Genomic DNA, 80747 nt, shown 5'->3' with positions numbered 1-80747 from the left:
TCAATTTAAGATTTGTTTGACTTGCTGAACTCGTCAGCGATGCTCAAAGAATTTACTGTTAGTTCGTAATGAATTAACTGTTGTCACCCTTCAAGACTTTTCACTAATTTTTTAGTGAAGCGTCCTGCGAGTGCCCACACAGATTGTCTGATTGATTGTTAAAGAGCAGGACCACTTAGCGTGGTCGCGGGTCGCATATATTATGCTTTCCCGAAAAGAAGTCAAGCGATATGCGCCTGATTTCTTACTGAAACCGCTTCGATTTGCTGTCGTTGCCGTGTCAGTGGAGGCGCATTATAGGGACTTCTTCGTCGCTGACAAGTACTAATTTCAAAAATAATTTCGACCGCTCAATATTTACTCATTGGCTGGTAAAAGTGTTAATCGCTCAAGCGAATTGAAACCATAACGACGTAGAACGGGCAATAATGTCGCGACCTTAGGTGTGATCGATAAACAATAAGCTAGATTACGCTCTGTCGATAATTTCGGGTTATCCAGATGCTCAATCAGCCACGCTGTTCTGCGTGCAATAGCAGCCCCCGAATCAACAAGCCGTGTGCCGTCAGGCAATACTCGCTGTAGCTCTTCCGATAACAAAGGGAAATGTGTACATCCCAGAACGACCGTGTCCGGCGGCTCGGGTAGTTTCAGCCAGGGCTTGAGGATTTTCCGCAACACGTCTTCAGGTACAACCTCCCCCTGAAGCTTGGCTTCCCCCCATTCCACCAGCTCTGCAGACCCCAGCAGCAAAATCTGGCAATCATTGGCAAAGCGGGAAATCAGTTCGTGCGTATAAGGGCGCTGGACCGTAGCACGCGTCGCCAGCAACCCAACGACGCCGTTCCGGGTCAATTTGGCCGCCGGTTTTACCGCAGGCACCACACCAACGACGGGGAAATTAAAGCGTGCACGCAGTGCCGGGAGTGAAATCGTACTGGCTGTATTACAGGCAATAATGACCAATGACAGCGGGTGTTGTTTTTCCACCGCATCAACGATAGACACCACGCGTTCAATGATGAATTGTTCAGGCTTTTCTCCGTAGGGAAAAGCCTCGTTATCAAAGGCGTAAATATAATGTAAGTCCGGCAATAGTTTGCGAACTTCATCATAAACGGACAAACCGCCCACCCCGGAATCAAATACAAGGACCGTGGGGCGGGCGGGTAAATCAGAAACTATAGCTTCCGGTGAGATAGTATTCTCGCCCTGCAGTTCGGTAGCCATATGCCGTCTCGTAATTCTTATCGAACAGGTTGGCTATTCTAGCACGAACTGTCAGATGTGAGGTGACAGGATATGATGCAGCAATATCGACTGTACTATAGCTTGGTAACTGACGCTGTGTAGATGCAAACTCATTGGTATTGTTGTCATAGCGTTTGCTGAAATATTGGTAACTTAAATCAACATCCAGATCATAAACCTTCCAGCCAAGTTGATACTTGGCTTGCTGCTTAGCTCGGCGTGCGAGGACTTCATTATCTTCATCCCGTCGCGCATCAAGATAACCAAGCGTAATCTGATGATTGAAAATGCCAGTATCAAATTGCCCGGTCCATTCAACGCCTTTTAACGTCGCAGCCTTGATATTGCTGTAAGTTCCCTGAAATGTAACCGGATCAGACGAGTAGGTGATCAGATTAGTAATTTCGTTGCGATATGCAGACAAGCGCCAGTTCAAAGGCCCTGTGATCCCTTCAAGTCCAGTTTCCCACTGTTTGGATTCTTCAGGTTTCAGGTTTTTGTTAGGAAGGATATCGTTGTATTTTTGTCCAAACATCTGCCCCAATGTTGGAGCCTGGAATCCAGTACCATAAGAAAGCGTCAATTTGTAATCTGGCAAAAACTCCCAACCCGCAGCAGTTTGCCAAGTACCATGACGACCAAATTGCTCGTTGTCGTCACTGCGTAAGGATCCTTCAATAGTGACAGAGCTTATTTGCTGCTGAGCAGTCAGATAGATGCCTGTATTATCTCTCTTGTAATCGTTGGATTCTCTGACCGCGGTATTAAAGTTAACACCTTCAGAAAATAATTTCTGTTGCTGCCAATCTAACCCAGCACTGAGCATTCCCTGACCAATACAGTAGGTATTTCCCCATTGCAAATTACGCTGTTCCATCTTATCTAAAGAGCTGGCATCCCCATATCGCCCTTCTGTACCCAGATAGTTTAGAAAATTGTATTTCTGATAACTGGCTATTAGTTGCGAAGCAAAGTCTCCCCGCATAAAACGCACACCAGTATCATAGGTATGATTGTAGATTTGCTGCTCATCAGCGCTATTGGGGCCTCCAACATCATAATCACTGTTCGAACCGTAACCATACCCACGGATAAAAGCAGACCATTGCTCATTAAAATGATGGTCTACACCGCCCCAGAAAGATTTATTACGCCAACCATCGCGATCGCTATCCGGACTATAGACCGACGCCGGACGAATATTGAATCCTTTAGTATCTTGATAAGCCCCAGCCAACGTTAATGTCGTCTTATCTGTGAGAGCCTGACGCCAACCGCCGTTATATTGCTGGTAATGGTTACTGCCTATCCCTGTTTCTAATGTTCCCCCATTTTTGTCTGATTGCGTAATGATATTAATCACCCCACCAATCGCATCAGCGCCATAAACAGCAGAACGCGGTCCTCGAATAAACTCAATACGTTGTACCAGTGACATCGGTATCTGATTAAAATCGGCAACACCAGTGATACCTGGTTTAGCTAATGGAACACCATCGATTAGAACCAACGTATGGCGAGCTTCTGAGCCACGGATATAAATGGAGGCACTCTGCCCCAGACCACCATTCTGCGCGATATCGACGCCAGGCAAACGTTTTATCACTTCCAAAACATTCTTCGACTGCCAGCGATCAATATCATCACGCGTCACCACAGTAGTGGGTGCCAGTACGGAAGAAATCGGCTGAGGGAAACGGTTGGCGGTTACCACCATTGCATCATTACTGTTTTGCTGTGTGTTATCGCTACCCTGCGCCCATCCCGAAAAAGCGGTGGCTACCATCGCCGCCAGCATTGTAGTTTTTTTAGTAAACATTATAAGCATCCAAACTGAATTGGCAGGATGCCGCACCCCCATGATCGATAGCACGCGATGACCATGAAACATTGCGACGTACTCCGGCAGGTCTTCGGACTTGAGGTTATGCCATAATGACTGGCTCGGCGGCGATGACTTCCCATCCGTCAGGACAGTGTCTGCATTACGCTATCGTCGCCCATCCCCCTTACCGCTGCGCGTCAGTTCCAGATTCGCACTGGATTCCCTTTTCACTTGCAAGGCAAGACCGGACGCCCATGCTACGATCGAGACAGGTGGATGTCTAGACTTCCATTTTGGATAAGGGAATCGGTGCAACAAGGCTGGACATCCCTTTAGGATGCCCTACAATCGCGCCCTGACCGCTATCTGTCACGTAGCAATATTCCAGCCGCTTTTTCAGATGAGAGCACCATGACACCAGAGATTCTGCCCATCGATCAGTATGACGCCCAGCTAGAAGAAAAGACCGGGCGCCTCGGAGCCATGATGGCTCCCTTCGATGCACCAGCACCGACCGTATTCCGATCGCCAGTGAATCACTACCGGATGCGGGCAGAATTTCGGATCTGGCATGATGGCGATGATTTGTACCACATTATGTTTGATCAGCAGACCAAACAGCGAATCCGGGTCGATCAGTTTCCGGCCGCCAGTGAGTTGATCAACCGCCTGATGCCGGTGCTGCTTAACGCACTACGTGCCGAACCCGTGCTACGGCGCAAGCTATTCCAGATTGATTATCTCTCCACGTTGAGCGGTGAGATCATCGTTTCATTGCTCTACCACAAAACGCTGGATGCCGAGTGGCAACAACAAGCCCGTCTTTTGTGTGATGGGCTGCGCGCACAGGGTTTTGCCTTGCAGCTGATTGGCCGCGCCACCAAAACTAAAATCTGTCTGGATCGGGATTACGTGGACGAATGCCTGCCAGTCGCGGGCCGTCAGATGATTTACCGTCAGGTGGAAAACAGCTTCACCCAGCCCAATGCGATGATGAATATCCAGATGCTGGAGTGGGCACTCTCAGTAACACAGGGATCGAAAGGTGATTTGCTGGAACTGTACTGCGGCAACGGTAACTTTTCGCTGGCGCTGGCGCGCAATTTCGAGCGGGTGCTGGCAACCGAAATTGCTAAGCCATCGGTCGCGGCGGCGCAGTATAATATTGCCGCTAATCAGATTGATAACGTGCAGATTATTCGTATGGCAGCAGAGGAATTCACCCAGGCCATGAACGGTGTGCGTCAGTTCAACCGCCTGCAAGGCATCGATCTGAGCGGCTATCGCTGTGAAACGATTTTTGTCGACCCGCCACGCAGTGGTCTGGATAGCGAGACAGTTAAACTGGTACAGGCGTATCCGCGCATTCTCTATATTTCCTGCAACCCGGAAACACTGTGCGCCAACCTGGAAACCCTCAGCCAGACGCACCGAGTCAGCCAGTTAGCGCTGTTTGACCAATTCCCTTATACCCATCACATGGAATGCGGCGTATTACTGGAAAAGCGCCAGTAACCCATAGATTAAGGCGTGTGGTTTTCATTGTCGGGCTTGCGGGCCCGCAATTTGACGACCAGCCACAACGCCAGCACCACACACAGGATTGACGGCACAAAATTGGAGCCGATTTGCGGGTACTCGGCGCGCACAATAGCGCTGTAAAGCAGCAAACCGAACAGGAAACAACCAGCAGCCAGTAATGGCGTACCTTTTGGCATAGCATGATGCATGTAACGCTGATGCAGGCAGTAAACCGACAAAACCAGCGCGATCAGCGGAAAGATGGAAAACGGCACGATAGAACTGAACACGGCAACAAAGGAACCATTCGCGGACAAACCGGCTACCAACGCCAGCACCAGCGTGCTTTTCTCTGAATTTATCTGCTCTGTCATGACTTTTCCTCTGATTATCCCTCAGGGTAGGCAAACCCCTTACCCTGCTCTTTGCGATACCAGTAATAAGCACCTTTAGCAATCATGCGTAACTGCAACACCAGCCGCTCTTCCAACTGGCGTCGTTGTTCTATGTCCACATCCAGCGCTTCAGCACCAGCACTGAAGACGATGATCACCATCGCTTCCGCCTGCGCTTCTGCGAAACTACGCGGGATATGATTTTCGACTTCAAGATAATCCGCCAGTTCAGCGATGAAATGCTGAATTTCACGCGCCACCGCGGCACGAAATGCGGCTGAAGTGCCGGAACGTTCGCGTAACAGTAGCCGAAAGGCGTTAGGGTTATTGCCGATGAACTCCATGAACGTCGATACCGATGTTCTGATCACGCTGCCGCCGCTTTTAACGATACGCTGGCGTGCTTGCCGCATCAGCTGACGTAGCATCAACCCGCTTTCATCCACCATCGTCAATCCCAGTTCGTCCACATCGCGGAAATGACGATAAAACGAGGTCGGGGCAATACCGGCTTCACGAGCCACCTCACGTAAACTCAGGCTGGCAAAACTGCGTTCAGCACTTAACTGGCTGAAAGCGGCCTCAACCAGGGAACGACGAGTTCGTTCTTTTTGTTGTGCTCTGACACCCATTATCCTGCCCAAAGTCATCGGCTCTCCTTAAATCAAGGGGAGCACTATAACAAACTTTACTTACTACATACTGTGCCAAAGTTTGCCATAGTAAAAATGTGATCATCGGTTCCCATACAGATGTCAGGGATGATTGGGTTATCTACAGGACGATGTTACAATCGAGTTAGTAATTTGTATAAAAACAGGTGGTTTCTACCATGTCCATACAACAGCAATACGATTACGATGCCATTGTGATTGGTTCGGGTCCGGGCGGTGAAGGGGCGGCCATGGGGCTTGCCAAACAAGGGGCGAAAATTGCCGTGATAGAACGGCATTACAATGTTGGCGGTGGCTGTACCCACTGGGGAACCATCCCATCCAAAGCCCTCCGACACGCCGTTAGCCGCATCATCGAATTCAATCAAAACCCACTCTACAGCGACAACGCCCGCGTCATCAGTTCCTCATTTTCCGATATCCTGCGCCATGCTGACAGTGTAATCGGCCAGCAAACCCGTATGCGTCAGGGTTTCTACGAACGTAACCACTGCGAGCTGTTTTCCGGCGAGGCACGTTTTATTGATGCGCATACCGTCGCGGTCTTCTACCCGGATGACACCCACGATACGCTGACTGCTGCAAATATCATTATCGCCACCGGTTCGCGGCCTTATCATCCGGCCGGGGTGGATTTTCATCATCCCCGCATCTACGACAGCGACTCCATTCTCGATCTGGACTATGAACCCAAACACGTGATCATCTACGGCGCTGGGGTGATCGGCTGCGAATATGCGTCGATATTCCGAGGGTTGAACGTGAAGGTCGATCTGATCAATACCCGCGATCGTCTGCTGGCGTTTCTCGATCAGGAGATGTCCGACGCGTTGTCCTATCACTTCTGGAACAGCGGCGTGGTAATTCGTCACAACGAGGAATTCGAACGCATCGAAGGCCTGGATGACGGCGTCATCATCCATCTGAAATCAGGCAAAAAGATGAAGGCGGATTGCCTGCTCTACGCCAACGGACGTACCGGCAACACCGAAACGCTGGGACTGGAAAATATTGGGCTGGAAACAGACAGCCGCGGCCAGCTGAAGGTTAACAGCATGTACCAGACCGCTCAGGCGCACATTTACGCCGTGGGCGATGTGATCGGTTATCCCAGCCTGGCGTCAGCCGCCTATGACCAGGGCCGTATCGCGGCGCAGGCCATCACCAAAGGCGACGCCACCGCGCATCTGATCGAGGATATTCCCACCGGTATTTACACCATCCCGGAGATCAGTTCTGTTGGTAAAACCGAGCAGGAACTCACCGCCATGAAAGTGCCGTATGAAGTGGGGCGCGCCCAGTTCAAGCACCTGGCACGAGCGCAAATTGTCGGGATGAACGTCGGTAGCCTGAAAATTCTGTTCCACCGCGAAACCAAGCAGATTCTGGGTATTCACTGCTTTGGCGAACGCGCGGCCGAAATCATTCACATCGGTCAGGCCATCATGGAACAGAAAGGCGAAGGCAATACCATTGAGTATTTCGTGAATACCACATTCAACTACCCAACCATGGCCGAAGCCTATCGGGTAGCGGCGCTGAACGGTTTAAACCGGTTGTTTTAACAACCGGTTTTTTGATAACGAGTCGTTTTGGCTTTGATTAATCAGACTGTTTTGACAGCTGTTCCATGTGGAGTTGCATGTGCTCGCGCACTGAGTCGGCCAGTTGTTCATAACGGCCGCGCAACGGCGAGCCCGGACGATACACCAGCGCGATGGTGCGTTTGGGCTCCGGTTTATAACAAGGCAGATAGCACACGCCATCACGCACTCGCTCCCGCGGCACCGCCAGCGACGGCAGCAGAGTAATACCACTGCCCGCCGCGACCATGTTGCGCAGCGTTTCCAGACTGGTGGCGCGGAAATGGGTATCCTCATCCGCGCCCGCCTGGAAACAAAATCCCATCGCCTGATCCCGCAGGCAGTGCCCGTCTTCCAGCATCAGCAGTTTTTCGCCCGACAAATCAGACATCGCCACTCGCTCGCGGTTCGCCCAAGGGTGATCCTGATAAATTGCCAGCTTCATCGGCTCGTCAAACAATGGCACTTCGATAAACGCTTCAGACTCTTTCACCATCGCCAGAATGGCGCAATCCAGCTTGCCGCTATCAAGCTGGGCCAGCAGTTGGTGAGTCTGGGCTTCATGCAGGTACATCTCCAGCTTTGGGAACGTGCGGTGCAACATCGGGATAATCTGGGGCAACAGATAAGGGCCGACGGTCGGGATCAGGCCGATATGTAGCGGGCCGGACATGGTTTCGCCCTGCTGGCTGGCCATCTCCTTCAGTACTTTCACTTCACGCAATACGGTTCTGGCCTGTTCGACCAGCAACAACCCTGCCTGGGTGAACAGGACTTTGCGGCTGGTTCGCTCCAGCAGCATCACCCCCAGTTCGTCTTCCAGTTTGCGGATCTGGCCGCTCAGCGTGGGCTGGCTGACGTGGCAGGAGTCCGCGGCGCGTCGGAAGTGACGATGCTCCGCCAATGCCACCAGATACTCTAAATCCCGAATGTTCATGCCCTGATTCCCCTAAACATGATAGTCCCTAGCGATAGATAGGATAGCAACGAACGATTAGTCCTATCAACATTTGATAATGAATAATGTCCCTAACGAATCGAGTCCTGATCACTGACGGATTCAGCCAAACAGAACGCTTCGACTAGCAGGGACTGAAAAATGTTTGTAAGCCAAGAAGGCAAAAAAATTCCGTCAGTAACTTTCCATACCCGTCAGGGGGATCAATGGGTTGACGTGACAACCGGGGAACTCTTCAACAACAAGACCGTGGTTGTCTTTTCCTTGCCTGGAGCCTTTACACCCACCTGCTCTTCCAGCCATTTGCCACGCTATAACGAGTTGGCTGCGGTATTCAAGCAATTTGGCGTGGATGCAATTTTATGCGTATCTGTGAACGATACTTTTGTGATGAATGCCTGGAAAGCCGACCAGAACGCAGAAAATATTACGTTTATTCCCGATGGCAACGGTGAATTTACCCGCGCCATGAACATGCTGGTCGAAAAAGCAGAATTGGGCTTCGGCCCCCGCTCCTGGCGCTACGCCATGCTGGTCCGTCACGGCGTGGTGGAGAAAATGTTTGTTGAACCCAACAAGCCGGGCGACCCGTTTGAAGTTTCCGACGCCGACACCATGCTGAAGTACCTTGCTCCTCACTATAAGGTTCAGGAATCTGTTTCACTGTTTACCAAACCCGGCTGCCCGTTTTGCGCCAAAGCCAAACAGTTGCTGCAGGATCGCGGTATTCAATATGAAGAAATCATGCTGGGTAAGGATGCCACCACGGTGAGCCTGCGGGCTGTGACCGGACGTAGCACCGTTCCCCAGGTATTCATGGGCGGCCGCCATATCGGCGGCAGCGAAGAACTCGAAACATTCCTGACCGCATAAATTTTTATAAAGCCAACGAAACTTTGGCGGGCTTAGGCCCGCCCTTTTTTTATCTCCAAATAGCGCTTTTATCTTCGAATATCGTTATTCGCGCCAAATACCCCATGCCTTAAGCACAAATGCCCGCCCGGATATCTCCGGGCGGGCATTCAGCGCAATAATCAGCGAGGAAATCAGGCGGCCGTCACCGGGCGCACGCCCAGCGTATGGCAAATGGCATAGCTCAGTTCCGAGCGGTTCAGGGTGTAGAAATGGAAGTCCTTCACGCCTTCACGGCTGAGGATCTTCACCATATCCATGGCGATAGACGCGCCGACCATCTTGCGGGTTTCCGGGTCATTATCCAGCCCCTCGAACATGGCGGTCATCCAGTTTGGCACGCGCACATTGGTCATGGTGGCGAAACGCTGCAACTGTTTGAAGTTCGACACCGGCAGAATACCAGGTACGATTTCTACATCGATACCGGTCGTGACACAGCGGTCACGAAAGCGCAGATAGCTTTCCACGTCAAAAAAGAACTGTGTGATGGCGCGGCTGGCACCGGCATCGATTTTCCGTTTCAGGTTGATCAAGTCCGCCTGTGCGCTTTTCGCTTCTGGATGCACTTCAGGATAGGCCGCGACCGAAATATCAAAATCGCCGACTTCTTTCAGTAAGGTGACCAGATCAGAGGCGTACATCTCCGGTTTACCGCCGTCCGGCGGCAAGTCACCACGCAGAGCAACGATATGACGGATGCCGCTCTGCCAGTAGTCCTGAGCAATGGCTTTCAGTTCATCGCGGGAAGCATCGATGCAGGTCAGGTGCGGCGCGGCTTCCAGGCCGGTACGTTCCTTGATGCCTTTGATGATGCTGTGCGTGCGGTCACGCTCGCCGGAATTGGCTCCGTAGGTCACCGACACGAATTTGGGTTTCAGGCTGCTGAGGCGGTCAATAGAGTTCCACAGCGTTTCTTCCATCTCGCTGGTCCGCGGTGGGAAAAACTCAAAGGAAACGTTAATCTGGCCCTGTAATTCAGCCAGGTTCTGGTTCAGCGCTTCCTGATGGTTCGCGTGGAAAAAGCTCATATCCTTACCTCAATTCGCCATTATCATCGTCATTTTAGATAACCGTCTATACGTTTAGACGTCTATATAGAAAATGACCGAATCCGCTTAAAGAGTCAACGCTTTTCAGCCTGAGAAATGCTGATGTTTGTTCATGCAATATGAAGAAAATTCATGGTGGCGTACAGCAGGCCGTCATGCTTCATCGCAGAAAAAACACACATGAAGTGTAAGGGATGTACCCTCAGTATTGGCAAAAAACGTGGCCCTTGCCACTGGATGAACCTAAGACGTAAAAAAGCCCGCGGCTGCGGGCTTTAAGACATGATGGCTAACGCTGTCTGATTTCAACTGACGCGATTTCGACTGACATGATTACAACAGTTGCGCCAACCGATTGAGATCCGACTGAATTGCCCCCGCGGTCACGTCACGACCAGCTCCCGGACCACGAATCACCAGCGGATTATCGCGATACCAGCGGCTTTCGATAGCAAACACGTTATCACATGGCAGCAGTGCCGCCAGCGGATGATCCGCCCGCACAGCTTCCACGCCGACACGCGCCTTGCCGTTGACATCGAAGCGAGCGACATAACGCAGTACCAGCCCCATCTCGTTAGCGGCTTCCAGCCGCTGCAACATTTGCTGATTCAGCGGCTCGCCGTCTTCAAAGAATTGATCCACTGACACGCTCTCACACCCGGCAGGCACCAGTGACTCCACCCGCACCTGATTGGGTTCGATTTCATAACCCGCTTCACGCGCCAGAATAACCAACTTGCGCATCACATCCTGACCGGAAAGATCGACACGCGGATCGGGCTCGGTCAGTCCCTGCTGCCAGGCTTGATCCACCAGTTCGGTAAAAGGCACCGTGCCGTCAAACTGCAGGAACAGCCATGACAGCGTACCGGAGAAGATACCGCTGATAGCCAGAATGCTATCGCCACTGTCACGCAGGTCCCGTACCGCATAGTTCACCGGCAACCCAGCACCAACGGTGGCGTTGTACAACCAGTGACGCCCGGTTTTGGCGAACGCGTCGCGGATCTGGCGGTAATTATCGCCGCCGGATGCCCCCGCCAGTTTGTTGGCGCTGATCACATGGAAACCGTAGCTGGCGAAATCCAGATAGAGATCGGCAACCGACTGACTGGCGGTGACATCCAGCACCACCAAATCATCATACGGATGGGCGCGCATCCACAAGAACAGCTCATCGTCGTCACGTTCCTGCGCTTCGTCACCAAAGAAAGCCAACACACGGCTGGCGTCCAGCCCGTCGTAACTCAACAAGCTGCGGGAACTGTCCACCACACCCGCCAGCGTGAACTCAAAGCCGGTACGCGCCGAAATCAGGCTCTGCTCGCGGGCGAACAGCTCCAGCCAGCGCGAACCGATGTTACCTTTGCCGAACAACACCAGCCCAATGCGCTTTTCCGCCCGGAACAGCGAATGATGCAGACCACGCACCAGATGCTCGGTCGGCCCGACACGCAACACGGCGACCAGGCTGATGTCGTCTTCCGCTTGCCAGACGAACTCGATAGGCTGGTCACGCAATTGTTGGTAGAAACGGTGGCTGTGCAACGGATTACGGCAAACGCCCGCCCCCACCAACGCCACCAGCGCCAGCCCTTCGCGCAGATGCAGCGATACCGGCAGCGCCGCCTGTTCCAGTACCTGCCAGGCGCTATGCACCACTTCCGAGGTGTAGCACAGTTGCAGCAGGTTGCGATCCTGATGCACGCCCAACGCCAGCGGCCGAATCTGAGATTTTTGCAGCAGCTGTTCGACATCTTTATGGGTGCGAGCAAAATCGTGCTCCGCCGGTACACCAATCTCAATCAGACAAACGTCATCATGACTGGTGACAATCTTGGCACCGGTGCCGGAAGCCAGCACACGCTCAATGCGCGTCGACCCTTGCTCAGGTTGATAGCTGCACCGTAATTGCAGGTCAATGTCACTGCCGGAAACCGGCTGTAAGGTACGAGCATGAAGTACCGGTGCGGCCAGACGGGCCAATTCGCTGGCTTCATCCAACCGTAGCAGTGGCAACAGGCAGGCGTCTTTCACCTTGCGCGGGTCGGCGCTATAAACACCGGCTACGTCGCTCCAGATGGTAACGCGCTCGACACCGGCCAGCGCGCCAATCTGTGTGGCAGAATAGTCACTACCATTACGGCCCAGCAGGACGGTTTCACCCGCGTCATTACTACTGATAAAACCGGTAATCACCAGACGCTGCCCGGCATGTTGGGTCAACAGTTGTTGCAGTAGTGGCCAGGAACGCCCTTCATCGACTTGCGGCTGTGCCGCACGCTCGGCGCGCAGGAAAGTACGTGCATCCAGCCAGGCGGCAGACAGGTTTCTCTGATTCAGTACCGCCGCCATCAGACGGGCGGACCAGATTTCGCCATGCCCGACGACCTCAGCGTAAGCCGCATCGGTAAGCTTGCCATCCAGTAACGCGGCCAGGCGTTCCAGATCACGAATGAATTCATTGATAAGTGGTGCTGCCGTTTCAGTCGGCAGCAAACCGGAAATCAGTTCGCTTTGATAACGGCGCAACGACTGTTGTACCTGATGGGCGGAAATCCGGTCCGACTGGCTGAGGTTCAACCAGCTGATCAACTGGTTAGTGGTGCTGCCCGCCGCCGATACCACCATTAAGTCGCCCGCCTGGCTGTAATCCGCCATGATGCCAGCGACACGCTGATAACATTTCACATCAGCCAGGCTGCTGCCGCCGAATTTGTGCAGTTGCCGCCCTTTCACGGCCGCTGCTATCCCTAACGCACTCATTGTTACCTCTTGGCTGCTGCCTGAAATGCTCTGTCCAGATCGGCAACCAGATCGTCACCGTCTTCAATACCGACAGAAATACGCAATAACGTCTCCGAGATACCGGCGGCGGCACGCGCTTCTGGTGCCATACCTGCATGGGTCATGGTAGCGGCGTGAGAAATCAGACTCTCTACGCCACCCAGCGATTCCGCCAGCGTGAACAGTTCCAGTGCAGACAGAAAACGACGCAGCGTTCCTTCATCACCATCCAGCTCAAAACTCAGCATCGCACCAAAACCGGACTGCTGCCGACGGGCAATATCATGACCGGCGTTCCCAGGTAAAGATGGATGATACAACGCTTTCACCAGCGGCTGATGCTGCAAATACTCCACAATTTGCAGCGCATTCTTCTGCGCAAGCGTTATACGCGGCGACAGTGTACGCAAACCGCGCAGCAACAAGTAACTATCAAAGGCCGCGCCGGTCACACCAATATTATTGGCCCACCAGGCCAAATCGGTTACTACCGCTGGGTCACGGGCGATAACCGCACCGGCTACCACATCAGAATGACCATTGAGGTATTTAGTGCAAGAGTGCACCACCAGATCCGCCCCCAACTGTAGCGGATTTTGCAACGCCGGACTCAGGAAGGTGTTATCCACCACGCTCACCGCGCCCGCTTCGCGCGCCGCCTGACAGATGGCAGCAATATCCACCACACGCAGCAGCGGATTGCTAGGGCTTTCCACCAGCACCAGCTTCGGTTTTTCCGCCAGCGCTGCCTGTAACTCAGCCGCATTGCCCTGATCGACAAATTTCACCCGATAGGCACCGCGCTTACTCATGCTGTCGAACAAACGGTAGCTGCCGCCGTAGCAATCGTGTGGAGCCACCAGCAGGTCACCGGGACGCAAAAACACCGTACAAACCAGCAGAATCGCCGACATGCCGCTACTGGTCATGACCGCACCCGCGCCACCTTCCAGTTCCGCCAGCGCACGCTGAACCACATCACGGGTCGGATTGCCGCGCCGGGAATAGTCATGTGCTCTGGGTTCATTAAAGCCGGTGAAATTGTAGGTACTGGAGAGATTAATCGGGGGAACAACGCAACCGAACTGCTCGTCATTGTTTAACCCACTGCGGACTGCGATAGTAGCCTGTTTACGCGTCATCGGTGCTTTTCCTGACTGGAGGACTGAGGTAGAGAGATTAGAGAGTAAACCCGGACGATATAGACGTCAATACATCTGGACTTCTAAACTTCTTTGCGTATAGATTGAGCATCCCTATAATAATCGTTAGAATTATGGTGTTTTGTGCCAGTGACTGTTTTTATCACGATCAATATTTAAGGTATCCCATGGCTGAGTGGAATGGCGAATACGTAAGCCCATACGCTGAACACGGCAAGAAGAGCGAGCAGGTTAAGAAGATCACCGTATCTATCCCTTTGAAAGTATTAAAGATACTGACAGACGAGCGTACCCGTCGTCAGGTCAACAACCTGCGTCACGCAACCAATAGCGAGTTACTGTGTGAGGCGTTTTTGCACGCTTTTACCGGCCAACCCTTACCGAATGACGACGACCTGCGTAAAGAACGCGGCGACGAAATTCCTGATGCCGCCAAGGCAATTATGCGTGAGATGGGGATTGACCCAGATACGTGGGAATATTGAATTACCCGTTTAGGGCAGATGGGGAAAACTCCAGAAACGACAAAGGCACCCGCAGGTGCCTTTGTTTTGGACGGAAAGCGGTTAACCAATTTTCCGCCCTGGTACAAACGCCAATTATTTTTTGGCGCCTGGGATGCTGAAGCGTTTGTTGAAACGCTCAACACGACCACCGGTGTCAACCACACGCTGTTTACCGGTAAAGAACGGGTGGCAAGCGCCACATACGTCCAGGTTCAGGTCGTGACCAACGGTGGAGCGGGTTTTGATGACGTTACCGCAAGAGCAAGTAGCGGTAATTTCAACGTAATTCGGGTGAATACCTTCTTTCATGGGAAACCTCTGTTTAAGGCCGCGTCGCTATCCGGCCCTATTCCGCCAGACACCACACGAAGTTGAATGAAATGTTCTTTACACCGCAAGGTATAAAGGCGGCGGATCATACAGAAATTAACCAACCGATGCAATTGGATCCGTACGGACTCGCCGCCGCGGATAAACAAGATGACGCGCGCGATTGCACAACGCATCCGCGCACAGTACCGTGACGGCAGACAAAACCTCACGCACGACGTAAGACCTACATGACGCATTTGAACGCAGAGACTATGCCCGTTGTTCAGGTTGCCTTGCCAGTGCCGCTGATGCGCACGTTTGATTACCGGCTGCCGCAAGGCGTAACACCGCCGGTGCCAGGCGTGCGCGTGCGCGTGCCCTTTGGCAACCGCAAGATGATCGGCATCGTCACTGCCCTGAAAGCCGACAGTGAACTACCGCTGGAACAGCTTAAACAGCTGCACGACATACTCGACGACGCCCCGCTGTTTCCAGACAGCCTGTGGCGCATCCTGCTGTGGGCAGCGGAGTATTACCACTATCCGCTTGGCGAAGTACTGTTCCATGCTCTGCCAATTTTGCTCCGGCAGGGAAAATCGGCCCATAGCGCACCACTCTGGCAATGGTTCGCAACCGAGCAAGGGCGTGCCACGCCGTTGAATGCACTGAAACGAGCCCCCAAGCAACAGCAGGCGCTGGCGGCGCTGCTACAAGGGCCGCTGTATCGCCATCAGGTCGTTGAAACCGACCTGACGGAAACCGCGCTACAGGCATTGCGCGAAAAGGGGCTGAGCGAGTTGCGCGCGCTGCCGCAGCAGGTGCAGGACTGGCGCAACGATTTCCGCCTGACAGGCGAGCGTCTGCGTCTTAATACCGAACAGGCTACCGCCGTCGGTGCCATACGCAGCGAAGATGATCATTTTGCCGCCTGGCTGCTGGCGGGCATTACCGGTTCTGGCAAAACCGAGGTCTACCTCAGTGCGCTGGAAAATATTCTGGCGCAAGGCAAGCAGGCGCTGGTGCTGGTGCCGGAAATCGGCCTGACGCCGCAAACCATCGCCCGCTTCCGCGATCGGTTCAATGCGCCAGTGGAAGCACTGCACTCGGGGCTAAACGACAGCGAGCGACTGTCGGTATGGCTACGCGCCAGACAAGGCGAATCAGCCATCGTCATCGGCACCCGTTCTGCGCTATTTACCCCTTTTGCCCGGCTAGGTCTGATCGTCATCGACGAAGAGCATGACAGCTCCTACAAGCAGCAGGAAGGCTGGCGTTATCATGCCCGCGACCTGGCGGTGTTCCGCGCCCGACAGGAAGATATTCCCATCGTTATGGGGTCAGCCACACCAGCGCTGGAAACGCTTTATAACGTACAGAACGGCAAATACCGCCAGCTACGTCTTAGCAAACGCGCTGGCAACGCCCGGCTGGCACAGCAGCACGTGCTAGACCTGAAAGGACTGCCGCTGACCACCGGTTTATCGCAGCCGTTAATCAACCGCATTCGCCATCACCTGGCCGCCGATAATCAGGTCATCCTGTTTCTCAACCGTCGAGGGTTCGCACCGGTGGTGCTGTGCCATGAATGCGGCTGGATAGCCGAATGCCAGCGCTGCGACAGCTACTACACCCTGCACCAGCATCAACGAATGATGCGTTGCCACCACTGCGACAGCCAGCGTCCGATACCGCAGCAATGCCCGCAATGCGGCTCTACCCATCTGGTGCCGGTCGGCCTGGGCACCGAGCAGTTGGAACAGGCGCTACCGACGCTGTTTCCCGACGCACCGATTACCCGTATCGATCGCGACACGACCAGCCGCAAAGGGGCGCTGGAGCAGCAACTGGCGCAGGTCCGCCAGGGCGGTGCCCGCATTCTGATCGGCACCCAGATGCTCGCCAAGGGCCACCACTTTCCCGACGTCACACTCGTGGCGCTACTGGATGTCGACAGCTCGCTGTTTTCCGCCGACTTCCGCGCCACCGAACGTTTCGCCCAGCTTTACACCCAAGTTTCTGGTCGCGCCGGTCGCGCGGGCAAGGCGGGCGAAGTGGTGCTGCAAACCCATCACCCGGATCACCCACTGTTGCAGACATTGCTACATCAGGGCTACGACGCTTTCGCCAACCAAACGCTGAAAGAACGCCAGAGCGTGTTCCTGCCCCCCTTTACCAGCCATGTGCTGTTTCGGGCCGATGACCACGACAATCAGCAAGCCAGTCTGTTCCTGCAACAGTTACGCAATCTGCTGGAGGCCAGCCCACTACGTGACGACTCACTGTGGTTGATGGGGCCAGTGCCAGCGCTACAACCCAAACGTGCCGGGCGTTTTCGCTGGCAATTGCTGCTCCAACATCCTTCACGCGCCACACTACAACGATTGATCCGCAATTCGATGCCGTTGATCGATACCTTACCGCAAACACGCAAGGTGAAATGGGTGATGGATGTCGACCCGACGGACAATTGAGTCGATTCTGAATCGCAAAAATATCTGATGCCAGCAGCGGCGGTATTTTTTGCGAGCAGCCCCGAGAAACAGGTAATTCAGGCAGCACCTGCGTAAATTATTCGATAAATATTGGATGCAATCTGTTAAGAGTGATGGCGTAAGCAGTATGCTGATCAGGCGGTTGGCACAATACCGAAGGCCAGACTTCAGGTGACAACCCGCTACCCAGTGCTATACCTGTGCATAGGGATCCCAATATTGTCCCCGCTCGCACGGTGCAAGTCCGGTCGAAAGCCCTGAGCCGAACGAGACTTCACGACAGTACCGCCTGGTCATGCCGCGTTTCATAACTGTGCATGGCAAAATCAGACATTCTGTAAAACGGTGGCCGACCTTTGACAGCGGCCTTTGACTACGGCGCCAGTAAACGCTGACGCAAGGAGGAAATGCGTTGGAGCAGAAAAAATTCATCCCGCCCGCAACGATGAAAGACGTTGCCGATCAGGCCGGTGTATCCACCGCAACGGTGTCCCGCGCCTTGACCAACCCTGAGAAGGTATCGGCCACCACCCGCCAAAAGGTGGAGCAGGCCGCGCTGGCGGTAGGATACTCTGCACAAAATCTTGCCCGTAATATGAAGCGACATGAGTCAAGAACGATTCTGGCGCTCGTCCCCGATATCTGTGACCCTTTTTTCACCGAAATGCTACGCGGTATTGAGGAAACAGCCGCAGAACGTGGCTATCTGGTGCTCATTGGCGATTGCGCTCACCAGCGCAAAACTGAAAAGACCTTCCTGGATTTGATCACCACCCGGCAAATCGACGGCATTTTATTGCTCGGCTCGCAGTTGCCGTTTGATGCGGGCAAGGACGAACGCCGTCATTTGCCGCCGATGGTAATGGCAAACGAATTCGCCCCTGAACTGGATATGCCCACCGTGCACATCGATAACCTGACCGCAGCATTCGAGGCTGTCAGTTATCTCAATCAACTGGGGCACCGGCGCATTGCCTGCATCGCTGGTCCGGAACAGATTCCGATCAGCGAATACCGGCTACAAGGCTATATCCAGGCGTTACGCCGCTGCGGGCTGGTGATCGACAACCAGTATATCGTGCGTGGCGATTTCAGCTATGACACCGGTGCCCGCGGCCTGGTGCGGTTAATGTCACACCCCACGCCACCCACCGCAATATTCTGCCATTGCGACGTCATGGCGTTGGGGGCACTGACGCAGGCGCGCAAAATGGGGCTGGACGTGCCGCGTGACCTGTCGGTGGTTGGATTTGATGATATCGCACAGGCCAGCCACTGTTTTCCAGCGCTGACCACCGTTTCCCAGCCACGCTACGATATCGGCCGCGAAGCCATGCTATTGCTACTGGCTCAATTGCAGCAGCACAAGGTCCAGCGAGGGTCGCGACTGGTATCCAGCCAACTGATTATCCGCGAGAGTACCGCCGCGCCGCCCCTGCGTGTTACAGGCTTTAAGAATTCAGGTGCTGGTCAAACATTTTAGGGTTCAGTAACATGGCGGCCTGTTACTTATTTTCTTCGCAACGAAACGATTGTGGCACAACGAGACTATGTCAGCCGGGGGCGTTCTGGAACGCGCCGGAAAAAAACATCCAGCCGGAAACGAGGCGGGTCTTCAGGCGCGTCCAAGACGATGATAGCGCTGGCCGTTGCCGTGCTGGTCACGTTTGCCGGTGGACTCTATTTTATCGCCCACAATAAGCCGGACGAATCGCCGGTCTTGCCACATCAAGGGACCAAAGGCAACGGGTTGCCACCTAAACCGGAAGAGCGCTGGCGTTATATCAAGGAACTGGAAAACCGGCAGATTGGCGTCGCTTCGCCGACTGAACCTTCAGCGGGCGGCGAAATCCAGTCGGCAGGCCAACTAACCGATGAACAGCGGCAGCTACTGGAGCAGATGCAGTCGGACATGAAACGCCAGCCAACCACGCTGACGGAAGTGCCTTACAACGATCAAAGCCAGATGCCGTCACGCTCCTCGGTAGCGCCCAGGCCGCAGACGATTGTGCCGATCGTGCCCAACACCAGCACCATGACGCCACGTACCACGACCACCGCTCCGGCAGCCAGCCAGCATCATACGACGCAGCCAGTGACGTCACCGGCGCAGACCACGCAGAAACCGGTGCAGACAGAGCCCCGCAAAGAGTCCGCCAAAACGGAAACGGCAGCGAAAGAAACCGCCAAAGCCGACAACAAACCGGAGAACACCAAACCAGAGAAAGAGCAGCGCTGGATGGTGCAATGCGGGTCGTTTAAGACAGCAGAACCTGCCGAATCGGTAAAAGCGGAATTGGCATTTGCTGGCGTTGAAAGTCGTATCGCCAGTAGCGGCGGTTGGCATCGGATTATGCTCGGTCCGTACAACAGCCGTGCCGTAGCCGACAAAATGGCACAAAAACTCAAAGGCATGGGGCAATCCAACTGCATCCCGTTAGCCAGCGGGGGTTGAAAACCCTCCGCCCCTCCCCCATGTTTATCGTCAATATGCCCCGCGTCCGCGCGGGGGCCTTTTTCTCAGTAACGGGGATAAACTCGTGACAACAATTGTAAGCGTACGCCGCAATGGTCAGGTCGTGATTGGCGGAGACGGGCAGGCCACCCTGGGCAACACCGTAATGAAAGGCAACGTGCGTAAAGTTCGGCGTCTGTACAACGACCGGGTTATCGCCGGATTCGCTGGCGGCACCGCTGATGCGTTTACCCTGTTTGAACTGTTCGAACGCAAGCTGGAGCTTCATCAGGGGCATCTGGTGAAGGCCGCGGTGGAACTGGCTAAAGACTGGCGTACAGACCGTATGCTGCGTCGGCTGGAAGCGCTGCTGGCGGTTGCCGATGAAAACGCATCGCTGATTATCACTGGCAACGGCGACGTCATTCAGCCGGAAAACGATCTGATCGCTATCGGCTCCGGCGGCCCTTATGCTCAGGCCGCTGCACGTGCCCTGCTGGAAAATACCGAATTAAACGCCCGGGAGATTGTCGAAAAATCACTGGGTATTGCGGGTGATATCTGCATCTACACCAACCAGTTCCACACGATCGAAGAACTAGCCTCCAAGGCGTAAGGATCCACTATGTCCGAAATGACCCCGCGCGAAATAGTCAGCGAGCTTGATAGCTACATCATCGGCCAGCACAAAGCGAAGCGCGCTGTGGCGATCGCCTTGCGTAACCGCTGGCGTCGTATGCAGCTGGAAGAGAGCCTGCGCCATGAAGTCACCCCGAAAAACATTTTAATGATCGGCCCGACCGGGGTGGGGAAAACCGAAATCGCCCGTCGTCTTGCCAAGCTGGCTAACGCCCCGTTCATCAAGGTGGAAGCGACCAAATTCACCGAAGTGGGCTACGTCGGTAAGGAAGTGGACTCGATTATCCGCGATCTGACCGATGTCGCCATTAAAATGGTGCGCCAGCAGTCGATGGAGAAAAACCGCTACCGTGCCGAAGAGCTGGCCGAAGAGCGCATTCTGGACGTCCTGATTCCACCCGCCAAGAACAACTGGGGACAAACGGAAGAAAACAGCGAGCCGTCTGCCGCCCGTCAGGCGTTTCGCAAGAAACTGCGCGAAGGGTCGCTTGACGATAAAGAGATTGAAATCGAGCTGGCAGCCGCTCCTGTCGGGGTCGAAATCATGGCTCCTCCGGGTATGGAGGAGATGACCAATCAGTTGCAGTCGATGTTCCAGAATCTGGCCGGTCAGAAACAGAAAAACCGCAAAATCAAGATTCGCGAAGCCTTTAAGCTGCTGGTGGAAGAAGAAGCCGCCAAGCTGGTCAACCCGGAAGAGCTTAAGCAACAGGCAATCGAAGCGGTGGAGCAGCACGGTATCGTGTTCATCGATGAGATCGACAAAATCTGTAAGCGTGGCGACACCTCCGGCCCGGACGTCTCGCGTGAAGGCGTCCAGCGCGACCTGCTGCCACTGGTGGAAGGCTGCACGGTATCCACCAAACACGGCATGGTAAAAACTGACCATATCCTGTTTATCGCTTCCGGCGCGTTCCAGGTCGCCAGCCCATCGGACCTGATCCCCGAGCTGCAAGGCCGTCTGCCAATCCGCGTGGAATTGCAGGCGCTGACCACCGAAGACTTCGAGCGTATTTTGACTGAACCCAGCGCGTCACTGACCCGTCAGTATCAGGCGTTGATGGAAACCGAAGGCGTCAACATTACGTTCCAACCGGACGGCATCCGCCGTATTGCGGAAGCGGCCTGGCAGGTCAACGAACGCACAGAGAACATCGGTGCCCGCCGCCTGCACACCGTGTTGGAACGGTTGATCGAAGAAGTCTCCTACGGAGCCAGCGAAATGAACGGCCAAACCGTGACGATCGATGCAGATTATGTACGCAGTCATCTTGATGAGTTGGTAGCAGATGAAGATCTGAGCCGATTTATCTTATAATCCGTGTTCACGGATCGCACTGATGACTGACCAGTGGGAGGCCAATGCCTCCCACTGCTGTTTTTATCACCGTCACCAGGCTTTATTTTCCAGAACTGAACGCGCCACAATCTGGCTGATACCATGGCCCATTAACACCATGACCCAATTGACACATAGCAGCAAAACCCAAGCCTGGCTGGACAGCCTGCGTCCCAAGACGCTGCCGCTGGCTTTTGCCTCCATTGTTACCGGCACCGTCATCGCCTGCTGGCACAGCAACTTCAAACCCGGTGTCGCACTGCTGACGCTGATTACCGCCGGCTTGTTGCAAATCCTCTCTAATCTGGCTAACGACTATGGCGATGCCGTAAAAGGTAGCGACAAGGAAGACCGCATCGGCCCGCTACGCGGTATCCAGACGGGTGCCATCAGCCTGCAAGAACTACGCAAGGCGCTGTTCATTACCGTGATGTTGACGGCAATTTCTGGCAGCGCATTGGTGATACTGGCCTGTGAGAAGCCGGTGGACATCGTGGTGTTCCTGGCGCTCGGGCTGCTGGCGATTCTGGCCGCCATCACCTATACCGTCGGCAATAAGCCGTATGGCTATATTGGGCTTGGCGATATCTCGGTACTGATCTTTTTCGGCTGGCTGAGCGTGGCCGGGTCGTATTATCTGCAAACCGGCCACTTTGACAGCAGCGTCATTCTGCCCGCCACCGCCTGTGGTCTGTTAGCTGTCGCGGTGCTCAACATCAACAATCTGCGTGATATCGACAGCGATCGGGAAAACGGCAAAAACACACTGGCGGTACGGCTCGGCGCTCACAAAGCCCGTCGTTACCACATGGCGCTGTTGATGACTGCACCGGTCTGTCTGGCACTGTTCGCCATGCTGTATCTGCATACGCTGGCAGGCTGGCTGTTTATTCTGGCGCTGCCTTTACTGGTGAAGCAAGGGCGCTACGTGATGCGGGAAACTGCCGCATTCAGTATGCGCCCGATGCTGGAAAAAACCGTCAAGGGCGCATTGCTCACCAATCTGCTATTCGCGGTGGGCGTGCTGCTGAGCTAGGCAAATGATGTAGCCACGGTTGGCAAAATCACGGCCGATTAACTGATGCGGGTCAAAGCCACGGTTGATGATTTTGCCAACAACAAACAGAAAGGGATATACTCAGTCTCACACTTCCAGCGGCAACAGACGTTACTCCTATGAAATACGATACTTCCGAGCTGTGTGATATCTATCATGAAGAGGTCAATGTAGTTGAGCCTCTTTTCTCTAACTTTGGCGGGCGTAGTTCATTCGGCGGCAAAATCATCACGGTGAAATGCTTTGAGGATAATGGCCTGCTGTTCGACGTGCTGGAAGAAAACGGCAGCGGACGCGTATTGTTGGTCGACGGCGGTGGCTCCGTTCGTCGGGCGCTGGTGAACGCTGAATTAGCGCGTCTGGCCACGCAGAACGAGTGGGAAGGTATTGTGGTGTACGGCGCGGTGCGTCAGGTCGACGACCTGTCTGAATTGGACATTGGCATTCAGGCGATGGCGGCAACCCCAGCAGGGGCAGCCAGTGAAGGCATCGGCGAAACCGATATCCGGGTGAATTTCGGCGGCGTGACCTTCTTTTCTGGTGACCATCTGTATGCCGATAACACTGGCATCATTCTGTCTGAAGACCCGCTCGATCTGGAATAACAGGCGAACATCCAAGGGCGTCGACAGACGCCCTGTGCGTATCCCGTTTGTCTGGCCTCAGTGATTACTGAACGTCTTCCATTTTACCCAGCAGTGCACGCAGGCGCTCTTGCCATACCTGTTGCTCCTGCTTTAACTGCTCGTTCTCGCTCATCAGCGCATCACGGTTACCCGCCATACTCTCTACTTCCTGCGACAACGTATTGTTCTTCTCTTTCAGCTCTTCGATTTCCATCTGCAACAGCGTGATCGTGTCAATCGCCTGCTGAACTTTCGCTTCCAGCTTCTCAAACACTTCAAATGACATAACTTCTAACCCCTTTTGATCGCACGGCATAAGCCGGTTAACGCAGATGTACCACGAACAGATATACCACAGAATGTCACGTCCTCTTCAGACTACCTATTATGGCACCTTGATCGTAACCCTCTGACACGTAAATCCTGACAAATTGTATGTAGCCGGATCAGGCGTGTCCAGCACACTCCCGGTAAAACAGCGACTCTGCCTGATTTTTCGCTCATGTGATATCAGCACAGACTAAAAATAACCCTGATCATTATTAAACATTACTAATGTTAATAAATTTAACACTCCCGTTAACACTCGTCAGGCGAGAAAATGGGGCTTTGTGACTAATTACGCGAATGCGCGCATTTTCTTGACGCATCACACACATTTTGATTTCGATATTTCTCGTTTTCGAACATTAACGATAAATTCACATCCGAAATACAAAAAGAGCCTGACCGCGAATCACCCAAGACGAACGGGACAGGCCTGAAACGCGCAGACCCATAGGGCCTGCGTCAACCACCATGCTGTAGCCTACAAGCAGGAACAAGCATTATGAGTCAATCTGAACTTTCTACCCTTAAAGGCCAGTGCGTTGCCGAGTTTCTCGGTACTGGCCTGTTGATCTTCTTTGGCGTTGGCTGTGTAGCGGCTCTGAAACTGGCGGGTGCCAGCCTGGGGCTATGGGAAATCAGCATTATCTGGGGATTGGGTGTCGCCATGGCGATCTACCTGACCGCCGCGATTTCCGGCGCACACCTCAATCCGGCGGTAACCATTGCCTTATGGCTGTTCGCCTGCTTCGACGGCCGCAAAGTGATGCCCTATATCCTCTCGCAAGTCGCTGGCGCATTTTGCTCAGCCGCACTGGTCTACGGCCTCTACCATAATCTGTTCGACAATATCGAGCAGACACACAATATGGTGCGCGGCAGTGTGGAAAGCCTCGACCTGGCAGGAATCTTCTCCACCTACCCTAACCCGCATATTTCGGTATTGCAGGCTTTCCTGGTGGAAATGGTCATCACCGCGATTCTGATGTGCCTGATTCTGGCGCTGACCGATGACGGCAACGGCATTCCACGCGGACCGCTGGCACCGTTGCTGATCGGTATTCTGATCGCGGTGATCGGCGCATCCATGGGACCATTGACCGGATTTGCCATGAACCCGGCGCGTGATGCCGGTCCGAAGCTGTTTGCCTATTTCGCAGGCTGGGGCAAGATCGCACTGACAGGCGGGCGAGACATCCCTTATATACTGATACCGATTTTCGGCCCGATCGTCGGCGCGTGTCTGGGCGCATTTGGCTATCGCACCCTAATTGGCCGTAACCTGCCTTGCGATGTCTGTGCCGCAGACACAGATACCGACACAACGGCTTCCGCTCAAACCCGTAAGGTCTAACCCTCTCCCGAACAGGATTACGTTTATGAACCAGGAAAAAAAATACATTGTCGCGCTCGACCAGGGAACCACCAGCTCACGAGCCGTCGTGCTGGATCATGATGCCAACATCATCAGCGTATCCCAGCGGGAATTCACCCAAATCTACCCCAAAGCAGGCTGGGTGGAACATGACCCGATGGAGATCTGGGCCTCTCAAAGCTCCACGCTGGTAGAAGCGCTGGCAAAAGCCGGTATCAGTAGCGATGAAGTGGCCGGTATCGGTATCACCAACCAGCGTGAAACCGCCGTGGTATGGGAAAAAGAAACCGGCAAACCCATTTATAACGCCATTGTGTGGCAATGCCGCCGTTCCGCCGATATCTGTGAGAAACTGAAAAAAGACGGGCTGGAAGAGTACATCCGCAGCAACACCGGCCTGGTGGTTGACCCGTACTTCTCCGGCACCAAGGTCAAGTGGATCCTCGATCATGTGGAAGGTTCCCGTGAACGCGCCCGCCGCGGCGAGCTGCTGTTCGGCACCATCGACACCTGGCTCATCTGGAAGATGACGCAAGGCCGCGTCCACGTCACCGATTACACCAATGCCTCACGCACCATGCTGTTCAACATCCATAAGCTGGACTGGGACGAGCGTATGCTGGACGTGCTGGACATCCCACGCGCCATGCTGCCGCAGGTGCGCCCATCCTCCGAAATCTACGGCCAGACCAACATCGGCGGCAAAGGCGGCACCCGTATTCCCATCGCCGGTATCGCCGGTGACCAGCAAGCGGCGCTGTACGGCCAATTGTGTGTACAGCCGGGCATGGCGAAAAACACCTACGGCACCGGTTGTTTCCTGTTGATGAACACCGGCACCGAGGCGGTGCGCTCCAAGCATGGCTTGTTAACCACCATTGCGTGTGGCCCACGCGGTGAAGTGAACTACGCGCTGGAAGGTGCGGTATTTATCGGTGGTGCGTCGATCCAGTGGCTGCGCGACGAGCTGAAATTGATTGGTGACGCGATGGATTCCGAATACTTCGCCACCAAGGTGAAAGACAGCAATGGCGTCTATGTGGTGCCCGCGTTCACCGGTCTGGGTGCTCCCTACTGGGACCCGTATGCCCGCGGTGCAATTTTCGGCCTGACCCGCGGCGTTAATGCCAATCACATCATCCGCGCCACGCTGGAATCCATCGCCTATCAGACCCGCGACGTGCTGGACGCGATGCAGGCCGACGCTGATACTCGCTTGCAATCGCTGCGGGTAGACGGCGGCGCAGTCGCTAACAACTTCCTGATGCAGTTCCAGTCCGATATTCTGGGCACCCGCGTCGAACGCCCGCTGGTGCGTGAATCCACCGCGCTGGGCGCGGCATTCCTGGCCGGTCTGGCAACCGGTTTCTGGAATGATCTGGACGAAGTGAAGAGCAAAACGGCTATCGAGCGGGAGTTCCGTCCCAGCATTGAAACCGTGGAGCGCAACTTCCGTTATCGCGGCTGGCAAAAAGCGGTAGAACGCGCCCGCGCGTGGGAAGATCATGACGAGTAAAATCCTCATAATCCTTGATCGGGCGCGGTTACCGCGCCCTTTTTTCCATTCGCGCCCCCACCCGCCCGTCCCCCAGCCTGTGCTACCATAACTCCCCGACAATTCCCTTTACTCCCCGTTCAAGACAGGTACTCATGAAACGTGAATTAGCCATCGAATTCTCTCGCGTTACCGAAGCCGCCGCGCTGGCCGGTTACAAATGGCTGGGCCGTGGCGATAAGAACGCCGCCGACAACGCCGCGGTACAGGCAATGCGTATCATGCTTAATCAGGTCGACATCAATGGTCGAATCGTGATCGGCGAAGGTGAAATCGATGAAGCGCCGATGCTCTATATCGGCGAGCAGGTAGGCACGGGACTCGGCGACGCGGTAGACATCGCCGTCGACCCGATCGAAGGCACCCGCATGACGGCAATGGGGCAGGCTAACGCACTAGCAGTACTGGCAGTGGGTGAGCAAGGGGCATTCCTGCACGCACCCGACATGTATATGGAAAAGCTGATTGTCGGCCCGCAGGCCAAAGGCGTTATCGACCTTGACCTGCCTCTGGAAGACAACCTGAAACGGGTTGCAGAACGATTGGGCAAACCCCTTAGCGAGCTCACCGTGATCACGCTGGCCAAGCCACGCCATGACCAGGTTATCACCGACATGCAACAGCTTGGTGTGAAAGTCTTTGCCATACCTGATGGCGACGTAGCCGCCTCTATTCTGACTTGTATGCCGGAAAGCGAAGTCGATGTGCTCTATGGCATCGGCGGTGCGCCGGAAGGTGTTATTTCTGCGGCGGTGATCCGCGCACTAGACGGCGACATGCAAGGGCGTCTGCTGGCTCGTCATCAGGTGAAGGAAGACAACGAAGAGAATCGTCGGCTGGGCGAACAGGAACTGGCGCGTTGTCGTGAAATGGGCATCGAAGCTGGCAAGGTGCTGATGCTCGGCGATATGGCACGCAACGACAACGTGATATTTTCCGCCACCGGCATTACCAAAGGTGATTTACTTGACGGTATTTCCCGCCGCGGCAACATCGCCACCACCGAAACCCTGCTGATCCGCGGCAAGTCGCGCACCATCCGCCGCATCAGTTCTACCCATTATCTGGACCGCAAAGATCAGGCACTGCACGCCTTTTTGCTGTAACCACAGCAAGGCACGAATTGTTTCACTGTTGTTAACAGATCGCGTATCGTAAGGTCTGGCTACGCGCAGTCCTGCGACACCAACGCGATCAAAACAGGAGCATAGAACCATGGCAGAGTGGGTGACCGGCAAGGTTATTCAGGTTGAACACTGGACGGAAAACTTATTCAGTCTGCGGCTGGAAGCGCCGGTGGCACCGTTTACCGCCGGGCAGTTCGCCAAGCTGGCGCTGGAACGGGACGGCGAGCGGGTGCAGCGCGCCTACTCCTACGTCAACGCCCCCAGCGATAATCTACTGGAGTTTTACCTGGTCAACGTGCCAGACGGCAAGCTCAGCCCGCATTTGCACCGCTGCCAACCAGGTGACGAGGTACTGGTGACGCAAGAAGCCGCCGGTTTTTTCGTGCTCGACGAGATTCCGGACTGCGATACGCTGTGGATGCTGGCGACAGGCACCGCCATCGGCCCGTATTTGTCGATTTTGCAGGAAGGGCGTGGTCTGGAACGGTTCAAACATATCGTACTGGTGCACGCCGCCCGTTTCGCGCGCGATCTCAGCTACCTACCACTGATGCAACAGCTGGAACAGCACTATAACGGCAAGCTGCGCATCCAGACCGTCGTCAGCCGCGAAGAGCAACCCGGTGCACTCACCGGCCGTGTGCCGACGCTGATTGAAAACGGCGCACTGGAAGCAGCGGTCGGCCTGCCGATGGACGCGGCGACCAGCCACGTGATGCTGTGCGGCAACCCGCAAATGGTGCGGGATACCCAGCAGTTGCTCAAAGACACACGGCAGATGAGCAAACACCTGCGCCGTCGCCCTGGTCATATGACCAGCGAACACTACTGGTAATGACAGTCGACATTCAGGAAGCGCGGAGTCGTAACGGCTCCGCAGCGGGTCCAAAACGGTTTGTACCAGTTGTACCGACAAACGCACCGCAATCCAGCAGCATCATCACGGCAATCAGTACCGGCAAGAACCGTCCTACACCCCACTGACCGAGCGGAGGCAACATCGACCAGTTGCCGTTACCCAACATCCAGGCAACCACCAGCAAGAGCGCCCACCAGCCATTTTTGTTACGGTCATGCAGCCGTTTGACCAGTATCGCTGCCAGCGGCCACATCAACACCACCAGCGCGAACGCCGCTTTCTGGGTTTCCAGCCAGCCCGTACCAGCCAACATGAACAACCCGACCATTAGCGCCAACACCATCACCATCCCTAACCAAAAATCCCGGCGGCCAACACGGCCACGAAACGAAAAACACCATTGTTGTATCGTCATCACTTTCCATCCCCGAAGCGGTTCTACAAACGCGAGTTTACCTTAAGTCAGACGGCATTTTTTATCGCGCGTTTTGACAATTGAACCCGAATCCCGTTTTAATCACACAGCATACCAACGGTACGTGACGATGCTGATGAATTGATGATGAAAAATGCCCTGTTGATTGTTTGTTGCCTGTCTGCTGGCCTACTCTGCACCCCGTTTGCCAGGAGTGACGGCTTGTTCCAGCAAAAACCCCCGACCGCCGCGCCTTATTTGCTGTCTGGTTCTCCTACGTTCGACATGACTATCGTCCAGTTTCGCACCCGCTATAACCTGAGCAACCCCTCGTTGCCGATGAGTGAATACCGGGTGGTCGATACCGGTGATGACTCGCCCAATCTGACGCGTGCCGCCAGCCGCATCAACGATCGGCTGTATTCTTCCACCGCGCTGGAAAAAGGCACCGGCAAGATCAAAACCATGCAGATTACCTGGCTGCCCAAACCGAAAGACACCGACCAGAGCGGGCGGCGCAAACAGGCTATCGGCTACATGGCAGCGCTGGTGCGCACCTTTATGCCGTCGCTGACCAACGAGCAAAGCCTGAAGAAGATCGAAACCTTGCTGGAAAAAGGCAAAGGGCAGCGCTTTTACCAGCAAACGGAAGGAGCATTGCGCTATGTCGTGGCGGATCATGGCGAAAAGGGGCTAACTTTTGCTGTTGAACCGATTAAGCTGGCGCTATCTGATTCGTGATCACATCGAGAATTAGGCACGAAAAACAGAGCCACCGTGCCATTTCGACTCTATACTATCGTCAGTTTTGTATCATCGTCAGATTGGCTGCCTGACGCAGCCATGTATTGATTAACTGGCAACTCGCCTGGAGGAAACAAGATGCGACATCCCTTAGTCATGGGCAACTGGAAGCTGAACGGCAGCACCAGCATGGTTCACGAACTGATCGCTGGCCTGCGGAAAGAACTGAGCGCCGTAACAGGTTGCGGCGTAGCCATCGCGCCACCGGCTCTTTATCTGGATCAGGCTAAACACTTGCTGGCAGGCAGCCGTATTGCTCTGGGTGCCCAGAACGTGGACGTCAACCTTGCTGGTGCCTTCACCGGTGAAACCTCCGCCGCCATGCTGAAAGACATCGGTGCCCAATACATCATCATCGGCCACTCCGAACGCCGTACCTATCATCACGAAAGCGACGAATTCATCGCGAAAAAATTCGCCGTACTGAAAGAAACCGGCCTGATTCCGGTACTGTGCATCGGTGAAACCGAAGCCGAAAACGAAGCGGGTCAGACCGAAGCCGTATGTGCGCGCCAACTGGACGCCGTGCTGAACACGCTGGGCGCAAAAGCGTTCGAAAACACCGTCATTGCCTATGAGCCAGTCTGGGCTATCGGCACCGGCAAATCCGCCACTCCGGCACAGGCACAGGCGGTGCACAAATTCATCCGCGACCACATCGCTAAACAGGATGCCGCAGTAGCTGAGCAGGTCATCATTCAGTACGGTGGCTCGGTCAACGCCGCCAACGCTGCTGAACTCTTCACCCAGCCGGACATCGACGGCGCGCTGGTTGGTGGCGCTTCGCTGAAAGCCGACGCCTTCGCGGTCATTGTCAAAGCTGCCGCTGAAGCCAAAAATCAGGCCTGATTAGCCCCGCTGCTATCGCACAACGGCTCCGCTTCGGGGCCGTTTTTTTATGCTTTTTTCCACCCATACCGACCACGTTCATCATTCTGTCATTTTTTCTGTCTAGGTTTTACCGCACATGTTTATTTGTTACTTAATTTAACTGCGAGTGAATGACCATGACCCGTAAGGCTTTGATCCGCAAAACCTTGATCAACAAAACCTTGATCAGTAAAACCCTGCTCTCTTCCCTGATGATGACGCTTATCGCTGGCAGCGCACTGGCCGCCGGCACCGATTACAACCGCCAGGCGCAGGGCGACATCACCCAGCCCGGCGGCGCTCGCCGCCTCAGTGCCGATCAAACCGAGATGTTAAAAGCTTCTCTCAACGCGAAAACCGCCAAAAACGTGATTCTGCTGATTGGTGACGGCATGGGCGACTCTGAGATCACCTCGGCACGCAACTACGCGCTGGGTGCAGGCGGTTTCTTCAAAGGCATCGACGCACTGCCGCTGACCGGCCAATACACCCACTACTCACTGGACAAGAAAACCCATAAGCCGGATTACGTTACCGATTCCGCTGCATCGGCTACTGCCTGGTCCAGCGGTGTTAAAACCTACAACGGTGCGTTGGGCGTGGACGTCGACGGTAAAGACCATAAGACGCTGATTGAAATCGCCAAAGCGGCGGGCAAAGCCACCGGCAACGTCTCCACCGCCGAACTGGAAGACGCCACACCGGCCGCCATGGTGTCGCACGTTACGTCCCGCAAGTGCTACGGCCCGGAAAAAACCAGCCAGCAATGCCCGACTAACGCGCTGGAAAACGGTGGTCGCGGCTCTATCGCCGAACAACTGTTGGTTACCCGCGCTGACGTCACGCTGGGCGGCGGCGCAGCCACCTTCAAAGAAGTCGCTAAAGCTGGGAAATATCAGGGTAAGAGCCTGAAAGAGCAGGCGCAAGCGCTGGGCTACCACCTTGTCACTGATCTGGACGGCATGAATGCCGTTACCGCCGCCAGCCAGAACAAGCCGGTACTGGGCCTGTTCGCCGACGGCAACATGCCGGTGCGCTGGCAGGGGCCGAAAGCCAGCTACCACGGTAACCTCGATAAACCGGTAGTAACCTGTGAACCCAACGCCCAGCGTGGTGCCAGCGTGCCGACACTGGCACAAATGACCGATAAGGCCATTCAGCTGTTGAGTAAGAACAAAAACGGTTTCTTCCTGCAGGTCGAAGGGGCTTCCATCGACAAGCAAGACCACGCCGCCAACCCGTGCGGCCAGTTCGGTGAAACGGTGGACCTGGACGAAGCAGTGCAGAAAGCACTGGAATTCGCCCGTCGTGACGGCAACACGCTGGTGATCGTCACCGCCGACCACGCCCACTCCAGCCAGATCGTCGAAAACGGCACCAAAGCGCCGGGCCTGACGCAGGCACTGAACACCAAAGATAACGCCGTGATGACCATCAGCTACGGTAACTCAGAAGAGGAATCGCAGGGGCACACCGGCACCCAGCTGCGCATCGCCGCCTATGGCCCGCACGCTGCCAACGTGGTAGGACTGACCGACCAGACCGACCTGTTCTACACCATGAAAAATGCGATGGGGCTGAAATAATCCCGGCATCCTACTGCGTAACCATCGATCCGAAATAATGAAAAAGGCAGGTGCGAAACCTGCCTTTTATCTGATAAATAACAACTAATTAAATAACTACACCGATTTCGCCGCCGGAATTTGCTGGGTAATGCAGTGGATATTGCCGCCACCCAGCAGAATCTCACGGGCTGGCACGCCGCTGACCAGATAGTCAGGGAACATCTGTTGCAACAGCAAATGCGCCTCGTCGTCGGTACGTTCATCCAGCAACGGGTAAATCACCTGCTTATTGCTGATCAGGAAATTGACGTACGACCCCGCCAGCCGCGACCCGGCGTTACGTTCGATGGCATTGCCGTCGGTCACGCCTGCCGCTTCTTCCGGCGTGGCGTACAGCGGACCTGGTGCGGGCAGTTTCCAGATTTTCAGCGACCGGCCCTGCGCGTCCTTTGCCTGCGACAGCACCTGATACGCTGCCTGAGAGCGAGCGTACTGCGGGTCGGCTTCATCGTCGGTCCAGTGCAGCGCTACTTCGCCGGGGCGCACAAAACAGCACATGTTGTCGATGTGGCCGTCGGTTTCGTCGTTATACACACCGTCTTCCAGCCAGATAAAGGCGGTGACGCCGAGATAATCTCGCAGCAGTTGTTCAATCTGCGCCTGGTTCAGGTGCGGATTACGGTTTGGGTTCAGCAGGCACTCGGCGGTGGTCAGCAGCGTGCCTTCACCGTCGGTATGAATAGAGCCGCCTTCCAGAATCAGTGGCGCGGCATAACGCGCATCGCCGTGATACGCCAGCACCTGCGCGGCAACCTTTTCGTCACGGTGCCAGTCTTGATACAACCCGCCCAGCGCACCGCCCCAGGCGTTGAACTGCCAGTCGACGCCACGGCGTTCGCCTGCGTCGTTCAGCACCACGGTCGGCCCGGTGTCGCGCATCCAGGCGTCGTCGCTTTCCATCTCCACCAGTGTAACGTCAGCCGACATCACGCTTTTGGCAAGTGCCATCTGGTCGCGTGGCACGCCCATGATAACCGGCGTGGTTTGCGCAATAGCGGCAGCAACGGCAGCAAAGGTGTGCTGAGCGGGAATGACATCCCCTTGTGAGCGCCAGTTGTCACGGCGATACGGCCACAGCATCCACACGGCGTCGTGCGGTGCCCATTCCGCTGGCATGGAGAAACCGTCCTGCAACGGCGTGGTCAGTTCAGACATCACTTATCTCCAGGTCTTGCCGTCAGACGTACCGATTACACCGTACATGTCCGGGCGACGGTCGCGGAACAAACCCCAGGACGCACGCTGTGCGGCGATAGCATCCAGGTCGAATTCGTGCACCAGCACCGTTTCATCCGTCTTGTTGGCTTGCGCTACCAGCGCGCCGGTTTGGTCGGCGATGAACGACGAACCGTAGAAGGTCATTTCCAGACCGTCGATGTATTTGCTGGCTTCGGTGCCGATGCGGTTGGAAGCGATCACCGGAACCAGGTTGGCAGCGGCATGGCCTTGCTGTACGCGAGTCCAGTGCGGCTGGCTGTCGATTTCCGGGTACGCCGGTTCGGAACCGATGGCGGTCGGGTAGAAAATCAACTCCGCACCGCTGAGCGCCAGGCAACGAGCCGTTTCCGGGAACCATTGGTCCCAGCAGATGCCCACGCCCACTTTGGCATAGCGGGTCTGCCACACTTTGAAACCGGTATCGCCTGGAATAAAGAACTGTTTTTCCTGATAGGCCGGGCCGTTCGGAATATGGGTTTTGCGATACACATCCAGCACGCTGCCGTCGGCATCGATCATCACCAGCGAGTTGTAGTAAGCGTTATTGGCGCGCTCGAAGAAACTCAGCGGCAGCACCACTGCCAGCTCGGCCGCCAGCGCGGAGAAGTGTTTAATCAGCGGGCTGGTTGCCAGCTCCTGCGCCAGCGCATAATGTTCCGGGCTCTGGTCGATGCAGAAATAAGGCGCGGCAAACAGTTCCTGAATCAGAATGATTTGTGCCCCTTGAGCATGTGCCTGGCGCACCAGCCTTTCAGCATTGGCGATATTTTTTGGCAAATCCCAGGTGCAAGCCATCTGAGTGGCAGCAACGGTAACTTTTGTCATGCGAAAACCTCAATAATTTCTGTATAGGTGCTCATTGCCCGCGCCGCCAGCGGCGTGGTAATAAGAAATCCCGCCTAAAGAGCGGGATTTGCTTTTTCGGCCCAGTTGTCACCGGGCATACATCAGAATAGCTTCTTGGCGGTGTTCAGCCAGTCGCCTTTGAACGGACGCTTCATGTTCTCAATGGCGTCAATAATATCATGGTGAACCAATTTTTCATTCTGGATCCCGACGCAACGGCCGCCGTAGCCCTGTTGCAGCAGTTCGATAGAGTACGCGCCCATGCGGGAGGCGAGGATACGGTCGTAGGCCACCGGTGAGCCGCCACGCTGAATGTGGCCCAGTACGGTGGCGCGGGTTTCACGTTCGGTTTCCTGCTCGATATAGTGCGCCAGCTCATCCACATCGCACACCAGTTCGGTAATCGCGACGATGGCGTGCTTCTTCCCTTTGGCGATACCGGCTTTGATCTCTTCTACCAGGTCTTCTTTTTTGAAGTCGACTTCCGGCAGCACGATAAATTCACATCCCCCGGCAATCGCCGCCGCCAGCGTCAGGTCGCCACAGTGACGTCCCATCACTTCCACGATGGAGATACGCTGATGCGAAGACGAGGTATCACGCAGGCGGTCAATCGCTTCGACCACGGTTTCCAGCGCGGTGAAGTAACCGATGGTGTAGTCGGTGCCTGCCACATCGTTATCGATGGTGCCCGGTAAACCGATGCAGGGGAAACCCATTTCCGTCAGGCGTTTAGCCCCCATGTAGGAACCGTCGCCGCCGATTACTACCAGCGCGTCCAGGCCGCGTCTTTTCATGTTTTCTACGCAAACCTGACGCACCGCTTCTTCACGGAACGCCGGAAAACGGGCAGACCCGAGGAACGTGCCGCCGCGGTTGATCACATCCGACACGCTATAGCGGTCCAACTGCACCATGCGGTCTTCGTACAAACCCAGATAACCATCATAGATGCCGTATACATCCAGGCCTTCCGCTAACCCTGCCCGCACCACGCCACGAATGGCCGCATTCATGCCCGGCGCATCGCCACCGCTCGTCAGTACTCCGATTTTTTTAATCATGACAACCTCTGGGTTTGTAGATGTAAATTCGCAGATTCTTCTATCTTAATCTTAAGGGTCATAGGACAGAGCCTGACCGTTTATCAACATAGTATAACAAATACACCTAGCTGAATTGATTCAGGTCAGGCCGAATGCCCCATAAAAATCTACCGCGTATCACATTTTTACAACACGTTATGATATCGGCGGTGTGCTCCCGCCCTTTTCACTCGCCCGGAAAGACGTAACGCCGCAATCGTATTGCAATGGACCTAAAGCACCCAACGACCACGCTGTTCCTGCGGCACTACCGAGACGGGATCCTGATGAATAATAACGTCAGAACCGGGGAAACGCTTGAGCAATGCCTGCTCCAGATCATCTGCAATCTGATGTGATTCCACCAGCGGCAAGTTATCCGCCATTTCGAGATGCAGTTGGATAAAACGCGTCGGGCCTGAACGGCGGGTCCGCAACTGGTGCGCGCCGCTGACGCCCGGCCATGAGGACACGATATTGATGATTTCCAGTCGCTCCTCGTCCGGCAAGGCCCGGTCCAGCAACACCTGAATTGCCTCATACGCCATTCGCAACGCACTGCCTAAAATATAGACGCCGATCCCCAGCGCGAACACGGCATCGGCCCAATTAACGCCTTTCCAGCTCAACACCAGCGACAGCAAAATCGCGCCATTCATCAGCACGTCCGACTGATAATGCAGCATATCCGCCCGCACCGCCTGACTATGGGTTTTGCGGATCACCCAGCGCTGGAATGCCACCAGCACCCCCGTCACCACCAACGCAATAATGGTAATCCACATCCCCAGCTCCGGCCCTTTCAGCGGCTGCGGGGTGATCAGATGCTGCGCGCCGGTCAACAATAGAAACAGCGCCGACCCGGAAATGAACATGCTTTGCGCCAGCGCGGCCAGCGACTCGGCTTTGCCATGCCCGAACGTATGTTCCGTATCGGCCGGTTGCAGTGAGTAACGCACTACCAGCAGATTGACCAGCGAGGCCGCGATATCCACCAGCGAGTCGACCAACGACGCCAGCAAACTGACTGACCCCGTGTACCACCAGGCGTACACTTTCATGCCAAACAGAGATAATGCCGTGGCGGTAGCCAGAAAAGCGGCTGTCGTTACCAGGCGTGCGTAATGAGAATTCATACACCATTCCATTCAAGTGAGGGAGCCAGTATACCGAATTCTGACGCTGGAAAACCGTGACACTTTATTTCCGGTTTCCCGATAAGTTCCGGTTTTCTGGCCCAGGCACGGTGTGCAATAAGGACCGGCTTATGGTTTGCGCAGAAATTTCTGCAACCGTTCCTGTTCCCAGCGTGACCAGCGATCGCGCAGCCAGAAAACCCGCATGGCCCGCAACGCCAGTACCGCGCCCCAAATCAGCAACGGCCACAAGAACCAGTGCGTTTGCGGGTTGACCAACAGATTGATGGCAAACAGCAGCGCATTCACCGGCACAAACAGCAGCAGGCTACGCCAGAAACGGCTCTCCTGCCCGACCTGCGTTCTGGCCTGCTCAATACGCTGCGCCAGCGATTCGCCGCTCACCGCCTGCTCGCTGTCTTCCTCCATCAGCACCGTCACGTTAACGCCAAACGCGGCGGCAATGGCGCTAAGCGTTTCCAGACTGGCGCGTTCCCCATTTTCGATCCGCTGGATGGTTCTGACGCTCAACGCAGACAGTTCAGCCAGTTGTTCCTGGGACCAGGCGCGGGCGAGGCGCTGTGATTTGATCGTGTTCATGATGTACTCCTGTTGAATTAAACCTCGCTAACAGCCTGCGCCAGCCTCCTGCAATACACCACGACAGTAACCGGACAGCAACCCGACAGTTGCCCGACATCCCCCAGCAACCGCGCTGTCATGCGGATTTTGCCTGCCGACATGGACATCATTTCCGATGACGAGGAGAATACTGGCGACCAGATATACGCCAGGAAAACGAATGAAACGCCGACCTGCCTCACGCCTGCTGATCCTCAATCCTGAACAGCGGGTGTTGTTATTCTTGTTTCACCATACGCGTGATGCCCTTGCCGGGAAGCGTTATTGGGCCACGCCGGGCGGGGCAGTAGAAAGCGGAGAAAGCTTTGAGCAAGCGGCGCTGCGGGAACTGTGGGAAGAAACCGGCATCCGCCGTCAAGACCCCGGCCCCTGCATCGCCACCCAACGTTTTAGCATGGCGATGCCCAACGGCGACACCGTGATAGCCGATGAGCGTTTTTTTGTCATTCGCGTCACCGACAGCGCCATCCACACTGACGCATGGACAGCGCATGAACAGAAAGTGATGCGGGACCACCACTGGTGGAGCCGCGATGAACTGCTCGCCACGCCGGATACCTTCTACCCGGAGCAGTTAGTGGAGATGCTGTGGCCGGGCAACGCGTTTCCGGTTACGCCGCGGGGGGAGTCGGCCAGTTGATACGTCTTAACGACGGGGATTCGGTTTTTCTGCCCTGAAGTTACGCCTTTTCTGTATAGACATCGTCATGCGGCCCTTACGATGTAGTTAAAAGCGATATTACGGGGGCGCATGCCCCCAAAAATGGCACTATTATTTGAGTTTAGAGGCCTATTCATCGACACCCCAGACCTCACTCCCGCCGAGTTGCCTATGTAAGACAGATCGGCTGATGATGCAGATACGCCGCGAAGCGTGCTCGCATAATCTGTGTCGCTGACAAAATCAGCACCCAATCCAGCGTTAAAATCTGCAATTGTTGCACTGTTTGATACCGAGCCTTCTATAACCACTTGATGTAACGCATCGGGACCGATCGCAGTACACACTAGTGTCGCTGGCTCACGCGACAATAGTTGCCTGTCTGAGACACCATCTACCCCACGCCCATCATCCCAGCCACGAATAAATTCGCCGCGCAGATCTGGCAGAACCCCCGACGGATAAACCTGCGCCAACCGTGGATACAGGCTTTTATCAAACGCCTGACCGTTACATTTGAGCCAGCCAGCCGGAGCGGTGGCTTGTGCCCAGGGCTGGGGGATACCCACGATGTCATTAATATCCAGTTTGAGTTTGAAGTTGCTGTCGGTTTTATCGGATAGCAGGCCAACCGCGTGAGCAACAGCATCAGCAACAAACGCCGTGGTTGCCAGTTGTGTCGTACTCGTTCCTGCTACGGCGGTCGGTGCCGCAGGTGTACCGGTAAATGTCGGGCTTTCAATCGGGGCATACTGCTTATGCGGGTTAACAGCAGCGACATGATCAGCCAGCAAGGTATCGGCATAGCGCCGTGTCGCCAGCGCCACCGTCGGGTCAAACTTCAGCGTTATCGCATCGGTATGGCTGACAATCAGGATCATGCGCACCGTCTGCACCCGGCCCGATCCTTCCTTCAGTTCCGGTTTATAGGTTTCCGGGCAGTTACCGAGCGCAATCAAGTCACCATCCACGTCGTACAGACCGATTTCACGCAGCCAGAATCCCCCTTCATTTTCCGGGATCACCTGCTCGGCAATCATTTGGCTGGGGTTGTTCGGGTCAACGGTTAGCGAATTGATAACCCCGCGCCGTCTTTCATTCACCAGTCTGGTCTGAACCGAATCTGGGGTAGGGAGCACACCGTTGCCATCCCCCACGCCCATTTGCACCAGCTCCAGTGGTTTTCCTGCGGCTATCGCCGCCGCCAGTTTTTTCTCACCCACCTGGGTGAGTAAGGTGAAATATTTAGTCCCCATTAGATCTCTCATCAGCATGAAGGTAAAGGAAAAGGTCCGGCAACAACGGGGCAAAATCAGAGCACGGCAAGTACTCATCGTCCTGTCTGCCGCCTGACAACCATTATGCTGATAGCCCATCAAATCGCCCGTTCATACGGGCGTGGTGGTAATGGCACAACAAGGTTACTGAATCACCGTTGTCAGGGGAGGAATCGCTAAGGCGTGGGGGAAGGTATCGCAACAACCGGTCCCGAGTAGACCAATGAAAACAACCCGTTCGGAATAACCTGCCGAGGTTATTCCGAACGGGTATCGAGTCTCATCAGAGTGATGGTGGGGTCGGCCAGTCGATGCCAGGCGCATAAGCCAGGTCGACCCGACTTAATTGCACCAGATAGGTTTTCCAGTCTTTGAGCGACTGGGTTTCCTGCTCGGTAGCCATCTCCAGTTCCTGCGCATAGGTCAGCTCGCGGATACGGTCATGCGCCGTCTGACGACGCACATCACACTCCCGTCGGGCTGCCTGCACCAGACTGGCCTGATGTGCCGCCGAATCCGTGACCCATTGTGACCCATCCCAGCGGTCAAACTCGCTGGCAGGTGGCAACAGGGTCCAATTGGTGGGTAACGGCCCCAGATCACCCACCACCTGTGATTGACGGGTTTTCGTGTCGTAAGCGGTCTGCCCGCGCCAATCCGGCACCCATTCCCAGTGCAGACCATCGGACGAACGGCGTAGCGCGTGCCCTTCCGATTCTGACTGTGGCGGTTCATCGGCATAGCTGTGGGCGGGAATACCGGTCCCCGGCATCAGGTATTCCTCGCTGTAACCATCATACTCACGGGTGAGCACATCCACGTGGTACACCCGCAACCAGCCTGCCTGAGTAGCCAGCCCGTCTGCCGCCAGCACTGCGCGCACGTCCTGCGTCGATATCGTCATTACGCCGCCCTCACGATGTAGTTAAAGGCGATGTTGCGTGGACGGTTTTCGTTAGCCGTTGGTACAACGCGCGAGGCGTCGAAGTAAATCCTCTCACCCTGTGAAGATGCGGATGCACTTCCAACTGGGGGGGCATTCACAATGTTCGAATTGTCTTCATACACGCCTTCGTTAGAGTTTTTACCATTGTTGTAAAATACCCCGTTAGATTTACCGTTATACGCTACAACAAGCGACTGCTCACCTATGAGGTTCCTGATTGCGTCGCCTTGCAATGAAAGCAGCTCTCGCGCATTGTCAGCCCCTCTCCCATCATCCCAGCCACGAATAAATTCGCCACGCAAATCCGGCAGCACACCTGACGGGTAGACCTGCGCCAGTCGGGGATAAACGCTTTTATCAAACGCCTGGCCGTTACATTTCAGCCAGCCCGCCGGGGCGGTCGCTTGCGGCCACGGCTGTGGAATGCCGACAAATTCACTGATCAACAAATACTGTGAATGAGGGTTGGTATCGGCAAGATGCCCGGACAACAGTGTGTCAGCATAGCGCCTGGTTGCCAGTGCTACCGTCGGGTCAAACGTCAGCGTTACCGCATCGGTACGGCTAACAATCAGAATCATGCGCACGGTCTGTACCCGGCCGGAGCCTTCTTTCAACTCTGGTTTATAGGTTTCCGGGCAGTTCGCTACCGCAATCAGGTTACCGGCCGCGTCATACAAACCGATTTCACGCAGCCAGAACCCACCTTCATTTTCCGGAATAACCTGTTCGGCAATGATCTGGTTGGGATTAGCCGGATCAACACTCAATGAATTAATCACCGCCCGGCGCTTTTCATTGACGAGTTTGGTCTGCATCGGGTCCGGTGTCTGTAACACCCCACCGTCATCCCCCACTCCCATTTGAGCGATTTCTAATGGTTTTCCTGTTGAGATGGCCTCGGCCAATTTAGTCTCACCGATACGGGTGAGCAGCGTAAAGTATTTAGTTCCCATCATTCCCCTCGTCTATATTGGTTAAAAATAGCGTCAGCAAAAAAATATTGTCGTCATACCAGCACCATGTGTTCGCTCAGCTTTCTCACAACCATTATCTAGACGTAACAATAATATTACCCGTGTATGCCGTTGTGGCCGTGATGACACAACAACGCCGATTAATAGTTGGTCAGAAATTGATGAATCGACAGCAACCGGGTAGATATATTGACGAGCAAAAAACATCATTATTTATGAATAAAACAATCCACCCGGAATAACAGAAAAGTGTTATTCCAGGTAGACTCAATATATTTTTATGCTTTATCGATATGATGACCGGTAAACGTCAATGGTAGTGCACCATATTTATAGATTTCACGCGGCTCTAACGATGTAGTTAAAGGCGATATTTCGGGGGCGGTTTTCACTGGCAGTAGGTACAACTTTAGATGCATCAAAGGCGGCAACCATTTCACGATATACAGTTTCCGTACTTCCATTGTCATTAACGCTACCTATAGGTGTACCGTTATAAACTGGATAATAGTTTCGACTTAATTCAGTTATAGCCCCAGCCCCGACTGTAATCCTTGAAGTCAGAATAAGACCTGTTTGACCTACGATATTTCGGATGGCATCAGTCTGTAATGACAGCAAGGTTCTTGAGTTATCAACCCCACGCCCATCATCCCAACCACGAATAAACTCACCACGCAAATCCGGCAGCACGCCAGATGGATAAACCTGCGCCAACCGTGGGTACAAATTTTTATCAAACGTCTGACCATTACATTTGAGCCAACCTGCTGGCGCTGTAGCTTGCGGCCACGGCAACGGAATACCAACAATGTCGTTAATATCCAGTTTTAGTTTGATGCTGCTGTCCGTTTTACTCGACTGCAAATCAATAGCGCCTGCAACAAACGCGGTGGTGGCAAGTTGCATCGTATTGGTTCCCGCCGCCGCGGTCGGTGCGGCAGGGTTACCGGTAAATACCGGGCTGGCAATCGGCGCATACTGCTTGTGCGGATTAGTATCAGCAATATGGCTGGTCATCAGCGTATTGGCATAATTTTTAACCTCAACCGCGTTATCATCAACATACTTGCGGGTAGCCAACACAACCGCCGGGTCTATTTTCAGGGTAACGGCGCTAGTGTTACTGACAACTAAAATCATACGCACGGTCTGTATGCGACCGGAGCCTTCCTGCAACTGTGGCTTGTACGTTTCCGGGCAGTTGGCTACCGCAATTAAATCACCATCCACATCATACAAACCGATTTCACGCAACCAGAACCCACCTTCATTTTCCGGAATAACCTGTTCGGCAATGATCTGGTTGGGATTAGCCGGATCAACACTCAGAGAATTCAGCGGGGCACGACGCTTTTCATTAATCAATGCAGTCTGGGCAGGATCAGGCATTGTCGGATTTCCACTTCCATCACCAACCCCCATCTGGGTGATATTCAGCGTTTTTCCCTGCGCAGTGGCATTCGCCAGTTTTGCTATTCCCACCTGAGTAAGTAATGCCATGTATTTCACTGCCATGACCTATGTTCCTCCATGTTGCCAAAAGTATTATGCAGCATTGCAAGCACTCCTGAAAAAATAGTCGCCAGTGTTTGCAACGCCTTCCGCTTTGTTGTTGCTTCAGACAACATTATGCAAAGGAGTCAGCTTTAAATCGTCTGACTGACGTTGTGTCAGCCATGGCACAACATACAGGTAAAAATAAACCCGCCATAAAGGCGGGTAGAAATAAAACAAAGGGAATAAAGTGAGTAAATCGTGCTTTTATTTATTTTTCAGGCAACACCGGCCATTCTACATTATGAGGAAAGCCAGCTTGTTCCGGAACCTGACGCAATATTTCACGATAAGAACGCCAGGTTTGCTGATCAACCGGTGCATCCGACGCCTGGGTCCAGTCGCTGGCAAGCAGTAAATTGTCTCGCTGCCGCCGCGCCGCCTCAGCCAACTGTGTTTCTGATACCGGTGCCGGGGTAACGGCAACAGGTTTCTTCGTCAATTCATCAAAAATAATGGTATTACCCAGAGCCTGTTCACTCAATAAGTGTTGATAGTCGTCATCACTTATTTCAATAGCATCACCGGGAATGTTAGCACCATGAATGCTCACTGAATAAAAGCCCATTTCCTGGGGAGAAAAAAGGTATGCCATAGTGTCTCCTTAAAAACCAATTGTTGAATAATAACCCTGACCTACCACAGCCGCACCGTGAAATAAAACACATCCAGGTAATTACCAGATAATATGATGTAAAAATATCAATTTAGAGCTAGCGATAAGCGGCGAGATAAATAGAGCATTGCTATATCTCAATTACTGCAATTAGACTTCACTTTCTCAATACTTTCGTACCAGCCGATATTCTCACTGAACTAGTGAAGGAAAAAATAACGTACAATTAGAATCCCACGGCAATATAACTTATTATACAACCAGAGACTGGCACGCCGGAGGAGTAATACCAGGTTGCCCCCGCCTTGGATGCTCCCTCAAACGACGTATTAACAAACGATTCAGCGGAAATTCCCGTCTTGATTGCCCCGGATATTGAAAAGAGTGCGTTGGGGAATGCAATCGGGAATGAAAACGACTGCGTTTTATAAACATTGGCAACACTGGGTGACATAGCTAACATTCCCCACTGGAAAATCACGCCAGATGGCAAAACCTGATAACCATTCGTTGCAGACAAGCACCGGAATGATTCGGCATACCGCATCTGTACAATGCCCCCAGTCATCGTCCAGCTGTTTACACCGTTCGATACCAGAACTACATTTTCAGCCTGACCCATTCGAAACGACGTGATAAGCGAATAAGTCGTATCAATGGGCTCCCCGCCTGACGAACTGATAACCCATCCCGATTGTCTTGACGAGAGATGTAACATCGTTCCTGCCGGGACCGCAGGAGCACTCGGTAAAAACACCGTGCCTGGCGTACCATCTAACACCACTAACCGCCCAGCATCATTTGCAACAATATTCCCCGCGGACAAGACTTGCCGCACACCAGAAAGATTACCGATCGCTGCATGTACAAACGCCGTGGTCGCAATGCTGGTATCCGCATCAAATAGAGGTGGTGTCGGCGCAGTAGGATTACCAACAAATACCGGGCTATCAATCGGTGCATACTGCTTGTGTGGATGAGTTGCAGCAATATGTTCCGCCAGCGAGTTGTCGGTATACGACTTAACTTCGATCACGTTTGTGTTGGTATATGTCAGCGAAGATAATACCTTGTCATCCACATACTTCCGGCTTGCCAGCACCACCGCAGGATCAATATTCAACGACACCGCATCAGCCTGACTAACCGCCAAAATCATACGTACCGTCTGCACGCGGCCAGAGCCTTCCTGCATCTGCGGTTTATAGGTTTCAGGGCAGTTGGCTACCGCCACCAGATTGCCATCGCCGTCATACAGGCCGATTTCACGTAACCAGAAGCCACCTTCATTTTCTGGAATTACCTGCTCGGCAATAATTTGATTGGGATTGGCCGGATCGATATTCAATGAATTCAGCGAGGCACGTCGCTTTTCGTTAATCAGTTTAGTCTGGGTTGCATCGGGTGTCGGCAGCGTACCACCACCGTCTCCCACCCCCATTTGGGTAATCTCCAGCTGTTTTCCCAACGCAATCGCATTCGCCAGTCTGGCTGCGCCAACTTCGGTAAGCAGAGCGATATATTTTGTGCTCATAACGTGTCTCATCAGTATTAGCGATAGAAGGAACCCATTCAGGGTATGGAACCAATACCGCCACGCCCGTTGATACACGCTTTCTCAAGCGATTTCGACCCGTTGTGGCAGTGAAGGACAGTATGCTGACAAGCCAGCAAAAACACGCGGCATGGGGGTTGGCACAGCCATGGCACAACAGCGCCGGGAAAAGGAGGTACAGAATACAGGCAAAAAAAAGCCCTCCATCAAGGAGGGCTAAAAGACAGGGATGGTGTCTATGGCAAGGAAAACAGGTTACTTCTCTACACACTACTCTCAGCACTACTCTCACTACTCGGAAAAACACGCATTACTCGGTACTCTCATCCTGCCCCTGACGGGACAGCTCCAAATTCTGGCTGCTTGCTCCAGGTGCGGACATTTGCTGCCGCACGCTCTGCATTATCTGTTCATGTTTCTGGTTCAGAAGCGATTTCTGCTCCGGCGTCAACATGTTGTACATCTGGTTGCTCACCCGGGCTATCTCCACCTGGCGCGCAATCTGCGCCTGAACCATTCTGGCGACTTGCGCCTGCACCGCCGGTGCGTCGAATTTTTCCGCCGTCACCAACTGATGCATTATTTCCACATCGTTCGCGTCATAAACCGGCTGTTCATGGCGGACTTGCCGCATCAGGTCACGCATTTGCTGGCGCTGATGTTCCGTCAACTTCACACCGTCAAACATGCCTTGCTGACTCTCTTCGCGTTTCATGGCAGAGTCATCGCGATAACAGTTCCCCACTCTGGGAGCATCGTTTTCAGTCGCCATCACAGTGCCGGTGACCAGCATCAGCAGTGAAGTAAAAGATAACGTGATGATGGTGCCCCGCATCAATGACTCCTCTGTATTCACGTACGGCTTGTGTTTACGTATGGTGTGACGTGTACTGTTTGGCGAATCGATGAACGTAGTCTAATTGCCTTGCTGCAAACATGCGTCAGACGATGTAAAACTACGTAAAGTCATGGAATAGCGGCGATCTATGACGTATTTTGCCCGTGGAGGTAGGTAAATCATGAATAAAATCCTGTTGGTTGATGACGATCGCGAGCTGACATCCCTGTTGCGGGAATTGCTCGAAATGGAAGGCTTTAATGTCGTTGTCGCCCATGACGGCGAACAGGCGTTAAGCGTGCTGGATGACTCGATTGACCTGTTGTTGCTGGATATCATGATGCCGAAGAAAAACGGCATCGATACACTTAAGGAAGTGCGTCAACGCTATCAGACGCCAGTGATCATGCTTACCGCCCGCGGCAGCGAGCTGGACCGCGTGCTCGGCCTGGAGTTGGGAGCAGACGACTATCTGCCTAAACCCTTCAACGATCGCGAGCTGGTTGCCCGCATCCGCGCTATTCTGCGCCGCTCCAGTTGGACTGACCAACAACAAGTGGGCGAAGCCAGTGCGCCGACCATCGAGGTCGATGCGCTACGGCTTAATCCGGGCCGTCAGGAAGCCAGCTTCGACGACGACGTGCTGGATCTGACCGGCACCGAATTCACACTGCTCTACCTGCTGGCGCAGCGCCTGGGCCAGGTGGTGTCGCGCGAACATCTCAGTCAGGAAGTGCTGGGCAAGCGTCTCACACCGTTTGATCGCGCCATCGACATGCATATCTCCAACCTGCGGCGCAAATTACCTGAGCGCAAGGATGGGCTGCCCTGGTTTAAAACCCTGCGCGGCAGAGGTTATCTGATGGTGTCCACCGCATGATTCGGATTGCTGCTGTATGATCAACAGTCTTACCGCTCGTATCTTCGCTATTTTCTGGCTGACGCTGGCTCTGGTGTTGATGCTGGTGCTGATGCTGCCCAAGCTGGACTCCCGGCAACTCACTCCCCTGCTGGAGAACGAGCAGAGGCAGGGGTTGATGCTGGAGCAGCACATTGAGGCCGAGCTGGCGAGTGACCCGGCTAATGATTTGCTATGGTGGCGACGCCTGTTTCGCGTGATCGAAAAATGGGCACCGCCTGGTCAACGCCTGCTGCTGGTCACCAGCGAAGGGCGTGTGATTGGTGCCCAGCGCAATGAAATGCAGATGGTGCGCAACTTTATCGGTCAGTCCGACAGCGCTGATTTCCCACAGAAAAAAAAATACGGCCGTCTGGAATTGCTGGGGCCGTTTTCCGTGCGCGACGGCGAGGACAGCTACCTGATGTACATGCTGCGCCCCGCCAGCAGCCCGCAGTCCGATTTTATCAACCTGCTGTTCGACCGCCCGCTGTTACTGCTGATCGTCACCATGCTGACCAGCTCACCGCTGTTGCTATGGCTGGCCTGGAGTCTGGCGAAACCGGCACGCAAGCTGAAAAACGCCGCCGACGAAGTGGCACGCGGTAACCTGAAGCAGCATCCGGAACTGGAATCGGGCGCACAGGAATTCCGGGCGACCGGTGCCAGCTTTAACCAGATGGTGAGTGCGCTGGAGCGGATGGTGACCGCGCAGCAACGTCTGTTGTCCGACATTTCCCATGAGCTGCGCACGCCATTGACGCGTCTGCAACTGGCGACCGCGTTATTACGCCGCCGTCAGGGTGAAGGCAACGAATTGAACCGCATTGAAACCGAAACCCAGCGGCTCGACGGCATGATCAACGACCTGCTGGTGCTGTCGCGCAACCAGCACAAGCATGAACTGTCGCGGGAAGAGCTACAGGCGGATGAACTGTGGAACGACGTGCTGGACGACGCCCGCTTTGAGGCCGAGCAAATGGGTAAAACGCTGGAGGTATTATCACCTCCGGGTCCCTGGCCACTATTCGGCAACCCGACCGCGCTGGATAGTGCGCTGGAAAACATTGTTCGTAACGCGCTGCGGTATTCGTATAGCCGCATCGTTGTGTCGTTTTCGGTCGATAATCAGGGTGTCACCATTGTCGTCGGCGACGACGGTCCCGGCGTCAGCCCGGAGGATCGGGAACAGATTTTCCGGCCGTTCTACCGCACGGATGAAGCCCGCGATCGCGAATCTGGTGGCACCGGTCTGGGGCTGGCGATCGTCGAAACCGCGATTTCTCAGCATCGTGGCTGGGCCAAAGCCGATGAAAGCCCGCTGGGCGGTTTGCAGCTCACGCTCTGGCTACCGCTCTATCAACGTTGATAACCTGCCTTTTCGGGCGCGGACACCCGCGCCCGACATCACATCCATGCCGTCAACCGATTGAGTTTTTTCCCTGCTCGGGTAGAGTGTGAACCTGTGCCGCCGGGCGAATAACCGCGAGAAATCGCCCGCACCATCCCGCAGGCAAAAGAAATTATCCCTTCAGTCATGCATGAAGCTGCACATGCCTGATGGAATAAGTTCTTGATGTTGCCTGACACCCTGCACAGGAAAAAGAACATGAAAGGATTAGCCTTACTGGCTGGACTTATCGCCACGCTGGTACAGATGCCGACATACGCTTCCGTCGATGGTGTATGCGGTTTTTCCGATGCCGATTGCGGTATGCCCGCGCTTCCCTATCTTCTGCCGGATAACGACACCCGCACCAATCTGGTACTCCTGCAAAGTAGCCGTAATCATATCCCGCTACCGATACCTCAGCCAGAACCGGACCAAACCCGCTCCCGCGTCGACCCGTTCACCGCTTACCGCGTGATGGGGCTAGCCGCCACCGAAGACAACAGCACCAGTGCGAACACCGACGCGTCGGCCGACCCCAGCGCGCCCTCGGACGACAAAGCCAACGAAGAGAACGCCTCGCTGCTGCAAAAAGCCACCCAGCTGCATTTTCCGGATACCGAACTGAATAAACTGCGCGACCTGACGCCGGTTGATCTGGATGGTCGTTGGATTTCCAACGACGCCACCACACTGGAGAACTTTTTCGATCTGCTGCTGGCGGACAAAGCACTGAACGACGCCCAGCGCACCCCGTTAGCATTAGTGCGAATGAAAATGCTGTCCAGCGATTACGGCGTCAACGACGCCACGACCGATCTGAGTAGCGTACCGGACGGCGGCCATGCGGGTGAGTTACGCCGCTACCTCACCAGTGCGGTGGAGTTTTATGAAGGCCAGTTGGATCAGGCGGATGCAGGCTTCCAGCAGTTGTTGTCAGCCAGCCAGCCGTGGGTGGCGGAAACGGCCCGTTATATGCTGATTCGGGTATCGATTAATCAGGCGATGAAAGACGCGCAGGACGAATACAACATGTTCGACCCTCGCAAGATGGACAAGAATGCCGGGAAGCAGGCGGTTCAGCGTATCGATGAGTACCTGAAACAGTATCCGAAAGGAGAATACGTCGATTCAGCCAAAGGCCTGTACCGCCGGGCCGAGTGGATCAGCGGCGACACCGTTGCGCTGGCCGGTCGTTTCAGCCAGGTGCTGGCGTCCGCCAAAAGCGTGGATCAGTTGCAGGCCATCGGTAACGAAATCGACAATAAACTGCTGGAAGACAACCAGTTTGTGACCTCGGCCGATACGCCAATCCTGATGCTGGTGCAAGACATCAAACGTCTGCGCAGCCCCGACGGTTGGATGACGCTGCCCGCGCTGACACAGGAAGAAATTACCCGCCAGCAGCCGCTGTTTGAAAAAGCAGGAATGCAGGATGCATTCCGCTATTTGCAGGCGGCGTTTCAGTACTACCTGCAACGGGACTACGCCGCCGTGTTGAAAACCCTGCCAGTGACCACCGCGAAAGATATCACCGACGTCACCGCCTTCAGCAGCCAGGTGCTGCGCGGGCTGGCGATGCAACAGCAAAAACAGTGGGACGAGGCGGAAGCACACTGGCGTCACCTGTTGATGCTGAAAACCACCTACACCCAGCAGCAATTTTTGCAGCTGACACTGGCACAAACGCTGGTAGATAGTGGCCATCCAGAGCGGGTCTTCGCACCGGAAAGCCCGGTCAAAAATCTGCGTTTTCGCTCCGCTATCCTGAAGGTCAGCGCCGATGCCGAGTTGTTACACCGCCAGACCGGCCCTCAGCAGACGCATGAAGAGCGCGCTATCGCCCTGCACACGCTATTGACCAAACAATTGACACACCGCGACTACGCCGGTTTTCTGAAAGACAGCGCGATGTTGAAAACCATCGCACCCCTGCAAAGCACCGAAAACATGAGCTGGAACGAGGAAGATCTGACCGCATTCGGCTGGGACGGCACCGATACCGAAGAGGGGTATGAATGCCCGACGCTACAGGAAACGGTTACCACCCTGAGCCAAAACGCTAATGACGCCCATGCGCTGAACTGTCTGGGTGAGTTCTTCCTACGCACGGGTAACGACGTCGGATTCGACTGGGGTGAAAGCAACATGCTTAATGGCCTGACAGATGCCGTCGCCCAGTATCCAGGCAAGGAATCCAACCGTCTGGACAACTACATACAGGTGATAGCCGACGCAAAAGCGCCGCCAGAAGACAAGAGTTACGCACTCTACCGCGCTATCTACTGCTATGCACCAAGCGGTTACAACGACTGCGGTTCGCAGGATATCAGCAAGGAAACCCGCAAGGCGTGGTTCCGGCAATTAAAAACGGACTTTAAAGGCAGTCAATGGGCACGGCAGCTCAAATACTACTGGTAGCCCGCCATCTTGTTGTGCTGACAGCCCTGCTGTGCCTGAGTTCCACAGCGTACAGCGCCACGGTTAACGCCGCCCATTATCACGCCTTTTGGCTGTGGGCGGCGGTGCAGCCGCAACCGGTGTTGTCTCAGGCAGACACGCTCTATCTGCATCAGGGGGAAATCGCCCGCCGGAACGGCAAAACCGTATTCCTGCGTCAGGGAATTCCGGCCAGCGCCCTACCGGTCAGGCATCTTTGGCTGTCGTTTCGGGTTTCCGAACTGCGCCTTGGCGCACCGGAAGTGCGGCGTCTGTTGCAACTGCGACAGCGTTGGGTCGCCTCAGGCAACCGGGTCGATGGTATTCAGATCGATTTCGACGCCCAAAGCTACCACCTGTCGCACTATGCCGCTTTTCTGCAAACCCTCCGCCAGCAGTTGCCGCCCGACTGTCGTCTGAGCGTCACCGGGCTGCTGGACTGGGCCAAAACCGGCGATATCCGGCAACTCAACCGGCTGAACGGCGTGGTGGATGAATTGGTGGTGCAAACCTATCAGGGACGGCGCACGGTGGAGAATTACGCCGCCTATCTGCCAACACTGATGAACCTGAAACTGCCGTTCCGGCTCGGGCTGGTGCAACACGGCAAGTGGGATGAACAGTGGCAGCGGCGGCTGGCAGCATCGCCGTTTTACCGCGGAGAAGTGGTGTTTTTGCTCAATCCGACCCCAGCACGTCGCACTCCCATTTTGCAACGGCGTTAACCTACATCTCCTCTGCCACGGTACAAATGTTGCCAGCCATTGCCCCGCTATACGTCAGCGTCGGCCGCCAAAGCCATTCTGCCGCCAGGCTTCGTAGCTGATGATCGCCACCGAGTTGGACAGATTCAAACTGCGGCAGTTCGGCTCCATCGGGATGCGGATACGGCATTCCGGTGTGAAGCCGTTGCGGATATCATCCGGCAAACCGGCAGTTTCAGAGCCGAACAGCAGCACATCGCCCGGCTGGTAGTCGGGTTCGTCGTAAGGGCGGCTGCCTTTGGTGGTGCAGGCGAAAATCCGCTGCCCCGCCACCGCCAGCAAAAAGTCCTGATAGTTGCGATGGCGGCTGACATTCGCCAGGTCGTGATAATCCAGCCCGGCGCGGCGCAGCTTTTTTTCCTCGAAATCGAAGCCCAACGGTTCGATCAGGTGCAACGAACAGCCATTGTTGGCCGCCAGACGGATAATATTGCCGGTGTTGGGCGCAATCTGTGGCTCATAGAGCGCGATATGAAACATGATGAAATCAGAGACAAAAAAAGGTGGGCACCAGTATAGCTTATTCCACGCTCACGCCCCAGCCGGGGCTGGGACCACGAATCGTCCGAAGTGGCATACCTGAATCGTGGCATACCTGAATCATGCCACGGAAGGCTGAGACGACGCTCCGATTAGCAGCTAGAATAAAGCGGTATCCGACAGCCGTTTCCCCGGAGGAATCATGAAAATAATATCTCCCCTGATGCTGCTCCTGTGCCTGCCGTTGCTGGCGCAGGCTGCCACGCAACAGATATCGCCCCAGCAGCAGCAATTTGAAAACGGTATCAGCAGCCAGAAGCGGCTGCTGCAAGAGATGCAGCAAAATCAGGCGTTGCAGCAACAGCAACTGAATAGCGACATCCAGCAGCGCAGCCGTGAACAACAGCGCCAGTTACAACAGCAACTGGAGCAGAATCGCCAGCGCATCCAGCAATCCGCTCCGGGTAATACCAACCGGTACTGACGCTCAATCGATACTGACGTCTCCAACCAGCCCGCCGCTCACCTCCATGATGGTCGGCGGGTTACAGATGCGGTTATACCCTCACACCCATTAGCGTCAGAATCAGCGGTGTAGTAATGCCAGCCAGCGCGGTCGACATCAACAGGCTGGCGGCGACCGGGCCGCCCAACACATTGAACTGGCGCGACATTAGGTAGATATTGACACCCACCGCCATCGACCCCAGCAGCACCACTACCCGCGTTTCCATCTCCGGCAGACCCAACGCCACCGCCAATACCCACACCACCAGCGGTTGCACCACCAGCTTGATGAGACAAATCGCGACGCTGATTTGCCAGCCGTCACGAATACGGTATTCCGCCAGCCCCATTCCCAGCGCTATCAGCGACAGCGGAACGGCAATTTGCCCCAACATGCCGATAGGCTTATCAATCACGTCCGGCAGCGGCAAGCCAGTGAGGCTGTAGAACGTCCCGGACAGAATGCCGATGATCAGCGGGTTTTTCAGCACGCCGATCGCGGTTTTGCTAAACCCCTGCATCGACAGCGAACCGTTGCGCGCCCATTCCACCGAGACGGTCACCAGCGTCCACAGAATCAGGCCGTTGAACACCAGCACCAACGCCACGGACGGAACCGCCTGCGGGCCAAGCATCAGGGTGGCGATCGGCAAACCGAGCATCACGTTGTTGGAGAAAATCCCGCTGAGCGAAAACACCGAGCCGGACACACCATCCAGCCGAAACACCCGGCTGGCGACAATCCGGCCCAGCACAAACACGATGAGACAGCTGCCAAAGAAGGCGATCAGCAGCCGGGCGTCGACCGCCGGTCGTTTGGAGAAATCGCACATCATGCGGAACAGCATGGCAGGCAGCGCCACGGAAAAGACGAATTTGGTCAGTGCATCAGTGACGGTTGACGGCCAGCGACCGAAACGAATCAGGCCATACCCCAGCGCAATCAGTACAAATAGCGGCAGCGAAAGAAAAATCTGGTGCCAGAGAGAAAGAATAAACGTGGGCATCGCCCTTCCTTAAAAAACGCGCGGCTCACCCAGGCGAAGGCTGATGGCTTATCACGACGGCGCAGCAGCAGCCTCACCGGAGGGACGGGCCGAGTGGCCCAAGGTCATACAGGAAACGCCTGGCGAAACACGCCGGTTTATTGACCGGCGTGACGTCTGTCGGAACAGACGATATTCAACCGGCATTAATTAAATTGTGGTCCAATCAAATCTATCCGGTCGGTACAGATGCAGTCAACGCCCCACTGTAGCAGGATACGCGCGCGATCCGGTTGATTGACGGTGTACACCAGAATGCGCAGCCCGGCATCTTTCAGCAGCCTGACACGCGCCTCATCCAATAACTGGTGATTAAGGTGAATCGACACGCAACCCAGCCGTTCGGTCAGCGTGCGCCAATCATCGTCCCACTCGTCCAGCAACAGTCCACGCGGCAGCTCCGGTGCCGCCTGTTGTGCCGCTTCCAATGCTGCAACCGAAAACGACGACAGCAGCGGCGCGACCGGATGGTTCTGCCACAGCTCGCGTGCAGCCAGCGCCACCACGCGACCGGTCTGCGCCTCGCAGCCGGTGGTCGGTTTGATCTCGATATTGGCCGCCAAACCGTACTGCGCGCAACGCTTCGCCACTTCCGACAACAGCGGCAGGCGTTCGCCGCTGAACTGGCGGCTGAACCAACTGCCGACGTCCAGCCCTACCAGCTTGTCCCACGGCAGCTCGCCCGCCACGCCCCAGCCGTTGCTGGTGCGTTCAAGCGTGTCGTCGTGCAACAGGAAAATCTGCCCGTCCTGCGACAGCTTGGCGTCAAACTCAATCATTTTATGGCCGTGATGCGCACCGACGTCGATCGCCGCCAGTGTGTTTTCTGGTGCCAAAGCGCCACCGCCACGGTGGGCGACGATAGCAGGATAAGGCCAGTTCGGGGTCATGCTTCCATCCGTAATCCGCTTTGCGAATCAAATATATGCCAGGATGCGGTCGGCAGATTGAGCCACAGGGTTTCCCCCACCGCCGGACAATGCTCGTGCGACAGGCGCACCACGATATTCTGCCCCGCCCATTTGCCGTGCGCCAGATTATCCGCGCCCAGCAATTCCAGCGTCTCGACCACCAGCGGCACGCCGCCCGCGTCGGCGGTGGACTGCAATATGTGCTCCGGACGCATACCCAGTGTCACGCTGCGCCCCTGCCACTCTGGCTTCGTCACCGGCAGCGGCAACGAGAAATCTGCCGACAGCTCGACCCGGCTGCCGTCAGCACTCACCTGTCCGGCCCACAGATTCATGGCGGGCGAGCCGATGAAGCTGGCGACAAACAACGACGCCGGTTTGCGGTAAATCTCGGCAGGGGCGCCAATTTGCTCCGCCACGCCTTTGTTCATCACGATCACCCGGTGGGCCAGCGTCATCGCTTCCACCTGGTCATGGGTGACGTACAGGCTGGTGGTTTGCAGTCGTTTGTGCAGTTGCTGCAATTCAAGACGCATCTGCACCCGCAGCTTAGCGTCAAGGTTAGACAACGGCTCGTCGAACAAGAATACGGAGGGCTCGCGCACGATGGCACGCCCCATCGCCACGCGCTGGCGCTGACCGCCAGACAGCTCGCGCGGCTTGCGGTTGAGCAGCGGTTGCAGTTCCAGGATGCGCGCCGCCTCTTCCACCCGCTGGCGAATCTGTGCTTTGCCGAAACCACGAATTTTCAGGCCATAGGCCATGTTGTCGTAAACGCTCATATGCGGATAGAGCGCGTAATTCTGGAACACCATCGCAATACCGCGATCTTTCGGCTCTTTGTCGGTAACACGTTCCTCACCGATGTAAATATCGCCGCTGGAGGTCTGTTCCAGACCGGCTACCATCCGCAGCAGCGTGGATTTGCCGCAGCCGGACGGGCCGACCATCACCACAAATTCGCCGTCCGCCACATCGAGATCGATCGGCTGAATCACCTGAGTTTTGCCGTCATAGGATTTGGTGACGGCCTGAAGTTTTAAACATGCCATAAGATTCTATTTCTCACTATCAACCAGACCGCGAACAAACCAGCGCTGCATCAGCAACACAATCAACAACGGCGGCAGCAGAGTTATCAGCATCGCCGCCATCACCTGATGCCAGGGCGTAGCGGTGTCGCCGGTGGCGATCATGCTCTGGATCCCGGCGACCGCCGTACCCAAATGGGGGTCATTGACGATCAGCAGCGGCCACAGATACTGGTTCCAGCCGTAGATAAAGGTGATGACAAACAGCGCCGCCAGATTGGTTTTAGATAACGGCAGCACCATGTCGAAGAAAAAGCGCATCGGGCTGGCACCATCGATACGCGCCGCTTCCAGCAACTCGTCCGGCAACGTCATAAAAAACTGGCGGAACAGAAACGTAGCAGTGGCGGACGCCATCACCGGTAGCGTCAACCCGACATAGCTGTTGGTCATATTGAGATGAGAAATCACCTCAACTGTCGGGAAGATACGCACTTCTACCGGCAACATCAGCGTGGAAAAAATCATCCAGAAGAACAGGTTGCGGCACGGAAAACGGAAATAGACGATGGCGAAAGCCGACAGCATCGAGACACTGATTTTGCCGAGGGTGATCGCCAGCGCCATCACAAAGCTGTTAAACAGCATCAGGCCGAACGGCGCGCTGTTGTTGTCGCCTACCCCGTGTTGCCAGATGTCTGTCAGGTTTTCCCACAAGTGGCCGCCAGGCAGCAGCGACATCGGCACATGGGACATCTGCTCCTGGCTCTGGCTCGCGGCGACCAACGCCACGTACAACGGGAACAGCACCACCAGAATCGCGATCACCAGCATGGCGTGACTAAAGACATCCAGCCCGCGACGATTCTCAATCATCCGGCTTCCTGTCATGGTAAAGCGGCTCATTGATAGTTCACCTTACGCTCGACAAAGCGGAACTGAATCACCGTCAACACGCTCACCACCAACATCAGCACCACCGACTGCGCCGCCGAACTGGAGAGGTCAAGACCGGCGAATCCTTCACGATAAATCTTGTAGATCAACGTGGTGGTTGCCTGCACCGGCCCACCGCCGGTAGCGGCATCGATCACCGGGAAGGTATCGAAGAAGGCGTAATTCAGGTTGATCACCAGCAGGAAGAAACTCACCGGCGAAATCAGCGGCAGCACCAGATTGAAGAAACGGCGCACCGGCCCAGCGCCGTCAATCGCCGCCGCCTCAATCAGTGAACGGGGAATGGACTGCAACGCCGCCAGGAAAAACAGGAAGTTATAGCTAATCTGCTTCCACACCGAGGCCAGCACCACCAGAAACATCGCCTGGCCGCTGTACTGGGCGTGGTTCCAGTCATAGCCCCACTGGTGCAGCAGCCAGGTAATCAGCCCCAGACCGGGGTTGAACAGAAACATCCACAGCACCGCCGCCACCGCAGGGGCCACCGCATAAGGCAGAATCAGCAGCGTCTGGTACAGGCGGCTAAAACGCAGGGTGTAATCCACCAGCGCGGCCAGAAACAGCGACACGAGAAGCCCGGACGATGCCACCAGAAAACTGAACAGCAACGTGGTGTAAAAGGAGCCAAGGTAATAGCTGTCATAAAGCAGGTTGGTGAAGTTCTCCAGCCCGACAAACTGACTGGAGAGGCCGAACGGGTCGACACTCTGCACCGAATACCAGAGCGCCTGCCCGGCAGGCCAGAGGAAAAAGATCACCGTGATGGCCAGCTGCGGCAGCACCAGCAGGTAAGGCAGCAGGCTGCGGCCAAAAACAGGACGGGAAGCAGTCATGCACAAGGCTCTCAGAAAGCAAGGTTCTCAGAAAAGGGTGGCCGAATCCCTTCGGCCCGGAATACGGTTACTTGTTTGCTTGTTCGAAGCGACGCAACAGTACGTTGCCGCGTTCTACAGCCGCATCCAGCGCCTGCTGCGGGGTTTTCTTGCCGGTCCAGACGCTTTCCAGCTCTTCGTCCACGATGGTGCGAATCTGCGGCATATTGCCCAGACGCAGCCCCTTGGTGAACGGCAGTGGTGCCTTGTTCAGCATCTGACGAGTAGCGATGTCGGCACCGGGGTTCTTGTCATAAAAACCCTGCTGCTTGGTCAGCTCGTAAGCGGCGGTAGTGATCGGCAGATAACCGGTTTTCTGGTGCCACTCGGCGGCGATTTCCGGCGTTGACAGGAACTGCATGAATTCAGCCACGCCTTTGTAGGTGGCGGCGTCTTTACCGTTCATCACCCACAGGCTGGCCCCACCGATAATGGCGTTCTGCGGCGCGCCTTTCACGTCGGCGTCATACGGCATCATCGCTACGCCATAGTTGAATTTGGCGTACTGACGAATATTGGCCAGCGAACCGGACGACGCGGTGGTCATGGCGCAATCGCCGTTGTAGAACTTCTCGGTCGGTTCGTCTTTACGGCCGTAGTAGGTGAAGTCCCCTTTCTTATTCATGTCTTCCAGCATCTGGATGTGCTTGACCTGAACCGGTTTATTGAACTCCAGCACCGCATCAAGGCCATCGAAGCCGTTGTTTTTGGTGGCGATCGGCAGGCCGTGCCAGGCGCTGAAGTTTTCAATCTGAATCCAGCCCTGCCAGCCGCTGGCGTAGCCGCATTTCATGCCGGACGCACGCAGTTTAGCGGTGTACTCGGCCATCTGCTGCCAGGTTTTTGGCGGCTGTTCCGGGTCCAGACCCGCTTTTTTGAAAGCGTCTTTGTTGTAGTACAGCACTGGAGTGGAACTGTTGAACGGCTGAGACAGCAGGTGCCCGGTTTTGGCATCAGAGTAATAACCGGAGACGGTCGGCACGAAGATTGTCTCGTCGTAAGGCACGCCCGCCTCTTTGAACACCTGATATACCGGTTTGATCGCCTTGCTGGCCATCATCGTGGCGGTGCCCACTTCGTATACTTGCAGAATCGCTGGCGCATTGCCGCTGCGGAATGCAGCGATACCGGCCGCCAGGCTCTGCTCGTAGTTGCCCTTGTACACCGGAACGATTTTGACGTCGCTGTGCGTCTGGTTAAAACGGTCAGCCAGAGAATTAACGGTTTTACCCAGTTCTCCTTCCATCGAATGCCAGAACGGAATTTCGGTAACAGCCTGCGCTTGTGCGCTGGCGGCGAATGCCATAATGACAACGGCGGCGGTTTTACGGATAGCGTGCTGAAACATGCTGTCTCCTGAGATCATGTGGGTGCTGATCATTGCAGATACTGATCATTGTGAGCACCATGAGCGAAAAAGCGCGTTTTATGTTCGGCAGGTAACATGACACGCCCGGATGACAGAAAAATAACTGCATCATGACAACCGGATGACAAGTGCATACGATTGCAGCGGGGAGAAAAACCAGCGGAAAACCGATACGGCAGATAGTATATTTTTAAATATAAATCATAGATTTATTAACCAAGAAAGACGATTGCACCGGCGGCAAGCAACAATGCTCACAAAAATACAGCCAACGCACCTGCAACTGGAAGTATGACGGGTATAGACCCTCTACGGGTTGGCCTATCTCTGTAACCATCAGCGCATCCTTGCTGTAAGAACGCGATCGAAATTGCAGAAATACTACTGAAAATTATTCTTTTGATGCTTTATTTGAAAAGTTTATATATTGCATTCGACAAACCAATTTATATTCCTTACTCTTATTACCCCATGAGATTCAATGTAATTTCAATTCCAATTATTTTCTTATCTTAATTATTGGAGTTAGAGATTCTTGTTATCGGTTTTTATAAGATCATTACCTCTCTATCTATTTAAAAAGCAATCGTAATAAACAGGAGATCTGTCGGCTGGCCCACAAAAATTATTCACATGAAATAGAACTAACCCAAATTATACACATATAGAGCTATTTTCATTTTACCTCCCGGACGAGGTCCCGAATAAACGCATGGAATACACGACGTAAGGATATCTATGAACGCGCTGAAAAAAATAAAATTGGGCACCATGTTAAGTGCCGGATTCGCTTTAGTCATCGTGATTGGTCTGCTGGTAGCGGTATTTGGCCGGACTCAACTGGTAGGACTGGGGGACGACATCGACCACCTCTCCTCCACCACGCTCACCAACATGATGCTGATTCAGGAAGCCAAAACCGGCTTCGATACTAATTCCCGTCTGGTTCGTAATATTGCGCTCAGTAACGATCCGGCACGCATCGCTCGTGAGAAACAGCTGATCGACCGGCAAATCGCCCGCAACACCGAGGTGCTCAAACAGTTGTCGGAACGGCTTGATACGCCGGAAACCCGCGATCAGCTTAACCAGCTGACGCTGGCTCGACCCGCTTACTTGCAGGCATTCAATAACGCGGTTCAATTGGGCATTTCCGGTCAGTCAGATCAGCGCGAACAGGCCCGTGACCTAATCCTCAACGACATGCAGACCGCCCAAAACGGTGTTTTCCGGGCACTGGACAACATGCTCGACTTCCAGAAAAAAGTCACCATGAACGTGGTGACGGACTCCATGCAAAACGCCCGTTCAGATGGCTCGGTAATGCTGGTGCTGGCACTGGCCGCTGCGGTACTCGGCGCGCTAACAGCCTGGCTTATCACCCGCACCGTGAAAGGTCAGTTAGGTGGCGAACCGGTTTACGCCGCAACGGTTGCTCAACACATTGCCGACGGCAATCTGGCCTTTAATGTCGAACTGCGTGCAGGCGACAATCACAGTGTGCTGGCAGCCATGAACGACATGCGGGAAAAACTGGGGCAGATCGTCACTCAGGTGCGTCAGAGCAGTGAATCCATCGCTACCGGTGCCAGCGAAATCGCCGCCGGTAGTACCGACCTGAGTCAACGCACCGAAGAACAGGCCGCCAGCCTACAGCAGACCGCCGCGTCTATGGAGCAGATGAGCCAGACCATCCGCCAGAATGGCGATACCGTGCGCACCGCCACCACGCTGGCGCAGTCGGCCAGTTCAACCGCCGCGAAAGGGGGTGAGGCCGTCAACAACATCGTCCGCACCATGGAAGAGATATCCCACAGTTCGCACAAAATCGGTGACATTATTAGCGTCATTGATGGCATCGCCTTCCAGACCAATATTCTGGCGCTCAACGCCGCGGTGGAAGCCGCTCGTGCCGGTGAGCAGGGCCGCGGTTTTGCCGTGGTGGCAGGCGAGGTGAGAAATCTGGCCCAACGCTCCGCTTCCGCCGCCAAAGAAATCAAGGAACTGATCACCGCCAGCGTCGAAACGGTGGAAGCCGGTTCAGCATTGGTGGGCGAAGCGGGCTCCACCATCGACGAACTGGTGAAGCAGGCACGCCACGTCGCGGATTTGATTGGTGAGATCGGCGTGACCACTCACGAGCAGGAGTCTGGCATTTCGCAGATTAATGATGCGGTTAACCAGCTCGATCAGGTCACCCAGCAGAACGCCTCGCTGGTGGAAGAGTCAGCCAGTGCCGCCGACAGCCTGAGCGATCAAGCCGCGCGGCTGGTGGAGCTGATGAGTATATTTACTATTCAGAATAACCTTAACAACCAGAGCGCGTTGTTGCAAAAACCGGAAACCGGACTGAAAAAACCCGCACAACCCAAACTGGCACTGGCAACCAACGCCAGCAACAGCAACTGGGAACAGTTCTGAGTAATCCCATCCTCTGACCGCCGCCATCATGGTGGCGGTTTCTTACGATGTAGCCCTGACGGCTGGAATCTGCACGCAAAAATTAATAAGTGACCGGCTCACGCCAGCATAAAAGAAGGTGGGTATAGCGAATATCTATTACTCAACCTGTGCCATTTTGGTTATTTATATCCTGACCTTGCCAACGACAACGCAACACCGTTGCCAATAGCCTTCAGGTTTCACGAAGCGTCGTCGCGGTACATAACAATATCAATGTCTTATTGTTTTTTGCTATGCATTGAGCCGCCATGCTACTGGCGCTGTTATCTCAATCATTCAGGGGGGCGCATGACTACATTCAGCCAAACCAGTTTCAGCAATACCCGCTTCAAAAACATTCGGCTTTCCACTCGCCTTAACTCGGGTTTCGCGTGGGTGATTATCATCGGCTTTCTTATCGCGCTATTTGGTCAGTTTCAATTACGCAAGCTGAGCACCGACATGCAGTTATTGTCGAAATCACACATGGTAACGCTGTTGCAGTTAGAAAGAATGAAAGACCACCTTAACGATGCGGCGCGCCGGGTACGCAACATTGCGCTCCTGAATGACAAAACGCAGCGAGAGCAGGAAAAACAGCGCCTGGATGAAACCAACGCCAACATGACAAAACTGGTCGAGCACATCGTACAGGCCGCTGACACCCCTGATATGCAGCGAGGGCTGCAACAGCTCGATCAGTTTCGACCCGCCTATAGCCAGGCGATGAACAACGCCGTAGAAGCGGGTATGGCAGGGCATCCGGTGCAAGCGCGCAATATTATTGTCGCTGACCTGCAAAAAGCGCAGGAAGGGATGTTTAGCACGCTGGATAAAATGATCGACGACCAATCTTCGTTAACCTTGTCGATGACTAACGACGCCGAGCAACAGGCTAATCAAACCGGGTGGTTGATGCTGGCACTGGCGTTGGCGGGCTGTGTTATCGGCGGCACCACCGCCTGGTATTTGAGCCGCTACATCTTGCGCCAACTAGGCGGTGAACCCCAGTATGCTACCCACATCGCCCAGGAAGTCGCACAAGGAAATCTGGCCGTTAGCGTAGACCTCGCCCGCCACGACCAGCAGAGCCTGTTGGCATCGATGCACGCCATGTGTAACAGTCTCGGCCACATTGTCGGTCAGGTACGCCAGAGCAGTGAATCCATCGCCACCGGTTCGCAGCAGATAGCCATGGGCAATGCCGACCTCAGCCAGCGCACCGAAGAGCAGGCCGCCAGCCTGCAACAAACCGCCGCCTCGATGGAGCAAATCAGCCAGACCATCCGCCAGAACGGTGAAACCGTGCGTGAAGCCGCCCAGCTCGCCACCACCTCCAGTGATACCGCCGCCAAAGGCAGTGAAGTCGTGGGTAACGTCATCCGCACTATGGACGACATTACCGCCAGCTCACGCAAAATCGGCGACATTATCAGCGTTATCGACAGCATCGCTTTCCAGACCAATATTCTGGCACTCAACGCGGCGGTAGAAGCCGCCCGCGCGGGTGAGCAAGGCCGTGGCTTCGCGGTGGTGGCTGGCGAGGTGCGCTCGCTGGCACAGCGCTCGGCCTCCGCCGCCCGTGAAATCAAGGAGCTGATCACCGAGAGCATGGAAAAAGTGGAAAGTGGCTCGCAGCTGGTCAGCCACGCTGGCACCACCATGGATGATATCGTGACGCAGGCGCGCCATGTCGCCGACCTGATCCGGGAAATCGGCTCCACGACCACCGAGCAGGAATCCGGCATCAGCCAGATTAATCAGGCAGTCAACCAGCTCGATCAGGTCACTCAGCAGAATGCTGCTCTGGTGGAACAGTCTGCCAGCGCCGCCGACAGCCTGAGCGATCAGGCCCGTCATCTGGTGGAGCTGGTACAGGTATTTGCTATCCGCAGCAACGACGTCGCAATGCCGCAGCACACAATCAACCGTCCTGCACGGCAAAAGCCAGCAACATCATTGGCAACGGCGAATAACAGTGGCTGGGAAGCATTCTGAACACCAGGCCATGCAAAAGACCATACAAAAAAGCAGGAATTAATCATCACGAGTAAATATCGTTGATGAATTTCAAAAAAAGTCGAGGTATTTACCCTCGATTATGCTTACTTCATCCAAAAATGAAGGAATTTAATTTGGAATATATTTTTTGTAACCTCTATTGATAAATTAATTCTATTTTCGTTAATAAAAAAACATTAAGTAATAAAAAACTTTTATTACAGTTTATCGACAAGCGCATAAAAAACCTCCATACTGCCAACTGTTCAGGAAGAGCATCCATTTCAGGTATTAGAAATGCCTGAAGATAAATTTTATACATTTTTTCTTGATTAGAAATTTTATACCCAAAATAATTCGAGTTGCAGGACAAAACGTATTGCGTTTTGAACAACGCGAAGCGTTGACCCTTCAGGGCAAGGCTCATTTGAGCCTTGTAACGCGGCAAGTGAGTGAATCCCGATGAGCTTACTCAGGTAAGTGATTCGGGTGAACGAGCGCAGCCAACACACCTGCAACTTGAAGTATGACGGGTATAATCAATTAGTGAATTAACGGTTAATACACACCTGCAGGCCAGCCTTTCCCTGACGAAGCTTTTTCGCCAGCGGTCTTGTTATTGCCTGAAACACGCTACGGAAGCCAATACTATATCCAGAATTATTCGCGTGCAGGAAAAGGCAGCGTTGAACGCGGTGTATCGCAGCCCTGTATACCCCAAATAATTCGAGTTGCAGGACAAAACGTATTGCGTTTTGAACAACGCGAAACGTTGGCCCTTCAGGGCAAGGCTCATTTGAGCCTTGTAACGCGACAAGTGAATGACAAATTGGCGTAAGCCGATTTGAACGCGGCTTGCAGCGGCCCCGAAGGGGCGAGGCCCATGAAATGGGCCGAGTAACGCAGCCAACGCACCTGCAACGTGAAGTATGACGGGTATAGACACAGAGCCACGAATCGGCGGCTAACACAGCCAGGTGTCTGCAACGTGAAGTATGACGGATATATCAAGGATAGAAATAAATCTCATATAAAAAAGGTGACGTTATGCGTTTTCTAAAAGAAATGAAGTTAGGCTCCATGTTAGGCTCAGGGTTTGCCCTGGTAATCGTTATCGGTTTTCTGGTAGCGATTTACGGTCAAATTCAGTTACGTCAACTCAGTACAAATATCCAGACATTATCAAAAGAACAGCTCACTAATCTGCTCTTAATCCAGGAGTACAAAGATAATCTGAATGTCGCTGCACGGGTCATCAGGAATATCGCGTTACTTTCCGATCAACAACAAATGGCGACGGAAAAACAGCGCATTGACACCATTACGCCAAGAAATAGCGAGATCATCGCTATATTGCGAAAAACATCGGGAACGGCGGAACAAAACGCGTTGCTCGACCAACTTGAACAGAAACGTCCGGCTTATCTGGAAGCAGCCAAAAAAGCTATCGAACTGGGACTATCAAGCCAGCCTGATAAGGCAAGAAACTTGATTCTGAGCGACGTGCGAAACGCACAGGACGCCCTGTTTAAAGTGATAGAAACCATGCTGACTTACCAGAAAAAGGCGACCTCTACGGCGGCGGACAACTCGGAATCACAAGCCGCCAGCGCCGGTATATTGATGCTATCGCTGGCAGCGTTGATTGCCGTCGCCGGTAGTCTGGTAGCCTGGCTGATTACCCGCCGCATCAAGGGGCAACTGGGCGGCGAACCCGCTTATGCCTCGCATATTGCTCAGCAAGTGGCGCAGGGCGACCTGTCCGTCGATGTGATGCTGAAAGAAAGCGACCATCACAGCCTGCTGGCAGCCATGCGTGCAATGCGCGACAGCCTTAGCAATATCGTCGGTCAGGTACGCCAGAGCAGTGAATCCATCGCCACCGGTTCGCAGCAGATAGCCATGGGCAATGCCGACCTCAGCCAGCGCACCGAAGAGCAGGCCGCCAGCCTGCAACAAACCGCCGCCTCGATGGAGCAAATCAGCCAGACCATCCGCCAGAACGGTGAAACCGTGCGTGAAGCCGCCCAGCTCGCCACCACCGCCAGTGATACCGCCGTCAAAGGCAGTGAAGTCGTGGGTAATGTCATCCGCACTATGGACGACATTACCGCCAGCTCACGCAAAATCGGCGACATTATCAGCGTTATCGACAGCATCGCTTTCCAGACCAATATTCTGGCACTCAACGCGGCGGTAGAAGCCGCCCGCGCGGGTGAGCAAGGCCGCGGCTTCGCGGTGGTGGCTGGCGAGGTGCGCTCGCTGGCACAGCGCTCGGCCTCCGCCGCCCGTGAAATCAAGGAGCTGATCACCGAGAGCATGGAAAAAGTGGAAAGTGGCTCGCAGCTGGTCAGCCACGCTGGCACCACCATGGATGATATCGTGACGCAGGCGCGCCATGTCGCCGACCTGATCCGGGAAATCGGCTCCACGACCACCGAGCAGGAATCCGGCATCAGCCAGATTAATCAGGCAGTCAACCAGCTCGATCAGGTCACTCAGCAGAATGCTGCTCTGGTGGAACAGTCTGCCAGCGCCGCCGACAGCCTGAGCGATCAGGCCCGTCATCTGGTGCAGTTGATGAATGTGTTTATGGTTGCGGAAAATCACCGACAAGACGCACACGCCGTGCACCCTTCCCACGCTGACTTGCGTCTGGCGCTAGCGTCACGCTAACCCACTACGCAAACCGCCTACCGGGGAGAAGGAAGAACGCCGACTCCCCTAATTATTGCGCGCAGCCTCGCTGCGCGCCTGACCGTCAGACCTGTACATCAATCGAGACGTTACCCGCAGGGCCGACAGACAGATCGACCCCGCCTCCCGCCATGTTCATCGACTGGACCGTCTTCTCTGTGTCGGCAATATATTGATTTATAGCCTGAATCTGCTTCTGGGCTTCTTTGTCGTCTTTTTTGCTGGCATTTTTCACCATCGCGAGCAGCGATTTCAGCTCGCGGACGGCATCCTGCACCGACTTCGCATCCGCCCTGCGCTGCTGCGATCCGGCTCCCCGTTCGGTAATCGCGGCTGCCACGCTCTGCAATTGCTCCGCCTCCTGCGCAGATGCCTCCCCATCGCTTTTTTCCGCCGCTGACGCCCCAGCTGCCTGGTCACCCGCCTCTCCCACGCCATCAGATTCGACAGGTGCGCGCTCACCCGCAACGGATGCCGTCATCGCCCCGGAAAGCGCGGAAGCGGAAGTATCACCACTGGAAGCATCACCACTGCCGTCAGCCACAGCGCCGGATTGATTTTCGCCGCCCACCACGCCCACCGTTCCGGTATTAGCCACACCGCTCCCCCCGCCTTCATTCAGTGTTTTCGCCGCCTGGCCCAACTCTGCGGCCAGTTGGCGAATTTCGCGCAGTACTCCAGGAGGAACCGACTGACCAACCAGCGACAGCATCATCATCTTCAACATCTGGATGCGCCGTTTGATTTGTTCGATGCGCCCACGCGCCAGATCCTGATCAATGCTGTTCATTTTGCTCATACTGGCCCGCATCGTGGCATCAATCCGTTTACGAACCTCGTCACTGAATTGCACTAGCACGGAGGTGACCGACGGTTGTTCCTGGGAAGCATCCGCTTGCGCACCGACACGCGTCGTACTACTGGCGTCAGTATCCGTCCTGGCGTTTTGTGCCGATGTACCCGCGGCAGAACGGTTGAAAGAGATGGGAGATGTCATCGGGAATCCTATGCTGTGCCTGTCATGATCCATCAGTAAAAATTAAGCATGGGTGTCATTACGCATCACCAGACAAAATTTTTTCTGATACATATTGAAACATAACGGCACTATATCGCCCGGCTTTAGAGCATGTGCATTCACGGTGAGCCAAACACCGCCGGTAAGCAGGCAACATCATACGGTCAGGCAAACGGCATTACGCTGCCCGCTCCCAGATAGTGCAGAGGTACTGGCTGATAATCTGGGCTGATATCCCTCCCCTGACCATACAAAAATTTGCGATTAGACAAATCACCACTCTCCACACATAGTTAAACATCAGCTGAAGAAACGACCATCATGGAAGGAAACCCAGCCCAACGGCATCCATCAGGATGACACCTTACGCTGATCCCCACACTTTCTGCCCTCCGGCGCGTTGTTGCGTATGTGATGGCTCAACACCAGTGCAAACGCTTATTCAATAAGCGTGACAGCAAGCTATGTAGCCGTGTTTTTATCACGAGCAATACGCTATTCCCGACACGCTGAGCCATCCCATAGAGTGTGGTTCCGGGGGTGTTCTCGCTGAAAATAGTCGGCATCCGAACGATGCCAATATGAAAAAGCACGGTGGACGTTAACGGGTATATCGGCACCTGTAAAAACAGGGCGACCGCCATACACCTTTTATTCTGGCTCATGACCGTCGCATCGCACAGGCAGGGGATGTTATGAACACACTCAATAATATGAAATTGAGCACCATGCTCGGCTCCAGCTTCGCCATCGTTATTCTTATTGGCTTTATCGTCGCTGGGTTCGGCCGTATACAGCTCTGGCAATTAAGCAGCAATATTCAGGATTTATCAGATAATCGCGTACCTAAGCTGATTATGATGCAGTCTTATCAAAGCAACATCATGACGGTATCTAACGCGGTGCGTGATTTGGTGTTGTCCTCTGATGCCGCCCATATACAAGCGGAAAAACAACGGATTGATGAAGCGGTTGCCAAAAGTACAGCCCTGCTGCAACGCTACAACGAGTTGACTGTCTCACCAGCAGCCAAAGCACTGTTAAAAGCCCTGGAAGATACACGGCCTGAAGCCATTACCGCCCTGAAAAAAGTGATTGAACTTGGCCTGGTCAACCGTGATGACGAGGCCAGGAACGTGATTATCAACGAATTTAAACCGGCACAGACTAAGCTGATGCAGGCACTCGACGACATCATCACCTACCAAAAAAATAGTGCCAATGAGTTGTCAGCCACATCGGTAAAACTAGCCAGTGATTCCGGCAGCATCATGTTTACCTTGACCATTGTGGCGCTGGTATTGGGCAGCCTGATCGCCTGGTTCATTACCCGGCAGGTGAAAGGCAAACTCGGCGGCGAACCGGCCGAGGCGGCGTATATTGCACATCAAATCGCACAAGGTAATCTGGCTGTCAACATTGAGCTTAAAGCTAACGACACCACCAGCGTCCTGTCTGCCATCGAAGCAATGCGACAGAATCTGTGTCATATCGTCGAGCAGGTCCGTCAAAGCAGTCAATCCATCGCGCTGGGCTCAGGCGAGATTGCCAGCGGCACGGGTGACCTCAGCCAGCGTACCGAGGAACAGGCCGCCAGCCTGCAACAAACCGCCGCCTCGATGGAGCAAATCAGTAATGCGGTTAACCACAATGTGGAGATCGTTAAACACGTCACCGCACTGGCGACTACCGCTAATCAAACAGCACAAACCGGCAATGAGACGTTCAGTCAGGTCATCACGATGATGAACGATATCAGCAACAGCTCGCAGAAAATTGTCGATATCATTCAACTCATTAACAGCATTGCTTTTCAAACCAATATTCTGGCGTTAAACGCCGGTGTGGAAGCCGCCCGTGCAGGTGAAGAAGGTAAAGGTTTCGCGGTCGTCGCCAGCGAAGTACGATCTCTGGCACAGCACTCCGCCAGTGCCGCCCACGACATAAAAACCCTGATTACTGAGAGTGTACAAAAAATCGCATCAGGCGCTGAGCTTGTCACTCATGCCGGTAGCACGATGGGAGACATTCTGGAACAGACCCACCAGGTTGCTCAGTTGATTAATGAAATCAGCATTTCGATCAGCGAACAGCAACTGGGGATTTCGCAAATCAACACCGCAGTGGCTCAGCTTGATCAAGTCACGCATCAAAATGCCGCTCTGGTACAGGAATCAGCCACAGCGACAGACAGTCTGAGCAGTCAAGCCACACATCTGGTTGATCTGATTAAAGTGTTCGTGGTCAATGATGTGATTTCCCGTCAACGACTCGATATGGCCACGCAAGATCAACAGGTTGGCCTTGAAGCCAACCATCATCAGGCCGTCATGCATTAACGGCGTTGTAAATCCCGCCGCGATTTAGCGCCACACGCGTGGTGGTTAAATCGCGACGGCCATCGGAAATAACCCCGGACACAGGCAAGACAGGCTCCCCCCGTCAAAACTGACACGCTATCTGCGGCAGTTCGCGTTCCAGAATCGCAATCATGCTGTCGCGCACGGGATCGCTGCCGACGCTCATCCAGGCGGCCGCCAGCGGCAGCCCTTTGCATGACGAGGCGTCCTGACGCCGAATGGGAATAAACCGAACATTCGGCACCGACATGCGGGATACCCAGCGCGGCATGATCGCGCCGCCGACCTCCGCCGCAACCATATTGATAATGGTCTGTTTTTCATCCGCTTTTTGCACCACGTTCGGCTTCAGCCCCGCGTCGCTAAACAGGTTCATGGTCAAATCATGGCTGTGCGGCCGCGCGCGCCGGTCAGGCACAATCAACGGCAGAGCGGCAAGATCCTGAATCCCGACGTCCTGATGTCCCGCCAGTTCATGGTGTTCCGCAATTGCCAGCACCACATTTTCATACAGCAGAAAGCGCGTGGTTAACCAGGGTGCCCGACGCTCCGGAGGGCGGATAAAAATCAGATCCAGACGACCGGATTTCAACCTGGGCAACAGGCGGGAGGTTTTATCTTCGTGAATCTGTACATTAACGTCGGGATACGCCTGACGAAAAAAGTGCAGCAGATGCGGAATCAGGCCGATGGCGGCGCTATCGATCGCCCCCATGCGCAGAACGCTAGCGTTCACCCTTCCCTGACAGCGAAAGCGGGTCGCCAGCGCATCGGCGTCAGCCAGCAGTTTGCGGCTTTCTCCCAGCAGGGTTTGCCCGTCCGGCGTCAGCGCCACGTTACGTGTCGAGCGAATAAACAGCCGGGTGCCCAGGCATTCCTCCAGTAAACGAATATGCCGCCCCAGCGCGGAAGGCAGCATATCCAGCCGCTGAGCCGCATGGCCGAAATGCAGGGTTTCAGCAACGGCAATAAAACAGCGCAGCTGGTTAAGCTCCATTCTCTTCCTCAGGCGATTATGTGAAATATTTGAATAATAACGCTGTTTTTTTTCTGTACAACCGCTGGGGAATAGTTCTTTGCGTCATAGCTGATCTTTATCACAGAATGGAAAATTGATTCACGCTCATTCTGTTATGTTATTTTTAATCAACCGTAAAAATACGGTCATCATCAGGCATAAAATACGTGAAACATTGATCGAAGTCATTCTATTACCCCCCCCACCCACGTACCACACCGAATTATACGAATTATTTATATAAACGCTGATGGATGATCGGAATTCCACGCCAGTGCATAGTCACCTCGCTTATTTCCATGACCCTTATCGCCTTGTCTGGCGTCATTTTTATTACCCTATTTTTATCAATCTGGAATGCATCATGAAAAAAGACCTTGAAGGTGCGGCACTCAAAAAAATAACCTGGCGAATAGTGCCCTTTGTCATGTTCGCGTATTTCATCGCTTTTTTTGATCGTATCAATATCGGTTTCGCCGCATTAACCATGAATCAGGATTTGGGTTTTTCCTCGACGGTATTTGGCATCGGCGCCGGCATGTTTTTTATCGGCTATTTCTTCACGGATGTTCCCTCCAATATTATTTTGCAGAAAGTCGGCCCACGTATCTGGCTGGCGCGCATTATGATTAGCTGGGGAATTGTGGCCGCCTGCATGATATCGGTAAAAACCGTTACCGGTTTTTATATTCTGCGTTTTTTCCTCGGCGTGGCGGAAGCGGGGTTCTTTTCCGGCATTATTCTTTATCTCAGCACCTGGTTTCCGGTCAAACGCCGCGCTCAGGTGATCGCGTTTTTTATGGCGGCGGCGCCCATTTCATCCATGCTAGGTTCGCCGCTGGCCGGTACCATTCTGAGTTTTCATGGCGTGATGGGGATGACCGGCTGGCAATTCATGTTTCTGCTCGACGCCGTCGCCGCCATCCTGCTGGGTGGATTCACCTTCTTTTATCTGAATGATAAGCCGGAAAAAAATACCTGGCTGAATGAGGAGGAAACGCAATGGCTGGTGAAAACGCTGCAAGAGGAAAAGGCCGCCAGAAGCAGTGAAACCAAAACCAGCGCGCTGAAAGGATTGACGGATATTCGCGTATTAACGCTGGCGCTGGTGTATTTCGGCACCTCCGCCGGTTTGTATTCGTTAAATATCTGGTCGCCGCAGTTTATTAAATCCTTCGGTTTGAGCACGCTGCAGATTGGCTTTATCAACGCCATTCCGGCGGCAATTGCCGTGGGTGCGATGATTTTCTGGGCCAGACATTCGGACGCCACCCGCGAGCGCACCTGGCATGTGGTCAGCGCCTGTATTCTCGCCAGCCTCGGCTTTGTGCTGGCCGGCTCCGTTCATTCCCTCGGTTTCGCCATGCTGGCGCTGGTGCTGGCCAGCATCGGTATTTATTCCTGCAAACCGCCATTGTGGAGCATTCCGTCACTGTTTTTATCCGGCCCGGCCGCCGCCGCGGGACTGGCCGCCATCAACTCCATCGGCAATCTGGGCGGTTTCTTCGGCCCGGCGATTATCGGCTGGTTAAAAGAAAAAACCGGCGATTTTTCCCTCGCGCTCTACGCCATTGCGGCGCTGCTTTTATTGTCCGCCCTGTTAACGCTGCTCATTGAAGTCAGCCGTAAACGTAAGGTCATGAAAACGTCGATGGCCTGATGAATCGCGCCATTAACGCATTTTTAGATGCCTGCCCCATTAGGCTCTTACACCCGGAGGTTATTGTGAATACTGAATCCGTATCGGAATTAATTGATGTCATGACCCGTTTTACCGGCTATGTCGGCAAACGGCTGCCCACCGACGTCATTAAAAAGCTGGAAGAATTACGAGCCAAGGAAGATAGCCCGCTGGCCAAAGTGGTCTACGACTCTATGTTCGAAAACCAGAAACGGGCGGATGAACTGGACCACCCCTGCTGTCAGGACACCGGCGTCATTCAATATTTTATTACCGTCGGCGCCCGCTTCCCGTTTATCGGCGATTTGGAACACGTGTTACAGCAGGCCACGCTGGAAGCCACCCAAAAAGCGCCGCTGCGCCACAATGCGGTGGAAACCTTCATTGAAAAAAATACCGGCACCAATACCGGTTCACGCGTGCCCTGGCTGGACTGGGAAATCATCCCCGACGACGACCACTGCACCATTGAAGTCTATATGGCCGGCGGCGGCTGCTCGCTGCCCGGCGCGGCCAAGGTGCTGATGCCGGGGCAGGGCTACGAAGGCGTCAACCAGTTCGTCTTTGATGTGATTACCTCCTACGGCGTGAATGCCTGCCCGCCGCTGCTGGTGGGCGTGGGCGTCTCCACCTCGGTGGAAACCGCCGCCCGCTTATCCAAGAAAGCCATTCTGCGACCGGTCGATTCCTCACACCCGAACGCCGACGCCGCCAAAATGGAAAAACTGCTCGAAGACGGGCTGAATCAGGTTGGACTGGGGCCGCAGGGGCTGGGCGGCGCATCATCGGTGATGGGCGTCAACATCGAGTCCTCCGCCCGTCACCCTTCCACCATCGGGGTCGCGGTATCCACCGGCTGCTGGGCGCATCGCCGCGGCACCATCCGTTTCTCCGCCGATCTGTCCTATGAAATCCTGTCTCACGAAGGTGCCGTATTATGAAAAAGATTCTGACCACTCCCATCAAAGACGAAGACCTGGCTGAGCTGAATATCGGCGATGTGGTTTACCTGACCGGCACGCTGGTGACCTGCCGCGATGTGGCGCATCGCCGGTTGATTGAGCTGGGACGCGAACTGCCGGTTGACCTGCGCGGCGGCGCTATTCTGCACGCCGGCCCCATCGTGGTGGAAAAGGACGACGGCACCTTCGACATGATCTCCATCGGCCCAACCACCAGCATGCGCATGGAAAAATTCGAAAAAGAATTTATTGAGCAGACCGGTGTGAAACTGATTGTCGGCAAAGGGGGCATGGGGCCGAACACCGAGGCGGGCTGCCAGCAATTCAAGGCGGTACACGCGGTGTTCCCCGGCGGTTGCGCGGTGCTGGCCGCCACCTGCGTGGAGAAAATCGAAGACGCGCAATGGCGCGATTTGGGGATGCCGGAAACCCTGTGGGTCAACCGGGTGAAGGAATTCGGTCCGCTGATCATCTCCATCGACACGCACGGCAATAACCTGTTCGAGAAAAACAAGCTGACCTACAACGAACGCAAGGTGCCGATTATCGCCGACATCAACGAGCAGATTCGCTTTATCAAATAACGTCCCACACCGGTTGAGCGACACGCGATGAGCTACCGGCCCAGCGCGTCGCCCCGGTGTTCAGCAACGGAACACATCTATGAAACTGGCGAGTTTTATCAATCCGCAAACCGGCGCGAAAAGCGTCGGTCTGGTGAACGAAGGGGGCCTGATCGATTTGGGCCGCCACCTGTCCGGTCGCGTTACCGATCTGGCTGCGCTGCTGCGGGCCGATGCGCTGACGACCCTGCCGCAACACGGCGCCACCGCAGATTTTCATCTCGATGAGGTGACGTTTCTGCCGGTCATCGAACGACCCGCGAAAATCCTGTGCGTCGGCATGAACTACATGGAAAAGCGTATCGAATTTGAACAGACGACCGACGCGCCGACGCTGTTCATCCGTTTTGCCGATACCCTGTGCGGCCATCAGCAGCCGTTGCTCAAGCCGGCCTCCACCAACGAGTTTGACTATGAAGGCGAACTCGCGGTGATCATCGGCAAACACGCCGACAACGTCAGCCGCGACAAGGCGCTGGATGTCGTGGCGGGTTACAGCTGCTTTATGGATGGTTCGGTGCGGGATATGCAGTACAGCTGGTTTACCTCCGGCAAAAACTGGCGCCGCACCGGCGGTTTCGGCCCCTGGCTGGTCACCGCCGACGAGATTGGCGACCCGCAGCAGCTCAGCATCAGCACCTATCTGAACGGTAACCGGGTACAGCATGACCACACCGGTAATATGGTGCGCTCCGTCGCCGAACTGATCGAATACATTTCACGCTTCACACCACTGTCGCCCGGCGATGTCATCATTACCGGCTCGCCCGGCGGAGTCGGGAAAAAGCGCACGCCGCCGCTGTTTATGCGGGAAGGCGATGTGGTGGAGGTGGAAATCAGCGGGATTGGTCGGCTGGTTAATCGCATCGCGACGCCGCAGCCTGCCGACGGTAGCCATGCGCCCCGTCCAGTATCTTGCGCCGTCTGAACAACCGCTGCCGGAACGGCAGCGGTCATCATCGTCATCGGTTACACCGGTCGGTTATCACGTTCGATTACAACGATCAATCACAGCGCGCGACGCAGGCGGGCGACCGCCTCGTACATCTGCTCTTCGGTCGCGGTGGCGAACGACAGACGTAGTGTTGACTGGTCCGGTCGATCGGCGAAGAAGAACTCACCGGGCACGAACACCACCCCCTGCGCCAGCGTTTTCTGCAACCAGGCGGTGGTATCAAACGGCTGACGGAAACGCGCCCACAAGAACATGCCGCCTTTCGGCTGGTTGAAGCTGATCACATCACCCAGTTCACTGGTCATCAGTTCGGACAGCAGTTCGCCTTTCTGGCGGTAAGCTTCACGAATCTTGTCAATCTGCGCCGGTAGACGCCCGGTTCCCAGATAGTATTCCACGATAGTCTGAGACAACGAACTAGCGTGCAGGTCGGCGGCCTGTTTGATGATCGCCACTTTGTGCAGCAGCCAATCAGGCAGAATCGCCCAGCCCAGACGCAGCCCCGGTGCCAGAATCTTGGAGAACGACGAGGTATACACCACGCGATCGGCGTGTCCGGCTTCCTGCGCCAGTTGATAAAGGGTGGCGTGGCGTTCTTCGGTGAAACGCAGTTCGCCATACGGGTCATCTTCCACGATCAGGAAATCGTGACGGGCGGCCAGCGCCACCAGTTGACGGCGACGCGCGTCGCTCAGGGTGACGCCGCTGGGGTTGCCGAAATTCGGCACCAGATAAACACCCTTGATACGCGTGGTTTCCAGCAGAGCGGCCAGTTCGTCCACCACCATGCCGTTTTCGTCGGACGACACCGACATCACCTGCGCTTCCGCCAGTTCCAGCGTTTGCAGCGCTGCCAGATAAGTCGGGCGCTCCACCACAAAGATATCCTGCGGGTTGGTGGTGGCGCGCATCACCAGATCCAGCGCCTGCTGAGAACCTGCTGTCACCACGATGTCCTGCGCCTGCGTGCGCACGCCACGCAGCGCGCACAGCTCAGCGATACGCTCACGCAGCAGCGGGCTGCCTTCGGTCAGGCCATACTGAAAGGCCGATTTCGGCTGTTCAGTAATCGCCAGTTGGGTCGCTTCATTCAGTCCCTGGAAATCAAACAACGCATCAGAAGGAATGCCGCCCGCCAACGAAATCACGCCGTCCATTTTGCTGTGTTTGAGCAATTCACGAATCGCGGAGCTTTTCAGGCGTGCCATACGCTGCGCCAGTAACCCATCCGTTGACATGTTGAGTCTCACTTATTTTTTGAAAAAATTATGATAGAACAACGGGCCGGAGGAAACCGGCCCGATAAAGGTGTCGCACATGAGCAGTTTAACCGCCAAGGTAGGCAGAACGCACGGCTTCGTTAGCTAACAAAGCATCGCCGGTGTCTTCCAACACCACGTGGCCGTTCTCCAGCACGTAGCCACGGTCCGCCAGACGCAACGCCTGGTTAGCGTTCTGCTCCACCAGAAAGATGGTCATGCCTTCTTCGCGCAACTGTTGGATGGTGTCGAAAATCTGCAAAATGATGATCGGTGCCAACCCCAGCGATGGCTCGTCCAGCAGCAGCAAACGCGGCTGGCTCATCAACGCACGACCGATAGCCAGCATCTGCTGCTCGCCGCCGGACATGGTGCCAGCACGCTGGACGCGACGTTCATACAGCCGCGGGAACAGGTCGTACACGCGTGCAATGCGCTGTTGATACTGTTCGCGATTGGCGAAGAACCCGCCCATCGCCAGGTTCTCTTCCACCGTCATGCGGGAGAATACCCGACGGCCTTCCGGCACGATGGCGATAGCTTCACGCATGATGCGCGCCGTCTGCCAGTCGGTAATGTCCTTGCCGTCGAAAACGATCGACCCTTCCGAGGCGCGCGGCTCACCGCACAGCGTTCCCAGCAGGGTGGTTTTTCCCGCGCCGTTGGCACCAATCAGCGTCACGATCTCGCCCTGATTGATATGCAGGCTCACCTGATGCAGTGCCTGAATTTTGCCGTAGTGCGCAGAAACCTGATTCAATGACAACATACGTTTTATCCTTCACCCAGATACGCACGGATCACATCCGGGTTGTTACGAATTTCAGCCGGGGTGCCATTCGCCAGCGGCGTCCCCTGATTCACCACGTAAATCCGGTCGGAAATGCCCATCACCAGCTTCATGTCATGCTCGATCAGCAAAACAGAAACCTGGTGGTTGCCGCGCAGGTCGATAATCAACTCGTTAAGCTCTTCCGTCTCTTTCGGGTTCAGGCCTGCGGCCGGTTCATCCAGCATCAGCAATTCCGGACGGGTTACCATACAGCGGGCGATCTCCAGCCGACGCTGCTGACCGTAAGCCAGGTTCCCCGCCTGACGGTTCGCCAGCTCAAGCAAACCTACCCGCTCCAGCCAGACGGCCGCACGCTGCTGGGCGTCGGCTTCGGCGCGGCGGAACGCCGGGGTCTTCAGAAGACCGGCAAACACGCCGCTCTTGAGGTGCTGATGCTGCGCCACCAGCAGGTTTTCAATCACCGTCATTTCACGGAACAGACGCACGTGCTGGAAGGTGCGCACCACGCCCATGCGGGCAATCTGCTGACCCGCCAAGCCTTCGAGATGCTGGTCACGCAACAAAATGGTGCCGCCAGTGGGGCGGTAAAAACCGGTCAGGCAGTTAAACACCGTGGTTTTACCGGCACCGTTAGGGCCGATCAGCGACACGATTTCGCCCTGATGCAAATCCAGCTCGACGTTGTTGACCGCCAGCAGGCCGCCGAAGCGCATCATCAGGCCTCGGACCGACAATAATGGCTGCGTACTCATGCCTGCCCTTCCTTCTTCTCAATCTGCAACTTCATCTGCGGGCGTTTCATTGGCAACAGCCCTTGCGGACGCCAAATCATCATCAGCACCATCAGCGCCCCCAGCAATAACATGCTGTATTCGTTCAGATCACGCATCAGCTCACGAGACACCACCAACAGAATGGCGGCCAGAATCACCGCAAACTGCGACCCCATCCCGCCCAATACCACGATCGCTAGCACGAAGGCTGACTCGACGAAGGTGAAGGATTCCGGGCTGACGAAACCCTGACGGGCGGCGAACAGCGTCCCGGCGAAACCGGCAAACGCCGCACTGATGGTAAACGCGGTCAGCTTGATTTTGGTCGGGCTCAGGCCCAGCGAACGGCAGGCAATTTCATCTTCACGCAGCGCTTCCCAGGCGCGACCCAGCGGCATACGCAGCAAACGGTTGATGACAAACAGTGTCAGCAATACCAGCAGCAGCGCCACCATATACAGGAAGATGATGCGGTCGCTGGGGTCGTAGGTCAGGCCAAAGAAGTGATGGAAGGTGTCCCAGCCGCCTTCGCGCGGCGAACGGCTGAATTCCAGACCGAAGAAGGTCGGCTTCGGAATCTGGCTGATGCCATTCGGCCCGCCGGTGAAACCGGTGTTGTTGAGCAGCAGGATGCGCACGATCTCGCCAAATCCCAGCGTGACGATCGCCAGATAGTCGCCGCGCAGCCGCAGCACCGGGAACCCTAGCAGGAAACCAGACAGCGCCGCTGTCAGCCCCGCCAGCGGCAGGCACTGCCAGAAGCCAAGACCGTAGTAGTGACTCAGCAACGCGTAGGTGTAAGCGCCGATAGCGTAGAAACCGCCGTACCCCAGCACCAACAGACCGGATAGCCCCACGACGACGTTCAGGCCAAGCCCCAGAATGATGTAAATCATGGTCAGTGTGGCGATATCCACCGTGCCACGCGATACCACGAACGGCCAGGCAACCGCGGCGATAAGCAACGCCAGCGCCAGCCATTTCTGCCGTGGTGTACTACCGTCAAAGCTCGGCAACACAAAACCAGGGCCGGATACCTTCTTCATTCCCTGAGCTAGCGCAGGGCGCAGCAGTTGAAACAGAAACACCAGCGCACAGGCAGCGATAATCCACATCCAACGCACTTTTTCCGCGCCGTGTACCACCAGTTGCGTCCCATCCAGGCTCAGTTGCATCCCCATCACGAACGTAGCGAGGACCAGCAGCACCAATGCCGATAGCACAGCATTAACCAGAGTGTGCAGTTTCATACTTTTTCCACCTCCGGACGGCCCAGAATCCCGGTAGGCATCACCAGCAACACCACGATCAGCAGTGCGAAGGACACCACGTCCTTGTATTCGGTGCTGAGGTAAGCGGAAGTCAACGCTTCAGCGATACCCAGCACCAAACCGCCGATCATCGCGCCCGGAATACTGCCGATCCCTCCCAGCACAGCGGCGGTAAACGCTTTCATCCCGGCCATGAAGCCGATATAGGGGTTAATCACGCCATAGAATTGGCCCAGCAACACCCCAGCCACCGCCGCCATCGCGGCACCGATAACAAAAGTCAGCGAAATCACACGGTCGGTGCTGATACCCAACAGGCTCGCCATTTTCAGGTCTTCCGCACAGGCACGGCAGGCGCGCCCCATGCGGGAATAGCGAATGAACAGCGTCAACGCCAGCATCGCCAGGAAAGTGACAATCCAGATGGTGAGCTGCATGGAGGAAAGCGTAGCGGCAAAACCGTTGCTTTCGCCCAGTACCCACTGGCCTTGGATCAAGCTCGGCAGCGCCACATCGCGCGAGCCTTGCGTCAGGCTGACGTAGTTCTGCAGGAAAATCGACATGCCGATGGCGGAAATCAGCGCGATCAGCCGCTTGGAATTGCGCACCGGCTTGTAGGCCACACGCTCGATGCTCCAGCCATAGGCACTGGAAATCACCACCGCCGCGATGAACGCAACGCTAATCAGCAACCAGCCAGCGTCAATGCCCATCATCATCAGGGCGGCGATCACGATAAAAGAAACATAACTACCGATCATGTAGACCTCGCCGTGAGCGAAGTTAATCATGCCGATAATGCCGTAAACCATGGTGTAGCCAATGGCGATCAGCGCATAGGTGCTGCCCAACGTCACGCCGTTGAACATCTGCTGAAGGAAATAGAGGAACTGCTCGGACATACCTTAACCTTAGACATTGCCCCCGCAGCCTGACGGCTGAGGGGGCATCGGTATTGGGAGTATTACGGGTTCGGTCAATTACTTCACGGGAGAGGAAGTACCGTCTGCGTGCCACTCGAATACGCCAAATTCAAACCCTTTCAGGTCGCCTTTTTCATCCCAGCTCAGCGGGCCCATCACCGTGTCCACAGACTTGGCTTTCAGGTCGGCCGCCAGCTTGGCCGGCTCGGTGCTGCTGGTACGTTGCATCGCTGTCGTCAGCGACTGCAACGCAGCATACGTGGTCCACACGAACGGGCCTGTCGGATCCAGTTTCTTGGCTTTCAGCGCATCAACAATCGGCTGGTTGGCTGGCACCTGGTCATAACGCTTCGGCAGCGTCACCAACATGCCTTCGGACGCCGCGCCCGCAATGTTGGACAGTGACGAGTTACCCACGCCTTCCGGCCCCATGAATTTGGTGGTCAGGCCAGCAGCACGTGCCTGACGCAAAATCTGCCCCATTTCCGGGTAGTAACCACCGAAGTAAACGAAGTCGACGTTATCTTTCTTCAGGCGCGCCACCAGCGTAGAGAAGTCTTTATCCCCGGCGGTCACCCCTTCGAACAGCACCACATTGGCGTTGGCTTTTTTCAGGCTATCCTGCACCGCACGAGCCAGACCCTCGCCGTACTGCTGTTTGTCGTGTACCACGGCGATACGCTGCGGTTTCACGTGTTCCAGAATGTATTTTGCCGCCGTCGGACCCTGATCGGAATCCAGGCCGGTAGTACGCAGAATCAGCTTGTAACCACGGGTAGTCAGGTCAGGCGCAGTGGCCGCTGGCGTAATCATGATCACGCCTTCATCCTCGTAAATGTCGGATGCTGGCTGCGTGGACGACGAGCACAGATGACCAATCACGTAGTGGATACCGTCGTTGATCACCTTGTTGGCGACAGCAACCGCCTGTTTCGGGTCGCAGGCATCATCATATTCCACACCCACCAGTTTGTTGCCGTTGACGCCCCCTTTGGCATTGATGTCGGCAATCGCCTGACGGGCACCGGTAAACTCCATATCGCCGTACTGCGCTACCGGGCCAGACATGGCTCCAACGATCGCAACTTTGATATCCGCAGCGTTCACCGCATGGCTCATCGCCGCCGCCAGGCATCCCACCAGCAGCGCGTTACCTTTGCTTAATTTCATCCGTTTTACCCCATCTGTCATTTTTGGATATTGCTATAATTATTGTCATTAACCGTCATTACTCACACTTTTCCATAAGTAATAACGAGTTAGGTTCTATTATAAGCAATAGTTTGTAATAAGACTTTATTATTCATGATATTAAACAGGAGTTTTATGCTGTAAAGCAACTGGGATTCTCAGTAAAACACGGTGCAAACAGCATAAAACACCGCTCTTAAAAACCGTATTTTGTTTCAAAAATAGTCAGTTATGCTGGTTTTTCCATTAGTG

71 protein-coding genes and 1 riboswitch are annotated in these 80747 nt (G+C 54.9%); of the genes, 32 read left to right on the top strand and 39 right to left on the bottom strand.

Annotation, left to right across the window (positions count from 1 at the left end; translation table 11 throughout):
* Positions 1–357: 357 nt before the first annotated feature.
* Entirely contained in the window at positions 358–1230 is an 873-nt protein-coding gene (murI, locus tag OB87_RS08670) for a glutamate racemase (protein WP_033569040.1), read from the bottom strand.
* Complete coding sequence (gene btuB / locus OB87_RS08665; RefSeq protein WP_033569050.1) at positions 1175–3070, bottom strand: TonB-dependent vitamin B12 receptor BtuB; 1896 nt, start codon at positions 3068–3070, stop codon at positions 1175–1177. Before btuB ends, murI begins: the two co-directional genes overlap by 56 nt.
* A 68-nt stretch (positions 3071–3138) precedes the next feature.
* Positions 3139–3337, bottom strand: a riboswitch (cobalamin riboswitch).
* Between the two features lie 150 nt (positions 3338–3487).
* Between btuB and trmA the strand changes: the two genes are divergently transcribed.
* The gene (gene trmA / locus OB87_RS08660; protein WP_033569039.1) at positions 3488–4591 is read left to right on the top strand and encodes a tRNA (uridine(54)-C5)-methyltransferase TrmA; all 1104 of its coding nucleotides are present in this window, start codon (positions 3488–3490) and stop codon (positions 4589–4591) included.
* A gap of 8 nt (positions 4592–4599) precedes the next feature.
* Here trmA and OB87_RS08655 read toward each other — a convergent pair whose 3' ends face one another.
* A complete protein-coding gene (locus OB87_RS08655; RefSeq protein ID WP_033569038.1) occupies positions 4600–4971 on the bottom strand; it encodes a YijD family membrane protein in 372 nt (123 codons plus the stop codon).
* Positions 4972–4985: 14 nt separating this feature from the next.
* Positions 4986–5624: an HTH-type transcriptional repressor FabR gene (fabR, locus tag OB87_RS08650; protein WP_033569037.1), complete on the bottom strand. Its 639-nt coding sequence runs from the start codon at positions 5622–5624 to the stop codon at positions 4986–4988.
* A 206-nt stretch (positions 5625–5830) separates the two neighbouring features.
* On the opposite strand from fabR, the gene sthA reads away from it, so the two are divergent.
* Complete coding sequence (sthA, locus tag OB87_RS08645; RefSeq protein ID WP_087881307.1) at positions 5831–7231, top strand: Si-specific NAD(P)(+) transhydrogenase; 1401 nt, start codon at positions 5831–5833, stop codon at positions 7229–7231.
* A gap of 37 nt (positions 7232–7268) precedes the next feature.
* Here sthA and oxyR read toward each other — a convergent pair whose 3' ends face one another.
* On the bottom strand, positions 7269–8186 hold the full coding sequence (oxyR, locus tag OB87_RS08640; RefSeq protein WP_033569035.1) for a DNA-binding transcriptional regulator OxyR: 918 nt from the start codon (positions 8184–8186) through the stop codon (positions 7269–7271).
* A 162-nt stretch (positions 8187–8348) separates the two neighbouring features.
* Here oxyR and OB87_RS08635 point away from each other — a divergent pair, with 162 nt between their 5' ends.
* Positions 8349–9080, top strand: a complete 732-nt coding sequence (locus OB87_RS08635) for a glutathione peroxidase (RefSeq protein ID WP_033569034.1) — start codon at positions 8349–8351, stop codon at positions 9078–9080.
* A 173-nt stretch (positions 9081–9253) separates the two neighbouring features.
* Here OB87_RS08635 and metF read toward each other — a convergent pair whose 3' ends face one another.
* The 3 genes from metF to metB all read right to left on the bottom strand — a co-directional run bounded on the left by metF (position 9254) and on the right by metB (position 14103).
* Entirely contained in the window at positions 9254–10150 is an 897-nt protein-coding gene (metF, locus tag OB87_RS08630) for a methylenetetrahydrofolate reductase (protein ID WP_033569033.1), read from the bottom strand.
* A gap of 354 nt (positions 10151–10504) precedes the next feature.
* The gene (locus OB87_RS08625) at positions 10505–12940 is read right to left on the bottom strand and encodes a bifunctional aspartate kinase/homoserine dehydrogenase II (protein WP_033569032.1); all 2436 of its coding nucleotides are present in this window, start codon (positions 12938–12940) and stop codon (positions 10505–10507) included.
* A gap of 2 nt (positions 12941–12942) precedes the next feature.
* Positions 12943–14103, bottom strand: a complete 1161-nt coding sequence (gene metB, locus OB87_RS08620) for a cystathionine gamma-synthase (protein ID WP_033569031.1) — start codon at positions 14101–14103, stop codon at positions 12943–12945.
* Between the two features lie 188 nt (positions 14104–14291).
* Here metB and metJ point away from each other — a divergent pair, with 188 nt between their 5' ends.
* A complete protein-coding gene (metJ, locus tag OB87_RS08615) occupies positions 14292–14609 on the top strand; it encodes a met regulon transcriptional regulator MetJ (RefSeq protein WP_013315901.1) in 318 nt (105 codons plus the stop codon).
* Positions 14610–14723: 114 nt separating this feature from the next.
* Here metJ and rpmE read toward each other — a convergent pair whose 3' ends face one another.
* Positions 14724–14939, bottom strand: a complete 216-nt coding sequence (gene rpmE, locus OB87_RS08610) for a 50S ribosomal protein L31 (protein ID WP_033569030.1) — start codon at positions 14937–14939, stop codon at positions 14724–14726.
* Between the two features lie 275 nt (positions 14940–15214).
* Between rpmE and priA the strand changes: the two genes are divergently transcribed.
* The 7 genes from priA to rraA all read left to right on the top strand — a co-directional run bounded on the left by priA (position 15215) and on the right by rraA (position 23529).
* On the top strand, positions 15215–17413 hold the full coding sequence (gene priA / locus OB87_RS08605; RefSeq protein ID WP_033569029.1) for a primosomal protein N': 2199 nt from the start codon (positions 15215–15217) through the stop codon (positions 17411–17413).
* 433 nt (positions 17414–17846) lie between these two features.
* Positions 17847–18917, top strand: coding sequence for a DNA-binding transcriptional regulator CytR (gene cytR / locus OB87_RS08600; RefSeq protein ID WP_033569028.1), 1071 nt, complete (start codon positions 17847–17849; stop codon positions 18915–18917).
* 51 nt (positions 18918–18968) lie between these two features.
* Positions 18969–19889 carry a cell division protein FtsN gene (gene ftsN / locus OB87_RS08595; protein WP_072025446.1) on the top strand — a complete coding sequence of 307 codons (921 nt, stop codon included), beginning with the start codon at positions 18969–18971 and terminating at the stop codon, positions 19887–19889.
* Positions 19890–19974: 85 nt separating this feature from the next.
* On the top strand, positions 19975–20505 hold the full coding sequence (gene hslV / locus OB87_RS08590; protein WP_033569026.1) for an ATP-dependent protease subunit HslV: 531 nt from the start codon (positions 19975–19977) through the stop codon (positions 20503–20505).
* Between the two features lie 9 nt (positions 20506–20514).
* Positions 20515–21846, top strand: a complete 1332-nt coding sequence (gene hslU / locus OB87_RS08585) for an HslU--HslV peptidase ATPase subunit (RefSeq protein WP_033569025.1) — start codon at positions 20515–20517, stop codon at positions 21844–21846.
* A gap of 139 nt (positions 21847–21985) precedes the next feature.
* The gene (locus OB87_RS08580; protein ID WP_033569049.1) at positions 21986–22903 is read left to right on the top strand and encodes a 1,4-dihydroxy-2-naphthoate polyprenyltransferase; all 918 of its coding nucleotides are present in this window, start codon (positions 21986–21988) and stop codon (positions 22901–22903) included.
* Positions 22904–23043: 140 nt separating this feature from the next.
* Complete coding sequence (gene rraA, locus OB87_RS08575; RefSeq protein ID WP_013315894.1) at positions 23044–23529, top strand: ribonuclease E activity regulator RraA; 486 nt, start codon at positions 23044–23046, stop codon at positions 23527–23529.
* Positions 23530–23593: 64 nt separating this feature from the next.
* On the opposite strand, the gene zapB is transcribed toward rraA, so the two are convergent.
* Positions 23594–23836: a cell division protein ZapB gene (zapB, locus tag OB87_RS08570; RefSeq protein WP_033569024.1), complete on the bottom strand. Its 243-nt coding sequence runs from the start codon at positions 23834–23836 to the stop codon at positions 23594–23596.
* Between the two features lie 543 nt (positions 23837–24379).
* Here zapB and OB87_RS08565 point away from each other — a divergent pair.
* From OB87_RS08565 to fpr, 4 genes are all read left to right on the top strand, one after another.
* Entirely contained in the window at positions 24380–25231 is an 852-nt protein-coding gene (locus OB87_RS08565; protein WP_033569023.1) for an MIP/aquaporin family protein, read from the top strand.
* Between the two features lie 25 nt (positions 25232–25256).
* Complete coding sequence (glpK, locus tag OB87_RS08560; RefSeq protein WP_033569022.1) at positions 25257–26768, top strand: glycerol kinase GlpK; 1512 nt, start codon at positions 25257–25259, stop codon at positions 26766–26768.
* Between the two features lie 134 nt (positions 26769–26902).
* Positions 26903–27913: a class II fructose-bisphosphatase gene (glpX, locus tag OB87_RS08555; RefSeq protein ID WP_033569021.1), complete on the top strand. Its 1011-nt coding sequence runs from the start codon at positions 26903–26905 to the stop codon at positions 27911–27913.
* Between the two features lie 109 nt (positions 27914–28022).
* Positions 28023–28769, top strand: a complete 747-nt coding sequence (fpr, locus tag OB87_RS08550; RefSeq protein WP_033569020.1) for a ferredoxin--NADP(+) reductase — start codon at positions 28023–28025, stop codon at positions 28767–28769.
* Positions 28770–28782: 13 nt separating this feature from the next.
* Here the strand turns inward: fpr and OB87_RS08545 are convergent, their stop codons facing one another.
* Complete coding sequence (locus OB87_RS08545; protein WP_033569019.1) at positions 28783–29208, bottom strand: DUF805 domain-containing protein; 426 nt, start codon at positions 29206–29208, stop codon at positions 28783–28785.
* 147 nt (positions 29209–29355) lie between these two features.
* On the opposite strand from OB87_RS08545, the gene OB87_RS08540 reads away from it, so the two are divergent.
* The 3 genes from OB87_RS08540 to phoA all read left to right on the top strand — a co-directional run bounded on the left by OB87_RS08540 (position 29356) and on the right by phoA (position 32468).
* Positions 29356–29949 (top strand): DUF1454 family protein, encoded by a 594-nt coding sequence (locus tag OB87_RS08540; RefSeq protein ID WP_152605885.1) that lies wholly within the window; start codon positions 29356–29358, stop codon positions 29947–29949.
* 141 nt (positions 29950–30090) lie between these two features.
* Complete coding sequence (gene tpiA / locus OB87_RS08535; protein ID WP_033569017.1) at positions 30091–30861, top strand: triose-phosphate isomerase; 771 nt, start codon at positions 30091–30093, stop codon at positions 30859–30861.
* A gap of 152 nt (positions 30862–31013) precedes the next feature.
* Positions 31014–32468, top strand: a complete 1455-nt coding sequence (phoA, locus tag OB87_RS08530; protein ID WP_033569016.1) for an alkaline phosphatase — start codon at positions 31014–31016, stop codon at positions 32466–32468.
* Between the two features lie 96 nt (positions 32469–32564).
* On the opposite strand, the gene aguA is transcribed toward phoA, so the two are convergent.
* The 6 genes from aguA to OB87_RS21085 all read right to left on the bottom strand — a co-directional run bounded on the left by aguA (position 32565) and on the right by OB87_RS21085 (position 37538).
* Positions 32565–33665: an agmatine deiminase gene (gene aguA, locus OB87_RS08525; protein ID WP_033569015.1), complete on the bottom strand. Its 1101-nt coding sequence runs from the start codon at positions 33663–33665 to the stop codon at positions 32565–32567.
* A 3-nt stretch (positions 33666–33668) separates the two neighbouring features.
* Entirely contained in the window at positions 33669–34553 is an 885-nt protein-coding gene (aguB, locus tag OB87_RS08520; protein ID WP_033569014.1) for an N-carbamoylputrescine amidase, read from the bottom strand.
* A gap of 122 nt (positions 34554–34675) precedes the next feature.
* Positions 34676–35638, bottom strand: a complete 963-nt coding sequence (pfkA, locus tag OB87_RS08515; RefSeq protein WP_033569013.1) for a 6-phosphofructokinase — start codon at positions 35636–35638, stop codon at positions 34676–34678.
* A gap of 254 nt (positions 35639–35892) precedes the next feature.
* Positions 35893–36795 (bottom strand): CDF family cation-efflux transporter FieF, encoded by a 903-nt coding sequence (gene fieF / locus OB87_RS08510; protein ID WP_033569012.1) that lies wholly within the window; start codon positions 36793–36795, stop codon positions 35893–35895.
* Between the two features lie 129 nt (positions 36796–36924).
* Positions 36925–37395, bottom strand: a complete 471-nt coding sequence (locus OB87_RS08505; RefSeq protein ID WP_033569011.1) for a 2TM domain-containing protein — start codon at positions 37393–37395, stop codon at positions 36925–36927.
* 17 nt (positions 37396–37412) lie between these two features.
* Entirely contained in the window at positions 37413–37538 is a 126-nt protein-coding gene (locus OB87_RS21085; RefSeq protein WP_268745830.1) for a hypothetical protein, read from the bottom strand.
* Positions 37539–37597: 59 nt separating this feature from the next.
* Here OB87_RS21085 and OB87_RS08500 point away from each other — a divergent pair, with 59 nt between their 5' ends.
* The gene (locus OB87_RS08500) at positions 37598–38077 is read left to right on the top strand and encodes an NUDIX hydrolase (protein WP_033569010.1); all 480 of its coding nucleotides are present in this window, start codon (positions 37598–37600) and stop codon (positions 38075–38077) included.
* A 65-nt stretch (positions 38078–38142) separates the two neighbouring features.
* Here the strand turns inward: OB87_RS08500 and OB87_RS08495 are convergent, their stop codons facing one another.
* From OB87_RS08495 to cpxP, 7 genes are all read right to left on the bottom strand, one after another.
* Positions 38143–39354 carry a phage tail-collar fiber domain-containing protein gene (locus OB87_RS08495; RefSeq protein ID WP_033569009.1) on the bottom strand — a complete coding sequence of 404 codons (1212 nt, stop codon included), beginning with the start codon at positions 39352–39354 and terminating at the stop codon, positions 38143–38145.
* A gap of 304 nt (positions 39355–39658) precedes the next feature.
* Positions 39659–40279 carry a tail fiber assembly protein gene (locus tag OB87_RS08490; protein WP_033569008.1) on the bottom strand — a complete coding sequence of 207 codons (621 nt, stop codon included), beginning with the start codon at positions 40277–40279 and terminating at the stop codon, positions 39659–39661.
* Entirely contained in the window at positions 40279–41277 is a 999-nt protein-coding gene (locus tag OB87_RS08485) for a phage tail-collar fiber domain-containing protein (protein WP_033569007.1), read from the bottom strand. Before OB87_RS08485 ends, OB87_RS08490 begins: the two co-directional genes overlap by 1 nt.
* Before the next feature lie 360 nt (positions 41278–41637).
* Positions 41638–42816: a phage tail-collar fiber domain-containing protein gene (locus OB87_RS08480; RefSeq protein WP_033569006.1), complete on the bottom strand. Its 1179-nt coding sequence runs from the start codon at positions 42814–42816 to the stop codon at positions 41638–41640.
* 250 nt (positions 42817–43066) lie between these two features.
* Entirely contained in the window at positions 43067–43450 is a 384-nt protein-coding gene (locus OB87_RS08475) for a tail fiber assembly protein (RefSeq protein WP_033569005.1), read from the bottom strand.
* A gap of 247 nt (positions 43451–43697) precedes the next feature.
* A complete protein-coding gene (locus OB87_RS08470; protein ID WP_033569004.1) occupies positions 43698–45005 on the bottom strand; it encodes a phage tail protein in 1308 nt (435 codons plus the stop codon).
* 331 nt (positions 45006–45336) lie between these two features.
* Complete coding sequence (cpxP, locus tag OB87_RS08465; RefSeq protein ID WP_033569003.1) at positions 45337–45861, bottom strand: cell-envelope stress modulator CpxP; 525 nt, start codon at positions 45859–45861, stop codon at positions 45337–45339.
* A gap of 184 nt (positions 45862–46045) precedes the next feature.
* Between cpxP and cpxR the strand changes: the two genes are divergently transcribed.
* The 4 genes from cpxR to OB87_RS08445 all read left to right on the top strand — a co-directional run bounded on the left by cpxR (position 46046) and on the right by OB87_RS08445 (position 51316).
* Positions 46046–46744, top strand: coding sequence for an envelope stress response regulator transcription factor CpxR (gene cpxR, locus OB87_RS08460; RefSeq protein WP_033569002.1), 699 nt, complete (start codon positions 46046–46048; stop codon positions 46742–46744).
* 16 nt (positions 46745–46760) lie between these two features.
* Positions 46761–48131, top strand: coding sequence for an envelope stress sensor histidine kinase CpxA (gene cpxA / locus OB87_RS08455; RefSeq protein WP_033569001.1), 1371 nt, complete (start codon positions 46761–46763; stop codon positions 48129–48131).
* Positions 48132–48371: 240 nt separating this feature from the next.
* Entirely contained in the window at positions 48372–50573 is a 2202-nt protein-coding gene (locus tag OB87_RS08450) for a hypothetical protein (RefSeq protein WP_033569000.1), read from the top strand.
* On the top strand, positions 50543–51316 hold the full coding sequence (locus tag OB87_RS08445; protein WP_033568999.1) for a DUF3142 domain-containing protein: 774 nt from the start codon (positions 50543–50545) through the stop codon (positions 51314–51316). Before OB87_RS08450 ends, OB87_RS08445 begins: the two co-directional genes overlap by 31 nt.
* A gap of 54 nt (positions 51317–51370) precedes the next feature.
* Here OB87_RS08445 and OB87_RS08440 read toward each other — a convergent pair whose 3' ends face one another.
* Entirely contained in the window at positions 51371–51835 is a 465-nt protein-coding gene (locus OB87_RS08440; protein ID WP_033568998.1) for a tRNA (cytidine(34)-2'-O)-methyltransferase, read from the bottom strand.
* A 202-nt stretch (positions 51836–52037) separates the two neighbouring features.
* Here OB87_RS08440 and OB87_RS08435 point away from each other — a divergent pair, with 202 nt between their 5' ends.
* Positions 52038–52319: a DUF2756 domain-containing protein gene (locus OB87_RS08435; protein ID WP_033568997.1), complete on the top strand. Its 282-nt coding sequence runs from the start codon at positions 52038–52040 to the stop codon at positions 52317–52319.
* Between the two features lie 73 nt (positions 52320–52392).
* Here OB87_RS08435 and OB87_RS08430 read toward each other — a convergent pair whose 3' ends face one another.
* From OB87_RS08430 to ugpB, 6 genes are all read right to left on the bottom strand, one after another.
* Positions 52393–53349 (bottom strand): AEC family transporter, encoded by a 957-nt coding sequence (locus OB87_RS08430; RefSeq protein WP_033568996.1) that lies wholly within the window; start codon positions 53347–53349, stop codon positions 52393–52395.
* 185 nt (positions 53350–53534) lie between these two features.
* The gene (gene ugpQ, locus OB87_RS08425; RefSeq protein WP_033568995.1) at positions 53535–54278 is read right to left on the bottom strand and encodes a glycerophosphodiester phosphodiesterase; all 744 of its coding nucleotides are present in this window, start codon (positions 54276–54278) and stop codon (positions 53535–53537) included.
* Entirely contained in the window at positions 54275–55351 is a 1077-nt protein-coding gene (locus OB87_RS08420) for a sn-glycerol-3-phosphate import ATP-binding protein UgpC (RefSeq protein WP_033568994.1), read from the bottom strand. Before OB87_RS08420 ends, ugpQ begins: the two co-directional genes overlap by 4 nt.
* A 6-nt stretch (positions 55352–55357) precedes the next feature.
* Positions 55358–56206 (bottom strand): sn-glycerol-3-phosphate ABC transporter permease UgpE, encoded by an 849-nt coding sequence (gene ugpE / locus OB87_RS08415; protein WP_033568993.1) that lies wholly within the window; start codon positions 56204–56206, stop codon positions 55358–55360.
* A 26-nt stretch (positions 56207–56232) separates the two neighbouring features.
* Positions 56233–57120, bottom strand: a complete 888-nt coding sequence (gene ugpA, locus OB87_RS08410) for a sn-glycerol-3-phosphate ABC transporter permease UgpA (RefSeq protein ID WP_033568992.1) — start codon at positions 57118–57120, stop codon at positions 56233–56235.
* A gap of 67 nt (positions 57121–57187) precedes the next feature.
* Positions 57188–58507 (bottom strand): sn-glycerol-3-phosphate ABC transporter substrate-binding protein UgpB, encoded by a 1320-nt coding sequence (gene ugpB / locus OB87_RS08405; protein WP_033568991.1) that lies wholly within the window; start codon positions 58505–58507, stop codon positions 57188–57190.
* Between the two features lie 759 nt (positions 58508–59266).
* Between ugpB and OB87_RS08400 the strand changes: the two genes are divergently transcribed.
* From OB87_RS08400 to OB87_RS08385, 3 genes are all read left to right on the top strand, one after another.
* Complete coding sequence (locus tag OB87_RS08400) at positions 59267–60949, top strand: methyl-accepting chemotaxis protein (RefSeq protein ID WP_033568990.1); 1683 nt, start codon at positions 59267–59269, stop codon at positions 60947–60949.
* Between the two features lie 330 nt (positions 60950–61279).
* Positions 61280–62968 (top strand): methyl-accepting chemotaxis protein, encoded by a 1689-nt coding sequence (locus OB87_RS08395; protein WP_050515677.1) that lies wholly within the window; start codon positions 61280–61282, stop codon positions 62966–62968.
* 1050 nt (positions 62969–64018) lie between these two features.
* A complete protein-coding gene (locus OB87_RS08385; protein ID WP_033568988.1) occupies positions 64019–65647 on the top strand; it encodes a methyl-accepting chemotaxis protein in 1629 nt (542 codons plus the stop codon).
* 85 nt (positions 65648–65732) lie between these two features.
* Here the strand turns inward: OB87_RS08385 and OB87_RS08380 are convergent, their stop codons facing one another.
* On the bottom strand, positions 65733–66665 hold the full coding sequence (locus tag OB87_RS08380) for a hypothetical protein (RefSeq protein WP_033568987.1): 933 nt from the start codon (positions 66663–66665) through the stop codon (positions 65733–65735).
* Between the two features lie 716 nt (positions 66666–67381).
* On the opposite strand from OB87_RS08380, the gene OB87_RS08375 reads away from it, so the two are divergent.
* The gene (locus OB87_RS08375) at positions 67382–69025 is read left to right on the top strand and encodes a methyl-accepting chemotaxis protein (protein ID WP_033568986.1); all 1644 of its coding nucleotides are present in this window, start codon (positions 67382–67384) and stop codon (positions 69023–69025) included.
* Between the two features lie 103 nt (positions 69026–69128).
* Here the strand turns inward: OB87_RS08375 and OB87_RS08370 are convergent, their stop codons facing one another.
* Positions 69129–70043: a LysR family transcriptional regulator gene (locus OB87_RS08370; protein WP_033568985.1), complete on the bottom strand. Its 915-nt coding sequence runs from the start codon at positions 70041–70043 to the stop codon at positions 69129–69131.
* Positions 70044–70428: 385 nt separating this feature from the next.
* Between OB87_RS08370 and OB87_RS08365 the strand changes: the two genes are divergently transcribed.
* The 4 genes from OB87_RS08365 to OB87_RS08350 all read left to right on the top strand — a co-directional run bounded on the left by OB87_RS08365 (position 70429) and on the right by OB87_RS08350 (position 74258).
* The gene (locus tag OB87_RS08365) at positions 70429–71724 is read left to right on the top strand and encodes an MFS transporter (protein ID WP_033568984.1); all 1296 of its coding nucleotides are present in this window, start codon (positions 70429–70431) and stop codon (positions 71722–71724) included.
* A gap of 101 nt (positions 71725–71825) precedes the next feature.
* On the top strand, positions 71826–72686 hold the full coding sequence (ttdA, locus tag OB87_RS08360) for a L(+)-tartrate dehydratase subunit alpha (protein WP_033569047.1): 861 nt from the start codon (positions 71826–71828) through the stop codon (positions 72684–72686).
* Positions 72680–73291 (top strand): L(+)-tartrate dehydratase subunit beta, encoded by a 612-nt coding sequence (ttdB, locus tag OB87_RS08355; RefSeq protein WP_200884282.1) that lies wholly within the window; start codon positions 72680–72682, stop codon positions 73289–73291. Before ttdA ends, ttdB begins: the two co-directional genes overlap by 7 nt.
* A gap of 79 nt (positions 73292–73370) precedes the next feature.
* Positions 73371–74258, top strand: a complete 888-nt coding sequence (locus OB87_RS08350) for a fumarylacetoacetate hydrolase family protein (protein ID WP_050515676.1) — start codon at positions 73371–73373, stop codon at positions 74256–74258.
* Between the two features lie 80 nt (positions 74259–74338).
* Here the strand turns inward: OB87_RS08350 and OB87_RS08345 are convergent, their stop codons facing one another.
* The 6 genes from OB87_RS08345 to OB87_RS08320 form a co-directional block, all read right to left on the bottom strand.
* Positions 74339–75523: an aminotransferase-like domain-containing protein gene (locus OB87_RS08345; protein WP_033568982.1), complete on the bottom strand. Its 1185-nt coding sequence runs from the start codon at positions 75521–75523 to the stop codon at positions 74339–74341.
* An 88-nt stretch (positions 75524–75611) separates the two neighbouring features.
* Positions 75612–76313 carry a high-affinity branched-chain amino acid ABC transporter ATP-binding protein LivF gene (gene livF / locus OB87_RS08340; protein WP_033568981.1) on the bottom strand — a complete coding sequence of 234 codons (702 nt, stop codon included), beginning with the start codon at positions 76311–76313 and terminating at the stop codon, positions 75612–75614.
* A gap of 5 nt (positions 76314–76318) precedes the next feature.
* Positions 76319–77089, bottom strand: coding sequence for a high-affinity branched-chain amino acid ABC transporter ATP-binding protein LivG (gene livG / locus OB87_RS08335; RefSeq protein WP_033568980.1), 771 nt, complete (start codon positions 77087–77089; stop codon positions 76319–76321).
* The gene (locus tag OB87_RS08330; RefSeq protein ID WP_033568979.1) at positions 77086–78360 is read right to left on the bottom strand and encodes a high-affinity branched-chain amino acid ABC transporter permease LivM; all 1275 of its coding nucleotides are present in this window, start codon (positions 78358–78360) and stop codon (positions 77086–77088) included. The genes livG and OB87_RS08330 overlap by 4 nt, the downstream gene beginning before the upstream one ends.
* Positions 78357–79283 (bottom strand): high-affinity branched-chain amino acid ABC transporter permease LivH, encoded by a 927-nt coding sequence (livH, locus tag OB87_RS08325; RefSeq protein WP_033568978.1) that lies wholly within the window; start codon positions 79281–79283, stop codon positions 78357–78359. The genes OB87_RS08330 and livH overlap by 4 nt, the downstream gene beginning before the upstream one ends.
* 78 nt (positions 79284–79361) lie before the next feature.
* Positions 79362–80474, bottom strand: coding sequence for a branched-chain amino acid ABC transporter substrate-binding protein (locus OB87_RS08320; RefSeq protein ID WP_033568977.1), 1113 nt, complete (start codon positions 80472–80474; stop codon positions 79362–79364).
* Positions 80475–80747 lie beyond the last annotated feature (273 nt).

The sequence above is a fragment of the Dickeya undicola genome (assembly GCF_000784735.1).
Classification (GTDB): Bacteria; Pseudomonadota; Gammaproteobacteria; order Enterobacterales; family Enterobacteriaceae; genus Dickeya; species Dickeya undicola.
The sequence above is the reverse complement of the archived record's forward strand: the minus strand, read 5'-3'. Positions and strand labels throughout refer to the sequence as shown.

What these genes read in the sequence shown, in the direction of transcription:
- btuB (WP_033569050.1), bottom strand. Translation starts at nt 3,070, where the DNA reads ATGTTTACTAAAAAAACTACAATGCTGGCGGCGATGGTAGCCACCGCT.
- OB87_RS08625 (WP_033569032.1), bottom strand. Translation starts at nt 12,940, where the DNA reads ATGAGTGCGTTAGGGATAGCAGCGGCCGTGAAAGGGCGGCAACTGCAC.
- murI (WP_033569040.1), bottom strand. Translation starts at nt 1,230, where the DNA reads ATGGCTACCGAACTGCAGGGCGAGAATACTATCTCACCGGAAGCTATA.
- OB87_RS08495 (WP_033569009.1), bottom strand. Translation starts at nt 39,354, where the DNA reads ATGGGGACTAAATATTTCACCTTACTCACCCAGGTGGGTGAGAAAAAA.
- hslU (WP_033569025.1), top strand. Translation starts at nt 20,515, where the DNA reads ATGTCCGAAATGACCCCGCGCGAAATAGTCAGCGAGCTTGATAGCTAC.
- ugpE (WP_033568993.1), bottom strand. Translation starts at nt 56,206, where the DNA reads ATGATTGAGAATCGTCGCGGGCTGGATGTCTTTAGTCACGCCATGCTG.
- OB87_RS08450 (WP_033569000.1), top strand. Translation starts at nt 48,372, where the DNA reads ATGAAAGGATTAGCCTTACTGGCTGGACTTATCGCCACGCTGGTACAG.
- cpxR (WP_033569002.1), top strand. Translation starts at nt 46,046, where the DNA reads ATGAATAAAATCCTGTTGGTTGATGACGATCGCGAGCTGACATCCCTG.
- glpX (WP_033569021.1), top strand. Translation starts at nt 26,903, where the DNA reads ATGAAACGTGAATTAGCCATCGAATTCTCTCGCGTTACCGAAGCCGCC.
- fieF (WP_033569012.1), bottom strand. Translation starts at nt 36,795, where the DNA reads ATGAATTCTCATTACGCACGCCTGGTAACGACAGCCGCTTTTCTGGCT.
- OB87_RS08345 (WP_033568982.1), bottom strand. Translation starts at nt 75,523, where the DNA reads ATGTCAACGGATGGGTTACTGGCGCAGCGTATGGCACGCCTGAAAAGC.
- OB87_RS08470 (WP_033569004.1), bottom strand. Translation starts at nt 45,005, where the DNA reads ATGAGCACAAAATATATCGCTCTGCTTACCGAAGTTGGCGCAGCCAGA.
- metJ (WP_013315901.1), top strand. Translation starts at nt 14,292, where the DNA reads ATGGCTGAGTGGAATGGCGAATACGTAAGCCCATACGCTGAACACGGC.
- aguB (WP_033569014.1), bottom strand. Translation starts at nt 34,553, where the DNA reads ATGACAAAAGTTACCGTTGCTGCCACTCAGATGGCTTGCACCTGGGAT.
- OB87_RS08500 (WP_033569010.1), top strand. Translation starts at nt 37,598, where the DNA reads ATGAAACGCCGACCTGCCTCACGCCTGCTGATCCTCAATCCTGAACAG.
- OB87_RS08445 (WP_033568999.1), top strand. Translation starts at nt 50,543, where the DNA reads ATGGGCACGGCAGCTCAAATACTACTGGTAGCCCGCCATCTTGTTGTG.
- OB87_RS08400 (WP_033568990.1), top strand. Translation starts at nt 59,267, where the DNA reads ATGAACGCGCTGAAAAAAATAAAATTGGGCACCATGTTAAGTGCCGGA.
- OB87_RS08440 (WP_033568998.1), bottom strand. Translation starts at nt 51,835, where the DNA reads ATGTTTCATATCGCGCTCTATGAGCCACAGATTGCGCCCAACACCGGC.
- cpxP (WP_033569003.1), bottom strand. Translation starts at nt 45,861, where the DNA reads ATGCGGGGCACCATCATCACGTTATCTTTTACTTCACTGCTGATGCTG.
- OB87_RS08435 (WP_033568997.1), top strand. Translation starts at nt 52,038, where the DNA reads ATGAAAATAATATCTCCCCTGATGCTGCTCCTGTGCCTGCCGTTGCTG.
- phoA (WP_033569016.1), top strand. Translation starts at nt 31,014, where the DNA reads ATGACCATGACCCGTAAGGCTTTGATCCGCAAAACCTTGATCAACAAA.
- zapB (WP_033569024.1), bottom strand. Translation starts at nt 23,836, where the DNA reads ATGTCATTTGAAGTGTTTGAGAAGCTGGAAGCGAAAGTTCAGCAGGCG.
- oxyR (WP_033569035.1), bottom strand. Translation starts at nt 8,186, where the DNA reads ATGAACATTCGGGATTTAGAGTATCTGGTGGCATTGGCGGAGCATCGT.
- ugpQ (WP_033568995.1), bottom strand. Translation starts at nt 54,278, where the DNA reads ATGACCCCGAACTGGCCTTATCCTGCTATCGTCGCCCACCGTGGCGGT.
- OB87_RS08350 (WP_050515676.1), top strand. Translation starts at nt 73,371, where the DNA reads ATGAAACTGGCGAGTTTTATCAATCCGCAAACCGGCGCGAAAAGCGTC.
- OB87_RS08330 (WP_033568979.1), bottom strand. Translation starts at nt 78,360, where the DNA reads ATGAAACTGCACACTCTGGTTAATGCTGTGCTATCGGCATTGGTGCTG.
- OB87_RS08395 (WP_050515677.1), top strand. Translation starts at nt 61,280, where the DNA reads ATGACTACATTCAGCCAAACCAGTTTCAGCAATACCCGCTTCAAAAAC.
- OB87_RS08370 (WP_033568985.1), bottom strand. Translation starts at nt 70,043, where the DNA reads ATGGAGCTTAACCAGCTGCGCTGTTTTATTGCCGTTGCTGAAACCCTG.
- tpiA (WP_033569017.1), top strand. Translation starts at nt 30,091, where the DNA reads ATGCGACATCCCTTAGTCATGGGCAACTGGAAGCTGAACGGCAGCACC.
- trmA (WP_033569039.1), top strand. Translation starts at nt 3,488, where the DNA reads ATGACACCAGAGATTCTGCCCATCGATCAGTATGACGCCCAGCTAGAA.
- OB87_RS08655 (WP_033569038.1), bottom strand. Translation starts at nt 4,971, where the DNA reads ATGACAGAGCAGATAAATTCAGAGAAAAGCACGCTGGTGCTGGCGTTG.
- OB87_RS08480 (WP_033569006.1), bottom strand. Translation starts at nt 42,816, where the DNA reads ATGGCAGTGAAATACATGGCATTACTTACTCAGGTGGGAATAGCAAAA.
- OB87_RS08490 (WP_033569008.1), bottom strand. Translation starts at nt 40,279, where the DNA reads ATGACGATATCGACGCAGGACGTGCGCGCAGTGCTGGCGGCAGACGGG.
- OB87_RS08545 (WP_033569019.1), bottom strand. Translation starts at nt 29,208, where the DNA reads ATGACGATACAACAATGGTGTTTTTCGTTTCGTGGCCGTGTTGGCCGC.
- rraA (WP_013315894.1), top strand. Translation starts at nt 23,044, where the DNA reads ATGAAATACGATACTTCCGAGCTGTGTGATATCTATCATGAAGAGGTC.
- metB (WP_033569031.1), bottom strand. Translation starts at nt 14,103, where the DNA reads ATGACGCGTAAACAGGCTACTATCGCAGTCCGCAGTGGGTTAAACAAT.
- OB87_RS08375 (WP_033568986.1), top strand. Translation starts at nt 67,382, where the DNA reads ATGAACACACTCAATAATATGAAATTGAGCACCATGCTCGGCTCCAGC.
- priA (WP_033569029.1), top strand. Translation starts at nt 15,215, where the DNA reads ATGCCCGTTGTTCAGGTTGCCTTGCCAGTGCCGCTGATGCGCACGTTT.
- OB87_RS08485 (WP_033569007.1), bottom strand. Translation starts at nt 41,277, where the DNA reads ATGGGAACTAAATACTTTACGCTGCTCACCCGTATCGGTGAGACTAAA.
- pfkA (WP_033569013.1), bottom strand. Translation starts at nt 35,638, where the DNA reads ATGATTAAAAAAATCGGAGTACTGACGAGCGGTGGCGATGCGCCGGGC.
- OB87_RS08565 (WP_033569023.1), top strand. Translation starts at nt 24,380, where the DNA reads ATGAGTCAATCTGAACTTTCTACCCTTAAAGGCCAGTGCGTTGCCGAG.
- OB87_RS08475 (WP_033569005.1), bottom strand. Translation starts at nt 43,450, where the DNA reads ATGGCATACCTTTTTTCTCCCCAGGAAATGGGCTTTTATTCAGTGAGC.
- ugpA (WP_033568992.1), bottom strand. Translation starts at nt 57,120, where the DNA reads ATGACTGCTTCCCGTCCTGTTTTTGGCCGCAGCCTGCTGCCTTACCTG.
- OB87_RS08320 (WP_033568977.1), bottom strand. Translation starts at nt 80,474, where the DNA reads ATGAAATTAAGCAAAGGTAACGCGCTGCTGGTGGGATGCCTGGCGGCG.
- fpr (WP_033569020.1), top strand. Translation starts at nt 28,023, where the DNA reads ATGGCAGAGTGGGTGACCGGCAAGGTTATTCAGGTTGAACACTGGACG.
- rpmE (WP_033569030.1), bottom strand. Translation starts at nt 14,939, where the DNA reads ATGAAAGAAGGTATTCACCCGAATTACGTTGAAATTACCGCTACTTGC.
- OB87_RS21085 (WP_268745830.1), bottom strand. Translation starts at nt 37,538, where the DNA reads ATGTCGGCAGGCAAAATCCGCATGACAGCGCGGTTGCTGGGGGATGTC.
- OB87_RS08365 (WP_033568984.1), top strand. Translation starts at nt 70,429, where the DNA reads ATGAAAAAAGACCTTGAAGGTGCGGCACTCAAAAAAATAACCTGGCGA.
- cpxA (WP_033569001.1), top strand. Translation starts at nt 46,761, where the DNA reads ATGATCAACAGTCTTACCGCTCGTATCTTCGCTATTTTCTGGCTGACG.
- aguA (WP_033569015.1), bottom strand. Translation starts at nt 33,665, where the DNA reads ATGTCTGAACTGACCACGCCGTTGCAGGACGGTTTCTCCATGCCAGCG.
- OB87_RS08505 (WP_033569011.1), bottom strand. Translation starts at nt 37,395, where the DNA reads ATGAACACGATCAAATCACAGCGCCTCGCCCGCGCCTGGTCCCAGGAA.
- livH (WP_033568978.1), bottom strand. Translation starts at nt 79,283, where the DNA reads ATGTCCGAGCAGTTCCTCTATTTCCTTCAGCAGATGTTCAACGGCGTG.
- OB87_RS08385 (WP_033568988.1), top strand. Translation starts at nt 64,019, where the DNA reads ATGCGTTTTCTAAAAGAAATGAAGTTAGGCTCCATGTTAGGCTCAGGG.
- OB87_RS08420 (WP_033568994.1), bottom strand. Translation starts at nt 55,351, where the DNA reads ATGGCATGTTTAAAACTTCAGGCCGTCACCAAATCCTATGACGGCAAA.
- ttdA (WP_033569047.1), top strand. Translation starts at nt 71,826, where the DNA reads ATGACCCGTTTTACCGGCTATGTCGGCAAACGGCTGCCCACCGACGTC.
- OB87_RS08380 (WP_033568987.1), bottom strand. Translation starts at nt 66,665, where the DNA reads ATGACATCTCCCATCTCTTTCAACCGTTCTGCCGCGGGTACATCGGCA.
- OB87_RS08635 (WP_033569034.1), top strand. Translation starts at nt 8,349, where the DNA reads ATGTTTGTAAGCCAAGAAGGCAAAAAAATTCCGTCAGTAACTTTCCAT.
- livF (WP_033568981.1), bottom strand. Translation starts at nt 76,313, where the DNA reads ATGTTGTCATTGAATCAGGTTTCTGCGCACTACGGCAAAATTCAGGCA.
- metF (WP_033569033.1), bottom strand. Translation starts at nt 10,150, where the DNA reads ATGAGCTTTTTCCACGCGAACCATCAGGAAGCGCTGAACCAGAACCTG.
- glpK (WP_033569022.1), top strand. Translation starts at nt 25,257, where the DNA reads ATGAACCAGGAAAAAAAATACATTGTCGCGCTCGACCAGGGAACCACC.
- livG (WP_033568980.1), bottom strand. Translation starts at nt 77,089, where the DNA reads ATGAGTACGCAGCCATTATTGTCGGTCCGAGGCCTGATGATGCGCTTC.
- ugpB (WP_033568991.1), bottom strand. Translation starts at nt 58,507, where the DNA reads ATGTTTCAGCACGCTATCCGTAAAACCGCCGCCGTTGTCATTATGGCA.
- OB87_RS08540 (WP_152605885.1), top strand. Translation starts at nt 29,356, where the DNA reads ATGAAAAATGCCCTGTTGATTGTTTGTTGCCTGTCTGCTGGCCTACTC.
- OB87_RS08580 (WP_033569049.1), top strand. Translation starts at nt 21,986, where the DNA reads ATGACCCAATTGACACATAGCAGCAAAACCCAAGCCTGGCTGGACAGC.
- fabR (WP_033569037.1), bottom strand. Translation starts at nt 5,624, where the DNA reads ATGGGTGTCAGAGCACAACAAAAAGAACGAACTCGTCGTTCCCTGGTT.
- OB87_RS08430 (WP_033568996.1), bottom strand. Translation starts at nt 53,349, where the DNA reads ATGCCCACGTTTATTCTTTCTCTCTGGCACCAGATTTTTCTTTCGCTG.